The sequence below is a fragment of the Enorma massiliensis phI genome, assembly GCF_000311845.1.
In the GTDB taxonomy this organism is placed as follows: Bacteria; Actinomycetota; Coriobacteriia; order Coriobacteriales; family Coriobacteriaceae; genus Enorma; species Enorma massiliensis.
In genome coordinates this window covers 315,401-396,209 of the sequence record NZ_HE978575.1, presented here as the reverse complement: position 1 = coordinate 396,209, position 80,809 = coordinate 315,401, and the positions used below count along the sequence as shown (strand labels likewise).

70 protein-coding genes, 2 tRNA genes, 1 other RNA gene and 1 pseudogene (1 of these 74 only partly in view) are annotated in these 80,809 nt (G+C 63.0%); 26 read left to right on the top strand and 48 right to left on the bottom strand.

Annotation, left to right across the window (positions count from 1 at the left end; genetic code table 11):
• The 3 genes from HGEM_RS08410 to HGEM_RS08405 all read right to left on the bottom strand — a co-directional run.
• Positions 1 to 815 (bottom strand): IS3 family transposase (locus tag HGEM_RS08410; protein ID WP_019128988.1); only part of this gene is annotated, 815 nt, incomplete at its 3' end.
• Positions 816 to 891: 76 nt separating this feature from the next.
• On the bottom strand, positions 892 to 1,098 hold the full coding sequence (locus tag HGEM_RS10700; RefSeq protein ID WP_081580887.1) for a transposase: 207 nt from the start codon (positions 1,096 to 1,098) through the stop codon (positions 892 to 894).
• Positions 1,047 to 2,435 (bottom strand): ABC transporter transmembrane domain-containing protein, encoded by a 1,389-nt coding sequence (locus tag HGEM_RS08405; RefSeq protein ID WP_019128987.1) that lies wholly within the window; start codon positions 2,433 to 2,435, stop codon positions 1,047 to 1,049. Before HGEM_RS08405 ends, HGEM_RS10700 begins: the two co-directional genes overlap by 52 nt.
• 216 nt (positions 2,436 to 2,651) lie before the next feature.
• Here HGEM_RS08405 and HGEM_RS09815 point away from each other — a divergent pair, with 216 nt between their 5' ends.
• The 6 genes from HGEM_RS09815 to HGEM_RS08375 all read left to right on the top strand — a co-directional run bounded on the left by HGEM_RS09815 (position 2,652) and on the right by HGEM_RS08375 (position 8,320).
• The gene (locus HGEM_RS09815) at positions 2,652 to 3,518 is read left to right on the top strand and encodes an AraC family transcriptional regulator (protein ID WP_019128986.1); all 867 of its coding nucleotides are present in this window, start codon (positions 2,652 to 2,654) and stop codon (positions 3,516 to 3,518) included.
• Between the two features lie 256 nt (positions 3,519 to 3,774).
• Positions 3,775 to 4,149: a heavy-metal-associated domain-containing protein gene (locus tag HGEM_RS08395; protein ID WP_019128985.1), complete on the top strand. Its 375-nt coding sequence runs from the start codon at positions 3,775 to 3,777 to the stop codon at positions 4,147 to 4,149.
• Between the two features lie 12 nt (positions 4,150 to 4,161).
• Complete coding sequence (locus HGEM_RS08390; protein WP_019128984.1) at positions 4,162 to 4,794, top strand: DUF6796 family protein; 633 nt, start codon at positions 4,162 to 4,164, stop codon at positions 4,792 to 4,794.
• A gap of 212 nt (positions 4,795 to 5,006) precedes the next feature.
• Positions 5,007 to 5,306, top strand: coding sequence for a DUF6110 family protein (locus tag HGEM_RS08385; protein ID WP_019128983.1), 300 nt, complete (start codon positions 5,007 to 5,009; stop codon positions 5,304 to 5,306).
• Positions 5,307 to 5,314: 8 nt separating this feature from the next.
• Positions 5,315 to 7,390, top strand: coding sequence for a heavy metal translocating P-type ATPase (locus HGEM_RS08380; RefSeq protein WP_019128982.1), 2,076 nt, complete (start codon positions 5,315 to 5,317; stop codon positions 7,388 to 7,390).
• A 48-nt stretch (positions 7,391 to 7,438) separates the two neighbouring features.
• A complete protein-coding gene (locus tag HGEM_RS08375; RefSeq protein WP_019128981.1) occupies positions 7,439 to 8,320 on the top strand; it encodes an acyl-CoA thioester hydrolase/BAAT C-terminal domain-containing protein in 882 nt (293 codons plus the stop codon).
• Positions 8,321 to 8,397: 77 nt separating this feature from the next.
• On the opposite strand, the gene HGEM_RS08370 is transcribed toward HGEM_RS08375, so the two are convergent.
• Both HGEM_RS08370 and HGEM_RS08365 read right to left on the bottom strand, forming a co-directional pair.
• On the bottom strand, positions 8,398 to 9,024 hold the full coding sequence (locus tag HGEM_RS08370; protein ID WP_230197251.1) for an HAD family hydrolase: 627 nt from the start codon (positions 9,022 to 9,024) through the stop codon (positions 8,398 to 8,400).
• A 217-nt stretch (positions 9,025 to 9,241) separates the two neighbouring features.
• Complete coding sequence (locus tag HGEM_RS08365; RefSeq protein ID WP_230197250.1) at positions 9,242 to 10,600, bottom strand: ATP-binding protein; 1,359 nt, start codon at positions 10,598 to 10,600, stop codon at positions 9,242 to 9,244.
• Positions 10,601 to 11,503: 903 nt separating this feature from the next.
• On the opposite strand from HGEM_RS08365, the gene HGEM_RS08355 reads away from it, so the two are divergent.
• The 3 genes from HGEM_RS08355 to HGEM_RS08345 all read left to right on the top strand — a co-directional run bounded on the left by HGEM_RS08355 (position 11,504) and on the right by HGEM_RS08345 (position 13,671).
• A complete protein-coding gene (locus HGEM_RS08355; RefSeq protein WP_019128977.1) occupies positions 11,504 to 12,133 on the top strand; it encodes a class I SAM-dependent methyltransferase in 630 nt (209 codons plus the stop codon).
• Entirely contained in the window at positions 12,120 to 12,725 is a 606-nt protein-coding gene (locus tag HGEM_RS08350; RefSeq protein ID WP_019128976.1) for a class I SAM-dependent methyltransferase, read from the top strand. The genes HGEM_RS08355 and HGEM_RS08350 overlap by 14 nt, the downstream gene beginning before the upstream one ends.
• 115 nt (positions 12,726 to 12,840) lie before the next feature.
• Complete coding sequence (locus tag HGEM_RS08345; RefSeq protein ID WP_019128975.1) at positions 12,841 to 13,671, top strand: class I SAM-dependent methyltransferase; 831 nt, start codon at positions 12,841 to 12,843, stop codon at positions 13,669 to 13,671.
• Between the two features lie 396 nt (positions 13,672 to 14,067).
• Here the strand turns inward: HGEM_RS08345 and HGEM_RS08340 are convergent, their stop codons facing one another.
• Genes HGEM_RS08340 through HGEM_RS08330 form a run of 3 tightly spaced genes read right to left on the bottom strand, consistent with a single transcriptional unit; the run spans position 14,068 to position 19,225 of the window.
• The gene (locus HGEM_RS08340; protein ID WP_019128974.1) at positions 14,068 to 17,727 is read right to left on the bottom strand and encodes a P-loop NTPase; all 3,660 of its coding nucleotides are present in this window, start codon (positions 17,725 to 17,727) and stop codon (positions 14,068 to 14,070) included.
• On the bottom strand, positions 17,715 to 18,623 hold the full coding sequence (locus HGEM_RS08335) for a nucleotidyl transferase AbiEii/AbiGii toxin family protein (RefSeq protein ID WP_019128973.1): 909 nt from the start codon (positions 18,621 to 18,623) through the stop codon (positions 17,715 to 17,717). The genes HGEM_RS08340 and HGEM_RS08335 overlap by 13 nt, the downstream gene beginning before the upstream one ends.
• Entirely contained in the window at positions 18,620 to 19,225 is a 606-nt protein-coding gene (locus tag HGEM_RS08330) for a type IV toxin-antitoxin system AbiEi family antitoxin domain-containing protein (protein ID WP_019128972.1), read from the bottom strand. The genes HGEM_RS08335 and HGEM_RS08330 overlap by 4 nt, the downstream gene beginning before the upstream one ends.
• A 166-nt stretch (positions 19,226 to 19,391) precedes the next feature.
• Between HGEM_RS08330 and HGEM_RS10090 the strand changes: the two genes are divergently transcribed.
• The 3 genes from HGEM_RS10090 (at position 19,392) to istB (ending at position 21,919) form a co-directional block, all read left to right on the top strand.
• Positions 19,392 to 19,553, top strand: coding sequence for a helix-turn-helix domain-containing protein (locus tag HGEM_RS10090; RefSeq protein WP_019128971.1), 162 nt, complete (start codon positions 19,392 to 19,394; stop codon positions 19,551 to 19,553).
• A 153-nt stretch (positions 19,554 to 19,706) separates the two neighbouring features.
• A complete protein-coding gene (gene istA, locus HGEM_RS08325; RefSeq protein WP_195891253.1) occupies positions 19,707 to 21,170 on the top strand; it encodes an IS21 family transposase in 1,464 nt (487 codons plus the stop codon).
• Between the two features lie 5 nt (positions 21,171 to 21,175).
• Entirely contained in the window at positions 21,176 to 21,919 is a 744-nt protein-coding gene (gene istB, locus HGEM_RS08320) for an IS21-like element helper ATPase IstB (RefSeq protein WP_019128970.1), read from the top strand.
• A gap of 567 nt (positions 21,920 to 22,486) precedes the next feature.
• Here istB and HGEM_RS08315 read toward each other — a convergent pair.
• From HGEM_RS08315 to HGEM_RS08280, 8 genes are all read right to left on the bottom strand, one after another.
• Positions 22,487 to 22,939 carry an HNH endonuclease signature motif containing protein gene (locus tag HGEM_RS08315; protein WP_230197249.1) on the bottom strand — a complete coding sequence of 151 codons (453 nt, stop codon included), beginning with the start codon at positions 22,937 to 22,939 and terminating at the stop codon, positions 22,487 to 22,489.
• 241 nt (positions 22,940 to 23,180) lie between these two features.
• Entirely contained in the window at positions 23,181 to 24,791 is a 1,611-nt protein-coding gene (gene guaA / locus HGEM_RS08310; RefSeq protein WP_019128968.1) for a glutamine-hydrolyzing GMP synthase, read from the bottom strand.
• 131 nt (positions 24,792 to 24,922) lie between these two features.
• On the bottom strand, positions 24,923 to 25,645 hold the full coding sequence (locus HGEM_RS08305) for a phosphatase (RefSeq protein WP_019128967.1): 723 nt from the start codon (positions 25,643 to 25,645) through the stop codon (positions 24,923 to 24,925).
• Positions 25,646 to 25,747: 102 nt separating this feature from the next.
• On the bottom strand, positions 25,748 to 26,689 hold the full coding sequence (locus HGEM_RS08300; protein ID WP_019128966.1) for a metallophosphoesterase family protein: 942 nt from the start codon (positions 26,687 to 26,689) through the stop codon (positions 25,748 to 25,750).
• Positions 26,690 to 26,934: 245 nt separating this feature from the next.
• Complete coding sequence (phnE, locus tag HGEM_RS08295) at positions 26,935 to 27,744, bottom strand: phosphonate ABC transporter, permease protein PhnE (RefSeq protein WP_019128965.1); 810 nt, start codon at positions 27,742 to 27,744, stop codon at positions 26,935 to 26,937.
• Positions 27,741 to 28,520: a phosphonate ABC transporter, permease protein PhnE gene (phnE, locus tag HGEM_RS08290; protein WP_019128964.1), complete on the bottom strand. Its 780-nt coding sequence runs from the start codon at positions 28,518 to 28,520 to the stop codon at positions 27,741 to 27,743. Before phnE (HGEM_RS08290) ends, phnE (HGEM_RS08295) begins: the two co-directional genes overlap by 4 nt.
• Entirely contained in the window at positions 28,520 to 29,290 is a 771-nt protein-coding gene (phnC, locus tag HGEM_RS08285) for a phosphonate ABC transporter ATP-binding protein (protein WP_019128963.1), read from the bottom strand. The genes phnE (HGEM_RS08290) and phnC overlap by 1 nt, the downstream gene beginning before the upstream one ends.
• Before the next feature lie 207 nt (positions 29,291 to 29,497).
• Positions 29,498 to 30,457 (bottom strand): phosphate/phosphite/phosphonate ABC transporter substrate-binding protein, encoded by a 960-nt coding sequence (locus tag HGEM_RS08280; RefSeq protein WP_019128962.1) that lies wholly within the window; start codon positions 30,455 to 30,457, stop codon positions 29,498 to 29,500.
• 228 nt (positions 30,458 to 30,685) lie between these two features.
• On the opposite strand from HGEM_RS08280, the gene HGEM_RS08275 reads away from it, so the two are divergent.
• Positions 30,686 to 31,714 carry an asparaginase gene (locus HGEM_RS08275; protein ID WP_019128961.1) on the top strand — a complete coding sequence of 343 codons (1,029 nt, stop codon included), beginning with the start codon at positions 30,686 to 30,688 and terminating at the stop codon, positions 31,712 to 31,714.
• A 140-nt stretch (positions 31,715 to 31,854) separates the two neighbouring features.
• On the opposite strand, the gene HGEM_RS08270 is transcribed toward HGEM_RS08275, so the two are convergent.
• Positions 31,855 to 32,064: a helix-turn-helix domain-containing protein gene (locus HGEM_RS08270; protein ID WP_019128960.1), complete on the bottom strand. Its 210-nt coding sequence runs from the start codon at positions 32,062 to 32,064 to the stop codon at positions 31,855 to 31,857.
• 187 nt (positions 32,065 to 32,251) lie between these two features.
• Here HGEM_RS08270 and HGEM_RS08265 point away from each other — a divergent pair, with 187 nt between their 5' ends.
• Positions 32,252 to 32,974, top strand: a complete 723-nt coding sequence (locus HGEM_RS08265; RefSeq protein ID WP_154646833.1) for a hypothetical protein — start codon at positions 32,252 to 32,254, stop codon at positions 32,972 to 32,974.
• Positions 32,975 to 33,649: 675 nt separating this feature from the next.
• Here HGEM_RS08265 and HGEM_RS08260 read toward each other — a convergent pair.
• The 3 genes from HGEM_RS08260 to HGEM_RS08250 form a co-directional block, all read right to left on the bottom strand.
• On the bottom strand, positions 33,650 to 34,036 hold the full coding sequence (locus HGEM_RS08260) for a DUF1648 domain-containing protein (protein ID WP_019128958.1): 387 nt from the start codon (positions 34,034 to 34,036) through the stop codon (positions 33,650 to 33,652).
• 58 nt (positions 34,037 to 34,094) lie between these two features.
• Positions 34,095 to 35,171, bottom strand: coding sequence for a redox-regulated ATPase YchF (gene ychF, locus HGEM_RS08255; RefSeq protein ID WP_035101870.1), 1,077 nt, complete (start codon positions 35,169 to 35,171; stop codon positions 34,095 to 34,097).
• Between the two features lie 167 nt (positions 35,172 to 35,338).
• Complete coding sequence (locus HGEM_RS08250) at positions 35,339 to 36,604, bottom strand: 4Fe-4S binding protein (RefSeq protein ID WP_019128956.1); 1,266 nt, start codon at positions 36,602 to 36,604, stop codon at positions 35,339 to 35,341.
• Positions 36,605 to 36,781: 177 nt separating this feature from the next.
• On the opposite strand from HGEM_RS08250, the pseudogene HGEM_RS10695 reads away from it, so the two are divergent.
• Positions 36,782 to 36,916, top strand: a pseudogene (locus HGEM_RS10695) (zinc-ribbon domain-containing protein); the annotation flags it as partial.
• Between the two features lie 214 nt (positions 36,917 to 37,130).
• Positions 37,131 to 37,499, top strand: a complete 369-nt coding sequence (locus HGEM_RS10490; protein ID WP_019128955.1) for a hypothetical protein — start codon at positions 37,131 to 37,133, stop codon at positions 37,497 to 37,499.
• Positions 37,500 to 37,730: 231 nt separating this feature from the next.
• Here the strand turns inward: HGEM_RS10490 and lysS are convergent, their stop codons facing one another.
• From lysS to HGEM_RS08220, 5 genes are all read right to left on the bottom strand, one after another.
• On the bottom strand, positions 37,731 to 39,737 hold the full coding sequence (gene lysS / locus HGEM_RS08240) for a lysine--tRNA ligase (protein WP_019128954.1): 2,007 nt from the start codon (positions 39,735 to 39,737) through the stop codon (positions 37,731 to 37,733).
• A 187-nt stretch (positions 39,738 to 39,924) separates the two neighbouring features.
• The gene (locus HGEM_RS08235; protein WP_019128953.1) at positions 39,925 to 40,392 is read right to left on the bottom strand and encodes a GreA/GreB family elongation factor; all 468 of its coding nucleotides are present in this window, start codon (positions 40,390 to 40,392) and stop codon (positions 39,925 to 39,927) included.
• Positions 40,393 to 40,517: 125 nt separating this feature from the next.
• A complete protein-coding gene (tatA, locus tag HGEM_RS08230) occupies positions 40,518 to 40,778 on the bottom strand; it encodes a twin-arginine translocase TatA/TatE family subunit (protein ID WP_019128952.1) in 261 nt (86 codons plus the stop codon).
• A 260-nt stretch (positions 40,779 to 41,038) separates the two neighbouring features.
• Positions 41,039 to 42,520, bottom strand: coding sequence for a YfcC family protein (locus HGEM_RS08225; RefSeq protein ID WP_019128951.1), 1,482 nt, complete (start codon positions 42,518 to 42,520; stop codon positions 41,039 to 41,041).
• A 228-nt stretch (positions 42,521 to 42,748) separates the two neighbouring features.
• Positions 42,749 to 43,945 carry a M20 metallopeptidase family protein gene (locus tag HGEM_RS08220; protein ID WP_019128950.1) on the bottom strand — a complete coding sequence of 399 codons (1,197 nt, stop codon included), beginning with the start codon at positions 43,943 to 43,945 and terminating at the stop codon, positions 42,749 to 42,751.
• Between the two features lie 201 nt (positions 43,946 to 44,146).
• On the opposite strand from HGEM_RS08220, the gene HGEM_RS08215 reads away from it, so the two are divergent.
• A complete protein-coding gene (locus HGEM_RS08215) occupies positions 44,147 to 45,595 on the top strand; it encodes a helix-turn-helix transcriptional regulator (protein WP_019128949.1) in 1,449 nt (482 codons plus the stop codon).
• Between the two features lie 43 nt (positions 45,596 to 45,638).
• Here HGEM_RS08215 and HGEM_RS08210 read toward each other — a convergent pair.
• The 8 genes from HGEM_RS08210 to HGEM_RS08175 all read right to left on the bottom strand — a co-directional run bounded on the left by HGEM_RS08210 (position 45,639) and on the right by HGEM_RS08175 (position 51,819).
• Positions 45,639 to 45,715: transfer RNA gene (locus tag HGEM_RS08210), tRNA-Pro, on the bottom strand.
• Between the two features lie 38 nt (positions 45,716 to 45,753).
• The gene (ispE, locus tag HGEM_RS08205; RefSeq protein ID WP_019128948.1) at positions 45,754 to 46,668 is read right to left on the bottom strand and encodes a 4-(cytidine 5'-diphospho)-2-C-methyl-D-erythritol kinase; all 915 of its coding nucleotides are present in this window, start codon (positions 46,666 to 46,668) and stop codon (positions 45,754 to 45,756) included.
• Positions 46,658 to 46,954: a Veg family protein gene (locus HGEM_RS08200; RefSeq protein ID WP_019128947.1), complete on the bottom strand. Its 297-nt coding sequence runs from the start codon at positions 46,952 to 46,954 to the stop codon at positions 46,658 to 46,660. The genes ispE and HGEM_RS08200 overlap by 11 nt, the downstream gene beginning before the upstream one ends.
• 521 nt (positions 46,955 to 47,475) lie before the next feature.
• The gene (gene dtd / locus HGEM_RS08195; RefSeq protein ID WP_019128946.1) at positions 47,476 to 47,922 is read right to left on the bottom strand and encodes a D-aminoacyl-tRNA deacylase; all 447 of its coding nucleotides are present in this window, start codon (positions 47,920 to 47,922) and stop codon (positions 47,476 to 47,478) included.
• Positions 47,919 to 48,656, bottom strand: coding sequence for an RdgB/HAM1 family non-canonical purine NTP pyrophosphatase (rdgB, locus tag HGEM_RS08190; protein WP_019128945.1), 738 nt, complete (start codon positions 48,654 to 48,656; stop codon positions 47,919 to 47,921). The genes dtd and rdgB overlap by 4 nt, the downstream gene beginning before the upstream one ends.
• A 337-nt stretch (positions 48,657 to 48,993) precedes the next feature.
• Complete coding sequence (gene rph, locus HGEM_RS08185) at positions 48,994 to 49,734, bottom strand: ribonuclease PH (RefSeq protein ID WP_022349681.1); 741 nt, start codon at positions 49,732 to 49,734, stop codon at positions 48,994 to 48,996.
• Between the two features lie 250 nt (positions 49,735 to 49,984).
• Positions 49,985 to 50,890 carry a glutamate racemase gene (gene murI / locus HGEM_RS08180; protein WP_019128943.1) on the bottom strand — a complete coding sequence of 302 codons (906 nt, stop codon included), beginning with the start codon at positions 50,888 to 50,890 and terminating at the stop codon, positions 49,985 to 49,987.
• Positions 50,890 to 51,819 carry an HAD family hydrolase gene (locus HGEM_RS08175; RefSeq protein ID WP_019128942.1) on the bottom strand — a complete coding sequence of 310 codons (930 nt, stop codon included), beginning with the start codon at positions 51,817 to 51,819 and terminating at the stop codon, positions 50,890 to 50,892. The genes murI and HGEM_RS08175 overlap by 1 nt, the downstream gene beginning before the upstream one ends.
• Positions 51,820 to 51,931: 112 nt before the next feature.
• On the opposite strand from HGEM_RS08175, the gene HGEM_RS08170 reads away from it, so the two are divergent.
• A tRNA-Val gene (locus HGEM_RS08170) sits at positions 51,932 to 52,007 on the top strand.
• Positions 52,008 to 52,219: 212 nt separating this feature from the next.
• Here the strand turns inward: HGEM_RS08170 and HGEM_RS08165 are convergent.
• The 11 genes from HGEM_RS08165 to HGEM_RS08115 form a co-directional block, all read right to left on the bottom strand.
• The gene (locus tag HGEM_RS08165; protein WP_019128941.1) at positions 52,220 to 53,503 is read right to left on the bottom strand and encodes an aminotransferase class III-fold pyridoxal phosphate-dependent enzyme; all 1,284 of its coding nucleotides are present in this window, start codon (positions 53,501 to 53,503) and stop codon (positions 52,220 to 52,222) included.
• 38 nt (positions 53,504 to 53,541) lie between these two features.
• Complete coding sequence (argB, locus tag HGEM_RS08160; protein WP_019128940.1) at positions 53,542 to 54,513, bottom strand: acetylglutamate kinase; 972 nt, start codon at positions 54,511 to 54,513, stop codon at positions 53,542 to 53,544.
• 84 nt (positions 54,514 to 54,597) lie between these two features.
• Entirely contained in the window at positions 54,598 to 55,863 is a 1,266-nt protein-coding gene (argJ, locus tag HGEM_RS08155; RefSeq protein WP_019128939.1) for a bifunctional glutamate N-acetyltransferase/amino-acid acetyltransferase ArgJ, read from the bottom strand.
• Positions 55,864 to 55,991: 128 nt separating this feature from the next.
• On the bottom strand, positions 55,992 to 57,068 hold the full coding sequence (argC, locus tag HGEM_RS08150) for an N-acetyl-gamma-glutamyl-phosphate reductase (protein ID WP_019128938.1): 1,077 nt from the start codon (positions 57,066 to 57,068) through the stop codon (positions 55,992 to 55,994).
• 163 nt (positions 57,069 to 57,231) lie between these two features.
• On the bottom strand, positions 57,232 to 58,566 hold the full coding sequence (gene nox / locus HGEM_RS08145) for a H2O-forming NADH oxidase (protein WP_019128937.1): 1,335 nt from the start codon (positions 58,564 to 58,566) through the stop codon (positions 57,232 to 57,234).
• A 234-nt stretch (positions 58,567 to 58,800) separates the two neighbouring features.
• The gene (locus tag HGEM_RS08140; protein ID WP_019128936.1) at positions 58,801 to 59,790 is read right to left on the bottom strand and encodes a patatin-like phospholipase family protein; all 990 of its coding nucleotides are present in this window, start codon (positions 59,788 to 59,790) and stop codon (positions 58,801 to 58,803) included.
• Between the two features lie 245 nt (positions 59,791 to 60,035).
• Positions 60,036 to 60,403, bottom strand: a transfer-messenger RNA (tmRNA) gene (gene ssrA, locus HGEM_RS10080).
• Positions 60,404 to 60,616: 213 nt separating this feature from the next.
• A complete protein-coding gene (locus tag HGEM_RS08130; protein WP_019128935.1) occupies positions 60,617 to 61,876 on the bottom strand; it encodes an AlbA family DNA-binding domain-containing protein in 1,260 nt (419 codons plus the stop codon).
• A 495-nt stretch (positions 61,877 to 62,371) separates the two neighbouring features.
• Entirely contained in the window at positions 62,372 to 64,153 is a 1,782-nt protein-coding gene (gatB, locus tag HGEM_RS08125) for an Asp-tRNA(Asn)/Glu-tRNA(Gln) amidotransferase subunit GatB (RefSeq protein WP_019128933.1), read from the bottom strand.
• On the bottom strand, positions 64,150 to 65,700 hold the full coding sequence (gatA, locus tag HGEM_RS08120; RefSeq protein ID WP_019128932.1) for an Asp-tRNA(Asn)/Glu-tRNA(Gln) amidotransferase subunit GatA: 1,551 nt from the start codon (positions 65,698 to 65,700) through the stop codon (positions 64,150 to 64,152). The genes gatB and gatA overlap by 4 nt, the downstream gene beginning before the upstream one ends.
• Positions 65,700 to 66,005: an Asp-tRNA(Asn)/Glu-tRNA(Gln) amidotransferase subunit GatC gene (locus HGEM_RS08115; RefSeq protein ID WP_019128931.1), complete on the bottom strand. Its 306-nt coding sequence runs from the start codon at positions 66,003 to 66,005 to the stop codon at positions 65,700 to 65,702. The genes gatA and HGEM_RS08115 overlap by 1 nt, the downstream gene beginning before the upstream one ends.
• Before the next feature lie 234 nt (positions 66,006 to 66,239).
• Between HGEM_RS08115 and HGEM_RS08110 the strand changes: the two genes are divergently transcribed.
• Entirely contained in the window at positions 66,240 to 66,929 is a 690-nt protein-coding gene (locus HGEM_RS08110) for a LysR family transcriptional regulator (protein WP_019128930.1), read from the top strand.
• A gap of 46 nt (positions 66,930 to 66,975) precedes the next feature.
• Positions 66,976 to 68,052, top strand: a complete 1,077-nt coding sequence (locus tag HGEM_RS08105) for a M24 family metallopeptidase (RefSeq protein WP_019128929.1) — start codon at positions 66,976 to 66,978, stop codon at positions 68,050 to 68,052.
• A 92-nt stretch (positions 68,053 to 68,144) separates the two neighbouring features.
• Here the strand turns inward: HGEM_RS08105 and HGEM_RS08100 are convergent, their stop codons facing one another.
• Positions 68,145 to 69,359, bottom strand: coding sequence for an iron-containing alcohol dehydrogenase (locus tag HGEM_RS08100; protein ID WP_019128928.1), 1,215 nt, complete (start codon positions 69,357 to 69,359; stop codon positions 68,145 to 68,147).
• 574 nt (positions 69,360 to 69,933) lie between these two features.
• Here HGEM_RS08100 and HGEM_RS08095 point away from each other — a divergent pair.
• The 3 genes from HGEM_RS08095 to HGEM_RS08085 all read left to right on the top strand — a co-directional run bounded on the left by HGEM_RS08095 (position 69,934) and on the right by HGEM_RS08085 (position 74,273).
• A complete protein-coding gene (locus HGEM_RS08095) occupies positions 69,934 to 71,022 on the top strand; it encodes a hypothetical protein (RefSeq protein WP_019128927.1) in 1,089 nt (362 codons plus the stop codon).
• Entirely contained in the window at positions 71,022 to 72,098 is a 1,077-nt protein-coding gene (locus tag HGEM_RS08090) for a hypothetical protein (protein ID WP_019128926.1), read from the top strand. Before HGEM_RS08095 ends, HGEM_RS08090 begins: the two co-directional genes overlap by 1 nt.
• Before the next feature lie 660 nt (positions 72,099 to 72,758).
• Positions 72,759 to 74,273: an ATP-binding cassette domain-containing protein gene (locus HGEM_RS08085; protein ID WP_338081893.1), complete on the top strand. Its 1,515-nt coding sequence runs from the start codon at positions 72,759 to 72,761 to the stop codon at positions 74,271 to 74,273.
• A gap of 25 nt (positions 74,274 to 74,298) precedes the next feature.
• Here the strand turns inward: HGEM_RS08085 and HGEM_RS08080 are convergent, their stop codons facing one another.
• On the bottom strand, positions 74,299 to 75,450 hold the full coding sequence (locus tag HGEM_RS08080; protein WP_019128924.1) for an aldo/keto reductase: 1,152 nt from the start codon (positions 75,448 to 75,450) through the stop codon (positions 74,299 to 74,301).
• A 428-nt stretch (positions 75,451 to 75,878) separates the two neighbouring features.
• Here HGEM_RS08080 and HGEM_RS10615 point away from each other — a divergent pair, with 428 nt between their 5' ends.
• The 3 genes from HGEM_RS10615 (at position 75,879) to HGEM_RS08065 (ending at position 78,770) form a co-directional block, all read left to right on the top strand.
• On the top strand, positions 75,879 to 76,517 hold the full coding sequence (locus HGEM_RS10615) for an ArsR/SmtB family transcription factor (protein ID WP_019128923.1): 639 nt from the start codon (positions 75,879 to 75,881) through the stop codon (positions 76,515 to 76,517).
• A complete protein-coding gene (locus tag HGEM_RS08070; protein WP_019128922.1) occupies positions 76,514 to 77,272 on the top strand; it encodes a nitroreductase family protein in 759 nt (252 codons plus the stop codon). The genes HGEM_RS10615 and HGEM_RS08070 overlap by 4 nt, the downstream gene beginning before the upstream one ends.
• Positions 77,273 to 77,927: 655 nt before the next feature.
• On the top strand, positions 77,928 to 78,770 hold the full coding sequence (locus tag HGEM_RS08065) for a LysR family transcriptional regulator (protein ID WP_019128921.1): 843 nt from the start codon (positions 77,928 to 77,930) through the stop codon (positions 78,768 to 78,770).
• Between the two features lie 280 nt (positions 78,771 to 79,050).
• On the opposite strand, the gene HGEM_RS08060 is transcribed toward HGEM_RS08065, so the two are convergent.
• Together HGEM_RS08060 and HGEM_RS08055 are read right to left on the bottom strand one after the other, a co-directional pair.
• Positions 79,051 to 79,914: an aldo/keto reductase gene (locus tag HGEM_RS08060; RefSeq protein ID WP_019128920.1), complete on the bottom strand. Its 864-nt coding sequence runs from the start codon at positions 79,912 to 79,914 to the stop codon at positions 79,051 to 79,053.
• A gap of 472 nt (positions 79,915 to 80,386) precedes the next feature.
• Positions 80,387 to 80,809, bottom strand: partial view of a PTS sugar transporter subunit IIA gene (locus tag HGEM_RS08055; RefSeq protein ID WP_019128919.1) — the 3' portion only. The gene runs 117 nt beyond the window's last position; the window shows 423 of its 540 coding nt (coding positions 118–540); its start codon lies beyond the right edge, outside the window; its stop codon occupies positions 80,387 to 80,389.

Genomic DNA, 80,809 nt, shown 5'->3' with positions numbered 1-80,809 from the left:
CACTCGATGTAGTCGAATATCTCCAGCGCCGCCTGATCGCGCGTCTCGAACGTGCGGGCGTGCACGCACTCGGCCCTGATGGGCCCCATGAGCGACCCCGTCGCGGCGTTGTCCCACGGCGACGACACGGGGCCCATGGAGGGCCTGATGCCCGCGGCGCGCATCGTCTTCCCGAGCAGGAGCGACGTGCACTGGGAGCCGTGGTCCGAATGGTGGATGCGGCCCCTCGGCGGGCGCCGCCTCGCGATCGCCATCCTGAGCGCGTCGTCGGCGAGCTCGGCGGCCATGCGCGGCGCCATGGACCAGCCGACGATCCCGCGCGACCGTATGTCCATGACGACCGCCGGGTAGATCCGGCCCCGATGGGTCCTCGCATAGGTGATGTCGGCGAACCACGCGCGGTTCGGGCCGTCCGCGCAGAATTCCCGGCGCACCAGGTCGGGCGCGGTGTTGGCCTGCGGGGCGGCCGGTTTGGCCGCGCTCCTCGGGCGCCTGGAGCCGCCTCTGGTGGTGCCGGCCCGGCCGCTCTCGCGCATGATGCGCGCCACGCGCTTGCGCGACGTGCGCTCGCCGGAGCGCCTGAGCTCGGCGAAGACCTTGGGAGCGCCGTAGATGCCGCGGCTGGCGGTGTATATCTCGGAGATCGCCGCGGCCAGCTCGGCGTCGCGCAGGTCGTGCGCGCTCGGCGGCCGCTTTCTCCATGCGCGGTGGCCCTGCCTGGCGACATGGAGGGCCGCGCACATCTCGGATATGCTCCAGGCGCCCTCGTTGAGCAGGATGAAAGCAAACTTCGCCCTCTCCGCCTGCGAGCCCACAGCTGCCTGCCGGCGAAGAAGGCGCTCGCTTTTAAAAGCATCCCGTTCTCCCTCTTCAGCCGTTCGTTCCCGCGCCTCAGCCTGCGGAGGTCCTCCGCCATCTGGAAGGGGTTGTCCCCTGCCGGCGCCTGCGCGGCGTCGGCCTCTTGACCCAGTCCGACAGGCTCCCCGGGTCGACGCCGGGCTCGCGGGCGGTCTCCGCGTAGGTGCCGCCCCGCTCCCCGTGCAGCCTCACCGCCTGCTGCTTGAGCTCTGCTGAATACTTGGGCGACGGATGTCCCATCCCATGCCCCCCTCCCCGTTTACGGCATCATGCCCAAACGAAACTCGATGTGTCAACGGAAACGGGGGGAGATTCATGCCGCGCAGGTCGGCCCCGCCGATGCGCACGGCGCCCGCGCCCGCGTCGTAGAACCGGCAGATGAGGCTCGCCACCGTTGACTTGCCCGAGCCAGAGGGACCGACGATGGCCGTGATCTGGCCGGCGGGCGCAGTGAAGCTCACGTCGTCGAGGACGGGTGCGGGCTCCCCGCCACCCTTCGCGGGGTACGCAAAGCCCACGTGGTCGAACGTGACCTCGGTACCGTGCGGCGCGCGGATGCCGAACACGGGCAGGGGCCGCTCCCGGAAGATCGCCTCTACGCGCGCGGAGGACCCACCGAGCACGTTCATCCCCTCCGAGAACGAGCGCAGCTTGCAGACCGGTGCCGACGCCGCCGGCGCGAACACGAGGAAGAAGAGCGCCGTCGGCAGCAGCTCCGCCGAATCCGGCGCCGTGAGGGCCATCGCCACCAGGACCGGCGCCACGAACGTCGCGACCGAGAGCACGACCGCGCGGAAGAACACCACGCCCGTGCCGACCCTCCTGCTCATGGACGTGGAGAAGTCGCGGTACGCCTCGATGTCCGTCTGGAATCCCGCGAACGAACGCGGGGTCTGTCCGAACATCTTGATCGAGGGCATGCCGTGAACGTACTCGGTGGCAGCCGAGCTGATGCGCTCAAGAGCGTCAAATTTTTTCTTGAGCGCACCCTCTTTGAGCAGTTTGATCATCGGTACGAACTGCCCCATGAAGCCGACCGCGAGGACCGCGACAGCGACGAGGGCGAGCCGCCAATCGAACGCGACCATGCCCGCGACGAGGAAGATGAGCAGCGCCACCGTGCTCACAAGGTCGGGGAGCTGGTGCGCGAGGAACCCCTCGAGCTGGTCGACATCGGTCTGGAACACCTGGACGACCTTCCCCGACGAGGTGCGCCTGAAATACGACACGGGGAGCTTCGCCAGGTGTCGCGCGAGCGCCTTGCGGATGCCGCAAATCACGCGAAAGGCGTACGTGTGGCAGAGCATGCTCGAGAGGAACCCGAGCGCGAGGCTCGCGAGCGCCGACGCCGCCGCAACGGCTGCGACCGCAGGCAGGTCGGCCATCCCCCGCAGCGCTCCGACGCCGAGCGGCGCCCCGGCGATTCCCATGAGCGCGCAGAACACCGCGAGATACGGCACAACCTCCAGCAGCGCCGCGAGCACGGCGAGCACAACGCCCAGCGCCAGGCCAGCGCTCGGCTGGCCCGACAGGCCGAGCAGATAGGCGAGCCCGCCCTTCTCCTTCTTCTTTCCCATGATGGGTCTCCTTCCAGGAATCAATCCCATCCGATAAGGTATGCCTAGGTAAACTTTTTGCGGTATCATGGGCGACGCTAGGAGCATTTCTGACGTTAGGAGCCTTCCGCGGGCGTTCTGGAACCGATAGTTGACGCGCTGGAGAGACGCGGAGGCGGCCTGCCTTTCACCGTCGAGCGCCGCGTCGGCGCGATCGCGCTGTCGTACGGGCCCGGGATGGGCTCCACGATTCTGCACGAGCCCATAGAGGGGGTGGTCCTCTCGTACCACCGCATGAGCACGCCGGGGTTCGCCGTCTCCACCAAGGGAATCGGAGAGGGAGTCAAGCTCAACTACTGCGTCTCCGGGCGGCTGGAGGTCTCCATGGCAGACGGCCACACGATGTTCATGGCGCCCGGAGACCTCTCGGTCGAGACGTCGACGGCATGGGACTTCTCGTTCCCCTGCGCCTTCTACGAAGGCGTCGAGATGTTCCTTCATCGGAGCAGCCTTGCCCGCCCGCCCGAGTTCTTCGCCGCGTGCGGCGTCGACTTGAACGAAATCGCCGCACATCTGAGGGCTGGACGCATAAGGAACTGGACGAGGGCAGCAGCGCCGGAGGAATCCCGGCTGTTTCGCGAGCTTATACCAGGCGCGGGAGATTTCGAGCATGCGCGACTCCGCCTCACGATACCCTTGCTTCTGCTCCGCATCGCAGGCTCTGGTGCGCCGCGCCGGGAGAGCGAGTCTGCCATCTACTCGAGGCGTCAGGTCGACATCGCGAAGCGCGCGGAGGCTTTATTGACGGATGACATCAGCCGGCGTAGGAGCATCGCCGAGGTGGCGTCCCTCCTCGGCGTGAGACCAACCACACTGAAAGGGTATTTCAAGGGAGTGTATGGGGTGTGCATATCGGACTACCTCTTGGACGTCCGCATGAGCCGGGCAGAGAAGCTGCTCAAACACGGTGATTCGCCGGTGGCTGACATTGCGCACGCCGTGGGTTACGCGAACGTGGGCAAGTTCTGCGAGGCATTCAGACGGAAGTTCGGCATGACGCCGTTGAAATACCGTTTTCAAACTAGAAGCGCTGCACACGCGTAATCTCGGCAAAACCGGCGGGCTCGCACTTTACCCGCGCAACGTTCGCGACCGTCGCCTAAGGCAGCCTGGCTCTCGCGCGGGCAGCGCCTTCGCCTGTGCGGCCGTTGTTTGCGAAGCCGACCGAACCTTGCGCGCGCTACACCCTTCTGCTCGATATTCTTCTTTCGGACATGCGGTTCCAAGCTCTCCAAGAGTATACTAAGGCTAACATTTAGTGCCGGCGCGAGTCACCTCGTTCACACGGAAGGAGCGCATCATGGCAGATTTCATCATCGTCGCAGCTGCCATCGTCCTGGTTGCCGTAATCGCCGTGAGCTATGTGCGTCGAGTTGGCTCCGGCGGTTGCGCCTGCGGCTGCAGCGACAGCGAGCGCGCACCCAAACCAAAGCGGGTCGAAGTCGCGGACACCGACGAGGCGCACTATCCGTATGCCGCGGAGCTCATTATTGGGGGCATGAGCTGCGAGGGGTGCGCGCGCAACGTCGAGAACGCGCTCAACGCGCTCGAGGGCACCTGGGCGCGCGTCGATCTTGGCCGCAATACAGCGTACATTCTGTCGAAGACGCCCATTGACCGCGAAGCCTGCGCACAGGCAGTCCGAGACGCCGGCTATTCCGTGCGAGACCTGTAGGATAGGAGAACCATGCCACTCGTCCTCACATTCATCGCCCTCGGCCTTCTCGGATCGCTGCTCATGTTCGCCGGCGACATGCTGCTCTACTTCACGCCTGGTGTCTACGACATGGACGGTACGCTCAAGCCGTACCTGCACATCATGCGCGATATTCCCGCTGCGCGCGTGCGCGTGGGAGGGGCGCTGGGGCCCGTCGCAGCCTTCCTCTACGTGCTCGGTTTTCTGGCGCTTCCCCTTATGGCGCGCGACGACCTCGCCTGGCTTGTCTGGCTTGCAGCGGCACTACTTGCCTTCGCACTCATCTGCGGCGGCGCCTACCACGCGCAGTACGCCTATCTCTCCATCATCGCTAAAGCGGGGCATGAGGACCTCTACGAGGAGGTTTCCGCCAACATCATGCTTCTCATGCGCCTGGCAACGACCCCCATGTACGCCGGGTTCATCCTGTTCGCCATCGCCATCGTGCTCGGGCAGACCGTCTTCCCCGTCTGGTTTGTCGTCTTCACGCCTATCGTGACGAGCTTTTTAGGTCTCGTGTGGATGCGCATGCCGCAGCCAGCGCGGTGCATTCTCTTCGGCGGGTGGAGCAACCTCGTGTTCACGATCATGTTCACTGCTATGCTCATCTGCCTGCTCGCCTAATCACCACCGGACCTATACTATATGTAGACCGTCACGATCGTCTGTGGATCGCTTATCGGGGATGGATGCGACCAGCCGCCGCATTCTTTCGAATTCTTGGCGGCAAGTTCTTCCCAATTCGCAAATCACAACACTCCTCTCCTCAAGGTGAGCTACAGTTAACTTGTAATTGTTTACCAAGGCGTACTGTTGTGCGCAGAGAGGAGTTTCGCATGAGTACTCTGGGCTTTCTCAAGGGGACGCACGGCCTGCTTTTGGGCGCGGGCGTACTGATCGGGTCTGTTGGCGCCAAGGTGCTTACGAGCGACGGGGCGAAACGCGTCTACGTCAAAGCCGTCGCGGCTGGGCTGCGCGCGAAGCAGGCCTGTGAAGACACCGTCGAACGCGCACGCGCCGAGATGGACGACATCGTCGCCGAAGCCGCGTATCTCAATGAAACCGTCTACAGCGTCGAGGACGAGGAAGACAGCGCGTCGGATACCGCCGCAGAGACCGTCCCCGCTAAGGCGTAGGCGCGCCCGTGCGATACGTCATCGAACACGAGGTGCCGGGGCGGCTGCGCCTTACGTTTGCCGATCACCTTGGCGCGTCCGACGCCCTCGCCCTCGAGGCCTCGCTCTCTTCGTGGACAGGCGTCGAGCGCGTGCGCTCCTACCCGCGCATTCGCTCGGTCGCCATCTGGTACCGCGACGCCCTTGCAAGAACCGCCCTGCTCGATCGGCTGAACGAGCTCAGCCGCGTCCAGCTCGATGCGGTGCGCGCCCAGGCGCCCACGGCGCTCGCTCCCGCGGTCCCGTCCGCCGCGCGCAGCATCATCCGCCTAGTGGGCAACCATCTCATCCGCCGCTGGCTCCTCCCGCCCGCACTGAGGGCGGTATGGGCCGGCCTTCACTACCTCGGATTTCTGCGCGCCGGCCTCACCTCGCTCATGCGGCACCGCCTCGATGTGCCGGTACTCGACGCCACGGCCATCGGCATATCGTTTGTCAAGCGCGACCCCAAAACCGCGGCGAGCACCATGTTCCTCCTCGACTTGGGAGAGGTCCTCGAGGACGCCACCCGTGAACGCTCAGAGCACGAACTCATTCGCTCCCTCATGGCCATTCCCCAAAACGCCCGGCGCCTCGAGGACGGCGAGGAGGTCACCGTGCCCGCCCAGAGTCTCCGCGTGGGCGACCTCGTCGTGGCGCGCACCGGCATGCCCGTGTGCGTCGACGGCGTGGTGGTACGCGGTGCGGCCATGGTCAACCAGGCGGCACTCACCGGCGAGCCGCTTGCCGTCGAGCGCATGGCCGGCGACGACGTCTTCGCCGGCACCGCGGTTGAAGAGGGCGAGATCGTCATCCGCGTGGGCGCCGAGCCCGCATCGACCAAGCTCCGATCCATCGTGAATCTCGTTGAAGCCTCCGAGCAGCTCAAAAGCGAGATCCAGACGCGCCGCGAGCACCTCGCGGACCGCTTCGTGCCGTGGAACTTCCTGCTTGCAGGGCTTGTGGCGGCGACCACGAAAAGCCTTGCCAAGACATCGGCCGCCCTCATGGTCGACTACTCCTGCGCCCTCAGGCTCACGTCGTCCATCAGCGTGCTCGCCGCCATGAGCCAGAGCGCGCACGAGGGCATGGCCGTCAAGGGTGCCAAGCATTTCGAGGCCATCGCCGCCGCCGACACCATCGTGTTCGATAAGACGGGAACGCTCACCGAGGCGACACCCCGGGTCGCGCGCGTGCTCGCCCTCGCGCCCGATTGGACCGAGGACGAGGTGCTGCGCACCTCGGCCTGCCTGGAGGAGCATTTCCCGCATCCCGTGGCGCGCGCCGTGGTGGCGGCCGCCGCCGCGCGCGGCCTCGAGCATCGCGAACGCCATGCCGAGGTCGCCTATATCGTGGCGCACGGCATCGCATCGGCGCTCGATGGCAAGCGCATCGTCATCGGTAGTCGCCACTTCGTGATGGAGGACGAGCACGTCGAAGTCGCCCCCGAGGCAGAGGCGCGCATCAACGGCGACCTCGAAGGCCTCTCACCGCTCTACCTCGCCCAAGACGGAAAGCTGGTGGGCGCGCTCGGCATCGAAGATCCCTTAAAGGCAGGAGCGCCCGAGGCAATTGCGGCACTTCGCTCGCAGGGCATCGGCCACATCATCATGCTCACCGGCGATAACGAGCGCACCGCCGCACGCATCGCCGCCGAGGCGGGCATCACCGAGTACCGGGCTGACCTGCTCCCCGAGGACAAGCATGCCTACGTGGAGGCGCTCGTGGCTCGCGGGCGACGCGTCGTCATGGTGGGTGACGGCGTTAACGACGCGCCGGCGCTCTCCGCCGCCGATGTGGGCATCGCCATGGGCACGGGTACCGCCATCGCGCAGGAGGTCGCCGACGTCACGCTCGCCGCGGGCGGGCTCGACGCCATCGTGCGCCTGCACGCGCTCAGCCGCTCCCTCATGGGGCGCCTCGACCGCTCGTTCACCGCGGTTATGGGCATCAACTCGGCGCTTCTCGCTGCGGGAATCGTCGGCATCATCCGACCCCAGACCTCGGCGCTCCTGCACAACGGCACCACCATCGTGTTGGCCGCAGAAAGCGCTCGACGTCTCTAGGAAGCATCAATCGGTCCGCTGTGGGGCCTGTCGTTGGGAAGTGGAGGCATGGAACGGTTCACGGTCGAGAAGGACGGCCTCTTCGGATTCCTCCACCTTCCGGGGCGGCACGTCGAAGCGTACTCCGGCAAGGCTCTCATCGTGCTCGGCGGCAGCGAGGGCAACGAGAACATCCCGCGCAACCTCGGTGCGCGTTTCGCACGGGAGGGCATCGCGGCGCTCGGCCTGTGCTACTGGAACGTGCCGGGACTCCCCGATGAGCTCATCGAGGTGCCGATCGAGCCAATCGAACGTGCCGTCGCCTATCTCCGGCAGCGTGGCTTTGACCGCGTGGGGATCTACGGCATCTCCAAGGGCGGCGAGCTGGCGCTTCTCGCCGCCTCGCTCATGCCTCAGATCACCTGCGTCGTCGCCATCTCCCCACTCGCCTGCGCCATGCCGGGCATCACCGGCAACAAAAGCCTTGCCGGCAAGGGTCTGAGCGACCGCTCGAGCTGGACCTGGCGCAGCGAGCCCGTGCCCTGCGCGCGGGGCGGCGGGAGGCTCCCCTACCTCGGCATCATCCGCCGTATCGTCACCGAGCGCCAGCTCGACATGCGCTTCGTCTACGAGCGGATCGTCGAGCGCGCGCCCAAGGAGGCCTGGATTGCCGTGGAGCGCATCAACGGGCCCGTCCTTCTCGCCAGCCCCTCGCATGACGCCATGTGGCCGAGCGACGAGGCCTGTCGGATCGTCGAGCAGTGCCTCGCCAAGCACGCCCATCCCTTCGAGATCACGCGACGCTCCTACGAGTACGCGAGCCACATCCTCGTGCCCATGGAGACACCCTCGCTCAAGCTCTTCCGCGTCGAGCGCGCCCACCCCGAAGCATGCCGGCAAAGCCGCGAGGACGCCTTCACCCAGACGCTCGCGTTTCTCGCCCGGTGGTAACGGATGCTTCTACAGCGACGCCTCGTAAGCGTCAATCATCAAGCTCGCCGCTAGGCCGAATACCGCCCCTAGCAGCCTTACCGAACGCGCGGCCTCCATCCCAGTAGAAGCGCGGAGTTGACGATAACGAGCACCGAGCCCGCGTTGTGCACGAGGGCGCCCACCACAGGGTTCAGGACGCCCGAGATGGCGAGCGCGATCGCGATGAACCCCGCTGCCGTGTCGCCCCAGCCGAGATAGGTGATCGTTGCCCCCTCGGCGCGCGTAGCGTCCACGCGCCTCCCCAGCGCGTCCGGTATAGCCAAACCGTGCTCCGCCAGCAGCGCAGCGCTGCCGGCGTACACCGTGCGCCCGCCCACCTCGGCCACTACGCCGCGACCGGGTACCATGGCAAAGGACGTTGGGTCCTTCGGCGCCGCTCCGGCGTGCTCCGTGGCCGCGGCCACGATGGCGCGCCCGAGGGGGTGCTCGGATCGCTTCTCGGCCGCGCCGGCAACCGCGAGCAACGCGTCCTCGCTCACGTCCTTCTCGCCCGCACACACGGCAACCACCTGCGGCTCCCCCGTGGTGAGCGTGCCTGTCTTGTCAAAGCACACGCGCCTGACCTGCGCCAGGCGCTCGAGCGCGTCCCCCTCACGCACCAGAAAGCCGTGCCTGGTGGCGTTGCCGATCGCCGCCATGATGGCCGTGGGTGTGGCGAGCACGAGCGCACACGGGCAAAAGACGACGAGGATGAATGGCGGTGCAGTTCAGATATGCGCGATGAGGCAGGCTTCCAACAACTAAAACTGTGTTGGTCGGCGCGGTTCAGGACGCCGGCGTATCTCCGCACTCAGCAGAATCCTAGGACTCCTTCGTCCGGAACCGTCGGCAACCCTGGACTCCGGCGGAGCAATCTCACATATCCAAACTGCGCCCCCATTATGTCCGTAGTGGCATATTGTGGCTTATATTCGACCGCTCAAGAATGTCCGGAAAGGCATTGGCGGCGTAGAGCGGCACGTTTACCAGCCAGTCCTGTTTCTTCAGCCCGCGCAGCGAGAAGCGCGCAGCACGCCCGAGCCCATAGTCCCGCACGAATGCGGCGAGGCTTCCCCCGGCGATGTTCTCGTCTGCCTTGACCTCAACAGGGACGGGGCACCCCGCAACCTCGAGCAGGAAGTCGACCTCGCCCTTCTTCTGCTTGCCGTCCGCCGACCAGTAGTACGGCACCGCACCGCCCGCCACGAGCTGCTGGCACACGAACTGCTCGGCATAAACGCCCTTGTACTCAGTGAAGAGCCGGTTCCCCTCCACGAGCACGCGAGGCTCGAGCCCCGTCGCCGCGCCCAGAAGTCCGATGTCAAGCAGGTAGAGCTTGAAGTACATCTCGTCGGCATACCCTTTGAGCGGGATCCCCGGTTTGGTCACACGCGGAATCTTAGTAACCAGGCCAGCATCGACAAGCCATGCGACAGCATCTCGATAGTCCCGCCCGCGTCCGCCTTCTCGGACGGATGCATAGCTGAACCGACGAAGGTCGCTCTCCCGCGCAAGCTGAACGGGCACCGAATGCCAGATCTGACGGATGCGTTCCACCTCGAGAGCACTCTCGACGTGCTTCGAGAAGTCATGCTCGTAATCCGCAAGCAGCGTCTGCTGCACCGCCCGTGCCGCCGCAAAATCCCCGGTCTCGCTGTAGCGGCACACCGCCTCGGGCATTCCTCCCACGTAGTAGTAGATGCGCAAAAGATCAGTCAGACGCTCGGAGAAGACGCTGATGAGATCGGCGTCACCCTGGGAAACCGCGTCTGCAAGTGCAGAGTTGCCGATTTCGCGCACGAACTCGTCGAACGAGAGCGGATGCAGATCGAGGTAATCGACCTTCCCGACGGGCCACGACGTGCCGTCCCCATCCTTCTCACGTTCCCGGTTGAGAGCCACGCCGAGGAGGGATCCCGCTGCGACAACAGGCACGTCTGGCCGCTGCTCGCAGAACATCTTCAAAGCGGTGATGGCACGCGGGCACTCCTGAATCTCGTCGAGAAACACGAGCGTTCTACCGTCACGGGGATTGGTTCCCGTCGCCGCGCCGATGATGGTAAGCAAGCGATCCGCATCGAGGCTTCCCGCGAAAGCCCGTTTCATATCCTCGTTCTCCAAGAACACGACGTGGGCAACGGAATCGTAGCGATTCGCCCCAAAAGTAAGGACGAGCCATGTCTTTCCCACCTGACGGGCACCGTTGACAATGAGCGGCTTGCGATGGGGGCTGTCGCTCCAAGCGAGGAGCTTTATCATGGCGTTGCGATACATCCTCGACCTCGATTCTGGCGGATACCGAAATCGGCATTCACCTTATTATGGCGGATACCGAAATCGGTATCAACCAATTTATGGCAGAAGCCGAAATCGGCATTCGCTATCATGACAGAAGCGCAGAGCGAGCCCGTCCGCAGCATCTGCTTCGTCTCGAGGTACCCGATTGGCGAGATGCCGGCGTGGGTGTTTCTTGAACTTTCGTCCTTCGGCGCCTTCGCCGACTTTTACCTCTTCTGCGCAAATCGGTGGGGCGATTCCGGGATGAGGGACGAACATTACATGCTCAGGCGCGCGAACTCGCTGCGAAACGCCGCGGCGCATTCGAGCGCCATCGTGAACGGGCTTGGCTCTCCGTTGGGCGCACCGCAGCTGAGGTACCCGGCACCATTGGCCGCGGCTCTCGGCGAAATCGACGCCTTCCGCATAGGGTGATGCCGAGACGTAAGAGGACCAGATGCCCCGCATCATATCGGATCTTCTGACCTCGCCGAGCACGGTCTCGTAGTCGCCCATCTTGCCGAGTGAACCGCGCCTGGAGGCGATGGCGACAACGGCTTCGTGCAGGGAATCCCGCCAGCCACATTAACCCGTCGCCCGCGAAAGACGTCGAACTAGAGAAAAGGACCTATTTCCCGTCATGGATTGGGTTTACCAGCATGACTAGAGCCCTGGTGTAATTGGCTGGATCACCGTTCCGGGAACCGGTATCGACCTACCTGTCCGCCAAGCTCCTTCTTCAGCTCCAGCCTCGTATCTGACTCGCGCCGCTATAAGCGAAAGCCGAAGAGATGCGTCTTAGCCAAGAAAATAAGGTTGGCCTTATCCTACTGCATAATTCGTGTGTTATAGTTAGATGTCTCTAACTTTTTGGGGGCGATAGCCATGCACGAACGCAAGGACTTCTGGGACAAGAACGCCGGTCGGTACGACCGTTTCATGCGAAACGACCGGGTGGCATATGAGAAGATGTATGGGCTGATCCGGCCGGTGGTGAAAGCAAAAACCGTGCTGGAGGTTGCCACCGGCACGGGGCTTATCGCAAAGAGCATCGTGGATGCGGCGGCGCACATCGAGGCTACGGACGCTTCTGCAAAGATGGTCCTTGAAGCAAAGCGGGGCAATCAATCCGCGAAGCTGCACTTTTCCGCACAAGATATGTTCCGCCTGCCCTATGCACAGAAGTCCTTCGAAGTGGTGATCACGTCCAACGCGCTTCACATAGTGCCGCATCCGGAAAAGGCCCTGCGAGAGATCAGGCGGGTGCTGAAGGACGACGGCGTGCTCATCGCGCCAACCTTCACCCACGCGGGGAACTCGGTTTCCGGCAAGGCAAAAGCCTTTTTCATGAGTATGGCGGGATTCCCCCTCCACAGCAGGTGGACAAGCGAGGAATACCTGCGTTTTCTGCGTCAAAACGGCTGGGCGGTGCAGAAAAGCGCGGTGCTGAAGGTCTCGTTCCCGTTGACCTATGCGGAATGCACGAAATCGGAGGGGCCAGATGTCGTTCTTTGAAAACACCCGCAAGCCCGTGGGCCTCGGCGGAAAACTTATGGTTGCCATGATGAATCTGGGCCACAGCCCTGTGGCGCGGTGGGGACTTCGATTTTTACGACTTGCGCCAAACGCCAAGGTGCTGGATTGCGGCTGCGGCGGCGGGGCGAACATAAAACGGCTGCTGAAAAAATGCCCGCATGGCGTCGTCAAGGGCATCGACTATTCACCCGTCAGCGTGGAGAAGGCTAGAAAGCTCAACCGAATTGCAATTCGGGAGGGGCGTTGCGCCGTTCTGCAAGGCAGCGTGGCGGATATGGCGTTTGAGGATAGCTACTTCGATGCCGCCACGGCCTTTGAGACCGTCTATTTCTGGCCTGATTTGCCCCGATGCTTCCGTGAGGTCTGGCGGACGCTGAAGCCAGGCGGGACAATTCTTATCTGCAACGAGAGCAATGGCGATACGGACAAGGACGAGAGGTGGACGCAGATCATCGGCGGCATGACCATCTACAAGGACATTGAATTAAAGGCGTGTCTGGAGCAGGCGGGCTTTCACGAGGTGCAGATGCGCAAAAAGAAAAAGTGGCTCTGCGTCACGGCGCGGAAGTAAGGGCATCGAGCACGGGCATTTTTGCATCCATCCTGCACATGGCGATAGGCATGACGGTCATAGCAGCTGCGCTGGCGGCAATTTTGACAGTTTTTATTCACTGAGGAAGAAACCTATGAAATGTAAAATTGAGAAAAACACCGTGCAGGAGACGCTGATCCTCCCGCTGTATTCCCGGAAGCTGTGTACGGAGCTGTACCCGAACCTTTACAGGGATGAAACAGCGGTTCGTCTGCTCGACCAGATCGACTACGACTTTTCAGAGGCAGAGAAAAACTCCCGCAGCCTGATGCAGCGCTTTGGTGCGCTGGAGGTGGCCATGCGGCAGGGTGATCTTGCTTTCGAGGTGCGGGATTACCTGAAAGGCCACCCCAATGCGGCGGTGGTCAATCTGGGCTGTGGGCTGGACAACACCGGCAGAACCTGCGACAACGGTAGATGCAAGATCTACAATCTGGACTTCCCGGATGTGATTGCCTTGCGGCAGCAGCTACTGCCCGCCGGGAATCGAGAACAAAATATCCCCTGTGACCTGAAAGACACCGCATGGTTTAGCAAAATCGATGCCTCCGGCGGGGTGGTGTTCTTTGCCTCCGGGGTGTTCTATTACTTTCTGACCCAGCAGGTCCGGGAACTGGTGCGGGGGATGGCGGACGCTTTCCCCGGCGGTGTGCTGGTCTTTGATGCTGCCAATCGGACGGCAGTAAAGATGATCGCAAAAACATGGCTTAAGACTGCAAAAATCAAGGATGTGGGGGCATATTTTGCGGTTTCGGATGCCGCCAAGGAAATCGGCACGTGGAACAGCCGTCTGCAGGTCACAAGTCGCGGCTATATGCTGGGTTACAACGATTTGAGAGACCCTTCTGTTAGCGGCTTTTTCCGGTTTCTCGCAAGGGTCGGTGACAACGGGATGAAAATGCAAATCGTGAAAATAAGATTTTGAGAGTCAAAAAAGAAGCGCATTCACTTTGATGTTGAAGAAGACGGCTTTCACGGCGCGTATTGGGCGTGCAAGGACACACATACAGCAGCGGGCACGGATTCGATTGAAACCGTGCCCGCTATCTGATACTATATTATTTATCGAGCGTATGTTCTATTCCCACTCAGTGCACTGTGTTTTTTACTCTGCTCACTCGTTTTACCTAGTTTACAGTCATCCGAACATGGCAACCCGTTGCGATATGCTGCGACACGGTACCGGGACAGCGCTGGGACAAAAATCGAAACTCAAACGAAACTCGGACGAGGTGAGTTTCGATTTTTGTCCCAGTGGGAAACGGGGCGGGGTTTAAACGGGAGTGTCTGAGGTTTTCCTAGCGTTAGGCGTCAAAGCCAATCATTGCCTGCCGTGGAACAGCCTCCGTTTTTCGTTTTCGATATCGCTTTCAATCGACGATTCCTCTTTTGATAGCCAATTTCTGTGCTTCAAATATGCAATACCTGCGGGCAGCTGATCGGCGATCGAGCCAATCACCTCAATCTCCTTGAGCTTTGCGGGGATAAAGCCTTTTTCGGGGGATCCGCTCATTGAGGCTCGACGGAGATCCAAATGATTAATTGATATCCCGTCTTTGTCGAGTGTCAGAATGAGGGAGATGGCCCTGACTCTCGTCTCGTCGTTGCATTCGGATATGGCCTGGCTAATCATATTGAGGCTATTTACGTCGGCAATCCTTTCACGGACGAGGCGTTCCAGGCGATTCCAGAAGATATCGCTTGAGAGCGCACCTGCATCGCGATTGGGAAACAAGGCTGCTATTTCAAACCTGCCGAGCGGATCACTCAGCACTTCGTCGATTAATGCTTTCAGCAGATTCCAAGCGCGCTCGTCCTGATCGGTCCAAAACGAGCTGATCCTTTGAAGAAGATCATGTCTTTGACGGCAGTCGAGGCTAGAAGCGTACTCTAAAAAGCGGTCGATCATTGAGCTTTCAAGATGCAGGAGGCAGCGCAGGAAAGCAAGGTTATAGTCGAAACGAGGACGCCCTTCAAGCGCGAGAAAATACAGATCGACGGCTGGCGAGGGATTGGATTCGAAACACGAGCTTAGAGCGGAGACGCGTCTTTCGTCTCCGCAGTTGCCGAAAAACCTCCAGATCTCATTAACGTCATTCACGCGTTCGGAGAATCTCGCGGCATAGGCAAGGATATAGCCAGGATGCTCCAATTCGATATTCTCTAGGTTCTTCAAGCTGAGATGCGTCCTGCCGTCATCGAGCCTCGAAAGGATCTCGTCGAGCTCTTGATCGTTTGCCCCGCTCCTTACCGCCAATAAGTCAAGGCAATCAAACAGATCGGGGCGGTCTTCGGCATTGATATTCGCGCTAAGCTCGTTTTTGAGGTTGTTCCTGCCGATGGCTTCAGCAAGAAATTCCAGGGCCTCGGTTGGAATAGGGAGCGTCGATGGCGACGACGCGATCAGATCTGCGATGATATCAGGCGCTGTTTCAGGTGTCATTTTGGCGATCTGCAGCAGAACGCATTCGATGGCCTGTCGTGCCTGCCATTGTCTATCGGGGTTCTCGAGATCTTCGACGAGCTTGGGCAACGCTTCGGTTAATCGCCGTAAAGAGAAATCACCCGAGGAGACTTCATGGCCTTCCTCCAAGCATGTTGCGATATCTTCCCATTCGAGAGCATCGAAAGTGCTTTGACTGAATCTGCTTAGTTCCAGAGGGGCTTCCTGCGCGCACGCCGCATAAATTTTGCTAATCTTCACGCAGCATAGGAGGTCGCTTGTCGTGTCCCCGTTGATGAATGCAGGAAACAAATCCTCGATCCTCGAAAGCACCGAGCGCATGTTCTCGGCACGGTTCGTTTCCGGCTCTTCTCCGTAAAACGAGAAGTGCTGTCGAAAGATTGATTTAGCCCGCTCGCCGAATTCGGTTTCGGTTAGCGCGGAGAGCGCCTGGAAGCAATGGGCGTGGAGCTCGGCTAGCTTCGACGTGAAATTGTAAGTCAGGGTATTGAGCGCGTACGTTAAGCCGTTTTGCCGAACATGCTGGGCCATTGAAGAGAGGTAAGAGCTCGTCAAGACGATTAGGCATGCCGCGATATTGCGGGAATGCGACTGTTGGTATCTTTCGACGAGGGCATCGAGTTTGCTGTTTTCCAAATCGAATCCCGTGCGATCGAGATCGTAAGAGAAAGCGCAGTTCGGCCCGCATGCCCAGTTGTACTCGAACGCTTGCTCGGTGCCTCTTTCTATGCACTCCACGAACAGCTCGAGGGCTGTCTGTGAATGCTCATCCGAGTTCATCAGGGATACGGCAATGTGCAGGGGCATGGACCCGTCCGATGTCGAATTCGCGTCGAGAATTTCTTCCGCCAAGTCAGCGCAGGCAGCGTTTTCGATGCGATTCGAGGCGAAGGCGAGCGCCTGTATGGGGAGGAGCTGATTGAACGCGGTTATGAATTGGTCGGCAATTCGCGCATCCCGATTCTTTATTTCATCCCAAGCTTTCTCGCATTCTCTTCGAAGGTAATCGTACACGCTCGCGCTTCCGCACACTTCAGCCATTGACTTGGCGGCTTTGAGGTACGGCGCATTTGGCATCTCTATGGTGCGCAGGATGAAGTCCGCAAAACTGCCGTTCCCTTCCTTTGCGAAGTGGCGGCATATCAAGAAGTCTCGAAGGTTTTGCTCTTCCATCCTTATGGCTAGCGTGCCATCGGAGGAGGTGAGGGTCGTGACGATTTCCTGGTCGTCCAACTTGGATGCGAGATTCCGGATCTCAGCGTCGTCGCACCCCAGGCCCAAGAGATCCTCGTAGCAAGGGTCTCTTTCAGTAAGGTCGCAGCAGTCGTAGATCGCAAGGGTCTCCGCAAGAAGCTGCTCCCTGTTGGAGTAGTCGGCCAAGGCGCAATTCATATACGCGTTCAAAAGGTCGTACGGTTCTTGGATAGCTTCGAAATTGCCGTCCGCTATGGAGCTTGCTGCCATGATGGCCAAGCGCAGGTTTCCGTTCGCTATTGCCGAGACCCTCTCCCTCAATGCGAGGTTCTTTATTTCGTATTCGGTCTCGAGTATCGCTTCGATGTCTTTTGCAGCCAGGGGGGCGAGCTCGATTTCCTTGTGCCTCAGACAGGCGCTGATTCTTGCGGTCAATTCGTTCCGATGCATCTTTCTGCATGTGAAGACGATTTTTAGCTTGTCTTTCTCCGAGCAAATGCCCAACAGATGCTCAAGGGACAGGTTGCCATTTGCGTCGTCTGCGAGAATGATGATGTTTTCCGACTCCGATAGAATCAGTTCGATGTCTTCATCGAGATTTGCCGAATACTTAGAGTCCAGAATGAGGAAGTCCCAGCGATGTTTTTCGCTGAACGAGAGGCATGCCTCAAGAGCTATCTTGGTTTTCCCTGATCCGGACTGCCCTTGAATCACCACTGCCTTGTTTTGCTCTATTGATTCGATGGCTTCGGCAAGCTCGGATTCCCTGTGTACGAGGGGCTTTGACAGGTCGGTTCGGAAACGAGCGTGCGAGTTGTGCTCGATGAAGCGATCCGGGGCGATAAACGATCCCTTTCCAAGCGGGATGCCCAATACTGTATGTGCTAGCGCAGGGTATTTTCCATCAAGGTCGCTCGCAATTGTCTCTGGCCCGATTATCTCTATCCGTGGGTCGATGGCGCGGACTTCCTCGAGTGCCAGAGGCGAAAGGCGAAAGTATGTGTGGCACAGGACGATTCGATCTATGAGTTGCGGATCGATGCCGGTTTTGCTCTTGTCGAGACAGTCTTTGGCATCATCTAGCAGCTTATCGCGGATGTCGGATTTAGAGGTTGTGTATGCCGCGAAGAGGTAGTGTCCATTCTCTTCCACAGAGTACATGTCCGGCACCCCGCGCGTGGTTTTATCCGTGCCACATTGGGATCCAAATTCGACGATGTTGCTGAGCGAATACCTCCTGTATAGATACTGATTGGCCAGCGTTTGAAAACGCCCGCCCTCGATCTGCCTCAGCTCTTCCTGGATCTGGTTTATTTGGGACATTTTGCTCCTCGCGGTAAATTCGCCCTTTGATTTATCTTTTCCTGCTCTAGTCCGCCCAGCTCAGCAAGCCTTGCAAGCTCGAGGGCCGAGTCGACGACGTCCTCGAAGTCGATCCCCGCCGCATAGGGAGACCCGGCAATGTAAGAAGCCCAGATGCCCTGCATGATGGCGGATTCTCTTACTTCTTCAAGGATGGCTGCGTAATCGGACATCCTGCCGGTCGACCCGCGCTTGGACGTCGTGGCTGCGATCGCTTCGCGTAGCGATCGCCGATCGATGTCTTTCGACTTCAGGCGCAGCAGCGTGTGGATGTCGTAGAAGTCGCGACCGCGCGTGTTCGCGATGCCGCGCGACACCACCGTCTCGAGCTTCTCGGCCAGCACCGTCTCTATCGGGTAGGAGAGGATCCGTACCGAACCCTCCTCGAACATGAGGGGATAGCTGTATTCGATGCGCCCCGGGACGATCTCGTCTCCCGTCGTGATGTCGATCTTGATCGGCGCGTCGATCTTGCCATACCTGGCGCGCAGATGGGCTCTCCAGTTGGCGTACTCGTCGTCTGTGCGGATCGGCTCCAGCCGCTCGAAGGAGTATTCCATTCCGTCGCCGATATCGACAGAACAGATGGATGAGATGGCGGCGCTCACCGTCTCCGCGTCCATATCCATGCCTACTACCGTGGCATCCATATCCATCGTCGTCCTTTGGGCGACGCCTGTCATCGACGAGATGAGCAGTCCTCCCTTCAGGACGAACGTTTCCGCATAGTCGCTCTTCTCGAGCCGCATCAGAAGGCGCTCGAACAGGTACATCTGCAGAAGCTCCTGCGGCTTCAAGCCGCTCTTCTTTGCCATTGCTTTGACCTTGCCCTTGAGGCTCGCATCGCTTCTCGTCATCTGAGCACCTCCAGATACATCCTGAACTCCTCCTCGACGCCGAGCGCCGAACACATCCGCGCGAGGCCCTCGAGGTCGGCGTTGGCCCTCTTGAAATACCCCGTCACCGCATCGCGGACGAGCTGCGGATCGGCTCCGCCGGAGGCCCTCTGGGAGATTAGGTCCGCCACGGCGCGCTCCGCGCAGTACGCCCTCACCATCGCGCCGCCGGGGGATTTCGCCTCGATGATTCCCAGCTCGTAGATATCCTCTTTGACCCTGTGGATCCTCACGTCGGGGTGCTCGCGGGAAAGTCCCCGCGGGTTGTAGCCGTGGGGGACGGTGACGTCGAGCGCGCCGGGAACCCTGTCGGAAAGCCCGGCGAGATAGAGCGCGCTTCCGTGCGAGAGCACACACTTCCTCCACCTGTAGGTGACGGCGGCGAACTCGTCGTCGAACACCTCCGGAGAGCAGTAGACCCCCCTCGTGAGCTTGTCTATGGCGCCCGATTTCAGGGCATGGGAGATGGAACCGGGCAGGAAACCCGCTTCGGTGATCTGCGCCGCGCTAGCCACGCCGCCGGCGTCCCGGACCAGCCTGGCGATTTCCTCGCTTCTCCCCATTGTCCCTCCTTTTCGATTTACAGACACATATTATATCGATATTGTGTCTAATAATCAAAGATGACGAACCGGGTCATTTCTCTCTTCATCCAATGTTACTTCCCGTTGCTTGCCGCAACGGCCCGCTGCTGCCGATAATGAGGCCAATCGAAGGAAGGAGACCGCAATGCTGAGCGAGAACATCCGATCGATCCGCGAATCGCGTGGCCTCTCCCAAGAAGAGCTGGCAATCAAGTTGAACGTCGTCCGACAGACCGTCTCCAAATGGGAGCGCGACCTTTCGGTTCCCGACTCCGATATGCTCATCTCGATTGTTGATGTGCAATAAGAAATAGCCCAAGCGTGCATCGCGATCCGAGCACCGCGTGCATCTGAAAATGAGCAGTTCGTGCAAGTTGGGCCGTGCCCTCATATCCGGGGGCACGGCCCTCGTCGTATGGTTTTCCCGGGCGCGAACTTTGGCGAGGCTCGCCCGGGAAGGATGGAGGAGATGACCGTGCCCCTGGATATGAGAAATGATATACGCGAGATGGAGGCTGCAGGCGTCAGCAGAAGCGAGATCGCTAGGAAACCGCGCCTTCGCCGCAACACCGTCGCGAAGTACGCCGACATGGAGGATATGTCCCCTGCCGCGCCCGTGGTCGCCGAAAGACAACACCCGGCCATTGACGCATATGCCGAAGCCATCGACTCGATGCTCGCATCCGACCTCGGGGCACCGAGGAAGCAGCGCCATACCGCAAAGAGAATCTACGACAGGATCGTCGAGGAACATGGTTACAGGGGCTCCTACTCCTCTGTCCAGCGCTACGTCCGGGCATGGCGGCGGGCCCGCACCACGGGCACGGGCGACGGCTACCTCGAGCTCGAGCGGGCGCCCGGCGCCGCACAGGTCGACTTCGGCAACTTCGAGGCCGACATTGCCGGCGAGAGGACGCACCTGAGACTGCTCGTGCTGACGCTTCCGCACTCCAACGCGCGCTACGCCGTCGCGTGCCGCTCGCAGAGGTCCGAGTGCATGTGCGCAGCCCTCTCGGAGATATTCGGCTGGATCGGGAGGGCGCCTTCGGTCCTCGTGCTTGACGACGCCACCGAGGCCGGCAGACGCGTGCGCGGGGAGGTGAGCGAGTCGCACCCGTTCTCGCTGTTCCGCGCGCACTACCGGGCGGCAAGCCGCTACTGCAACCCTTATTCGGGCAACGAGAAGGGCTCCGTGGAGAGCGCCGTGGGGCTCCTCGGGCGCAACCTCTTGGTGCCGGTGCCCTGCGTGGGCTCCGTCGCGGAACCGAGCGCCCTTCTGCATGCGGGCCGCGATCGCCTGAACGAGGAGGGGCGCGCCCGCGACGGGCGGGCGACCAGCGCGGCGCTTGCCGAGGACGCCGCATCAATGCACGTCCTGCCAGGCGTCCCCTTCGATGCCGTGCGCTGGGTAAGCGCGCGTGCGGACAAGCGCGGCACCGTCACCGTGGACGGACGCGGCTATCTGGCCGGCCCGGCTTGGCGCTCGCGAGAGCTCGTCGTCGGCCTGAGGGCGGACACCGTCGAGATCCTCGCTGACCGCGGTCGCAGGGTCGCGATGCTGCCCCGCGCGCACGGGGAGGGCCCGACGGTGAGAGGCCCGCTCTCCCTCGTGCCAGCGCTCGTCGCCCGTCCCCGCGCCTTCGGGGAGTCCGTCATCAGGCGCGACATGCCGGCGGGGCTCGTGCGGGCGATCGACGCGCTGGACGCGGCCGGCAGGAGGAAGGCGCTGCGGGCCATCGGGCGCGCCTCCGCCCCATCGGGCTTTGCCGCCGCGTGCGCCGCGGCGCAAAGGGTCCTCGAGGGGGGGGCGCATCCCGGACGACGCCACCGTCGACGTGCTGGCGCGAAGGATCGCCGCGGGCGGACCGGGCTTCGCGGGAGGGGCCGACCTCACGGTCTACGACGGCTTCCTGAGGGGCGGTGAGGCGGATGCCCGCTAGCGAGGAGCTCGCAAAGAGGGTGCTGGAAGCGGGAAGATGCCGTTCCCTCACGAAGGCGGTGCTCGAGGGGTGGGCGCGGGCGGGATCCCCGAAGCAGGTCGAGTACCCGGCGGCCTACCTCGAGGCCGAGCGCGCGAGCAGGGAAGCACCCAAGCGCGCCTCGCTGCTGAGGCGCTGCGCGCTCCCGGCGCCCAAGACCTTCGACGGCTACGACTGGTCGGCGGTCTCGTGGCCCGACGGCCTGGGCAGGGAGGACCTGCTCTCGATCTCCTTCCTGGAGGGGCGCGAGGATCTGGTGCTGATGGGGGATGTCGGGACGGGCAAGACGCACATGGCGAGCGCCCTGTGCCAGCTCGCTTGCGACAGACGGATGGAGGCTCGCTTCTTCACCGCCTCCTCGCTCGTCATGCGCCTCAGGCGCGCACGCGACGAGGGCAGGCTCGACCGCGAGATGGCGCAGGTCGCCCGCGCCCGCCTGCTCGTGGCCGGCGAGCTCGGGTTCCTGCCACTCGACGCCGACGGGGCGCGCCTCGTCTTCCAGGTCTTCGCCGACGCCTACGAGCGCCGGAGCGTGGTCATCACGACCAACCTGGAGTTCTCCCGCTGGGGAGGGGTGTTCGGGGACGACCAGATGGCTGCGGCCGTCATCGACCGCATCGTGCACCACGGCAGGCTCGTCCAGTTCAGAGGCGAGTCCTACCGCGTGAAGCATGCCCTTATGCGGGAGGGGTAGGTGCTCAGAAGTCGTGCGCAAGAACCATGCTCAAACTGCTCAAAAACCGATGCTCTTTTTGCTCAAAACCTGTTGACAAAACACAGCGCATAGCACGCCATCCCACGAAGCGGTTGGTTCGAGTAAGAGCAAGTCCGAGTGGTCAGAGCGGGGACCGACCCCACCTCGGCCAGGCGTTGAGCCGATTGAACGAAATCCAGATAACAACCCAAAAACGACGAGCCGAGGCCGGCGGATGCCGGTTATTCCTCGTGCGCGCAGCCTGTCACGGGCCCCGCTTTCCCCGCAAGAGCCGCGATGCTTTTCCAGCTTCTTTCGGGCTCGGCCACCCCCGCTCAGAGCGACGCCGGCGAAGCTCCCCCGAAACAACCGGTCGGCTGCGCCTCCCTGCCGAAAAACCAACGGCTACGCCTTCGCCCCCCAAAGCCCCCATGCATTCCTCACCTTGAACCTCCCGCGATTTCTATTGAGCAATTTCGCCGTATGCGGCATTTTTTCTCAATAGCAGAGGATAAACCCTGGCCTATTCAGGACATTTTTCTGGTCATGTTCTCACTGTTGTCCAGATTAATGTCCAGAATCGATCCGCCCGTCCCGCAGCAACTCGACCCGAGAGGAAATCTCCTCCCGAACAGCGGCCGCAAGCTCCTCGCAGCGCCTCATCTCCTCGACAAGGCGCCTGTGCGCACCCCAGTACGCACTCCACAGATCCTCATCGACCGATGCCTCTAAGTCGATTCTCACCGGATGAAATCTCCGCTCGTAGTCGGCTAGCCTTTCAGCCCTATCCTTGATATCCCCCACACCCCGCGACGCGGGCGACAACGGCGACGGACCGAACATCCACTCCCTCCAGGGCTTGTTGCCCTTCGACTGGTTGCACTTCCCACACGCAGGAACGAGGTTGTGAATCTCCGAGATGTAGCCCGTTGGACGCTTACGTCGCACGATGGCGTTGAGATGGTCCCACTCAGTTGCGGGATCACCGCAATAGGCACAGCGCACATCCGATGCATCCATGCCGAGAACCTCGAGCGCAAGGGCAATTTCACCGTCACTAGGCATAATTGCGGGAATGATCCCGTTTACAAATGAGTTGGTGATGCTGGATGTCCGACCGGTTATCTTAACCGGTGTCGGCATCCTGAACGCATTGGAAAGGGCGCTCTTCGTCAACGGCACCTCCAAAACAAAATGGGACTGCAGAAATGACGCAGCCCCAGTTACCTGTTATTATATTACAATTACGAACATATATTCGCTATTCCCACTCGATCGTCGCGGGGGGCTTCGACGTGATGTCATACGCGACGCGGTTCACGCCCGGCACCTCCGCCACGATACGACTGGAAATCCGCGCCAGAACATCGTACGGCAGCTTCGCCCAGTCCGCAGTCATGGCGTCGCTCGACTCGACGGCGCGCAAGATCACAGGCCGCGCGTAGGTACGTTCGTCGCCCATCACACCAACCGACCGGATGTCCGGCAGCACGCAGAAGTACTGCCAGCAGCTATGCTCGCTGTTGCGCTCGCCGGTCTCCTCGAACAGACGCTGGTTGTACGCGTCGAGCTCCTCACGCACGATCGCGTCGGCGTCCTTCAGGATGCTGAGCTTCTCGGGATCCACAGCACCGATGATGCGAATCGCCAGGCCCGGCCCCGGGAAGGGTTGACGGTACACGATGTGCTCCGGCAGACCCAGCGCCAGACCAAGCTCTCGCACCTCGTCCTTGAAGAAGTGGTCCAAGGGCTCGATCAGGTCGAAATGCACGCCCTCGGGGAACGGGATCAGGTTGTGGTGGCTCTTGATGGTCGACGCCTTGCCGCCCGTCTTGCGTGCGCCGCTCTCGATGATGTCAGGATAGATGGTGCCCTGCGCCAGGTACTTCACCGGGCGCCCGTCCTCCTCGAGCTGCTTCGCCACGGCGAAGAACTCATTCCAGAACTGCGTGCCGATGATGCGGCGCTTCTGCTCGGGGTCGGTCACGCCGGCCAAGAGCTCAGCATAGCGGCCCTCGGCATGCACGTGGATGAAGTCCACATCGAACTGCTTCGTGAAGACCTCCTCCACCTGCTCGGGCTCGCCCTTACGCAAAAGCCCGTGATTCACGAACACGCAGGTCATCTGCTTGCCGATGGCGCGCGCGCCGAGCGCCGCCACCACGGAGGAGTCCACGCCGCCGGAAAGCGCCAGGATCACGCGATCATCGCCCACCTGCTCGCGAATCTCGGCCACCTTCTGCTCGACCAGGTTGTCCATGGTCCAGTCCTCAACCAAACCGCAGACTCCGAACAGGAAGTTCTTGAGAATCTGCTGGCCATGCTCCGTATGGCGCACCTCGGGGTGGAACTGCGTGGAATAGAGCTTCCTCTCGGGGCACTCCATCGCCGCCACGGGGCACACATCGGTCCTGCCCGTCACGACGAAACCCTCCGGAACGCGGCTCACCGCGTCGCGATGGCTCATCCATACGGTCTGCTCCATGGGCGTGCCCTTGAAGAGCGCAGACTCGTTATCGCAGGCAAGCGTCGCCGGCCCGTATTCGCCCACCTCTGAATGAGCGACCTCACCGCCGAGCGTCACCGCCATGATCTGATGGCCATAGCAGAATCCCAGCACCGGAACACCCAGCTCGAAGATGCCGGCATCGATGGAAGGAGCATCTTCGGCATACACGCTTGCCGGACCGCCGGAAAGGATGATGGCCGAGGGAGCCATCTCGGCAACCTCCGCCGCGGAGATATCGCACGGCACAATTTCCGAATACACATGCAAATCGCGCACGCGCCGAGCGATGAGCTGCCCGTACTGCGCGCCGAAATCGAACACCAACACCTTCTGATTGGATTGGTCGAACCCGTTCTGAGCCACAGGCTGTCCTTTCTCGCAGAGGTCGGGCACCCGCCCGTACGCGCCATCATGCGCGTCTTTCGCATACCCATCCATCATACACGTTGCCCGAGCCACCCCAAGACGGCATACGACCGTTCCAGAAAAGGCCCCTACGCCCGCCGCGATTCCTCCAGCAGCCGCTCGTACTTCTCGAGCGAGGTGTTGGCCACAAGCTCCTCCGGGAACCCCGTGTCTTCAAGAGCGGCCAGCGCCTCGCCAAACTGCCCCACGCCACTCGTGTGGTGCGCATCGGTGCCCACCACCACGGGGGTCTCGTACCGCATGCAGAGGCGGAGAATCTCGCGGATGTTCTCCGCCGTGTTCAGGCGGTACGGAACGGTGCGCACCGAGGAATTGTTGACCTCGATGAGCACGTGGTTCTCTTTGGCCGCCCGCACGAACCGCTCGAAATCAATGGGAATGAACCCGTCGTCCGGGTGCCCGATGATGTTCACGTACGGGTTCTCCATGGCGCGCAGGTACGCACGGGTATTCTCCTCGCAGGTACCCGCCTTGGTGCACATAGTATGGAAGCTCGCGATCACCACGTGCTGGCGAGCCAGGATGTCTTCGGGCATATCGACGCGGCCGTCGAAATCCATGATGTTGAGCTCCACGCCGTAGAACATGCGCACACCCGAGAGTTCGCGCGGCAACTTGCCGTACCCCATGAAATGGAGCATGGGCGTCCAGTTGATGAGTTCGGGCGCGTGGTCGGTGATGGCCAAGCCTTCGAGCCCCGCGCGCGCGGCGGCGGCAGCCATCTCGTCCACGGTAGAAAAGCCGTCGGGGCTTGCAAGCGTATGGGTATGGGAATCGACAACGAGCTGCATGGAAACTCCTTTACTAAACAATGGCGGCGCACCCCGGAGCGCGGCCAAGCGAAGCGCTCGGACCGAGGCCGCCGCGCAGGCATCCGGAACGCGGCGCCCGCGCTACCCGAGCAGCATGTCGCCGAGCACATCGCCACCATCATACGTCACCGCGCAGGCACGCACGATACGGCGATCCCGCACATCGTACACGTTGTATCCGCTCAGTCGCCGGAAGCGCACCGCGCGCACGGGCGCCCCGCCCGCCGGGCGTACGTCGCACGGATCTGCCTGAAACGAGGTGGCATCGGCGGTATGGTACTCCACGCCTTCGTAGACACGGTGCGCCTGATGGTGCGTGTGCCCGTTGAGCACCGCGACACCCGGGCGCCTGAGCAGCTCGAGGAGCTCCACCGCACCGGGCAATGCCGGCATATCCGTCTGGCTCGGGTCCATATGATGGTGCGTGCAAACGAGGGCCATCTGCCCCCGCGACGCCGCCGTCTCGAGCTCCCCGCGAAGCCACGCCAGGCGCTCAGCGTCAACATAGCCGTCCGCATGCCCAGGCTCGCTCGTATCGAACGAGATGAGGCGCGACCCCGCGACCTCACACGTATAGAGCAGCGGCTCGCCACCCAAACCGGAAAGCGCCCCGGGCCACCCCGCGCGCAGTGACGCGCGGTCGTCGTGATTGCCCGGTGTCACGATGCAGGGCACCACGGCACCCAAGACCTCGCGGCATACACGATGAACGGCCTCGCCCACCGCACGATACGCCGCCGCACCGCCGCGCTCCACGAAGTCGCCCGTCAGCACGATGGCGCCAACGCGCTCGCCCGCGTCGTCCGCGGCCAGGCCCTCGCGCAGGCACGCCTCGAATGCGGGAAGCACGTCGCCCAAGCGGTCAACCATAGCGGGGTAGAACTCCGCCGCGGGCAACGAGAGCGGGCGGTCGCCCACCTCGGCAACCGCCCCATGCGCGTTATCCCCGCAGCCGTCCGCTCCCCTGCGAGCATCCTTCGCCCCAAGCGAATAATGGATGTCCGACAGATGCAAAACGCGCATGAACCACCTCGCTATACCCTAGGAAAACGCTGATGTATCTACCAGAGCCGGCCGCAATTGCAGTTTTTGGGCACTTGCCCGCGCGAGCCTCGGGTAGAACCGCAACAACCCAGAGGTCGTCGGCCCTCTGAGCTGCGCTTTCTTCTGCTGGCTACCTTCTTGTACTTGCCCGTGACGCCCAGAAGTGCCCAAAAGTTGCAATCGCGAACGTGAGGGCACCGCCGGGGCCAAGTATCAACGGTTCTCTAGCGCAACCGCTTGCGGATGGCTCCGCCCAAAAGGTCGATCGCGAACACGGCCACCACCACGCCGATGAGGATGATGCTCACCGTTGCCCAATTGCGCGCCTGAATGGCAAAGATGAGGGGCGCGCCGATGCCGCCGGCGCCTACCAGGCCAAGCGTGGACGCAGAACGGACCGCGATCTCAAAGTGGTTGAGCGAAAGCGACGAGAAGATGGGCATGAGCTGCGGCAGGCGCGCGTAGAAAAGCGACTGCCAGAAGTTGCCGCCCACCGCGCGCACAGCCTCAACGGGTGCCTCGTCCATAGCCTCGATCTGCTCGGTAAAGAGCTTGCCGAGCATGCCGATCTGATGCACGCCGATGGCGAGCGCGCCGGCAAACGGACCGGGCCCCACCACGCGCACGAAGATGATGGCATACACAAGCTCGGGGAACGCGCGCAACACATTGCACACGAACTTGCCCACACGCGGCACCACAGGGTTGTGCCAAAGGGTGCGCGAGCTCACGAGCGCAAAGGGGATGGCGAGCACCGTCGCGATCGCCGTGCCCAGAAACGCGATGCCTATGGTGAGCAAAAGAAGGCTGATCAGGTCCTCGCCGGAGCCGTCGTAGACATACCCCCAATCAGGGCTGAGCAACCCGCGCAGCGCCTCGAGTGCGAGCGAGGGGTTGAAGGTCGCGAGCCCGGAATAGTCGAGCCCGATTGCAGACCATGCCACCACGGCCACCACCACGACCGAGATCGCGATGGTACGCGCGCGCTCGGATGCAAACAGCCCGCGGCGCGCGGGCGCAGTCGTCTCACTCATGCGAGCCTCCTTCTCACCGCTTCGCTCAGAAAGTCAACCACGGCAACCACGACGAAGATCATGAGAATGATCACCGACACGCGGTCGTAGCGCAGCAGTCCGAGCGACGAGTTCAAGATAACGCCGATGCCGCCGGCGCCCACATAGCCCAGCACCGTCGAGGCGCGCACGTTAATCTCGAACGCATAGAACAGATAGCTCGCGAGCTGGCTCATGACCTGGGGAGCAATCGACCAGAACGCAATCTGCACGCGCGTGGCACCCACGGCTTCCGCGGCCTCGATGGGCCCCTCGTCCACCGTCTCGATGGTCTCGAAGATGAGCTGCGAGACCACACCGAGCGTGAAGACGGCGATGGTAATCACACCGGAGAACTCACCGATTCCCACGATCGCCACGGTAAGCGCGGCAAGCAACAGGTTGGGAATGGTGCGAACGACATCGAGAATGAAGCGGAAGATGGCCGTGACCACCTGGTTGCGCGTCACCACCGTCGTGGCGAGAAACGCCAGCGGAACCGCGACCGCAAAGCCGATCACCGTGCCCAGGACAGACATCTTGATGGTGCGGATCATCGGGTCGATGAGCGTGGGGATGTAGGAGAAGTCCGGCTGCATGAAGCGCTCGAGGAATGCGGTGACCTGTGGACCACCCTGGATGACCTCGGCAAAGTCTGCATCGGTCACCGTTGCGCTCGCGACCACGCACGCGACGAGCACCAGCACCACGAACAGGTTCTTGTACCAGTCGAAATGTACGGTCTCGGAGATCTTCATCAGGCGGCCGCCCCCTTCGCCTCGCGCTCGGCAGCGTCCTTGTCGTAAATCTCGGCGAGGCGCTCCTCGGTGAGCTCGTCGGGCGTGCCGTCGAACACGAGGCGCCCGGCGCGCAACGCGATGATGCGGGTAGAGAACTGGCGGGCCAGCTCGACCGAGTGGATGTTCACCACGACGGTCTTGCCCTCCTCCTTGTTGATGCGCTCCAGGTCCTTAAGAACGGTCTGCGTAGTTACCGGGTCGAGCGAGGCCACCGGCTCGTCGGCGAGGATGATGTCGGCTCGCTGCACGAGCGCACGGGCGATGGAGACGCGCTGCTGCTGGCCGCCGGAGAGCTCATCCGAGCGCGAGTGCAGCTTGTCGAGGAGGCCGACGGTAGCGAGCGCCTTCTCGGTGTTCTTGTAGTCCTCTTCGGTAAAGAGCCCGAAGATGCTCTTGAAGGTGGAGTAATAGCCCAAGCGTCCGGATAGCACATTCTTCTGCACCGTCGAGCGCTTCACCAGGTTGAAGCTTTGCGAAATCATGCCGATCCGACGGCGAATGCGCCGGAGCTCGCGCTTGTCGGCGCGCGTGATGGAGGTGCCGTCGACGACGACCTCGCCCTCCGTCACGTCATTCAGGCGGTTGATGGAGCGCAGAAGCGTTGACTTGCCCGCACCGGAAAGGCCGATGATGGAGACGAACTCGCCGTCGCCGATCGTCAGCTGGATATGGTCCAGGCCGCGCGTACCGTTGCCGTACACCTTGGACACGTCTTTGAATTCGATCATAGTTCCCCTCTTCATGGCATGGAATGCGCGCAAGCACGCGGGTCGGCGCGCGATACAACCGCCGGGCCGCGCCGCATCGACTCATGGGGGCGATCCGGCAGGGCCCGTCAACGCAGAGCGTGCCCGCAACCGATAGAAAAGCGCCCGGCTGGGAGCGAACTCCCGGCCGGGCACGCCTTGCAAACCGGAAGCGCGGGCGCGGCTGAGCTACGCGGAAGCCTTCTCCGTGTACTCCTCGATGGTGTCGTAGGCAGACTCGTCGACCTCGGTGTAGCCCAGGTGGCTCCACATGGACATGGCCTCGGCGCCCTCCTCGTCATTCGCCATGTTGAGGAAGGTCTCCTTGATCTTGTCCTTCATGTCCTGGTCCATATCGGGCTGGACGGCGATGGCGTCGTTGGGGATATCGCCCTCGGTAAGGTAGAGCACACGGAGGTCGGCGAACAGGTCGTTATCGGGGAAGCTGTTCGCGAAGACGTTGCGCGCGCCCTCGAACACGAAGCAGGCATCCTGCTGGCCGTTGAGCACGGCGGTGATCTCGGACGGAATGTCGTTCACCGTGGTGAGCGTGCACTCGGTCACAGGATCGACGCCGGCGTCCTTGAGCTCGGCCACGGGATAGATGTAGCCGGACGCGGAGTTCGCAGAGAGCGTGGCGATCTTCTTGCCCTTGAGGTCGGTGAGCTCCTGCATGTCGCTATCAGAGCGCACGAGGATCTCGCCCTTGAAGGTGCCGGTGAGCTCGCCCTCGATGGGAAGGCCGGTCTCGCGGTCATAGGCACCGAGCTCGGAGGTGAGCAGGGCCTCCGCGCAACCCTGGTTGCGCGCCATGACGTAGGCGGCCGGCGGCATGATGCCGAGCTGCACCTGGCCGGAGGCCATGGCCTCGACGATGGTGGTGTAGTCGGTCGCAAGGGTCACGTTGGTCTCGACGCCAAGCTTCTCGGTGAGGTAATCGGCGAAGGGCTTGGCCTTTGCCTCAAGGCTGCCGTCGTTGTTGGTAGGCACGAACTGGACCTCGAGCGAGGTAATCTCGGCCGCAGCGCTGCTGCCGCCGTCGCCGTTGCCGCCGCAACCAGAGAGCGCGGCAACGGAACCGAGCGCAAGGGCGCCGGTGAGAACGCTGCGACGGCTCACGGCGGTGTTGAGCATTTCGAACTTGGACATGATTCCTGCCTTCCATAACACCAGGACTTCATAAGACACGATACTCACGATACCATCACCCGAGCGCCCGCAGAGCGCAGAATGCCGACCCCTGACCGAAGGATTACATCCGTTTACCGAATAATTCGTCCAACTGCCTTCGATGGGAACTATGGGGGATTTCCGTGCGGGGCGCAAGAAACGGGTACGCTTGTAGGGAAACGGCCACAGGAAAGCAGGTTCGAGCCAATGAAACGAATCCTTCTCATCGCCACCGGAGGCACCATCGCCTCCGCAGAAGACGGGCACGGTCTCTCCCCCGCCCTCACCGGTGCCGAGCTCGCCGCATGCGTGCCCGAGGTCGAGAGCCTGTGTGAGCTCGAGATCTTGCAGCTCATGAATATCGACAGCACCAACATGCGCCCCGCGGACTGGCTCCGCATCGCGGGCGCCATCGAAGAGCGCTACACCGCTTTCGACGGGTTCCTCATCCTGCACGGGACCGACACCATGGCCTACACCGCCGCAGCGCTCTCGTACCTCATCCAAGGAAGCGCGAAGCCCATCGTGCTTACCGGCTCGCAGCGTCCCATGACGAGCTCGTTTACCGATGCGAAGCTCAACCTCTACCAGAGCTTGCTCTATGCGCTCGACGACGCGTCGTACGATGTGACGATTGTGTTCGGCGGCATCGCCATTGCCGGAACGCGCGCCCGCAAGCAGCGAACCATGAGCTCGAATGCCTTTACCAGCGTGAACTTCCCGCCGCTCGCCTACATTCGCAACGATCGCATCGTACGCGCAGTCGCGGCTGGAGCAACCCCGGGGGCAGATGCAGCCCTGGCCGAGGCTCCGCTTCCCCCGGTCTTCCGCACGCTCAACGACCGCGTCGCTGTGCTCAAGCTCACTCCGGGACTGAGCCCGCACCTCTTCCGAGCGCTTAAGGCCGATTACGATGCCCTTATCCTCGAGATCTATGGGCTTGGCGGCATACCGGACTACGGAACCTGTGGCCCCTCGTTCAAGGAGGCTATCTTCGACTGGGTAGACTCCGGGCGGAGCATCGTGCTCACGACACAGGTGCCGGAAGAAGGACTCGACCTCGGCGTGTACGAGGTGGGACGCACCTATGCGGAGCATCCGGGCATTCTGCGCGGAGGCGACATGTCGACCGAGGCGATCGTTGCCAAGATGATGTGGGCGCTCGGCCAGACCCGCGATCCGCTCGACCTCGAGCAGCTCTTTTACCATCCCATCAACCACGATCGGCAGATGTAGCGAAGGCCCCTGGCGCAGGCCCCCTGGCGCACGCCATCATACTTGGGCGCCGCCGTGCCACAGCAATGGGATGCCGCGGCATCGGTGTGCCGAAAGCCTGGGCGTCTAAGCTCTGCGGCGGCGGAAGCCGTGCGCCGGCTTCAATCCCTCGGCTCCGCCAACAACAGCTCCGGTGCCACATCCAGGCTATCCGCGAGGCGCTGCAATTCTTTTAGCGTGATATTCGCCGTACCGCTCTCGATCCGATTGAGATACGGCCGGCTTATGCCTGCCATCAGGCAGAAAGCGGTCTTACCAAGCCCCTGCTCCTCGCGCAGGCGGCTCACGTTACTACCAACGATCTGTCCCAATGGTTCGCTCATATCGCAGAGTGTGCAGAATCGTCCGGCAGGTAACGTAAACTATAGTTTACGTTTCACAGGGCTCGCTAGTTATAAAGAGAAGGGTCGTTGTCACAAGATGCAGAGCGCTCGGCACGAGAACAAGCGAAGCGAAAGCCGCCGAGAGCCCGCGATTTCGCGCGGCGCGGGTCTCGCTTTGCGCAGCAAAGGCCGCGCTTCCCGCGGGACAGGCCACGGCCTTCGCGCCGCAGACCCCGATCCCCGCAGCGCGAGCCGCGCCTCACACGGCAAAGACCCAGCCTCGCACATACTCGACCTCAAGAATGCCGCGTCTACCGCGGGCGGCACGCACCATCTGCTCGTGCTCGACATCGATGATCCGGCATCCGGCGGCCCCCTTCTTACCGTCCCCGAGGCCCAGGCGTTATCGGACCTCCTCCGCATGGCGAAGGCGGCGCGCGAGAAGCCCCACGCACTCGCCGCGCCCCGCATACTGCTAGCAGCAGCAAGCTCCTACTCCGCGCATGAGGTGGTGCGGGCCTTTTCGCAAGCGGGTCTTCCCTCCCCACGCGTCATACTGCTCGACGCCTACGAAAACCCCGCGGTGCTCGCGCAAGCCGATGCCACAACAAAGCTGGCGCAGGCTTCACTCGCAAGCGGCAGCCGGTTGCAAGACGCTATCGTGATAGCCGCCACCCCATACGACCTGCCCCTTCTCTCTGAGGCAGGCACCGCTTATGCGCTTGAAGGGGCAGGGAACGCCTGCCGCGCCGCAGCAGACTTCACCTTCCCCGCACGCCGGAAGGGAGGGCTCGCCCAAGCGCTCGCCTACCTCTGTCACAACCTTTTTCCGAGTGAAAGCAATCACGGCGGCGTCGTTCCCTTCCGTCCGCTAGATGCCGCCGAGCACCGCACGTAACTCTTTTCCAGCATGACGGGCGCCGAGCCGCGTTGCTACGAAGGCCCGGCCTTGGACGGCGGGGAGAAGGGCCTCATGGATGGCTGCAGCAATCCCGGCGTGGCGGACGGTATCCAGCGCGGCAGCCGCTTAGTGGAAGCTGCTATCGTGGCGATTTCCTCTGAGGAGATAGTTAGATGCAAGCTTGGCCCGGTTTGGGGCGGCGCAGCGCCAACCCCTCCCAAAACCCAGTCTCCCCGTCGCACATTGGGCAACGGGAAATTCGCCGGAATCCCCACCCGCGGCTTCATCAGTTTTCATGACCTCAGCCGCCCAGGCGAGGGATGCGGCAATCCATAGCGAATGCGAATCTCGCACACGTCGTCTCAGCCGTCCAGACGAGGGCGCGATCGGGTCGGATCCGAGAAACCCCATGCACCTGCCCCGGGTCTCCGGGTCAGTGTTATCCCAGGGAACCGCTGTTGACGCCTTCGGGGGCGAACGTGATTGCAGCTTTTGGGCACTTCGCCGCGAGGGGTCCGAGTAGCCGTGTCACGACCGGGAGGATGCCAGCCGCCTGAGCTGCGCCTTTTCCCTCCCCTTCGTTCGCCTGTATCCGCCGCCGCACGAAGAAGTGCCCAAAAACTGAAATATCAACGGTTCGGATGCCTCCGGCGTCCAACAAGCAGCGTTTTTCTAGAGGGCGAGGCTGAATCCCCGCTCAAAGAACGCCGCAGCGAGCAAGTAGATATTGCAGACATTCAGCAGCCCCGTCATGACGAGCCCGCTGCGAATCGAGCGACGATAGGTGAGCTCCGTCGCAACGCGGGAGTCGCGGATCGAGACACCCGCCTGACGGCGCGCGGTAAGAATCATACCAACCCCCAGAAGCAGGCAGATTCCCGGAGCGAGAAAGAGCTCGTACCGGCTAGCGTAGCGTGTGGGCTCGCCGCCCGCGCCAAACGCCATTGCCACCGAATCCGGAAGCTGCGGAATCACGAAGAAGGCCTCTATGAGCGGAAGCACCGCGAGCACGATGAGGACGATGGTGAGGTAGCCGTTCGTGCGACCGAAGCGAAACATGTATTACCGCCTATCTATCTCTTGATAACCCCGCGGCAGCAACCGCCGCGCATGCGTGCTACACGTTAAACCGGAAGTGTACCACGTCACCGTCGGCCATGATGTAATCCTTGCCCTCGATGCGGAGCTTGCCGGCCGCCTTAGCGCCTTGCTCGCCACCGAGCTCAACGTAGTCATCGTAGCCAATGACCTCGGCCTTGATGAAGCCGCGCTCGAAGTCCGTATGGATGACGCCGGCCGCCTGCGGGGCCGTGGCACCCTGGCGCACCGTCCAGGCCTTGACCTCCATCTCGCCGGCAGTGAAGAAGCTCTGCAGGCCGAGCAGCTTGTAGGCTGCCTGTGCGAGCACGTCCAAGCCGGGACGCTCGAGGCCGAGCGACTCCAGGTACTCCGCCGCGTCCTCCGGCTCGAGCTCCGAGAGCTCCGCCTCCACCTTGGCGCAGATGGGGATCGGCGTCACGCCGTCGATGGGCTCGAGCTCTTCGCCGAGCATATCCTCGTCCACATTCGCCACGTAGAGCATCGGCTTCATGGTGAGGAGGAAGAGCCCCTTCGCAGCAGCGCGCTCCTCGTCGGTCATCGCCATGGCGGCGGCACGGTTGCCCTCGTTCAGCCATGCGACCAGGCGCTTCGCCACCTCGAGCTTGGGCGCGAGCTCCTTATCGCGGCGCGCCTCCTTCTCGAGCTTAGGAATCTGCTTCTCGAGCGTCTGAATGTCGGCGAGGATGAGCTCGGTCATGATGGTATCGGCGTCGGCCGCAGGGTCGACGAATTCGCCCGTGCGCCCCACCTCGCGCATGACGTTGGGGTCCTTGAAATAGCGAACAACCTCGCAGATGGCATCGGTCTCGCGAATGTTCGCAAGGAACTGGTTGCCCAGGCCCTCGCCCTCGTTCGCACCCTTCACCAGGCCAGCGATATCAACGAACTCCACCGTGGCCGGCACGATGCGCCCGGGGTGGACGATGTCCGCCAGCGCCTGCAAGCGGTCGTCGGGCACGTCCACGATGCCCACGTTGGGGTCGATGGTCGCGAACGGGTAGTTGGCAGCAAGGCCGCCCTTCTTGGTAAGCGCGGTGAACAGCGTCGACTTGCCCACGTTGGGCAGGCCTACAATGCCGATGGAAAGAGCCACGAGATACCATCCTGTCTTGTATACCAGCGAAGCGGTGCGACGCGTGCGCCCCACCGCTCCCGTCATCGGTTTGCACCGTCTGATTATAAGGCCCCGCGCAGCGCAGCTCCACCCGTAAGCGGACGTTTTTGCCACCCCGCACGCACGTCGACGGCGACGAGGGGCAGCTAGTCGGCGAGCTTCTCCACGCGGTCAAGCGCGGCGCTGAGCTTTTTCTTGGCCTCGGCCTTCATCTTCTCAGCCTCCTCATGCGCCTTCGCTGCCTCGGCGGCCTTCTTCTCCGCCTCGGGATCAGGCAGCACGAGCTCCGCCGCGTCATGCTCCACCATGGTGAGCGCATGCCTTTCGCATACCTCCGCACACAGGCCGCACCCCACGCAGTACGTGGACTCCACCGCAAAGCGACCAGAATCGGTGATATCGCAGGCGTGGAGCGGGCAGGCCTCTATGCAGTCGCCGCAGAGCGTGCATTTCTCGAAATCGCATACGGGCGTGCTCACCTGCACGTTCGGGGCAAGCTCGGGATGCGCCTGCAGTGTCGAGAGCAGCAGCTGCCTGCCCTGGGTAAGCACGCGGCGTCGTCTCTGCGATGTCGTGCCGGTAGCGGTCGCAAGCGTGCGCTCGAGCGCAGAGAGTTTCTTGGTGTGGTCCTTGATGCGCTGCGAGACCGTCGTCACCGCCGCCGTCGCTGGGTTCAGCTTGGAAACCGCCAGGCCGGTGGTCTTCATGATCTTATCCATGTATTCCTTGCGCTCGAACTCGCGGCGCTTGGTGCAGGAGAGCTCCTTCGCGTCGACCTCGAGGCCCATGGGCCTGCCGGACCACTCCTCCGCCGTGGCGATGGCGTCGCCCAGAAGCTCCTCGCCCTGTGCGTTGCGGCAATTCTCGCAGATGTCGAGCGGCAGGTACACGCTCACATTGGGGAAGTCCATAAGGATGGAGAACCAGGTCTCGGCCGTGACCTCGCCCACGCACCCGAGCACGACCTCGTTTTCACGCGGGATGCGCTTAAGGGCGCGCGTGCACGTTACATACGCCGTCTCATACGCCGCGGCGGCAGCGGCCACGGAATCGTAAAACTTCTTGGGACGGTGCTTCATGCCGTGGATAGACTCGGTCGGGCACACCGGCGCGCACAGCCCGCACTTACGGCAGGAATCGAGCACGTCGATGCCGCCGTCCTCAATCTCGATGGCATTCACCGGACAGATCTTCACGCATGCCCGGCACGAGCTCTTAGTCGACCGGCATGCAAGGCACGAGAGGGCGTTGGCCCGCGGCTTCTCCTTGTAGTCTGCCGGGTTCCACTCGCGCTCCTCGGGCTCGGGATTGCCCAAGAATGCGTTCGTAAGATCGCTGAACGGCTCGGTAATGCCGCTCAGGCCCTTGGTGATATCGATGATGTCATCGAACATGTCGCGCTTCTGCGCCATGCGAGTTCCTCCCCTTGAACGGATGCCCGCGCATACCCGCCGCATCCGTATCGGACGTTTCGATGCGCACTATTGTACGGCACCCGTTGTGGAATCCGCATGCACGACATGCTCCGCGATTCTTTCCAAGAATGACCGAGACCGCTGCCCTGATTCGCGGCATAATGTGAAGTGTGTATGTGGAGCCATGCGGCCGGATGCGATACATCGTGCGTACAGCGCCCGCCCGACACAGAGAGAGGACTCACTATGTTTTGCCCTAAATGCGGAACCCAGCTTGCCGATGATGCCAAGTTCTGCGGTGCCTGCGGTGCACAGGTCCAGGCGCCCGCCAATACGACGCCGGCGCCTGGCGCTGCGCCCGCGCCGATTCCGGGGCCGGCCCCCACGTCGAACCCGTCGCCCGTTCCCGGGCCGGTGCCACCCCAGCAGCGCGCCCACGAGCTTCGGCGGCTCCTCGCTCGCAAACCTTGCTTCGGGCAACGCCGCGCTCTTCCGCATCATCAAGCTTGTAGCCGGCGCGATCATGCTCGTGAGCTTCTTCTTGCCGCTGTACGGCATCGCGGGCATCGTGAGCATCAGCGCCATGCAGATGACCTTCGGCATCACCGTCATGGGGTCGCACCTCGACGGCGAGTTCATGAACATCCTGTTCCTCGTGCCCGGCATCCTCTGCCTGCTGGGCGTGTTCGTCCTGAAGGAGAAGCAGGGCAACATCCTGAACATCATCGGTGGCATCGGCGCGCTTCTGCTCGTTTTCGTAATCTCCGGTCAGGCCAACGCCGAGATGGGCGGCTATGTGTCCGTGAGCTTCGAGCTCGGTGCGTGGCTCTACATCCTCGCCGGTATCGCAAGCATCGCCGTCGGCGTGCTCGACATGATAAAGTCCAAGTAGGAGCGCAGGCATCTGCCTTGCACCGTGTGTGACCGCCTCGAAGTTGGCGCGATCCACTTTGAGAAGCGGGCGCATGCGCCTCGGATGCGCAGGCGATTCACGTCGAGAAGCGCAACCCATTTGAATTAAGCGAACGGCGCCGCAGCCCGATATGAGCTGCGGCGCCGTTTTTGCATGCGGGGCGTATGATATGGCATCCGCCCCGCCTTTTACCGTGCGTTATCTCAAGCCTTAGTACAGCTTGGCACCTGCCGGAATGGCATCATCGACCATGAGGAGGTTTAGGCGCTCCTCGGCGTCATCGCCCTCGCCTTCCGCGTGCACGGCACTGATGAGCATGCCGCATGAATCGATGCCCATCATCTTGCGCGGCGGCAAGTTGGTGATGGCGATGCAGGTCTTGCCCACCAGATCCTCCGGCTCGTAGTACATGCTGATGCCGGACAGGATCACGCGGTCCGTGCCCGAGCCGTCGTCCATGGTGAACTTCAGCAGCTTCTTGCTCTTGGGCACCGGCTCGCAGCTCTTGATCTTGACCGCACGGAAATCGCTCTTGCTGAACGTATCGAAGTCCACGAAGTCCTCGAAGAGCGGCTCGACCACGATCTTGGACGGATCGATGGTAGGAATCTTGCTCGGAGCGATGGCAACGCCCGCCGCACCATCCTGAGCCGCCTGCGCGGCATCCTTAGCAGCCTGTGCGGCGGCACCGGAGACGCTTCCCTTCTCGGGGCGCATGTGCGGGAACAGCAGCACGTCGCGGATGCTCGCGGAATTGGTGAGCAGCATGACCACGCGGTCGATGCCGATGCCGATACCGCCCGCGGGAGGCATGCCGTACTCGAGCGCACGCACGTAATCCTCGTCGTACTCCATGGCTTCGTCGTCGCCGCCGGCCTTCTCCTCCATCTGCTTGGCGAAGCGCTCGGCCTGGTCCACCGGGTCGTTGAGCTCGGAGAACGCGTTGGCATACTCATGGCCGGCGATAACCAGCTCGAAGCGGTGCGTGAGACGCGGGTCGTCCTCGCGGCGCTTGGCAAGCGGGCTCACCTCGACGGGGTAATCGCACACGAAGGTCGGGTTGATGAGGCTCTCCTCGCCCTTCTCGTCGTAGATCTCGGCGATGAGCTTGCCCGCGCCCCAAGCGGGGTTGACGTCGATGCCGCACTCAGCGGCCGCAGCGCGAAGCTCCTCAATCGGCGTATCGAGGTTGAGCTCACGACCCATGACCTCGGAAACAATCTCCGTCATGGAGCGGCTCGGCCACTCGCCGAAGAGGTCGATCTCCTGGTCCTGGTACACGATGGCACCCTCGAGCCCGACCGCCTTCGCGGCAGCCTTGATGACGCCCTCGGCGAGCTCCTTCATGCCCTCGAGGTCGCTGTAGGCGCGATAGGCCTCCATGGTGGTGAACTCGGGGTTGTGCGTCTGGTCCATGCCCTCGTTGCGGAAGATGCGGCCGATTTCGAACACGCGCTCATAGCCGCCCACGAGCAGGCGCTTCAGGTGCAGCTCGGTAGCGATGCGCAGATAGCACTCCTGGTTGAGCGCGTTGAAGTGCGTGATAAACGGCTTCGCGGTGGCGCCGCCCTGGATGGTCTGCAGGATGGGGGTCTCCACCTCCATGTAGCCGTTGTCCTCCATGTAACGGCGGAAAGCGCTGACAATCGCCGAGCGCTTGCGGAAGGTCTCGCGCACGTCGTCGTTCATGATGAGGTCCACGTAGCGCTGGCGGTAACGAGTCTCCTTGTCGGAGAGGCCGTGGAACTTCTCGGGCAGCGGGCGGACCGCCTTGGAGAGCAGCGTCAGGCGCTTCGGAGCGATGGAGAGCTGGCCGCGCTTGGTGCGCACGATCACGCCCGTCACGTTGATGATGTCGCCCAGGTCCAGGTCCTGCAGCAGGGCCCAGTCCTCCTCGCGCATCTCGTTGATGCGGCAGAAGAGCTGGATCTCGGCGGTGGTATCGCGCACCACCACGAAGGCGATCTTTCCCTGGCCGCGCTTGGCCATGATGCGGCCACCGATGCTCACCACGTCATCGGTGTCTTCGCCCGCCTCGAGGTCGGCATACTTGGCCTCGATGTCGACGACATGCGCCGTAACCTCGGAATGCTCCGGATACGGATTGCCGCCGGCCTCCATGATGGCAGCGCGCTTGGACAGGCGATGGGCGCGCTCGTCATTCAGCGTCGACACCGCCTCCGGCGCGTTCTGCGTGCTCTCCTGCGTCTCGCTCATATCTTGTTGCTCCTTGCTATCTGTGGGCCCCATGTGCCCAGAACGTCATGTAAAACTCGGTGCGACCCCGCTGGAACTGCAAACCGAATCGCCTCGATGCGGCCCCGCCAGCGCCGCGAACCAAAAAGCTCCCCGAGGCCTCGCGGTCCCAGGGAGCATGCATTCGGCTCTGCGCTCGACCCGGGGCCTAGCGCGCGATCTTCGTAATGGTGTAGGTACGCGTCTTGCCAGACGGCAGCACGACCTCGACGGTCTCGCCCACCTCATGGCCCACCAGGGCGGAGCCCACCGGAGACTCCATCGAGATGCGGTTCTCGAGCGAATTGGTCTCGCGCGAGCCCACGAGCGTGAAGTCGTGAATCTCGCCATCGGCGTCGACGACGGTCACCGTGCTACCGAGCGTAGCGCCAAGAATGCCCGCCGCGTCGAACTCGGCCACCTGGGCGAGCGTGTTGCGGATCTCGCGGATGCGGGCCTCGTTCTTGGCCTGCTCCTCCTTGGCATCATCGAACTCGGAGTTCTCCGAGAGGTCGCCGAAGTCGCGCGCGACCTTGATGCGCTCGACAATCTCAGTCCTATGTTCACCCTCACGCCACGCAAGCTCCTCTTCGAGCTTCTTGCGGCCCTCGTCGGTCAGTGCCTCGCCATTCGCCATGCGGAAGACTCCTTTAACGCCGTTTCTACCATCGACCCACCATAATAACGGCCGACCGCCCGCGTGGGGAGGTCGGCCGCATGCGCTCTATAGGAAGAACAAAGCTCCTTGATGAAGGCTGCGCCTTACTCGGAGATGGGGCCCTCGTCCTCGCCGGACTCCTTCTTCTTCTTTGCCTCGGCAAGCTTCTCCTCGAGCTCGCGAATCTCGCGGTCCTCGGCGCTCTCCTCGGGCTCCTCCTCGGTCTTATCGTCGCCCGACATGCCCTCACGGAGGTTCTTCACCGTGGAACCAAGCGACTTACCGAGCTTTGGAAGGTTCTTGGGCCCGAAGATGACCAGGACCACGACCAGGATGACAATCCACTCAAAACCTTTAGGGATCATAACGATTTCCTCCAGTTACACGTCAAACAAGCTCGAAAGAGTATACCGCGCGAGCGTTGCTCGGACAACCGCGCCATATTATCAACGCGTCTAGGCAATCCCTCCGAAACACCTTCCTATACTGGCAAAACATCGCCCGACGGCACGGTTTGGCCATCGGGCGATGTAAGCGTTCGGTAAGGCTGGATGGCCCTGCGCTTGCTTAGGAGCGGCTTGAACCTCCTGCTTAGCCAGCCGTTTCCTCCTGCTTCATTGCTGCCCTACAGGACGAGCATGAGCACCGTGAGCACGGCAGCGGTCACCAGGGTGAGCGCGATGAAGAACTTAAGCGTAAGCTTGAGGAACGTGGTGTAGCTCGTGTGCGCGAGCTCCAGGCCCGAGACGATAACGCCGTTCGTGGGGGTGATCATGGCCACGACGCCGTGCGCGGCGACGTAGATCATGATCATGATATCGGGCGAGAAGCCGAGGTTGTCGGCAAGCGGCCCCATGATGGGCATGGAAACCGTCGCCATGCCGGAGCTCGACGGGATGAGGAACGAGAGCACGAAGTAGAGCGCGTAGCTCGCCGGGGCGAAGACCACCGCGGAGACGCCGCGCAGGGCGTTAGCAGCGGCGTTGAGCACGAAGACATCGAGCCCGGTCTCGGCCATGAGCACCGAGATGGCGCGGGCCACGGCGATCACGAGGGCGGTCGAGATCATGGTGGAGCAGCCGTCGATGAAGGTGTTCACGATCTCCTTCTCGGACAGGCCGCCCACGAAGCCGATCACGATCGAGATCACGAAGAACCAGATGCCGCACTCGGTGAAGTACCACTGGCCAAGCGGCAGGCCGGTCAGGATGGCGCTCCAAGCCGTCGAAGGATCGTCGGCCGTGCCGCCGATAGCGAAGATGTTGATGCCGAAGCTCTCCCACGGAATGAACGACACGATCATGATGAGGAACGAAAGCGCGAACAGCACGAGCACGAGCTTCTGCTTGCCCGTGAGCACGGCGTTCTTAAGGTTCGAAGCCTGCTCGTCCTCAAGGGCGCGAGTCTCGTCGGCATAGGCAGCGTCCATGCGAGCGAGCTCATCGGCCGTCATGGCAGAGCTGGAGCGGTCGGCCTTGACCTTCTTGGCATAGTTCATCACGAAGGCGATGCCCATGACCTCAGAGATCACGAAAAGCAGGAAGCCCACGGCGATGAGCGTGCCCTGATTGACCGCGATGCCCATGTCGGTGAGCGCCGAGGACGCGATGGCGATCGAGAACGGGTTCACCGTGGAGCCGAGCGTGCCCAGGCCGGCGCCCAGAAGCACCACGAGGGCGCCCACCATGGAATCGAAGCCCATGGCGAAGGTCACCGATGCAAGCAGGATGTAGAAGGGGATGGTCTCCTCCATCATGCCGTAGGTCGAGCCGCAGATGCCGAATGCGAGCATGAGCACCGGGATGAGCAGCGTATCGCGGTCACCAAGCTTGCGAACGAGCGTGGCGATGCCCGCATCGAGCGCGCCTGTCTTGTTCACCATGGCAAGGAAGCCGCCGAGCACGATCACGAAAAGGCAGACGTCGATGGCGTTCTTGAAGCCGTCGAACGGTGCGCGCATAACCTGGGCAAGGGTTGCGCCCGTAACGTCGGGCGTGAATGCCGCGACGATCCAGGTGCAGATAGCAACGAAGATCAGGCACCCGATGAGGATGGTGAACGAGGTCGGCATGCCCCGTTTCTTCTTTTTCTTGACAGCTTCGGCCATGAGTCCTCCTTTTCCGCCGGCTCATCCGTAAAGCCAGCACGTACAACCGTTGTTTGCTGAGAATATCGTAGGTCGGATGCAGGCGTGCGCGGGCGGGCGCAACGAAACCTCGAAATGGGGTGCGTCGAGAGCGCGGCCGTTCTCCAGCCGCACGGCTCTTCTCCATAGGACCGCGCGCGTCAGCCGCGCACTCGACGCCCCACGTGTGCCCCGCCGCGCGAAGTCGTCCTACTCCGCGTGGCGACTCAGATAGGAAAGCGCGCTGTTGGCAAGCAGGGCAGAGCCCTTCCAGAACACCGTCTCGTCGAACTCGACGTTGGGATGGTGCATGCCGCAGCCCTCGTGCCCCGGCAGCGTGCCCGTGCCGAGGATAAAGTAGGTCGTGGGGGCGTTCTCGGCGATGATGGCAAGGTCGTCGGTGCCGGAGAACGGCGCTTCGAGCTCCTGCACGGGCTCATCGAAAAGCTCGTTCGCATAGCCCACGAGCTCCTCAGTAAGCGCAGGGTCGTTGTAGGTGTTCGGCACGCCGCGCAGGAAGTCTACGGTCGCCGTGCCGCCAAACGCCTCGGCGATGCTCTTGACCATGCGCTGCGCATGCTCCTTGAAGCCCTGGCGCACGCCCGCATCCTGCGTGCGCAGGGTGCCGAGCATAGAAGCGCTATCGGGAATCACGTTCGCGGCGCGGCCCGATTCGATCCTGCCGAACGTTGCCACGCACGTCTGCGTAGGATCGACCTCGCGCGCGATCAGGTTTTGGAAACCCTGGTAGATATGGCAGGCGATGTTGATGGGATCGATGCCCTGGTGCGGGGTGGAGCCGTGCGCGCCGCGACCGGTGATGCGCACATCGATATCGTCGATCGACGAGAAGATCGTGCCCTTGCGCGTATAGATGGCGCCGGCATCGAATTCGAGCGCTTGCACGTGCAGCGCCGCCACCGCGTCGACATGCGGGTTCTCGAGCACGCCGGCCTCGAGCACCGCGTCACCGCCGCAGTACTCCACAGGAGCAACACCTTCCTCGTCGGGCTGGAAGAGCAGCTTTACGCAACCCTTCAGCTCCGCCTCATGATCCTTCAGGATCTTCGCCGCGCCAAGCAGCATAGCGGTGTGCGTGTCATGGCCGCACGCGTGCATGTTGTTATTCGTTGAGGCGAACTCGAGCCCCGTAATTTCCTGAACCGGCAGGGCATCCATATCGGCACGAAGCATGAACACCGGGCCGGCCGCCGGATCGCCCACCTGCGCGAGGAGCGCGCCCTGGCAGGGTGACGAGACCTCATAGCCCATTTCCTCCAGGCGCCCGCGCACGTAGGCGCACGTCTCGTCCAAGTCGAAGCCGAGTTCCGGGTGCTGGTGCAGCCAACGGCGATCGCGCACAATCTGCTCCTGCAGCGCCTTTGCCTCATCGATTACGGTACTCATCACATCGCTCCTTTACTTTGCATATGCCCCGCTTGACGCGATGGGTTTGGTCGTGAAACGATACTAAAGCATTGCTCGCCCGAACGCATGGGCGCGCGCCACCATGTTTCATGCGTCGGAAAATTCACCCGGCACATGTGAGCGCGAACGGTACGAACGAGCAGGTAAACGGTATCACCCCAAATGGGTGAGGGAGGTTACATGGCCGAAATGCGCAAAGAGTTGCCCGCGTTGCCGTGGTCGATCGCCGTGTTTCTCGTCGCGCTCGTCTCGCTTGTCATGCTCATGCACAACAGCGTGCTTCTGCCCACGGCGTCCACGGACCTCATGAATGTGAGCGTGTTTATCTCGGGCCTGCTCTATGTTCCCGTTGCCATCGTAGCGCGGCGATGCCCCAAGGCGCTTTCGCTTGCGGGCTGCTCATGCGCGGCTGCCGCGTGCGGCGCGGTCGCGATGCTGCTGTGGCAGAGCGTTCTTGCCAACCCTACCGACGGAACGCTCTTCCTTGTTACCGATACGCTCTTCAACGTGAGCCGAGGTTGGGGAACCATTCTCGCCGCACTCGCGCTCTCGCGCATACCGCGCAACGCGCCCACGATGGTGGCCGCACTTGCCGGCATCGCGATCTCGTACGCCATCTGGCCGCTTCTGCGCTCCGCCACCGAGGCCGCGCCGGCTCTGTTCGGCATTATCATGCTCGGCATGCTCATAGGAACGGGCGCCGTAAACCAGCGCGACCTCTTCGCCCGCATTCGCGAGGCGGCGAGCCCCCGCGACCTCGAAACGACGAACCCCTTCTCGTTCGTGCCGCTCTCGAGCAAGCTCTTCGTATGCATAGCCCTGTTCGAGACCACCTTCGGCTACGCCACCGCCACGCGGTTCAACGCCATGCAGGGTTGGCAGTATGCGCTGCTTGCACTCGCCTACGGTGCGCTTCTGCTCGTATGGAGCCGCGCGCGACGCTTCACCTTCGATGAGGACGCTGCGTTCCGGCTCTGCACGGTAACCGTAATCGCCGGTTTCCTGCTCACGCCAGCGAGCTCCTTGCCCACGTCGGTAACCTCGACGATCATCGAGGCCGGCTCAGAATGCTTCTACGCGCTCATGTTCTCGGTCCTCGCGAGCATCGCGGCGCGCAATCCCACAGGTGCTCTCGCCGTGGTGCCCTTGGGGTTCGCCGTCTCGTCCTGCTCGTCTGCGGTGGGGTTCGCTGCCGCCGAGAGCATCATGGCTGCGCAGGCGAATGGTTGGACGGATGCCTTGCTCATAACGAGCGCCTTGCTCTCAATCGTCATCTTCTGCTTCGTGTGGATCGGGCTCGACGGCTTTCGCTTCCGCCGCTTCTTCCAGGCGATCGTTCCAGCTGAGGTTGCCGAGGAGCGGCCCGCGCGCACGCCTTCCGACGACGCCCAAGGCATAGAAGCCGCGCTGCACTCGCTTGCCGAACGTCATGGTCTCACCGCCCGCGAACGAGAGATCTTGGGGCTGCTCGCCCGCGGACATAGCGGGAAATCGATCATGGAGCGCCTCACCATCTCGGCGAACACGGTGAAAACGCATACACGCCACATCTACAAGAAGATTGACGTCCACAGCCAGCAGGAGCTTATCGATTTGGTTGAGGAGCTTGCACATGCTGCAACGAGATAGCAAAACAGGCCAGAGCTCATCGCCCTGGCCTGCCTGAATTCGCTGGTCGGGTTGACTGGATTTGAACCAGCGACCCCCGCGTCCCGAACGCGGTGCTCTACCAAACTGAGCCACAACCCGTTAGCAGAAGGTATGTTAGCAGAACGCGCGCCACAATGCTAGCAAACTTGCAAAGAGAGTCCGGACTTCTCCATCGTTGCTGCGCATGACCACCATCCGCACTTCGAATCAGCGTCGCACGCGATGTGCTCAGCGGCCTCCCTACTCTCGCAGAGCGCGAACGAGCAGGCGCCGGAACCAGTCACCTGGGCGGCAAGCACCCCATCCTGGCCACGCAGCCACGAGACAACGCCTGCGATCTCGGGAGCGATCGCGCATGCCGCGGGAGCAAGGTTATTCGCTATGTGTGCCGGAACCTCGGCGGCATCGTGCGCCCGCAGGACCTCGAGCAGCGGCTCGAGCGGGGCGGCGGCGGGCGGGTCTTGGTCGAACACCTCGTAGGCCTCGCGGGCCGTCACACCGGCGCAGACGGGCTTCACGAGCACGATAGGCGCGCCCGCAAGCGGCTCAAACGCCTCGCGCAGGCGGTCTCCCGCACCATCGCAATAAGCGAGCGCCCCGTACAGGAAAAAGGGAACATCGGCGCCAATGGAGCGAGCGATGGCATCGACACGCTCATCCCTCGGGTTGATGCCCCATGCATGGCAGAGGCCCATGAGCGTCGCCGCGGCATCTGATGATGGGCCGCCCAACCCCGCACGCAGCGGAATATGCTTCTCGATCACAATCTCAAACGATGGCTCTCGCCCAAACGCCTCTCCCAAGGCACAAGCCGCCCGGTAGGCGGTGTTATGCTCCATGGGAAAATCTGCCTCGGGAACGGTGCGCACCGTAAGGCGCTCTGCCGGCGCAAGCGTCACAACATCTGCTAGGCTCGTCGCTGCCATGACCGAATCAACGCAATGATAGCCCCGGTCATCTCGCTGCGTGTGAACACCGAGGTACAGGTTAATCTTCGCGGGCGCGGTAACGACAAGCGCCCCTTTGGATGCATCGGACGCGCTAGTGCTCATCGGACTGGTTACCGAGCGGCGTGAAGATATGCTCCCCCGATTCCGGGTCGAAGAGCTCGACCGTACCGGTGAGCACGTCGACGTACTGGTAGCTCTGGCGCGAGGTGCGGCCACGACGCTCGTTCACCTCGACGATGAACACAGCGGGGTGAACGGTCTTGACCGTGCCCATGCGCTCGATAACGCGGGTGCGCCCCATGTTGGCCTTGACCTTCACGCGCTCGCCCACCATCTGTGCGAGCTTGTCCTTGATTTCGTCGACGTGGTTGACCTCGAGCTCGTCCATTACTATGCCTCCCGTAATGCGCCGAAAATTGGCACAGTACTCCCAAGTTAGTCAAAACTGATTCAGTATAGCAGCGTGAAAAGCTTGCTAAAACCCCCGGTACAGGAACGTCACATACCGGTTGACGGCTCGCCCGCGCCCGGCCGCACCACGCAGATGGCAGCACCGAGTTGGCGGCGGCACCGTGAAGGGGGCAGCGTCGGGTTGGCGGCGGCACCGTGAAGGTGTGCAACTCCAGGCAGGGAGGGCACTTCTCAAGCCCTCGACGCGCATGATCCGCCGCACCAACCCGGCCGCGCCGGGAAAGGTGTACATGAGCGTCGCAAAAAGCCTCATTTCAAACTTTTTTTGACGCTCGTGTACACCTTTTTGGAACGAGCCAGATATATCGCTGGGCTACTAGGGCTGCTGAGATGAATGAGTGCATGTTCGCGGGGCGGAGAGAGCAGCGTCACGCCCAGAGCGAGCGCACGCAGCCTAGCAGGGCGCACTACAGCGCATCGGTGCCAAACAGGAGGACGCTACAGCGCATCGGTGTCGAGCACGATGGTGAAGGGCCCGTCGTTTACAAGCTCCACCTGCATGTTCGCGCCAAACGTTCCCGTGGCAACGCGCGAGACATCTTGACGTGCCAGCTGCACGAAGTACTCGTAGAGCTCGTTTGCGTGCGCTGGGTCGCCCGCGGCGGTGAACGAGGGCCGGCGCCCGCGGCGGCAATCCGCAAAGAGCGTGAACTGCGACACCACGAGCACCTCGCCACCTACATCGTCAATGGAACGGTTGGTTTTGCCATCCTCGTCTTCCATAATGCGCAGACCGAAAAGTTTCTTCCAGAGACGGTCTGCCTCCGCGCGCGTGTCGTCGGCACCAACGCCAAGAAGGACGAGGTACCCTTGGCCGATACTGCCGGTTACCTCGCCGTCGATGGTGACGCTCGCCCGTGTAACGCGCTGAACGACCGCCCTCATTGCATGCCCTCCTCCGGGGTAGCAACCTGCAAGGAGACGCGCTCGGCATCCTCGACCGGAGCGGCGGCTCCCTCATCCGCCAGCGCAGAGGCATCGCGCCGGGCGCTGAGCTTGGCGCACAGGTCTTCGAGCGCATGGAAGCGGTGGCTGATGGCGTTTTTCTCCTCCGGCGTGAGCTCGGCCATGGTCTTACCCGGCGTGTCATCGGGCAGGAAGAGCGGGTCATAGCCAAACCCGTGCGTGCCGCGCTCGGCATGGCCCACCACGCCCTCGCAGGTACCCTCGCCCATGGTGACGAGACCGTCGGGCTCAATGAAGGCAATCGAGCTCACGAAGCGCGCCGTGCGCGCAGCATCCTCAACCCCCTCTAGCTTGGCCAGAAGCTTGGCATTGTTGGCGGCATCGTCGCCGTGCACACCGGCGTAGCGCGCCGAATAGACGCCTGGTTCACCGCCAAGCGCATCGACCATGAGGCCAGAATCGTCTGCAACTGCCGTGAGGCCCGTTGCCGCCACGGCCGCCTCCGCCTTGATGATTGCGTTCTCCGCAAAGGTGGTGCCCGTTTCCTCCGGGTCCTCGAAATCCCCGAGCTGAGAAAGAGCTACGAACGTCATTTCCGGAAGCGCGCGCCCCAAGATTTCCTCGATCTCGACGAGCTTATGCGCATTCCCCGTGGCAACGACCACCGTCCGCGCCGGATCGAGCACAGCCGCATCAATCTTTTCTAACGCCATGAGAACTTCTTCCTCTCCTATCGCGCTGCGATAAAACCGCTTGCCTACGAACCGCACCTGCCGGAGGACCCGCATGGTTCCACGCAAACGTCCTCGCCGCGGCAAACGTTATCGAACATCCTACGGAACGGTCCGCCGCATATCATCCCGTGCTCAAACATTCTCGTCGCATCGGCAAAGCCGATGCTCCTGCGAAACTGCGCGCGGGACGATATGCGGCGGCCCTAGAAGGGCAATCGGTGTTTCCCAAGCAAACATTCCACAGCCGCGAAGCGGCGAGGACGTTTGCGCGGAAACTTCTGATTGCACATAAGGGACTCCCTAGGAGCACTCTCAGCTAGTCCTCGTCCCGAAACGCCGTAACCTGGTTCTGGAGCCCGATCAACTTCTCGATGCCCTTATCGCCCAGATCGAGCAGCCTTCCGAGCCGCGCCCGATCGAATGGCGTGCGCTCGCCCGTGCCCTGAATCTCGACGATCTCTCCCGTGTCGGTCGCCACGAGGTTCATGTCCACCTCAGCACGAGAGTCCTCACGGTAATCGAGGTCGAGCAGCTCGCAGCCATCAACTACGCCCATCGAAACCGCGGCTACCTGGCCCGTAAGCGGCAGACGCGCGATCTTTCCAGCCTCGACCCACGCCATGAGGGCATCGTGCAGCGCCACCCAAGCGCCGGTCACCGCCGCGGTACGCGTGCCGCCGTCTGCCTGAATTACATCGCAGTCCACCGTAACCGTATACTCGCCGAGGGCGCGGAGGTTGGTAACGGTGCGCAAGCTTCGGCCAATGAGACGCTCGATCTCCATCGAGCGGCCCTTGCGGCTCGCCCGCTCGCGCGGCACACGCCGGCCCGTCGAGGCGGGAAGCATCGCGTACTCCGCCGTAACCCACCCGGCGCGGCTCGCACGGCGCCAACCGGGCACGCCCTCCTCGATCGTCGCCGCGCAAAGCACACGGGTATCGCCGAACTCCACGAGGCACGACCCCAGCGCATGCTTGAGCACCTCGCGGGTAAGCGCAACTTCGCGCATCTCGTCCATCGCGCGGCCGTTTGCGCGATCGATTTCCATATAATCCAAGGTTTCCTCCCCATCGTATCTCACTATGGCAAGAACCGGCCATGCCGGCTCCCGTATGACAGGTTTTGCGGGCTGGCGGCAAGCCGCCCGCTGCCGAGCGGCCGACCGTCCCTGCGCCCTGCTGATCATCCCCGCAGCCCAGCGGCAGGTCGCCCCGGGGCCCGCGGGCCCCGCAGCCTCACGGCAGACCCCACAGCGGGCGGGCCACAAGGCCTAGCGGCAGACCCCACAGCAGGCGGGGCCCCAAGGCCTAGCGGCGGTACATCTCCTCAAGCTCGCCAAGGTCTACATGCACGATGCTCTTGAGCGGTTGCCCGAAGATAAAGCTTCCCGCTGCCGCGAACTCGGCAATGTTATCCGAGGTTGTTGCAAACCGGTGTTGAGGCTCCACATCGGCCGCGGCAAGCTGCCCGCGGCGGTGCAGGATGTCTTTGAGCTCGCGCGTGGTCTCCTCCGCAGACGACACCACCCGCACGCCCGTGCCAAGCGCATGGCGGATGGGCCCTGCAAGCAGCGGAAAATGCGTGCAGCCGAGCACCACGGTGTCCACCTCGGTATCGGCGATCGGCGAGAGCGTCCTCGCTACCTCGAAACGAATCTCGGGGGTATCGAAGATGTCGCCGTCTTCGAGCCAACGCTCCTGCAGATGCGCGCCCGTGGCCAGCTCGCGCTCGACGATGTTCACGAAGCTTGGAGCGGGGCACCCGTATACGTCCACGCCCGCATCGAGACTCTGGATGGCTCGCGTGTATGCGCCCGACCGCACCGTGAGCTCCGTGGCGAGCACGCCCACCTTCCGCGTGCGCGTCGTGTTGATAGCCGCCCGCGCGCCCGGAGCAATCACGCCGATTACGGGAACGTCGAGCGTCTGCTGCGCCACGGTGAGCGCCGCCGCGGTCGCGGTATTGCAAGCGATCACGATGATCTTGACATCATGTGCCTCGAGCCAGCGCCCCGCTTGCAGGGCGAAGGTACGCACCTCGTTCTCCGAGCGCGGTCCATAGGGGCAGCGCTTCGTATCGCCCACGTAGTAAATCGATTCGTGGGAGAGCGACGTCGCAATCGAGCGCGCAACGGTGAGCCCGCCCAAGCCCGAGTCGAAAACGCCAATCGGGCGGTTATCGTAGGCGAGGGGGCTGACGCAGCGGTCATCCATCACATCCGCCTCCCCTGCGCCTCCAACAGGCAGCGCATGGCGTTCACCCAGCCATCAACGATGCGTCCGCGTGCCACCACGGTCTCGGGGTGCTTCTCGAGGAGAGCATCGGCGTGCGGGTCGGCCAGCGCATTCTCTACCATGATGAACTGCGCCACGGCGTCTGCCATGAGGAAATCGGACGACGAATCGCCGATAGCGAGCGTCTCGGCGCGGTCGATACCGCGAAGCTCGCAGAAGCGCTCGATGGCACGCCCCTTGCCCAAGCCCTTCGGCATGATGTTGAACGCACGGCCGCGCACCCCTTCAGGCAGATGGAGCGTTGTGGGCGCTGAGATGTAGTTGAGAAAACCGTTGTCGCCCCAGTCGAGCGCCATGCCCGAGGCGTCGAGCAGCGCGATCGCCTCCTCGTCTGGCACCTCGCCGCGCAGGCCGATGGTAACCTCGCGATGCTTATAGCCGTTCGACATGTCGTTATGGAATTCGATGAGCCCCGGCCAGCGCGAGATGAACTGGTCGCAAAGCCCGGTCTGCTCGATAACCTCATGCGGCGTGAGGCCGCAGGAAGGGTCGTAGTCCATCTCCGCCGTGAAGTACTCCCAGGTATCATGCGGGCGATCGATCATGATGATGCCGCCCATCTCACCGATGTACGAGGTGAGGCCAAGCACGCGCGAATCCTCGTGCAGCATGGAGCGGTTCCGGCCTGAGCACGGGATGACCTCGATGCCCGCCTGTTTGAGCGCGATGAGCGTCTCCACGAAGGCGCAGCTTAGCTCGCCCGCTGCGTTTGCGAGCACCGTGGAGCCAGGCCCCATCATCGTGCCGTCAAGATCCGTGAACACATAGCGCACGCGAGCAAGGCGCTCGCGCAGGGCCTCATCGGTCTTTTCGCCGTTGAGAGCCTCGGGCAGATAGGTAATCGGCATGCATCCTCCGCTTTGATCGTGGCTTGCGCGCAAATGCAATTGCGGTTTGTCCCTATCATAAGATATGTCCCGTTGCCGTCAGCGAGCGAATTCGGCTATACTCAGACTCCACGGGCGATTGGCGCAACGGTTAGCGCAGGTGCTTTACACGCACAAGGCTGGGGGTTCGAATCCCTCATCGCCCACCATAGTTCTTGTTGACCCTGCACACGCGGGGTCTTTTCATTTTCACGCCCATCACAGAGGGATTCGAACCCGCAGGGTCGCGAGCTGCGCAAAGCGCGCGAGCGTCTTTGCCAGCACGCGACGCAAGGCGGCAAAGCCGCCGCAGCGATCCAAAAAGGGCGCAACAGGCTTAGCCGGCTGCGCCCTTCTGGAAGCTTGCTAGCCCAAAGGCTTGCTAGCTCAAAACGGAGGTGAGGATCTGGGCGAGCTCGTCCACATCCTCCTTCGTGCAGATAAGCGGCGGCAGGAAGCGAAGGGTGTGGGCGCCCGTCGCGTTGATAACCGCGCCCGCTTCGAGAGCGGCGGTCACCACGTCGTGCGCATCCCCCGCACCCTCATCCAAATCGCAGCCGAGCATGAGGCCCGCGCCGCGCACCTCGACCACGTGCGGCACCTTCGCGAGTTGCTCGGCCATATAGGCGCCAACCTCGGCCGCCTTGCCAGCATACCCACCAATTACGAGCTCGCAGAGCGTAGACTCGGCAGCGGCCACGGCAAGACAGCTCCCGCCGAAGGTCGAGCCGTGATCTCCCGGCTTGAAGGCGTCCGCCACCTCCGCGCGCGCCACGCATGCGCCAGCCGGCACACCGCCCGCGATGCCCTTCGCCAGGCTCATGATATCCGGCACCACGTCCGCGTGCTGGATTGCGAACGGCTTCCCCGTGCGGAACACACCCGCCTGGACCTCGTCGGAGATGAGCACGCCGCCCACCTCGTGCACAAGGCGCGCCGCCTCTTGGACGAATGCCGCATCGAGCGGGTGCACGCCGCTTTCGCCCTGAATGGGCTCGAGCATGACGGCGCAGATCTCGCCTTCAAGCTGGGCAAAAACCTCGCGCAGCTCATCGATGTCGTTGGGCGTGCACGCCACGAACCCGCCCGGGAGCGGACGGAAGGTGTCCTGCAGGCGATTTTGCATGGTGGCGGCAAGCGTCTCGAGCGTACGGCCGTGGAAGCCGCCGCGCAGGCACACGATCGTGTTCCCACCGTTGCCGCACCGCTTGGCATACAGGCGCGCGAGCTTCATGGAGCACTCGTTGGCCTCGGCTCCCGAGTTGGAGAAGAAGGTTTTCCAAACCTGCTCGCCCTCTTGCGGGGCAGCAGCGGCACGCACGGCCTCGGCATCGCCCTCGGCGATAGCACGGGCAAGCACACCGGCGCCCGCAAGATCGTCGTTAGCAAGCTTGGAAAGCAGCGCCGCGACCTCGCCGCGATGCTCGATGTAGAAGTAATTCGATACGTGCATGAGCTCTGTGGCCTGGCGCTCAACCGCGCCGACCACCGCCGGATGCCCATGGCCCAGGCAGCATACCCCGATACCCGCCAGGAAGTCGAGGTATTCGCGGCCCTCGGCGTCCTTGAGTGTCATGCCGGAGCCTTCCACGAACTCCACCTGGCTCCTGCCGTATGTATGCATCACGAACTCGTTATCGAGCGCGCGCTCTTGATCGAATGTCATCGTCTTCTTCCTCTCCATTGTCTGGTATATCTCTCCGCCTAGCGCGACTCGGCGTCCTCATCCGTCTCTGCCAAGCGCGACGCGAATACGCCGAGCGGGTGGGGATGCCGGTCCTGCTCGTACGACTCCATCGTGGAATGCATCACGGTGCCCAAGCCGGTGTCGGTCAGGAGCTCGAGCAGCAGCGAATGCGGCGTGGTGCCGTTGATGATATGCGCACGGAACACCCCGCCGCGCAGCGCTCCCACGCACGATTGCAGCTTGGGAATCATGCCCTTGTCGATGTCGCCGCGCGCGAGCAGCGCCTCGGTCTCCTCGAGCGTGAGGTTCGAGATGAGCGAGGTCTTATCAGAGAAATCCTCGTAGAGGCCGTCGACATCCGTGAGGTAGATGATCTTGTGCGCGTGCACGGCCTTAGCGACGGCCCCCGCCGCAACGTCGGCGTTGATGTTGAAGAAGCCGCCGTCCTCCCCCTGCGCAACGGTCGCGACCACCGGGATATAGTCGTTATCCATGAGGCTCTCGAGGTAGTCGGCGTTGACGCGCGTAACACGCCCCACGCGGCCCAGGCCGGGATCGAGCTGCTCGGCAACGATCGTACCCGCATCGCTCCCCGAAACGCCCACCGCGACGTTGCCATGCTGGTTGATGGCTGCCACGAGCTCCTGGTTCACCTTGCCCACAAGAACCTCGCGCACGATCTCCATCGCTTCCGGCGTGGTCACGCGCTGGCCATCCTTGAACTCCACGGGAAGGTCGTAGTGCTTGAGCGCCTCGTTGATGGCTGCGCCGCCGCCGTGAACGATCACGATGCGCGCGCCGATGATCTTGAGCAGCAAGATGTCGCTCATCACATCCGAGCGCAGCTTGGCATCGACCATGGCAGCGCCGCCGTATTTGATCACGACCGTGCGGCCGGTGAGGCTCTTGATCCACGGCAGCGCCTCGAAGAGCAGCTGGGCGGTCTGGTCGCTATTGAGCGACGGCTTGGCATCGCGTGCGTACTTCATGCTCATCCTCCCATACGCCTGCGGGGCCCGGTCCGATCACCGGCCCGCGGTGGGTCAAAACAACCCCGTCCCAAAATGACCGGTTCACGAACGGTAGTCGGCGTTGATCGAAATGTAGTCGTGCGTGAAATCGCAGGTCCAGACCGTGGCTTGGGCATCGCCCGCGCCAAGATCCGCCGCGATGACGATCTCCGGCGCCTCGAACCGGCGCAGCGCCTCGTCCTCATCGAACGGCACCGTGAGACCGCCCCGGCACACGGGGATGTCCATGATGTCGATATCGACGTCCTCCTGGTTGAAGGCCACGCCGCACTTACCGAGCGCAGCCGCCACGCGGCCCCAGTTGCAGTCGTGGCCGGCCACGGCGGTCTTCACGAGCGGCGAGTTCGCGACCGCGCGGGCAGCGGTATCGGCATCCTGCGGCGTAGCGGCGCCCGAAACCGTAACGGTCACGAGCTTCGTAGACCCCTCGCCATCGGCGGCGATGCCACGGGCGAGCGCCTCGCACACCACATAGATGGCGCGCTCGAGCTCTTGGTAGGCATCGCTGCCCTCGTCGATGGGATCGAGCATCGGCGCAGCCTTGCCCGAGGCGAACATGATGCACGTATCGTTCGTCGAGGTGTCGGAATCGACCGTCACCCTGTTGAACGTCTGGTCCACGGCGGAGCGCAGCAAGCCGTGAAGGGTTTCCGGCCGCACGGGAGCATCGGTGGTGATGAGCGCGATCATGGTTGCCATGTTGGGCATGATCATGCCCGAGCCCTTGCAGCAGCCACCCACCGTGAACGTGCTGCCCAAATAGCCCGCAGCCTGGCTCTCGTAGGTGACGGCGTACTCCTTGGGGTGCGTGTCGGTCGTCATGATCGCAAGGGCCGCATCGGAGCCGCCCGCGCGGGAGAGCGCATCGGCAGCAGCGGGAATACCCTCTTCAAAGGGTTCGATGTCGAGAATCTGTCCGATGACACCCGTAGACGACACGAGCACCTGCTCGGGCTCGCAGCCCAGCACCTGGGAAGCGATGTCGCAGGTCTCGTGAGCGGCAGCGATGCCGGCTCCTCCCGTCGCCGCGTTGGCGTTGCCTGAGTTCACCACGACGCCGCGAGCCATGCCGTAGCCCACGCCGCCCAGATGGGCACGGCTCACCGTAACCGGGGCAGCGCAAAAGCGGTTCTGGGTGAAGGTGCCCGCGACCGGGCACACCTCGTCGGCAACGAGGAGCGCCATGTCGAGGCGCTTGGGATCCTTGCGGAAGCCCGCGTGCACGCCCGCCGCCGTGAATCCCAAAGCGCTCGTAACCCCTCCGTTGGGCACGGCGCGAATCCTCGCATCAAACTCATCGATATTCATAGGTCCATCCCTTTTGGTCCAGCTTCTACTTCGTCACAGTGTACCGAGCCGCGGCACCAGGGGCAACGACGGAAACCGCGCCCTTTGCGCCGACGGCACGCCTGCTACTTGCACCGGCAGCGTGCCTGCTACACCGGCAGCGCAACCAAAGGAAGGCCTCGTCGCTCGTCGAGCCCGAAGACGATGTTGGCGCACTGGACCGCCTGGCCCGCAGCGCCCTTGCAGAGATTGTCGATCGCGCCGATAGCGATGAGCGCCGACGCCTCGTGGTTCACCGCCAGACCGATCTGGCATGCGTTGCTGCCCGCCACCGACGATGTCTTGGGCACCTGGCCGGCGTCGAGCACGCGAACGAAGGGCCGCCCCTCATAGAAGCTGCGATAAGCGCTCACGGCCTCCTCGGCGGTGAGGCTCGCAGCAGACGGCGCGAGCGGCAAGGTGACGGTGGAGAGCAGGCCGCGCTTGAGCGGTGCCAGATGCGGCGTGAAGACCACACGCCCTGCCAGGCCGAGAATCTGCTCGATCTCGGGCGTATGGCGGTGGCGGCATACGTTGTAGGCCTCGACGTTCTCGTCGGCGCTGCAGTAGTGCGTGCGCGCGTTCGCCGACTTGCCCGCACCCGTGACACCCGAGATGGCATCGACCACCACAGGGCCGCCTTCCGCAACCCAGCCCATGCGCACCGCAGGTGCGGCGGCAAGCGATGTTGCCGTGGGAAAGCATCCCGCGCACGCCACGAGCGCGGGCGCGCCCGCTGCATGGCGCTCCGCCGCGCGATCGAGGTCTTCGGCAAAGAGCTCAGGAAGGCCGAAGGCACGGTCCTGCAGAAGCTCGGGCGAGGTGTGGGAGACGCCGTACCAGCGCTCGTAGGTCCCAGGATCGCTCAGGCGATAATCTGCCGAGAGGTCGATCACCGTCACGCCAGCATCCAGAAGCCCCGGTGCCGCAGCGAGCGCAGCCGTATGGGGAACGGCGAGGAACACCGCATCGCATGTGGTGAGCACGGGGTCGTCGTGCGTGGAGAAGACGAGGTCGCCGGCGCCTTCTACCCCGGCAAACGCAGGGTAGACGCTACCGAGCGCCTGCCCTGCATCGGCATTGGACGTAATCGCCCGAAGCTCGAAATCCGGGTGCCCGAGCAGGATGCGCGCAAGCTCCACGCCCGCATACCCTGCCGCTCCGACGATGCCCACCGTGTACGCCATAACTCCCCCGCAATCAAATCATGCAGAATACTGCATTCGAAAATCTTTCTTATGCAATAGCATGAAAGAGTATCACGATTGAGCGTGCGGAGTTATCCGTTAACCCCCTTGAAACCTTCTGGCAGCGCCGCAGATGGAAGCGCGGGGCGCCGTCGCGGCAACGCTATTCCGCGCCGAGCGCCGCCATGGTGATGTAGTTGTACGGCTGGTTGAAATGCGGCAGGAAGAAGATATCGAGCAGCTTGAGCTTGTCGATGGTCACGCCCTCCTCGATGGCGAGCGAGAACAGGTGAATGGCCATCGAGACGTCGTATTCGGAGGCGAGCTGCGCTCCCACCACGCGGCGGCTACCACGCTCGTAAACGATGCGAATCTTGACCTGCGCGTTCTCGCGCATGAATGCAGGGCGCTGGAGGTCTTCGAAATCGGTATAGAGCACCTCTAGCCCCGCCTTCTCGGCCGCACGGACCGAAAGGCCGGTAGAGCAGAGGTTCAGGCCCATAACGGAGATCGCGTTGGAGCCCTGCACGCCGATGGACTCGAGCGGCGTGCCGCCGATGTTGTGACCGGCAACGATGCCCGAGCGCACGGCATTGGTGGCGAGCGCGATGTAGGTAGTCGCGTGCAACGCGTTCGAGTAGACGGTCGCGCAATCGCCGATGGCGTAGACGTCTGGATCGCTCGTCTGCTGGTGACGGTCGACCAGATAGGCGCCGTTGTCAAAAAGCTCAAGATGGTCGCGACCGAGCGCGTTGTTCGGAATGAAACCGATGGCGTTCACCACGAGGTCAGCAGGAAAGCTGCCCTGCTCGGTGGTAATGGAGCGTACATGCCCCGTCTCGTCCCCCACGTAAGCGCAGACGGCCTCGCCAAAATGGCACTCGATTCCACCCTGGGCAAGGCGCTCGTCCATGAGAGCGGCGAACTCGGGATCGTAGTAGCTTGCAAGCGACGTGGGGGCAATGTCGAAGATGCGCACGTTCTTGCCACGACGCTTGGCCGCCTCGGCGATCTCGACGCCGATATACCCAGCGCCCACCACCGCGACGTCTTCCACGGAATCGTCGGAAATCTGACGATCAACCTCCTGGCCCTCTTGGAAGAGCTTGAGGAAATTGATGCCCGCGAGGTCGTGGCCGGGCAGCTTGGGCGCAATCGGGAGCGAGCCAGTTGCCAACACGAGCTTGTCGTACTTGATCGTAAAGTCGGCACCCGTGCGCGGGTGGCAGCTCACCAGGTGAGCGTCGAAATCAATGCTCGTGACCTCGGTCTCCATAAAAACTTGGGCGCCCTTGGCCTCAAATGCGTCCTTGTTGGTATAGAAGAGCTTGTCGACGGAATCGATCTGGCGGCCCACCCAAAGCGCGGTACCGCAGCCGAGATAACTCAAGTTGGTGTTACGGTCGATCATCACCACTTCTTGATCGGGATAGGTGTCGAGCAGCGTGTTGGCGGCAGCGATTCCGGCGTGGTTGGCTCCAACGATGACGGTCTTCATCTCATTCCCCTCTCTCGCGCTGGTAAGCGCAACTTGGACGTGCGAGGCTATTCGGTAGTTCGACCATATCGAAAATATGCTGCTTAAACAATATCAATTCTGTAAACGGCCCATAGGCACTCGGTAATAGGACGTGCGGCGGCGCGCGTGGCAGCACCTCGATCGTCACCGAACGAGAGCCCCATGCGCCCACAAGCCCCATGCGCCCGACAACGGATGGCTGAACGTGCTCCCTTATCGCTCTGCGAACTCCTTGATCTGGCGAAGCATACGCGTAGCCTCTTGCCTTCCCGCTATGTAGAGCTCGAGAAGCTTCGACGCGTCGCGCTCAACGTGCCCCACCGTTACCGGGTGAGGCGGCGCAACCACGAGAGCCCGCCCCTCGCGCTCGTAAGCCCAGATATGCTCGCGCTGCTCGTTGTAGCGCTCATGGCGTGTGGAGAGGGCATCGAGCAGATAGGGATAGGCGGCATAGCGGGCGCGTGCTGCGGGCATGAGCTCGTACGGAGACTTGCGGTAGCCTCGGTGCTGGGTGAGCACCACGATCGCGCGGTCATACCCCTCCTCCTCGAGCACGTGCTCGATAGGCACGGAATCGGCCACGCCGCCGTCGAGGTAGAGGCTGCCATTTAGCTCAACGGGCTGTGTGACCAGAGGAAGCGAGGTTGAGGCGCGAACCACATCGATGTCGAGCGAGGCGTCTTGCACCTCGGGGTACTCGGCCGTACCGAACATGATGTTCGTGACGGTGGCGAATAGCTTCATGGGGTTTGCGCGATACGCCTCGTTGTCAAACGGGTCGATGCGGTCCTGAACATCGAAGAGCAGGAAGTCGTACCCGATCAAGCTTCCGTTCGCCGCAAGCGCGCGCGACCCCACGTAGCGTTGATCATCACAGAACGCGAGGTTGATACGGTTGACGCGCCCGATTTGACGCGATTTGTAGTTCAGGCCGTTCAGCGCGCCCGCAGACACACCGTAGCAGGCGGGAAGGTCGACGCCCTGTTCGAGCATGACATCGATCACGCCCGCCGTGAACTGCCCGCGAAAGCTGCCGCCCTCGAGGATGAGCGCGCATTTGCCCGCACCCGCCGATTTGCCCGCTCCCGGCCCGGCGGCGTTTTCACCGGTACCGAAGTCGCTTGAAGCCGGCATGGCAGCGCTCGCTCCGCCGCCTTGCCAAGGGCTGTCGTGATGTCCGACCTCATGTGTATCCTGCTGCATGTCCGCACCCTTTTCGTATCGTATGCATCGCTGTGCTTCAGGCTCTTCTACCCCATTAGCCTCTACATACGCCCGCATCTCGAATCTGCGAAGAAAGACATCGGCCCGACGAGGCGCACATCGCGAGCGGACGGGGCGGATATGCCCGCTCGAACGGAGCCAATTGCCGGGGTACGGAGCCCCGTCAGGTATTTTGCGTACAACAAAAAAGCAGGTAGATAGCGATATCTACCTGCTGTAACAGTTGGTGGAGGCGCGGAGAATCGAACTCCGGTCCACGAAAGCCCCCTGATCGGCATCTCCAGGCTCAGTCACTGGTTTAATCTCGGACGCGTTGCGCGCAGTGACACGCTCGCGGCATCCCAACCGGTTCAGTCTTAGCCCGCGCCATACCGATTACGTGCGCGGGAGCATTCCCCTAACATGACACCGCGCCCGGGGCGGGGAATTCCCGGGTTTGGCGTGCCGCTAATTAATTAAGCAGCAAGAGCCAGCTGGGGCTCGTAAGAAGAATTCTTGTCAATTCATTTTGACAGTACCCCTGTTTAGCGTGGCGAGGAGACCACGGCCTGCTTCCTCTCTCAGAGCTATCGTGTCGAAACCAGTCGCCCCCGAAGGACGGTCTGGGCAAGCCGCATCGCAGAGGCGCACCGCGCCGGCATGCGAGCAACCGCACTCGACCTGTCAAAGAACGCGCCGGACGCAGCTCGCAAAGCACGCGTTGTCCGGGTGAGTATTGTAGTGTACCACGCACGGGCCCCGCATATACCCCTGCCGCGGCGAATTCAATCCCATGGGCAGCACGCATGCCGACCCCGTCGCTGCGTCACGCACGTTCGCGGCGAGCTCCGCGCTCCGTGCGCAGCAGAGCATCGACCAGACGGTTATCGTCATCGTCGGGAGAACCAAGCGGCAAGCCGCACGCCTCAAAGAAGTGGCTGCCAGCAAACTGCCGCGCGCGGAACGAGTCGTGCTCGCCGTCATCGAGATACCTCACACGGCTCCGGCAATCCGTCGTGCCGCAGAATAACGGCCCATGGCTCCGAACGTAATCGATATAGAGCGGCTCATCGGACCAAAGCAGCACGCCTGCCATGTTCTCGAGTTCGTACGCCGTCGCATACTCGCGCCAACGCGCCTCGCGATAGCGAACATAACGGTCGAGCACCGAAGCCATCCGCGTCACGCGCGCAAGCGTACTCGCCGCCGACATCACATCCATCTTGTCCGTAGCCGCAAGCCCACACGCCGTGCCCAACTCCGCAAGCGCGCCCTCGCGCTCCTTCCCCTCAAGAAGCACCGCCGGCACCGTGAGCTTCATCGACTCGTCCGGGAAAAGCTCAATCGCCGAATGCGGCATCATGTCCGCAAACGCCACCGACGCACGAAAGATGAGCGAATCGTGCGCATGCTGGATATGGCAGCTGAACCCCTGGGCCTCGAAAGCTCGGCGCATGGCATCGGCGCGGGCGTTGATCACCTCGCGCGACGAGGTTTCCCGCGTGGAACCCGTTCGGAAGAGGTACAAATCGAACAACGGCACCGCGGACGAGAAGTAGACCGTTCGGCGGCAGAAATCGGTAATCTGCGCCGCACGACGCGTCGCCTTGTCGTAGAGCTCCACAAGCGCAGAACCAGCGGCGGGCCCGGACGTCGAGCCCTCGCGAATCTCCACCACGCCATCGGCCACATAGGGCGGAAAACGCCCTTCATCTACACGCACCACGACAACCCCCTGGTCGGGAGCATCGGGATCGGCGATGAAGCGCACATCGAAGGGAGGGGCGGGAGAAACGTGCCTGCGGCACAGCTCCCCGATAAGCTGGCCGTAGTCCGCCGAAAGGCGCGGAACGGGGCACACGGCATGGTCGTCATCCGCGATGCCGATGACCAGCCACCCTCCCCGTGAATTAGCAAACGACGCGATGATCTTAGGAATCTTGCGCTTCACGCCCACCGTGAGCGACTGCTTGAACTCAAGCACATAGCCTTCGTCCATATCGGCGAGCTGAGCAAGGTCGGCAAACGTCACGTTGGCCAAATCCTTGGGATTGCCTTGGTCGTCGGTAAACGGGCTGAACGTCATGCACACCGCCTCCTGCGCAGTCAGTCTTTCGACCGTTATACCCATGAAACGCGCGGGTGCTAAGGACGGCAGCGGAACGGCTCGCCTCGTAAGAAGCTGCCGTCAACATGTTCGAGCCTCGAATCAGTGGGTTTATACGACCATGACGGCTTTCATGGTCGCCCGCGCGGGGCTTCCATGCCGTCAATCATGATCGCCTGCACGGGGTTTAGGACAACGGGGCTTCTGCACCGCGCCGCTCAGGCCGCGACCCACGGAGCAAAACGTGTACACGAGCGTCAAAAAATGCCTTATTTCGAGCTTTTCGTGACGCTCGTGTACACGTTTTTCATAGCAAAAAGCAGGCGGGACATCGTCCCACCCGCTTGAAAGCCGAGAGCGCTTTGTCTACCGGGCAGCCGGCGAGTTGCTCTTCCCCTGCCGGGCAGCCGGCGAGCCGCACTTCGCTTGCAGAGCCGCAAACGGGCCGCTTTTGCCTACCGGCCGTCGAAAACCCTACGACAGTGCCTGGCGCAAGAGCTCGTTGAAGAGCTTGGGATTGCCCTGCCCCTTGCTCGCCCGCATGCATTGCCCAACAAGGAAGCCGAGCACCTTTTGGTTGCCGTCGCGATACTGCTGGGCCTGGTCGGGGCAGTTGGCAAGCACCTCGTCAACGTACGCCTGAAGCGCCCCGGCGTCGCTCACCTGGCGCATGCCGCGCTCGTCCACAATCTTTTCGGGGTCGTCGCCCGTCTGGGCCATGGCCTCGAAGACCTCGTGTCCCTGGTTCGAGCTGATGGCATCCGAGGCAAGCAGCTTGGCGAGCGATGCCACCTGCGCGGGCTCGAGCCCCGATTCCGCAAGCGTGCAACCCGCGGCCCGAAGATGGGCGGGCAGCTCGTTCACGATGAGGTTCGCGACCGTCTGGGCCTCCTTGCCCGCCGCGACCACGCCTGCCGCCGTCTCGAAGAACGCAGCGGTCTCGGGGTCGCCGGCAATCTGCTCGGCGTCGGCGCGCTTGATCCCGAAGTCGCGCTCGTAGCGATCGCGCTTGGCGTCCGGCAACTCGGGAATCTCCGCACGGCAATGCTCGATGAAGGCATCCGAAAGGTCGAAGGGCGCAAGGTCGGGATCCGGGAAGAGCCGGTAGTCGTCCGCCGTCTCCTTGGTGCGCATGACCACCGTGCGCTTGCGGCTGGGCTCCCAGTGGCGCGTCTCCTGGTAGATCTCGCCGCCCTCCTCGAGCACCTCCGCCTGGCGGCAGATCTCGTACGCAAGACCGTCGTGCAGCGCCTTGAAGGAGTTGAGGTTCTTGAGCTCGGTCTTCGTGCCCAGCTTGGAGCTGCCGCGGCGGCGCAGGCTCACGTTGCCATCGCAGCGCATGGAGCCCTTCTCCATCGAACAGTCCGAGATGCCGAGCGTGAGGAAGATGCGGCGGAGCTTCTCCATGAAGAGGCGCGCCTCCTCCGGCGTGCGCAGGTCGGGCTCGGTGACGAGTTCGATGAGCGGCGTACCGCAGCGGTTGTAGTCGATAAGGCTCTCTGCCGCCCCACCGATGCGGCCCTCTTCACCGCCCACGTGCACCATCTTGGCGGCATCTTCCTCCATGTGGATGCGCAGGATTCGGATGGGGACGGTATAGGAGCCGTCCTCGTGGCGCACCGGGACCGCGAGGTTCGCGGTGTCGTACCCGCTCATGCCCGCCAGCGCCGATGTGGCACCTTCTGCTGCCTCTTCTGGGGCGGGGTCATTTTGGCTCATCGTCGACACGGCGCCGGCATGGTCCGGCTTAACAGACGAACCCGCGCCCGATGCCATGCCTTCGGGAAGGTCGCGAGACATCGCGGTCGAGAGGCCCACGGCGTTGGCGCTCGCGCTGGCAAGGCTCTCGGCCTCCGCATCTCCGAACGCGCACTCCGGGCGCTCTGCGGCGCCGCGGCCGGTAACCTCCAGATCGAGCCGGCCATGCATGGCGAAGGCCACCGGACCCTGCGTGGTCTGGAAGTTCTTCGCCATATCCGGATAGAAGTAGTGTTTGCGGTAGAACATCGAATGCTTCTGGATCTCGCAGTTGGTGGCGAGGCCCGCCTTCACGATGTACTCGATCGCGCGCTCGTTGGGCACGGGGAGCGCCCCGGGCAGGCCCAGGCAGACCGGGCACACATTGGTGTTCGGCTCGTCGTCGTGGCCAATCTTGCAGCCGCAGAACATCTTGGTGTCGAGCGTCGTGAGCTCGGTATGAATCTCAAGACCGATTACGGCCTCCCAGTCCTTCAGAACCTCGCTGAGCTCCTTCATGCGAGCTCACCTCCCTTCCCAGCGAATGCGGGCGCACAGGGCGCCCCGAGCCGGCCACCGCGCTCCGCGTCGGCAACCCCCGCACCCCATGCGCCCGGCGTGGCAGCCACCGCACGCTCGAGCGCGGAGCCGAACGCGATGAGTCGCTCGTCCTTGAATGCCGGTGCCACAAGCTGCGCGGCAACCGGCAGGCCAGATTCCTCGCCCACGCCCAAAGGAACGGTCATGCCGCCGTTGCCCGCGATGTTAATCGAGATGGTGTACATATCGGAGAGGTACATCTGCGTGGGGTCGCTGATCTCGCCATGCTTGAACGCGGTGCGCGGCGCCGCGGGCATAAGGATGACGTCGACTTGCTCGTACGCGCGGGCGTAATCCTCGGTGATGAGCGTGCGCGCCTTCTGGGCAGCGTAATAGTACTTGTCGTAAATGCCGCTGGAGAGCAGGTACGCGCCGAGCATCTGACGGCGCTTGGCCTCCGCGCCGAAGCCGTGCGCGCGCGAAAGCGAACTCTGCGCCGCAAGCGTGGTGCAGCCCGGCTCCTGGTAGCCGTAGCGCACGCCGTCGAAGCGGGCGAGATTGCTGAATGCCTCGGCCGGGCCGATCACATAATATGCGGCGATGGCAGCGTCGAGGTGCGGGAGGTCTACGTCCACGAGCTCAGCACCCGCGGCCTCGAGGGCACGAGCTGCCTCCTCGACGGCACGACGCACCTCCGCTGTGAGGCCCTCGGCCTCCATGAACGCGGGAATGATGCCCACGCGCTTGCCAGCGATGCTCGCCCCCACATGCTCGGCAAAAACTGCCGGAACCTCTTGCGCGGTGGAATCGAACGGATCGGAGCCGCCCGCCACGAGCGCATCCATGGCGAGCGCCACGTCCTCGACCGTGCGCCCGAAGGGCCCCACCTGGTCGAGCGAGCTGCCAAAGGCAACCACACCATAACGACTCACGGCGCCGTACGTGGGCTTCATGCCCACCACGCCGCAGAACGCCGCCGGCTGGCGGATGGAGCCGCCCGTATCGGAGCCGAGCGCGATGGGTGTCATGCCCGCGGCAACGGAAGCCGCCGAGCCGCCCGACGAACCGCCCGGCACGCACGCGGTATTCCACGGATTGTTCGTGGGATGGAAGGCCGAGGTATCTGTCGAGGAGCCGAATGCGAACTCGTCCATATTCGCCTTACCCACGGGCACGCAGCCCGCGTCGAGCATGCGCTGGACACAGGTGGCGGTGTAGGGGCTCTCGTAGGTCTCGAGCATACGGGAGGCGCAGGTCGTGCGCGTGCCCGCGAGGTTCATGTTGTCCTTGATGGCGAACGGCACGCCCGCAAGCGGCGGCAAGGGTTCGCCCGCCGCGCGCGCGGCATCCACGCGTTTCGCGGCAGCCAGAGCGAGTTCGGGCGTGACCTGCAGGAACGCCTGAATCTGTGGGTCGCGAGCATCAACGGCGGCAAGTGCAGCCTGAGCGACCTCGACGGCGGAGTACTCGCCGGCGGCAATGCCCGCCGCGATCTGCGCGGCAGAGAGGGTGTCGATGGCAGCCATTACTCCTCCTCCCCCAAGATCGAAGGCACGCGGAAGCTGCGGTCGCGCGCGCTGCCGGCATTGCCCAAAGCGGCCTCGATGCCAAGCGCGCGCCCGGTATCCGGGATGTCGTCGCGCATGACGTTCGAAAGGCTTCCGATGGGATGGAACGTGGGATCGATATCGGGCAGGTTATAGGCGAGCACGGGCTCGAGCATCGCGACGGCGTCGTTCAGGTAGGCGCACATCTCGGTAAGCTCGTCGCCCTCGAGCGCGATGCGCGCGTAGTCTGCGATACCGCGCACGTCGTCTTCGCTGAGTGCCATGAGCGCTCCTTCCGGTTGCATGAATGCGCTCTATTATACGTTGCCTCGGCTCAGCGGCCACCGGAGGCGCGCGTCGTCCCAAGTGGAAACACAGGGCGCGCCAGGCGGAGCCCTCGCAACCATGCCCGCGCTTCCATCAGCGGCTCGTGCCTCGAGCCCTTCCGAATATAAGTAAACGAGATTTGCGTTTAGTGTCCGTCATGCAGCCCCACACCCGCCTGATGGGAGGCTCCTATGAACACCATGCAACTGAGCTGCTTTGTCGAGGTGGCCGCGCAGCTCTCGTTTTCCAAGGCGGCCGAGGCGCTCCACGTGTCGCAGCCCACGGTGAGCCACCAGATCAAGGCACTCGAAGACGAACTGGGTTGCGCGCTGCTCGTGCGAAGCACGCGCACCGTCTGCCTCACGGACGACGGCTTTGCCTTTCTTGAATACGCAAACGACATCCTCGACCTTGCCGCACGCGCCGAGCGTCGCTTGAAACACAAGCAGCGCCCGAGCTCGCAGCAGCTTCGCATCGGCGTGCATGACGGCCTTGAGGCGCAGCTTATCGCCTCTGCCCTCAAGCGCATGAATGCTGAGGTCGAGGGGTTCGATCCGGTGATTCGCATGGCGCCCATGAGCGCGCTGCGCTCGATGCTCGAGAACGGCCTAGTCGACGTGCTGCTCGAGAGCCGCGATCCCGCGGGCGAACCCGATGCGGCGTCGGTCTTCCGGCGGCTCATGGAACGCCCTGCCGGATTGCTCTCGCGAAAGGCGCGCAGCACAAACGGGCCACGTATCCTTAGCAGTGCCCACAGCATACTCTCTGCTGCGAACCGATTACTGCGCACCGACTGCTCAACGAGCCCGGCAACCATATGTCACCATTCGGTTTCCCGCCAAACCGCACGGCGCGCGTGGCGTACACTCAGCGTTGACTGAACACGCAGCGGGGGCCCCGCATCCCGCTTGCCACCGAGGAGGCTTCATGAACACCCAACGTATCGATCGCGTGCGCGCTAACTTGCAGGCACGCGACCTCGACCAGCTGCTTATCGTCGACCCGCTCTCCATCTGGTGGCTCACGGGCTATTACACCGAGCCGTACGAACGCCTGCTGGCACTCTACCTGCCCCGCACCGGCGTACCGACGCTCTTCGTAAACCGGCTCTTCCCCGATGCCTCAAACACGGGGGCGCGCATCGTCTCGCATTCCGATACGGACGACCCGATCCCCATGCTCTCGGCGGTCATCGACCCCACGCGCCCGCTGGGCGTCGATAAGGAACTCTCCGCTCGCTGGCTCGTCCCGCTCATGCAAGCGGGGGCCGCACGCGCCTTCGTGCTCGCCTCGGATGCCGTCGACGACGCCCGCGCCATCAAAGACGCCCGCGAGCAGGAGCTCATGCGCGCCGCCTCCGCGGCAAACGACGAGGCCATGGCATGGCTCGTTGAGCAGGTTCGTCCCGGCGTTACCGAGCTTGCCATCGCCGAGGGCCTCCTTGGCACGTACCGGCGCCTGGGAGCCGAGGACCATTCGTTCTCGCCCATCGTGAGCTTTGGCCCGAACGCCGCCGACCCGCACCACGAACCCGACGAAACGGCGCTCGCCGCGGGCGACATGGTGCTCTTCGACGTGGGTTGCAAGCGCGATTGGTACTGCTCGGACATGACGCGCACGTTCTTCACGGCCGAGCCCACCGAACACCAGCGGGCCGTGTACGAGACGGTGCTTCGCGCCAACGAGGCAGCCGAGGCCATCGTGCGGCCCGGCGTCACCTTCGCCGAGATCGATCTCACCGCGCGGCGCATCATCGAAGACGCCGGCTGGGGTCCGCAGTTCAACCATCGCCTGGGCCACCAGATCGGTCTTCAAGATCATGAGCCCGGCGATGTCTCGGCCACGCACGATGAGCCGGTGCAGCCGGGCATGTGCTTCTCCATCGAGCCGGGTATCTACCTGCCGGGAGACCTGGGAGTTCGCATCGAGGACCTCGTCATCGTGACCGAGGACGGCTGCGAGGTGCTCAACCGCTACCCCAAGGGCGTGCAAATCATCGGTTAGCAGAGAAAGCCACAGGGCGCACAGCAAAAGAGGGCCCGCCCCGGACCGTGTCCGAGGCGGGCCCCCGCGCATGCAGCGTTGCAGCGTTTACGTTAGAAGTCCACGTCCACGTCGTTGTAGACGCACTCGAGGAGCTTCTCCATCTCCTCGGGCGTTGGCTGGCGCGGGTTGGAGCCAGTGCAGGCGTCGCCGATGGCGTCGACGGCGATGCGGCTCTTCTTCTCCTCGAACTCGGCGTAGTCGATGATGGACTCGTCGGCCTTCACGCCGCCCTTGCCGTAGTTCTTGATGCCCTGCGGGATGTCCAGCTTGTCGTTGAGGTCGCGGATCTCCTGCACGAGGGCGGCCACGAGCTCGTCCTCGGTCTCACCGGCGAGGTGCAGGACCTCCTTGGCGATGTAGGCGTAGCGGCTCTTGGCGCGGGCGTCCTTGGCGTTGAACTGGATGACCTTGCCAAGGTACATGGCGTTGGCGCAACCATGGATGATGTGGTCACCGGTGAAGGCAGCACCGGTCTTGTGCGCCATGGAGTGCACGATGCCGAGCAGGCCAGAGGAGAAGGCGATACCGGCGATGCACTGAGCCTCGTGCATGTGCTGACGGGCCTCCTTGTCGCCCTGGTAGCTCTTGGGCAGCCACTCGACGATCTCGCGGATGGCGTGCAGCGCGTTGGCGTCGGTGAACATGGAGCCCGCGGTGGAGACATAGGCCTCGATGGCGTGGGTCAGCGCGTCCATACCGGTGTGCGCGCAGAGCTTCTGCGGCATGGTGTAGGTAAGCTCGGGGTCAACGATGGCCACGTCAGGCGTGATGTTGAAGTCGGCGAGCGGGTACTTGATGCCCTTCTCGTAGTCCGTGATGACGGAGAACGCGGTGACCTCGGTCGCGGTACCGGAGGTCGAGGCGATGGCGCAGAACTTGGCCTTGGTGCGGAGCTCGGGGAAGCTGAACGGCACGATGGCCTGCTCGAAGGTCTCCTCCGGATACTCATAGAACAGCCACATGGCCTTGGCGGCGTCGATAGGGCTGCCGCCGCCGATGGCGACGATCCAGTCGGGCTGGAAGGCCTCCATGGCCTTCGCGCCCTTCATGACGGTCTCGACGGACGGGTCGGACTCGACGCCCTCGAAGATCTCGACCTCGAAGCCGGCCTCCTTGAGGTCCGCCTCGACATCCTGCAGGAAGCCGCCGCGGCGCATGGAGCCGCCACCGGTGACGATCATGGCACGAGAGCCCTTGAGGTTCTTCACCTCATGACGGGCGCCCTCACCAAAGTACAGGTCGCGCGGGTTGGTAAAACGTCCCATATGTGCCTCCAAACACAAGCCTCTCTCGGCTTGATTACTCACGAGACCGCTCATTCGGCCCCGTTAGGACCACCATAGACCGGGCGCAATCTCCCCGGAAACCTGCGGCTCGCACAGCTCGGAACCGCCCCGGGCTTCTCGCTCATCCCTGTCACCAACGGACATTCTACCGCGCGGAAACATTTTGTATTCAGTCGATTGCATAAAAGAGGGGGTCTTTAGCCTCGCGGGAAATGCGAGGAGTTGAAATTGATCACACGCGGAGCACAGTGCTGGATGCGCCCGTGACACAGCGCGCGATGCACGTTATCGGACGGGGTTGGAGCGCCGCCCGAGAACGCGGGCGGCGCTCGAACTTCGCCCGACAAGGCAAACGTTGTCCGAAACTCGCCCGAGAACGCGAGCACTACCCCAAAGCCCTCACACAAACGCGCTCGCAAGCACGCGCGTGGCAGAACATACCCGTACGTGCTATCCTATTTCATTCACCATACGAAGCGCCGAGATACGTCGGCGCGCGGAGAGCAGCCATAGCGCACGCGGTAATGCGCTCAGACAGCGCGGAGGGAGGCCCATGGCATACGACCCCATACAAGAAGATTGCCTGCGCCTGATCCTCGGCGCGATGCAGCGCGAGCGCATCTATCCCATCGAGAACGCGCCGTTCATCGAATCGTGCCTGCAGAAGTACAACCGCGACCCGGCGAGCCTCGTTGCCACCGATTGCGATAGGTCATTCCACCTGGTCACCCTTGCTACCGAGACCATCGACTACCGCCTGCCCTTCGCCCAAGACGACGAAACCGCCGATCGCGAGGCGGCAGAAGCCGAGGCGCAGCTACGCGAGGCATGCGAGCTCGACCCCGGTAACTGGGACGCCAAGCGCATGCTCGCGGCGGTGGAAGCCGAAACGAACGACGCCTATGTGGGCTACCTCATCGACCACCGGGCTGAGGTAGAGGCGGACCTCGAGCAGATGGTCTCCTCCGCCCACGATGTCTATGCGCGGGAATTCGCGAACGGGTTTGGCAAGCGGCCCTATGTGCGCTGGCTTGCCGCCATCGCCGCACGCGCGCTCGTAGCCGGGCAATACCGCCTCGCGCTCGATGCTGCCGAAGACTGCCTCGCTTTCGCGCCCGACGATCCCGCCGATGTGCGCCTGACCGCGGTGCTCGCCATGGCAAAACTTGAATGTACCCGCGATGACCTGCGTCGCTTTCGTCAGAAGCACGCCGCGGCGTACCGCTCGCCCACACCCGCCCGCCGCCGGCACCATCTTGCCGAAAAGACCTCTGACGCATGGGAGCTTCTTGCCGAGCTCGCCATCGCCTACCACGAGCTCGACTTCGCGGGCGCGACCCGGGCACTGCGCTCGATACTCCAGACCTACCCGCACGCAGCCGAGGCGCTTTACTTCCAAGCCGAGTTCCCCGACGGCGTCTTCGGGCGCGTTAACGTGATGCCCGGAAGCGAGGATGAACTCGTGCTCGCCATAAGCGAAGCTACGCCGCTCCTGCAAGAGGGGCTCGGTGCGCCCGACAACGCCGGACTCGCAGTGTGGATCGCCACGCACGAGCTCGTTGAGGGAGACCTTCAGGAATCCGCGAAACGCCAGCGCGCTCCACATGGCGCGCGGGGCGTGGGCGGCGGAGGCGAGAACTGATGGAAGCGCGGACCTACGTCTCGGCATACCTGGAGCGCATGTATCTGGCGGCGCACCCGGAGCTTACGGCGGCGGCGCGCGAGCTCGTGCACAAAGACATCCCGCAGCGCATGGAGAAATACGCCAACAGCGCCCATGAGCAGGCTCTCGTTGCCTACGCCCATGCCCACGAGCACCTCATGCAGCGCCTCCGCGCCATCGAGGACGTTCCGGACGACGAAGAGTTCGATCGCAAGCGCGCCCAGCTCTTCGACGAGACGCGGCTCGCCCTGTTCAAGATCGCCGAAACCGACCGCATGTGCATCGACGCGAACCTCGTGGGGCTTTTGCTCTCGAACATCAGCATCGACGCCTGCCTCGGCGAGCTCATGAAGCTCGAGCACCGCGTGCACGAGCAGCTCGTGAGCAACGTAGCGGGGTTCTCCGACAACGCGCCTCATTTTTGGGATGAACGGTTCGTGGCGGAGCGCACGCTCGAAGGCGCAGACCCGATCACCACGACAGCCGTCTTGACCGTCGAGGAGCCGACGCTCGTCGGTTGGCTCCACACGCTCGAAGCGCTCGCCCAGATGTGCCTCGCGAGCGCGCGCTACCGGGCGGCCGAGCGCTATGCGCGCCTGGTGCTTCGGGCTTCGGGGTACCCGAGCCATGCCGAGGGCACGGTGTTCCTGGCGCTCGCGCGCTTGGAAGATGAGGAGGGCTTTTTCGCCTTCGCCCATGAACTCGAGGCGGAGCGCGGCGAGCGCGCCGCCGCGGTGCTCGACGATTCGCCGTGGTTCCTGCTTGCCCGCACGCTCCTGCTCTACAAGCTCGGTCGCCGCAAGCCCGCGCGCAGGGCGCTCCGCGATTTTGCCGCGCGATGCGAAGGAGGAGCGTTCTTCCTGCTCAACCCCACCTACATGGCACCGTACCTGCCCGTGCGCCCGCAACCGCGCGAAGCCTGGGACCTCTCTCACCAAGCGGCATGGGACGCCGACGGCATCATCGTCGACACGCCCGACTTCATTCCCTGGGCGGAATCCGTTGACGGCGTCTACGACGAATCAGAGCGCTTCGCCAACCGCAACGGGTTCTAACAGGTGCTTTCTGCGGCGAGTTCGCCGCACGCCCGCCGTTCGCCCGGTCCCCTTCATTTGGCCTGAAGCGCGAAGACCTCCATCGCGCTCCGGCACCCGCCCAAGCAGCTCTTCACTCTAGGCACCTCTACGCTGCCACTCCCTGCTTGAAACTTTTCAATCGCAAGGCAAGAGTGAATATAAAACTGATACGCATGGCATGGACGGACGCTACGGTGCAAACGAGTGCCACGGCAGACCGCAGGCAGACGAAACGCGTTCAACGTGACGCCAGGCCAACCTCTCATATAAACTTTCATGCCGAATTACGCAATAAGAAAGAGATTTCAGTCCCTTACTGCGTACTTCGGCATGAAAGTTTATTGAAAAGCGGCAACGGACCGGCATCGAAAAATGGCAACAAGCATGTCAAATGGAGGCAGCCCCATTCGACAGTTTTGGCATTGCGCGCGAGCGGGAAGGGCCGTATACTGGCGCCGTTGACCGAGTAGGGCATGAGGCCCTGCAGCGCGTGTGGCGACGCCATCGGTCCGGCGAGGAGGAACGAGGTACCGTGCGCATCTGCTAGACATGTTCAACCACTTATTCATTTGGCGCTCGTAGCCGGCAGCCGCACTGTGGCGTCGCAACCCGCGGCCACACCGGTTCGCCAAGAGTCCCATGGCACCGAGCACGACGCCCTACCAGGAAGACATGCCAATGCAGATTACCCTTTCGAACGTGCGCTACGCCTATCCTGGCGCCACGGAACCCATCCTGAACAACGTAAATGTCACCTTCCCACAAGGCTGGAGCGGCCTTCTGGGCGACAACGGTTGCGGCAAGACCACGCTCGCGCGCATTGCGGTTGGCGCGCTCAAGCCTGACTCTGGCAGCGTGACGGGAGGCCTCTTCTGCGTGCTCTGCCCCCAAGAAACGGACACCCCACCCGACGCGCTCGCAGACTTTGCCCTCGACTATGGACGCGAAGCGCGGCGGTTGCGAGAGATCTTTCATCTGGACGACGAGATGCCCTGGCGCTTCGACGAGCTCTCGCATGGCGAGCGCAAAAAGCTGCAGGTCGCCGTTGCGCTTTGGCAGCGACCCGACGCGCTCGTGCTCGACGAGCCGACCAACCATATCGATCACGAAGCCCGCGAGGAACTCGCCCAAGCGCTCCGCAGCTTCACCGGCGTGGGTATCCTCGTGAGCCACGACCGCGACCTACTCGATGCGCTCGCGGACCGCTGCATCTCGTTCGAAGCGGGCAAGCTCATTGGGCGGCCCGGCGGCTACACGGCAGCGCATGCACAGGCAGAGCGTGAACGGACGGCAAACCAAAGAGAGCGACAGGCGGCAAAAACCCAGTTGGCGCGCCTCGCTGCCGAAAAGGATGCCCGAGCGCACGAAGCCGCGCGGGCGCAGGCGCGCCTCTCTAAACGCCACCTCGACCCGAAGGACCATTCCGCTAAGGGTAAGATCGACCTTGCCAAGTTCACCGGGCAGGACGGCGCGCGGGGCAGGCTCTCCGCTCAAATGGACGCACGGGTTGCCGCCGCGCGCGACCGCCTCGACCAAGCGCGCATCGAAAAGCGCTACGACGGCGACCTCTGGCTCGAAGCGCGGCCGAGCCCGCGCAAGACGCTTCTGCGCATCGACGCGACCGAAATACCCTGCGGGCCCAGCGTGCTCACGGTGCCGCGCCTGTTCGTGGGCAACACCGACCATATCGGCATCGTGGGGCCGAACGGCGCGGGCAAAAGCACGCTCCTGCGCTATCTGAAGCCTCGCATCGCCGCCGACCTCGCCGTCCTTGATATTCCGCAGGAACTGACAACCGAAGAGCGGCAACGCGTTGTGCGGCGCGTGGCCGAACTATCCCCCGCCGAGCGCGGACGCGTGCTCTCGACCGTGGCACAGCTCAACTCCGAACCGGACCGCATCCTCGAAGGCGGAAGAACAAGCCCCGGCGAGCTGCGCAAACTTATGCTAGCGCTTGGAATGCTGCGCGCGCCCGAGCTCATCATCATGGATGAGCCCACCAACCACTTAGACCTTCATTCGGTCGAGGCCCTCGAGCGGGCGCTTGCCGCGTACCCCGGCGCGCTGCTGCTCGTAAGCCACGACCATGCGTTTCTGCGTGCCTGCACCGCGCGCACGTGGCGCGTCGAGGGCGGCGCCGTCTCGGAGCGGTAAAACCGAGCTAGCCTCACCCATCGAGCTACCAGCGGCCGAAAAGCTCCGCCGCCTGCGCCATCTTCTCGGCCACTTTCACGCCGAAGGGGCAACGACCCTCGCACGCATGACAGGCGATGCACGCGTCGGCGCGCACATCAAGCGCACGGTAGTGCTCGCGCACGGAATCCGGCACCTCCGCCTGCATGGCCGCGAGGTCGTAAAACTTATTGACCGTGGGGATGTCGATGCCCTTGGGACACGGCGCACAGTGGCCGCAGTACGTGCACTGCCCGTAGTAGGCGTGGCGCGGCGCACCGGCAAGCACGCTTGCGTAGTCGCGCTCCTCGGGCCCTGCCGTCTCGTACGCCACGGCCTCGGCCACGTGCTCCGGCGTGGTGAAACCGACCATGATGCTCGCCACCGCCGGGCGAGTGAGCGCGTAGTGGATGCACTGCACCGGTGTGAGCGCGACGCCGAACGGCGAGGTCGCGGCGTCGAGCAGGCGGCCGCCCGCGTAGCCCTTCATGACCGTAATGCCCGTGCCCGCCTGCTCGGCGAGCGCATAGAGCTCCGCGCGATCGGGGTTGATGCCGTCGAGGCTCTCGTCGCTGTAATCGCCGAAGAGGTCGTCGAGGTTATCGCTCGCGGGCATCATGTCGAACGCCGGGTTCACAGAGAAGAGCATCATCTCGATGCCCGGCTCGGCCGCCGCGAGCTTGGCCACCGCTGGATTGTGGGTGGAAAGGCCGACGTGGTGGATGGTACCGGTCTGCTTGAGCTCCTGCACGTAGCCCCAGAACGGGCCGGCCATAATCTGCTCGAACTCCTCGACCTTATCCACGTAGTGAATCATGCCAAGGTCCATGTAGTCGGTATGGAAGCGCTGAAGCAGGTCCTCGAAGGCGGGCTTGACCTGGTCGAGGTCGCGCGTGCGCACGTATTGCTCGCCCTGCCACGTGGAGCCGAGGTGCCCTTGGATAATCCAGCGCTCGCGACTGCCGAGCTCCTGAAGCGCGTCGCCCAGGTTGGAGCGGCGCGTGGGGTCGGGCATCCAACAATCGAGGATGTTGATGCCCGCATCCTCGCAGGCGCGCGTGACGGCGATCGTTTCCTCGAGCGTGCCGTCCATCCATTCGCCGCCAAAGCCGATCTCGCTGACCTTGAGCCCTGTGTTGCCAAGCGTGCGGTACTGCATGATGCCCTCCCCTTGTTGACGAAGCAGACGGCGACATCCATGCCTGCCGCAAGCAGCGCTACCAGCACAAACACCGGCGCCGATAACGCATGGGCGACGGCACGCGGTCGCTGCTGCTTCGCATGTCCCTCTAAATGTAAGTATAGATGCTGGTGCGGACAACAGCTGACGGGTCCGCTGTGAATAGTGCGTTGTGATAACACGCAAACCACGAATCGCACGAACAGTAGGCCAGCGCAGGGTTTCGCGGGAATACGGTATGACCGAACGCATTCCTGCCGCAATGCCTTCCCCGATAGCCATTCATTGGTCTCGTTTTTCTTTCCCGATGATGACAACGTGCACCCGATGCCCCACAATGCGGTGAACGATTCGCTTTTGTGAACCATTGAACGGTACCGCATAAACGTCCGAGCAAGGGAGGCGCCATGAGCGATATCTGCGGCTCGCAAGCAGCGGCGCGTTCCATGCAGCAGCTCGCGCGCGAGTTCAGCGCTTGCCGGAACATGCTTGTAGCGCTCGGCAACGAGAATCGCCAGCTCATTTTCGTGGCGCTGCTCGAGCACCCCGGCGGCGTGCGCGTAGGCGATCTTGCCAAACTTGCACGGCTTTCGCACCCCGCGACTTCGCACCATCTCAAGGTTCTGCAGGACGCTGGCCTCGTCGATCATTATCAGCAGGGAACGAAGAACTACTACCACGCAAGCGCTCGCCTCGACCGTTGGGCGCAGCTCGCTCGCGTGACCGCGCATGCTGAGCAATTCGTACGCCTCGTCCAAGAACTTGATGCGCGGGCAGAAGCCGGGAAGCACGCGTGTAGCGAATCCGGCTCCGACCCTTCCCCTGCCACAGACAGCCGCGCTGCCACGAACCCTTCTCCCGCTGCAGGGCCCTCCACCGCGACGCGCTCTGCCGCGAAATCCCCCACTTCAGCGACCTTCGCCGCCGCAGGATCCTCCTCCGCGGGCTCATCCTCCACCGCGGAGCTTTCCACCGCAGGCCCATCCCCTGCCGCAGGCTCATCCCCCTCACCCCATTCGGCCATCTCCAGAAAGGAACCCGCATGACCGCACCGACCGTCACGCCGCCCAGCCCCTTCGACCGACACATCGCCACGCTCAACCGCACCGACCTCATGAGTCTCCTCGCCGCGCGCCACTCAGTGCGAAGCTTCACTGACCGGCCCATCGAGGAAGGTGCCGTCGCGCAGCTGCAGGCCGAGGCCGACGCTCTGAACGAGCGGCTCGGCCTTTCCATCCAACTCTGCCTCGACAACCCCGAGGCATTCGACGGCCGGCTCGCACACTACGGGTCGTTTCGCAACGTGCGCAACCACATCGCGCTCGTAGGACCCACGCGCCCCGGCCTCGATGAGGCGTGCGGCTATGCGGGCGAACGGCTCGTGCTACTCGCGCAAGAACTCGGACTCAATACCTGCTGGGTGGCGCTCACGTATAGCAAGAAGGCAAGTGCCGCGCGCGTGGCGGCGGGCGAGAAGTTCGTCTGCTGCATCGCGCTCGGATATGGCGAAAAGACCGGCGCTGCGCATAAGGTAAAGCCGATCGAGAAGCTTGGCCGAACGGCCGCCGGCTCGGAACTCGCTACGGCGCCCGCCTGGTTCGCTGCTGGTCTCGAGGCTGCTCAGCTCGCCCCCACCGCCGTCAACCAGCAGCGCTTTCGCTTCGAGCTTGCCGCCGACGAACACGCCGTGCACGCCCGGGCGCTGCCCGCCGTCTCATGCGGGCACATCGACCTTGGCATCGCTAAGCTGCACTTCGAGCTTGGTGCCAACAGCGTCTCTCGTGATTGGTCCTTTGCCTGAGCGACCGTTAACCAAACGATGATGGTCGCTCGGACATGCGCCAACAAGCGGCTCGAAAACAGCGCCGAGCACTGAAGACGCAGGGGCACGGTCGACACACCCAAAGCCCTTGCCGCCGTAGAAAGCCCCACTCTTCCAATTCGTGGCCGGAAAGCTGGCCTCGGCGCAGCGGCGAAGGCCCCGTCCGGCATCCAAAGCGCAGGCCGGGATCAAAACTCCCGCCAAAGGATCGGATTTTCGGGATACCCCTATGTATACAGAGAGCAGCCCGCCATAAAATGCCTGCTCACGGGCTCGCGTAAAAACGGTCTACTTCAGGGGTAGGTGAAAATCCGATCCTTTGGCCGGACTTTTGTTTATGGTAGCTCCATTCGACAGCAAATCTATGCAAAAGTGCCGCAAGCCTGTCCCAAATACGACAGACCGGCAGCTCAAAACACTCAACGGAGACGAACCGCAGCGTGCAAAAACATTCCGCCGCGCTGCCGCCGCACCGCCGTCACGCCGCGCTGCCGCCACCCGCATCGCGCTGCCGCGCCGCACCGCATCGCATTGCCGCCTATCGCCTCTATTCTCTCGCTGCATAACCCAGTGATCCAGCGGGAATAGTTGCAGAATGTGTAGCAGTTGCACGCGCCTCGTGAAAGGTCTCGCTGTGGAATTCGAACAGCTTCGCCAAATAGACGCCATCGCCCGCACCGGCACCTTCTCCGCCGCTGCCGAAGCGCTTCACACCTCGCAGCCATCGGTGAGCCGATCCATGCGCGCGCTCGAGCGCGAGCTGGGCTGCGAGCTCTTCAACCGATCGCGCAACCATGTTGAACTCAACGAGGCCGGCGAACTCGCCCTCAAGCACGCGCGCGCCATCTTGGCGGAGGAGCGCCGCATGCGCGATGCGTTCGACGACCTTACCCGAACCAACCGCACGCTCAACGTCGCGTCCGTCGCACCGGCACCGGTCTGGAGGCTCGCCTCACGCGTAACCGAGCGCTTTCCGGGCACCATGCTCACCTCGGAAACCATCGATGACGAGCAAGAAGTCGAGAGAAGGCTCTTCGACCGCTCGGCCGACCTTGCAATCACGCGGCGGCCCATCGGCCTGCCCAACGTGGTCTGCGTGCCGTTCATGGTCGAGAACCTCTTCATCTACGCACCGGCAACGGACCCCATCGCGCAGCAGACGAGCGTCAGGCTCGCGGACCTCGACGGGCGCACCTTCCTCATGAACGCCGACGTCGGCTTCTGGGGCGACATGACGCGCGCGGCACTGCCCAACGCGCGAATCATCATGCAGCAGGATTCCAACGTGCTCGCACAGCTGATTCGCACGTCGGATGTGCTGGGCTTTGTCACCGACGTATCCGAGTTCAACCACCCCGACGAGAACCGCGTGCGCGTGCCCATCCAAGACGCCGACGCGCACGCCACGTTCTACGTGGTCGCCATGATCGACGCGCCGCAGGCCGTGCTGGATATCGTCGAGGCGGTTAGGCGGTAGCTGCGCAGCCGAGGTCGCCCGGTGAACACCCTGGCAGCAATGGAACCCGCGGCCAAGCAGGACCGATATTGTACGCAAGGCAGCGCTGGAACATGCTCCGGCCCCGCCATACGATACAACTAACCGGGTGATACAACTAACCGGGTTAGTTTTATCATTTTCGATCGGCCTATTCCCGCACTAGAAAAGGCGGGCAACCCGAAGGACACCCGCCTATCCTGCACTATCGCCTCGCGCTCGATACCGAGCGCGCATGCCACCATGCCTTTCGGCTGCACGCCTACGCCTGCGCGGCAATCTGCCCCTTCACAAGATTCAGCAGGCCGCCGATAAGCTGCACGTCGCGATGGTCATAGCAAATCGAGCGGTCGCAATCGAGCTCGGCAATCTTCGCCTTATCCTCGTCGGAAAGCTGAAAGTCGAACACGTCGAAGTTCTCTTCCATGCGCTCCTTGTGCGTAGACTTGGGAATCACGATGACGCCGAGGTCGAGGAGGTAGCGCAGCGCCACCTGGCCCACAGACTTGCCGTACTTCTCGCCAATCTCGGAGAGCAGCGGGTTCTGGAAGAAGTTGTTGGCGCCCTCGGCGAACGGACCCCACGCCATGTGCGCTACGCCGAGGTTCTCCATGTTCTCATGCGCGTAATGCTGCTGCCAGAACACATGGGTCTCGACCTGGTTGACCATCGGCGCTACCCCGGCGAACGTGCAGATGTCGAGCAGGCGCGTGGGATCGAAGTTGGAAATGCCGATCGCGCGGACGAGGCCGTCCTTGTACGCACGCTCCATGTCGCGCCACGCCGCATGGTAATCGTTGTAGGCCTGGTGCAGGAGCATAAGGTCGATCTGATCCACGCCAAGGAGCTCGAGCGACTGCTTGATGGAGTCGTAGGTCTTGCCCTCGCCGTAGTTGGAAACCCACACCTTGCTCACGATGAAGAGCTCGTCGCGCGCAACGCCGCTCGCCTTGATGCCGGCGCCCACGCCGCGCTCGTTGCCATACGCCTGAGCTGTGTCGATCATGCGGTAACCGCTCGCGATGGCGTCCGCAACGCAGCGCTCGGTGGTAGCGTCGTCGATCTGGAACACGCCGTAGCCGAGCATGGGCATCTTCACACCGTTGGAAAGGGTCTTGTACTCCATGGGAACCTCCTTTGTGCCTCCCGCGCCGTAACCCGTGGCGCCGCGAGTGCATGGCTTGTGCTTGGCTCCATTGTGCTCGCATGCCACGGCTATTCCCGCGTCTATGACGATATGCCGCTATACGCCAGATGCATGCTCGGCGCAATGCGAAAACAGCCCAGAAGGTCCTTCATCAGAGGAGGGCTCAAAAACAAGCAGACGATGATTATCTCGTCTTCTATGGGGACCTCTCCGCAATACCGCTCACTATCTTGTCGAGTGCTCCGCAAAAACTTATCGAATGTCGCAAATCACGTAACTTCGGCAAGATTATGCGGAGCACTCGGCAAGTTTATGAACCCGTCTATGCAGAGGACGACATCGTAGGAGCACGCCGGCCCACAAGCACACCTCCCTCGCGCAAAAAACGGCGCTGCAGGCAACTCACCTGCAGCGCCGTTCGAAACACACTGTGTAACGTATGAGCAGACGCCTACTTCGCGACCTCCACGACAGCGGCGCCCGCGTCAACGTGCACATCTGCCTCGGCAGTCATGGTCACGCTGGCATACTCAGCCGTGTTGGACACGGCAAGCACCACGCAATCAGGATGCCCAGCGGCGGCGATCTCGCTGCGATCGATCTTGATCATGGGGTCGCCGGCGCTTACGTGGTCGCCCTGCTTCACATAGCCCGTGAAGCCGCGGCCCTTCATGTCCACGGTATCGACGCCCACATGCACGAGAACCTCGACGCCGCTATCGCTCTTGAGGCCCACCGCATGCCCCATGGTCACGGTCACTTCTCCAGACACGGGCGCATACACCACGTCGTTCTCGGGCCAGATCGCGCACCCCTTGCCGAGCACCTCGCCGCTGAAGACCGGATCGGGCACGTCGGCCATTTTGACGGCCTT

Coding starts and splice junctions, on each gene's coding strand:
- HGEM_RS10700 (WP_081580887.1), bottom strand. CDS start 1,098: ATGGGACATCCGTCGCCCAAGTATTCAGCAGAGCTCAAGCAGCAGGCG.
- HGEM_RS08405 (WP_019128987.1), bottom strand. CDS start 2,435: ATGGGAAAGAAGAAGGAGAAGGGCGGGCTCGCCTATCTGCTCGGCCTG.
- HGEM_RS09815 (WP_019128986.1), top strand. CDS start 2,652: ATGGGCTCCACGATTCTGCACGAGCCCATAGAGGGGGTGGTCCTCTCG.
- HGEM_RS08395 (WP_019128985.1), top strand. CDS start 3,775: ATGGCAGATTTCATCATCGTCGCAGCTGCCATCGTCCTGGTTGCCGTA.
- HGEM_RS08390 (WP_019128984.1), top strand. CDS start 4,162: ATGCCACTCGTCCTCACATTCATCGCCCTCGGCCTTCTCGGATCGCTG.
- HGEM_RS08385 (WP_019128983.1), top strand. CDS start 5,007: ATGAGTACTCTGGGCTTTCTCAAGGGGACGCACGGCCTGCTTTTGGGC.
- HGEM_RS08375 (WP_019128981.1), top strand. CDS start 7,439: ATGGAACGGTTCACGGTCGAGAAGGACGGCCTCTTCGGATTCCTCCAC.
- HGEM_RS08365 (WP_230197250.1), bottom strand. CDS start 10,600: ATGATAAAGCTCCTCGCTTGGAGCGACAGCCCCCATCGCAAGCCGCTC.
- HGEM_RS08355 (WP_019128977.1), top strand. CDS start 11,504: ATGCACGAACGCAAGGACTTCTGGGACAAGAACGCCGGTCGGTACGAC.
- HGEM_RS08350 (WP_019128976.1), top strand. CDS start 12,120: ATGTCGTTCTTTGAAAACACCCGCAAGCCCGTGGGCCTCGGCGGAAAA.
- HGEM_RS08345 (WP_019128975.1), top strand. CDS start 12,841: ATGAAATGTAAAATTGAGAAAAACACCGTGCAGGAGACGCTGATCCTC.
- HGEM_RS08340 (WP_019128974.1), bottom strand. CDS start 17,727: ATGTCCCAAATAAACCAGATCCAGGAAGAGCTGAGGCAGATCGAGGGC.
- HGEM_RS08335 (WP_019128973.1), bottom strand. CDS start 18,623: ATGACGAGAAGCGATGCGAGCCTCAAGGGCAAGGTCAAAGCAATGGCA.
- HGEM_RS08330 (WP_019128972.1), bottom strand. CDS start 19,225: ATGGGGAGAAGCGAGGAAATCGCCAGGCTGGTCCGGGACGCCGGCGGC.
- HGEM_RS10090 (WP_019128971.1), top strand. CDS start 19,392: ATGCTGAGCGAGAACATCCGATCGATCCGCGAATCGCGTGGCCTCTCC.
- istA (WP_195891253.1), top strand. CDS start 19,707: ATGGAGGAGATGACCGTGCCCCTGGATATGAGAAATGATATACGCGAG.
- istB (WP_019128970.1), top strand. CDS start 21,176: ATGCCCGCTAGCGAGGAGCTCGCAAAGAGGGTGCTGGAAGCGGGAAGA.
- HGEM_RS08315 (WP_230197249.1), bottom strand. CDS start 22,939: ATGGATGCATCGGATGTGCGCTGTGCCTATTGCGGTGATCCCGCAACT.
- HGEM_RS08305 (WP_019128967.1), bottom strand. CDS start 25,645: ATGCAGCTCGTTGTCGATTCCCATACCCATACGCTTGCAAGCCCCGAC.
- HGEM_RS08300 (WP_019128966.1), bottom strand. CDS start 26,689: ATGCGCGTTTTGCATCTGTCGGACATCCATTATTCGCTTGGGGCGAAG.
- phnE (WP_019128965.1), bottom strand. CDS start 27,744: ATGAGTGAGACGACTGCGCCCGCGCGCCGCGGGCTGTTTGCATCCGAG.
- phnE (WP_019128964.1), bottom strand. CDS start 28,520: ATGAAGATCTCCGAGACCGTACATTTCGACTGGTACAAGAACCTGTTC.
- phnC (WP_019128963.1), bottom strand. CDS start 29,290: ATGATCGAATTCAAAGACGTGTCCAAGGTGTACGGCAACGGTACGCGC.
- HGEM_RS08280 (WP_019128962.1), bottom strand. CDS start 30,457: ATGTCCAAGTTCGAAATGCTCAACACCGCCGTGAGCCGTCGCAGCGTT.
- HGEM_RS08275 (WP_019128961.1), top strand. CDS start 30,686: ATGAAACGAATCCTTCTCATCGCCACCGGAGGCACCATCGCCTCCGCA.
- HGEM_RS08260 (WP_019128958.1), bottom strand. CDS start 34,036: ATGTTTCGCTTCGGTCGCACGAACGGCTACCTCACCATCGTCCTCATC.
- HGEM_RS08250 (WP_019128956.1), bottom strand. CDS start 36,604: ATGGCGCAGAAGCGCGACATGTTCGATGACATCATCGATATCACCAAG.
- HGEM_RS10490 (WP_019128955.1), top strand. CDS start 37,131: ATGCTCGTGAGCTTCTTCTTGCCGCTGTACGGCATCGCGGGCATCGTG.
- lysS (WP_019128954.1), bottom strand. CDS start 39,737: ATGAGCGAGACGCAGGAGAGCACGCAGAACGCGCCGGAGGCGGTGTCG.
- HGEM_RS08235 (WP_019128953.1), bottom strand. CDS start 40,392: ATGGCGAATGGCGAGGCACTGACCGACGAGGGCCGCAAGAAGCTCGAA.
- tatA (WP_019128952.1), bottom strand. CDS start 40,778: ATGATCCCTAAAGGTTTTGAGTGGATTGTCATCCTGGTCGTGGTCCTG.
- HGEM_RS08225 (WP_019128951.1), bottom strand. CDS start 42,520: ATGGCCGAAGCTGTCAAGAAAAAGAAGAAACGGGGCATGCCGACCTCG.
- HGEM_RS08220 (WP_019128950.1), bottom strand. CDS start 43,945: ATGAGTACCGTAATCGATGAGGCAAAGGCGCTGCAGGAGCAGATTGTG.
- HGEM_RS08215 (WP_019128949.1), top strand. CDS start 44,147: ATGGCCGAAATGCGCAAAGAGTTGCCCGCGTTGCCGTGGTCGATCGCC.
- ispE (WP_019128948.1), bottom strand. CDS start 46,668: ATGAGCACTAGCGCGTCCGATGCATCCAAAGGGGCGCTTGTCGTTACC.
- HGEM_RS08200 (WP_019128947.1), bottom strand. CDS start 46,954: ATGGACGAGCTCGAGGTCAACCACGTCGACGAAATCAAGGACAAGCTC.
- dtd (WP_019128946.1), bottom strand. CDS start 47,922: ATGAGGGCGGTCGTTCAGCGCGTTACACGGGCGAGCGTCACCATCGAC.
- rdgB (WP_019128945.1), bottom strand. CDS start 48,656: ATGGCGTTAGAAAAGATTGATGCGGCTGTGCTCGATCCGGCGCGGACG.
- murI (WP_019128943.1), bottom strand. CDS start 50,890: ATGGATGACCGCTGCGTCAGCCCCCTCGCCTACGATAACCGCCCGATT.
- HGEM_RS08175 (WP_019128942.1), bottom strand. CDS start 51,819: ATGCCGATTACCTATCTGCCCGAGGCTCTCAACGGCGAAAAGACCGAT.
- HGEM_RS08165 (WP_019128941.1), bottom strand. CDS start 53,503: ATGACATTCGATCAAGAGCGCGCGCTCGATAACGAGTTCGTGATGCAT.
- argB (WP_019128940.1), bottom strand. CDS start 54,513: ATGAAGTACGCACGCGATGCCAAGCCGTCGCTCAATAGCGACCAGACC.
- argJ (WP_019128939.1), bottom strand. CDS start 55,863: ATGAATATCGATGAGTTTGATGCGAGGATTCGCGCCGTGCCCAACGGA.
- argC (WP_019128938.1), bottom strand. CDS start 57,068: ATGGCGTACACGGTGGGCATCGTCGGAGCGGCAGGGTATGCGGGCGTG.
- nox (WP_019128937.1), bottom strand. CDS start 58,566: ATGAAGACCGTCATCGTTGGAGCCAACCACGCCGGAATCGCTGCCGCC.
- HGEM_RS08140 (WP_019128936.1), bottom strand. CDS start 59,790: ATGCAGCAGGATACACATGAGGTCGGACATCACGACAGCCCTTGGCAA.
- HGEM_RS08130 (WP_019128935.1), bottom strand. CDS start 61,876: ATGACGTTCAGCCCGTTTACCGACGACCAAGGCAATCCCAAGGATTTG.
- gatB (WP_019128933.1), bottom strand. CDS start 64,153: ATGAAGGAGCTCAGCGAGGTTCTGAAGGACTGGGAGGCCGTAATCGGT.
- gatA (WP_019128932.1), bottom strand. CDS start 65,700: ATGGCTGCCATCGACACCCTCTCTGCCGCGCAGATCGCGGCGGGCATT.
- HGEM_RS08115 (WP_019128931.1), bottom strand. CDS start 66,005: ATGGCACTCAGCGAAGACGACGTGCGCGGTATCGCAGACTACGCGCGC.
- HGEM_RS08110 (WP_019128930.1), top strand. CDS start 66,240: ATGAACACCATGCAACTGAGCTGCTTTGTCGAGGTGGCCGCGCAGCTC.
- HGEM_RS08105 (WP_019128929.1), top strand. CDS start 66,976: ATGAACACCCAACGTATCGATCGCGTGCGCGCTAACTTGCAGGCACGC.
- HGEM_RS08100 (WP_019128928.1), bottom strand. CDS start 69,359: ATGGGACGTTTTACCAACCCGCGCGACCTGTACTTTGGTGAGGGCGCC.
- HGEM_RS08095 (WP_019128927.1), top strand. CDS start 69,934: ATGGCATACGACCCCATACAAGAAGATTGCCTGCGCCTGATCCTCGGC.
- HGEM_RS08090 (WP_019128926.1), top strand. CDS start 71,022: ATGGAAGCGCGGACCTACGTCTCGGCATACCTGGAGCGCATGTATCTG.
- HGEM_RS08085 (WP_338081893.1), top strand. CDS start 72,759: ATGGCACCGAGCACGACGCCCTACCAGGAAGACATGCCAATGCAGATT.
- HGEM_RS08080 (WP_019128924.1), bottom strand. CDS start 75,450: ATGCAGTACCGCACGCTTGGCAACACAGGGCTCAAGGTCAGCGAGATC.
- HGEM_RS10615 (WP_019128923.1), top strand. CDS start 75,879: ATGAGCGATATCTGCGGCTCGCAAGCAGCGGCGCGTTCCATGCAGCAG.
- HGEM_RS08070 (WP_019128922.1), top strand. CDS start 76,514: ATGACCGCACCGACCGTCACGCCGCCCAGCCCCTTCGACCGACACATC.
- HGEM_RS08060 (WP_019128920.1), bottom strand. CDS start 79,914: ATGGAGTACAAGACCCTTTCCAACGGTGTGAAGATGCCCATGCTCGGC.